The sequence below is a fragment of the Streptomyces sp. NPDC002787 genome, assembly GCF_053592095.1.
Genome location: NZ_JBSFVC010000004.1, coordinates 1 through 113954, shown reverse-complemented (window position 1 = coordinate 113954; position 113954 = coordinate 1). Strand labels below are relative to the sequence as shown.

The following is a 113954-nucleotide window of genomic DNA, read 5'->3' as shown; positions in this document are numbered from 1 at the left end:
GGCGCGGAAGTGCTGACCGCCGAGGGCGACTTCGCCTCCCTGGTGAGCCCCTTCCACGTACGCGGCGACCTCAAGGTGCGCCAGGTGCCGCTGGAGCGGGTCGCCGAGTCGGTGCGGCCCGGCACGGCGCTCGTCGCGGTGAGCGCCGCGCAGTCCGCCGACGGCCGGATCGCCGGCCTTGGCGCGATCCGGGAGGCCGCCCGGGCACACGGGGCGCGTACGTACGTCGACGCGTCGCAGTCCGCCGGCTGGCTGCCGATCGAGGCGGACGCGTACGACTACGTCGTGTCCGTCGGCTTCAAGTGGCTCCTCTGTCCGCGCGGGGTGACCTTCCTCGTCGTCCCGGAGGATCTCGGCGGACTCACCCCCCTCTTCGCCGGCTGGGCCGCGGGGGAGGAGCCGTGGGACAGCTGCTACGGCCCCGTCAAGGAACTCGCCCGCTCCGCCCGCCGGTTCGACGAGAGCCCCAGCCTGTTCTCGTACGCCGGTGCCCGCCGCTCCCTCGCGCTGGTCGAGGAGCTGGGCGTGGCGAACGTACGGGATCACGATCTCGCGCTGGCCGACCGCTTCCGCGCCGGCCTCGCCGAACTGGGTCACGAGCCCGTGCCCGCGCCCGGCTCGGCGATCGTCTCGGTGCCCGGACTCGGCCACCGGCAGGCGGAATTGAGCCGGGCGGGCGTCGAGACCTCCGACCGCGCGGGCCATCTGCGGGCCGCCTTCCACCTGTACAACACGCCGACGGACGTCGACCGGCTCCTGGACGTCCTGTCCGGCTGACTTCCCGTACCCACTGGCGCGGACCGCGCGAGAACGCTAGGAAGGCTTCACGAGGTGGTGGTGCCGGTGGAGCCGACGCTCGAACAGCCGTCCATCGATGTGGAGTTGCATCGGCGGCTGGTGTACGGGGACGAGTCCGCGCTGCGTGAGGTGTACGCGGCGTACGGGGGACTCGTCCGGCGGGTGGCCGTCCGCGTCACCCGCAGCCCGGCGGCGGCCGAGGACGTGGCGCAGGAGGTCTTCGCCCAGCTGTGGAGCAGACCGTACGGCTTCGACGCGCGACGGGGCTCGCTGCGCACCTGGCTGTCCATGGTCGCCCACCGGCGGGCCGTGGACTGGGTGCGCGGCGAGGCCCGGCACCGCAAGGACGCCCACGCGGACGACTCGGCGCTGCACTCCATCCCCGACACCGGACCCGGCCCGGACGAGGCGGTCGTCGACCGCGAGCGCTCCCTCCTGCTGCACACCGCCCTCGCCCAACTCCCGCGCCCGCAGCGGGAGGTGGTCCACCTCGCCTACTTCGCGGGCCGCACCTACCGCCAGGCCGCCGTCGAACTCGGCATACCCGAGGGCACCGCGAAGACCCGGCTGCGCTCGGCCCTGCGCAAACTGGCGGAGTCCCTCGCGGACCCACCGGACCCCGCGACGGTGAGGGGCGCGTGATGGGGGCGCACATGACCGTCCGGACCACGCGGGTCCTGCGTATCGTGGACATGGCAGGGCGAAAGGGCGGCGCGCGATGACCAACGACCACGACGGCGTACGGGAGCTGCTGGCCGCCTGGGCGGTCGGCGCGCTCCCACCCGGCGACGACAGGTCCGTCCCCCTGCACCTGGCCACGTGCGAGGAGTGCGCGACGGAGGCCGAGCGGCTCCGGGACACCGTGCGCCTGCTGGACGGCACACCGGGACCGGATGCCCTGCCGGACAAGGGAACCGGAGCCTCGCCGACCGGTGCGGAGGGTGCCCTGCCGGGCGGTACGAGGGCGGCCGTGCCGCTCCCCGGTCCGGGTGCCGACCCGGCCCGTGGCTCGGGTGCCGTGCCGCGTAGTGCGCCGAACGGCGGGCGGGCCGACGCTCCGAGGGGAACCCCCGGAGCCTTCTCGCGCGGCGCCGTGAACGGGAGCGCGGACGAGGTTCTCGCGCTGGCCCTCCGTTCCCGTCGCGCCCGCGCCGCCGAGGTCGCCCACCACGCGGCCCCCTACGCCGCCGCCGTGGCCGGACTCCACGCGCTGGTCCCGGAGTTGGACGGCCGCTGGGGCACGCCGGTCGTCCACGACTGGGACGCGCACGCCACCGTCGCGCACCTGGTCGCCGCCGACGAGCACCTGGGCGTACATCTCGGCGTCGAAGCGCCCCTGCCCGCCTCGCACCTCCCGGAGGGGATCCCGGCGGGGGAGGCGTGGGCCCGGCGCACCGCCGACGTCATCGCCCACGAGCACGGGCGTACGCCGGCGGAGACCGTCGCCACCTGGGCCGCGCAGGCCGCCGCGCTGCTGGCCACGCCCGAGGCCCGCGACCTCGACCTCGCCGCCCGCGCCGTCACGGTGATGGACCTCCGGCTGCCGGTCGCCGACCACTTCGTGATCCGCGCCTTCGAGGCGTGGATCCACACGGACGACATCGGCCGCGCCGTCGGCATCGCCGTCCCCCCGCCCCCGGACGAACACCTCGGGACCCTGGTCCGCCTGGCCGTCCGCATCCTCGGCCTCGCCCTCCACGACGCGCCCCCCGTCCTCTTCGAGGTCACCCGCCCCACCGACACCCGCTGGTTCCTCGGCTCCGACGCCGAGCCCGCACGCGCCGAACTCACCCTGGACCCGATCGACTTCTGCCTCCTGGTGGGCGGCCGGTTCGCCCCGGAAGACGTACCGAGGGCGATCACGGGGGACGAGGTCGCGGCACGGAACGTGTTGGAGAGGGCGGCGTCACTGGCCTGGTTGTGAGGGGTGGGCCGAGGGGCGCCTCAACGCTCCGCCGACTCCGTGCAGAGATTCGACTCGACGCGGGCCAGAAGCCTCAGGAACTGCTGACGCTCGGTGGCGTCGAGCCCCGCCAGCGTCTGCTCCTCCAGCTCCCCCCAGGCCCGCTCGACCTTCTCCAGCAGCGCACAACTCGCGTCCGTCGCCTCGACGAGGACGGCCCGCCGATCAGCGGGATCCGCCCGCCGTCGCACGTGCCCGGCCTGCTCCAGCCGCTGCAGCATCTTCGTCACCGTCGACGGATCGAGGTCCAGCAGCCGGATCAGGTCGGACTGCCGCGCCGGTCCGTCCTCCCAGAGGCGCATCATCACCAGCTCCTGCCCGGGGTGGAGCCCGAGCCCCCGCAACAGCCGCCCGGCGGCGTAGCGGTGCAGCCGGGCCACCCGGGAGACCGCGTGGCTCACCGGCCCGCCCCGCGCCGCGGACGGCAGCGCGGCGGCACATCTCTCCGTGGCCTCCATCGAGAACTCCCTGGTCAGCTCGGCCTGTGAGCCCAAGGGTACCTGCCCGGGAAAAAAGATTGGCCGACCAAGGAATGGGTTAGGGTGCTCCTCGGTTGGATTCATTGGCCGACCACATAATCCCTTCACCAGGAGTGACCGTGACCACCGCCTACGACCCCATCGACCTGTCCGGCACGCGGCTCGCCAACCGCGTCGCCATGGCGCCCATGACCCGCAGCCGCGCCGCCGAAGGCGGTCTCCCCACCGCCCTCACCGCCGAGTACTACGCACAGCGCGCCTCCGCCGGCCTGATCGTGACCGAGGGCATCCAGCCGTCCCACGTCGGCCAGGGCTACCCGAACACCCCGGGGCTCCACCACGAGGACCAGATCGCGGCCTGGCGCGAGGTCACCGACGCCGTGCACGCGGCCGGCGGCCGGATCTTCGCCCAGCTGATGCACGCCGGCCGCATCGGCCACCCCGTACTGCTCCCCGACGGCCTGCACCCCGTCGGCGTCTCGGCGGTCGCCGCACAGGGGCAGGTGTACACCCACGAAGGCCCCAAGGACTTCGTGACCCCGCGCGAGCTGACCCACGACGAGATCCTCGACACCGTCCAGGACTTCGCGGCGGCGGCGCGCGGCGCCGTCGAGGCCGGCTTCGACGGAGTCGAACTGCACGGCGCCAACGGCTATCTGATCCACCAGTTCCTCGCACCCGGCTCCAACCGGCGCGACGACGAGTGGGGCGGCTCCGACGAGAACCGCGCCCGCTTCGCCGTGGAGACCGTGAAGGCCGTGGCGGAGGCGATCGGCGCCCACCGCACCGGGCTGCGCCTCTCGCCCGGCAACCCCTTCAACGACATCAGCGAGCCCGACCCCGAGCCCACGTACACCGCGCTCGTCGAGGCCCTGGCACCGCTCGGTCTGGCGTACCTGCACATCGGCGAGGCCCCCGGCCGGCGTGAGCTGACCCAGCGGCTGCGCAAGCTGTTCTCCGGCACCCTCATCCTCAACCCGGCGACGGACGGTCCCACCGGCCCCGACGCCCTGACCCTGGTCGAGGACGGCACCGCCGACCTCGTCGCCTTCGGTCAGCTCTTCCTCGCCAACCCGGACCTCCCGGCCCGGCTGAAGGCGGGCGGCCCGTACAACGAGGCCGACCCCGCGACCTTCTACGGCGGCGACGCGAAGGGATACACGGACTACCCGGCGCTGTGACGCCGTAGCCGGCCGGGACGCGCACAAGGGCCGGGCGGCCGCTCAGGGGTAGCGGCCGCCCGGCCCGGTCAAGGTGTCGACGGACTCACCGCACCGGCGTGAAGTCCCGTGCGCCGATGAACTCCGGTCGCCGTACCGGCGCCGCGAACGGTTCGACCGCCGCGTTCTCCACGCTGTTGAAGACGATGAAGACGTTACTGCGCGGGAACGGCGTGATGTTGTCGCCGGAGCCGTGCATGCAGTTGCAGTCGAACCAGGTCGCCGAACCGGCCTTGCCCGTGAACAGCTTGATGCCGTACTCGGAGGCCATGGCCGTCAGCGCCTCGTCGGACGGGGTGCCGGCGTCCTGCATCTGCAGGGACTTCTTGTAGTTGTCCTTCGGGGTGGCCCCCGCACAGCCGAGGAACGTCCGGTGCGACCCCGGCATGATCATCAGGCCGCCGTTGGTGTCGTAGTTCTCGGTCAGGGCGATCGAGACGGACACGGTCCGCATGTTCGGCAGGCCGTCCTCGGCGTGCCAGGTCTCGAAGTCGGAGTGCCAGTAGAAGCCGGACGCGCCGAAACCGGGCTTCACGTTGATCCGTGACTGGTGGACGTACACGTCCGAGCCGAGGATCTGCCGGGCCCGGCCGACGACCCGCTCGTCGCGCACCAACTGGGCGAACAGCTCGCTGATCCGGTGCACCTCGAAGACCGACCGGATCTCCTGCGACTTCGGCTCGACGATCGAGCGCTCGTCGGCGCGGATCGCCGGATCGGTCACCAGCCGCTCCAGCTCCTGCCGGTAGACGGCGACCTCGTCCGGCGCGATGAGCTCCTCGACGGCGAGGAAGCCGTCACGCTCGTACGCCTGGAGATCGGCGAGGGAGACCGGGCCGGGCGTGCCGGGGGAGCCCCAGACGACCGGGTCCTGACGCGGGACCGTCACCTCGGTGGCCCCGCGGCTCGGGTAGAGGTCGGGAACGGTGGTGGCAGTGTGCATGGTCGTGGTCGTGGTCATGTGATGTCACACCTCCTCGGGCTCGGTGAGCAGCGGGTAGACGCCGTTCTCGTCGTGGTCCTCACGTCCGGTGACGGGCGGGTTGAAGACGCAGAGGCAGCGGAAGTCCTCCTTGACCCGCAGCGTGTGCCGCTCGTGGCCGTCGAGGAGGTACATGGTCCCGGGCGTGATCGTGTAACTCCGCCCGGTCTCCTGGTCGGTGAGCTCGGCCTCGCCCTCGACGCACACGACGGCCTCGACGTGGTTCGCGTACCACATCGCCGTCTCCGTACCCGCGTACAGAATCGTCTCGTGGAGGGAGAAGCCGACCCGCTCCCTGGCGAGCACGATCCGTTTGCTCTCCCAGGTGCCGGACGCCGCCTTCACATGCCGGTCGGTTCCTTCGATGTCCTTGAACGAACGGACGATCACGGTGTCGCGATGCCTCCTTGATCGGTGTTTCTCTGATGGGGTTCTCCGACTGGTGTCGCTGCCGGTCGGCGGTGGTCTCAGACGGTCTCCCGCACGGCCCTGGCGAGGACGCGCAGGCCCTCGTCGAGCTCTTCGGGGGTGATGGTGAGGGCGGGCAGCAGCTTGACGACCTCGCTCTCCGGGCCGGACGTCTCGACCAGCAGCCCGAGTTCGAAGGCCCGCTTGGCCACCCGTCCCGCGCGCTCCTTGTCGTGGAACTCCAGGCCCCACACCAGGCCGCGGCCCCGGTACTCCTTCACATCGGCGAGGTTCTCCTCCGTGATGGAGATGAAGGCCTGCTCGACCTGCTCACCGCGCTTGCGGGTCTGCTTCTCCATGGCGGAACCGTCCGCCCAGTACGCCTCCAGGGCGGCCGTCGCCGTCACGAAGGCGGGGTTGTTGCCGCGGAACGTGCCGTTGTGCTCGCCCGGCTCCCAGATGTCCAGCTCCGGCTTGAACAGGCACAGCGACATCGGCAGGCCGTAGCCGCTGATGGACTTGGAGACGGTGACGATGTCGGGCGTGATGCCCGCCTCCTCGAACGAGAAGAAGGCACCGGTCCGGCCGCAGCCCATCTGGATGTCGTCGACGATGAGCAGCATGTCCTGCCGCTCGCACAGCGCGGCGAGCGCGCGCAGCCACTCCGGGCGGGCGACGTTGATGCCGCCCTCGCCCTGGACGCTCTCGACGATCACGGCCGCGGGCTTGTTCAGCCCGGACCCCTGGTCCTCGAGCAGCCGCTCGAACCACAGGAAGTCCGGGACCTGCCCGTCGAAGTAGTTGTCGAACGGCATCGGGGTGCCGTGCACCAGCGGGATGCCGGCCCCGGCCCGCTTGAAGGCGTTCCCGGTGACGGCGAGCGACCCGAGCGACATGCCGTGGAAGGCGTTGGTGAACGAGACGATCGCCTCGCGGCCCTTCACCTTCCGGGCCAGCTTCAGCGCCGACTCCACCGCGTTGGTGCCGGTCGGCCCCGGGAACATGACCTTGTACGGCAGGTCGCGCGGGCGCAGCACGAGATTCTGGAAGGACTCCAGGAACGCCCGCTTCGCCGTCGTCGACATGTCGAGACCGTGGGTGACGCCGTCCCGCTCCAGATAGTCGATCAGCGCGCGTTTGAGTACGGGGTTGTTGTGGCCGTAGTTGAGTGAACCGGCGCCGGCGAAGAAGTCCAGGTACGTGTGGCCGTCCTCGTCGTACATGCGGCTGCCCTGCGCGCGGTCGAAGACGGTGGGCCAGCCGCGGCAGTAGCTGCGCACCTCGGACTCCAGGGTCTCGAAGACGCTCAGGTCGGGCTGGGTGATGGTCACGTCGAATCGCTCCTCGGTGCGTGGGGGGAGGGGAAGGGGGAGTGAGGGGGCTGAGTGAGGGGGTGGGGGCTCGGGCTCGGCCCGCCAGGGGCTCAAGGGCTCAGGGGCTCAAGGCTCAGGCGGACAGGGGCTCAAGGGCTCAGGCGGACAGCGGGCCGATGCGGTGGAGGACCTCGGGCTGGTGCGGGCCGTCCGGGAAGTCCCCCGCCTCGAACAGGACCGTGCGCTCGACGCCGGCGCCATGACGTTCGGCGTACGCGGCGAACAGGCGCTCGGAGGCGGTGTTGCCCGGTGTGATGGTGGTCTCGACGGTGGTCAGCGGGTGCTCGCGCGCGACCCGTTCGGTCAGCCCGTCCAGGAGGGCGGCCGCGAGCCCGAGCCCCCGGTGCGCCTCGTCGACGGCGACCTGCCACACGAGCAGGGTGTCCGGCCGCTGCGGCCGCACGTACCCGGTCACGAACCCGACCGGCTCCCCGGTCGCGTCCCGCGCCACCGCCGAGGTGTCGGCGAAGTCCCGGGACCACAGCAGATAGCTGTACGAGGAGTTCAGGTCCAGGGATCCGGAGTCTCGCGCGATACGCCACAGCGCAGCGCCGTCCGCCACGTCCGGGCGATCGATCCGAATCCCTTCCGCGATTTCCGTCTGTGGTTCTGCGTGTGCGGCAGTCATAGGGCTTGAATTTACCCATGGGAATTTCGAATTGCATCGCCGCATGGGGTTACGCATGGGCGGGTCACGTGTTATCACGCGGGCGCGAGTGATCCACGTGGGCGTGGTCGATATGAGGTAGTCTGCCCGTATATTACCGCGCAAAATGGGCGCGTTGTGGAGTCGGTCACACGTGCGTAACCCTCACGAGATCTGCCCGAATCAGCCCCGTCGGTGTTCGCGAAACCTTTGCGTTTAGGCGAGAGGATAGCGGGCAGAAGAATACGGGATTCTGTTCTTCGAATTCCACTGAATTCTCGTCCTAAAGTGGCCCGCAATTCCCTCGGTGGATCGGTTCCCTACGCCTACGCCTACGCCGATGCCTGGGCCTCCGCCGCCGCGCGACGGGCCCGCTCCAGATCGACCGTGATGCCGAACTCCGCCAACGCCGCCCCCAGTCCCGCGAGGCTGGAGTGCACGGCACCCGGGGTCGCGTCCGGGCCGTAGTGGTTCACGCGGACCATCTCCCGTGCGAGGGCGCCACCGCCCGCGGCCAGCGGCAGCGCGGGGTCCGTGGCCAGCGCCTTGGCGACCAGCTCCGACGCGTCGACCCCGGCGGGCGCCCGGAGCGTCGTGGCGACCGGCGCGGCGTCGGCCGCCTCGTGGACGTACGGCTCCAGGCCCCCGCCCAGGGCGAGCGCCCCCGCCCGGGTCGCGGCGGCGGCGGACGTGTGCCGGGCCATGACCACGTCGAGCCCCTCCGCCTCGATGCGCTCCAGACAGGCCTCCAGAGCGAGCATCTCCAGCTGGGCGGGCGCGTGGAGGAGTGCGCGGCGGCCGCCGTCGATCCAGCGCTCCTTCCAGTCCAGGAGGGAGAGGTACGACCGCCTGGGCGCCCGCGGGTTGGCGGCCATCCGCGCCCACGCCCGCTCGCTCACGGAGATCGCCGACACCCCGGCCGGACCGCCCATGGCCTTCTGCGCCCCGATGACGCACAGGTCGACACCCCACGCGTCGGGCAGCACCGGCTCGGCGCCGACGGAGGCGACGGCGTCCAGGTAGAAGAGGGCGCCCTGCTCGCGGACCGCCTCCCCGATTTCCGCGACCGGGTTGGTGTTGCCGGTCGCCGCCTCCGCATGGACCAACGACACGAAGTCGATCGCCGGGTGCGCGGCGAAGGCCTCCCGGATCTGCCCGGCCGTCACCGCCGTGTGGAAGGGCACCGCCAGGTCGACGACCCTCGCCCCGCAGTCCCGCAGCCAGTCCCCGAAGGTCTGCCCGTACGGACCGGTGATCACGTTCAGCGCCGTCGTACCGGGCCCGGCGGCCCCGCGGATCGCCCCCTCCAGCGGCAGCAGCGCCTCGCCCTGCGTGATCACGACGTCCTGCTCGGTCGAGAGCAGCCGGGCCACCCGGTCCTCGATCGAGGCGAAGTGCGACGCGCTCAGCGGGGCCAGATCCAGAAACGGGTGTGTCACGGGGTGCTCTCTTCACTGACGGGGTAGATGGTGTCGAGGGTACCGACGGCACCTGGGCGCCCCTCACCGATGACATCCGAGGTCAAGCGGCCCGCCAGCCATGGGAATAGTTTGAGCGAGCCAAACATTTCCTTATCATCGGTTGTCTCAAGCACCGGTTGTCTCAGTTCCCCCTCAGGAGGTCTCCCCGTGAACTCGGTCCCCGGACGCCGGACCCGCATCCTGGCCGCCACCACCGCCGCGGCCGGACTGCTGCTCGTGGCCGGCTGTTCCTCGGACGACGGCGGCAGCGGCGGCACCAAGACCGCGGCCGGCGGGGTCGAACTGGTGAAGGCCGGTCAGCTCACGACCTGCACCCACCTCCCGTACCCGCCCTTCCAGTCGGAGATCGACGGCAAGGTGCAGGGCTTCGACGTCTCCCTGATCGACCTCGTCGCCGAGGACCTGGGCGTGAAGCAGGAGATCCTCGACACCCCCTTCGAGAACTTCAAGACGGGCGCCTTCCTGAACTCCGGCGAGTGCGACCTCGCCGCGGCCGGCATGACGATCACCGACGAGCGCAAGAAGAACGTCGACTTCTCCGACCCGTACTTCGAGGCCACCCAGGCCGTCCTCGCCGACAAGAGCGCCGGCGTCGGCTCCTTCGCCGATCTCAAGGGCAAGAAGGTCGGCACCCAGGCACAGACCACCGGCGAGGACTACGCCAAGAGCAAGGGCCTCGACCCGGTCTCCTTCGAGTCCTCCGACGCCGTCCTCAACGGCCTGCGCACCAAGCAGGTCGACGCCGTGATCATCGACTACCCGGTCGTCCAGGGCTGGCTGAAGGACAAGGCGAACGCCGCCTCCTTCGAGGTCGCCGAGCAGATCAACACCGGCGAGCAGTACGGCTTCACGGTGAAGAAGGGCAACAGCAAGCTCCTCGCGGCGATCGACAAGGCGCTGTCGGAGGCCAAGGCCGACGGCACGTACAAGAAGCTGTACGAGCAGTGGATCGGCCCGTACGACGAGAGCGCCGCCTCGGCCTCCCCGTCGGCCTCATGAGCGGGACCGACTCGGACACAGCGCTCCAGCCGAAGAAGAAGGGCCTCAGCCGGAGCCAGAAGCGCACCCTCTCCCGGGGCGCGCAGTACGCGCTGTTCGTCGCCGCCGTCGTCGCCTTCGCGGCGTCGGCGGACTGGGCCCGGCTGAAGAACCAGTTCGCCCAGTGGGACATCGCGGAGCAGATGTTCCCCGACGTCATCACGCTGGCGTTGAAGAACACCGTGCTGTACACGCTGTCCGGCTTCGCCTTCGGACTCGTCCTCGGCATGGTCATCGCGCTGATGCGGCTGTCGTCGGTGGGCCCGTACCGCTGGTTCGCCGGCGTGTACATCGAGATCTTCCGGGGCCTGCCCGCCCTGCTGATCTTCATCTTCATCGGCGTCGCCGTGCCGCTCGCCTTCCCCGGCACGGAGATCCCCGGCGGCACCTACGGCAAGGTGGCCCTCGCGCTGGGCCTGGTGGCGGCGGCGTACATGGCGGAGACGATCCGCGCGGGCATCCAGGCGGTCCCCAAAGGCCAGATGGAGGCAGCCCGTTCCCTGGGCTTCTCTCCCGCCCGGGCGATGGTCTCGATCATCATCCCCCAGGCGTTCCGGATCATCCTTCCGCCGCTCACCAACGAGTTGGTCCTGCTCTTCAAGGACTCCTCCCTCGTCCTCTTCCTGGGTGTCACCCTGGAGGAGCGCGAACTGTCCAAGTTCGGCCGCGACCTGGCCAGCACCACGGCCAACTCCACGCCGATCCTGGTCGCCGGCCTGTGCTACCTGCTGGTGACCATCCCGCTCGGCTTCGTCGTACGCCGTATGGAGGCGAAGGCCCAGGAGGCCGTGAAATGAACCGGCCCGAGATCCAAGTAAGCGGTCTGCACAAGTCGTTCGGTGACAACGAGGTGCTGAAGGGCATCGACCTGGAGATCGGGCGGGGCGAGGTGGTCTGCGTCATCGGCCCGTCCGGCTCCGGCAAGTCGACCCTGCTCAGGTGTGTGAACCTGCTGGAGGAACCCACCAAGGGCCAGGTCTTCGTCGGCGGCACGGAGTTGACGGACCCCGACGTCGACATCGACGCCGTGCGCCGCCGGATCGGCATGGTCTTCCAGCAGTTCAACCTGTTCCCGCACCTCACGGTGACCGAGAACCTCACGCTGCCGCAGCGCCGGGTCCTGAAGCGGGACAAGGCGACGGCGGCGAAGGTGGCGGCGGAGAACCTGTCCCGGGTGGGCCTGTCGGAGAAGGCGGACGCCTACCCCGCCTCCCTCTCCGGCGGCCAGCAGCAGCGCGTGGCGATCGCCCGCGCGCTGTCGATGGGCCCCGAGGTGATGCTCTTCGACGAGCCGACCTCGGCCCTCGACCCGGAACTGGTGGGTGACGTCCTGGCGGTCATGCGCATGCTCGCCCAGGAGGGCATGACCATGATGGTGGTGACCCACGAGATGACCTTCGCGAAGGAGGTCGCCGACCGGGTCGTCTTCATGGACGACGGCGTGATCGTCGAGGAAGGCCCCCCGTCCCAGGTCATCGGCAGCCCGAGCCACGAGCGGACGCGGCACTTCCTGTCGCGTCTGCTGGACCCGGCGATGGCGGACGTCGAGGAGGAGACGTCGGACCAGGTGGGCGGCAAGGACTGAGGAGGGCGCACCTTTCTGGCGTAACGGCGCGCTGACTAAGGTGCGGTGCATGAGCGAGCGCGCGGTGCTGCATGTGAAGGGCCGGATCCTGGTCGGACCCGAGGAGGTCCGGGACGAGCTGTGGGTGATCGACGGCCGGGTGTCGTACGACCGCCCGGCCGGCGCCCAGGACATCCGTACCGTCGAGGGCTGGGCCCTCCCCGGCCTGGTCGACGCGCACTGTCACGTCGGCCTCGGCCCGCACGGCCCGGTCCCGGAGGACGTCGCCGAGAAACAGGCGCTGACCGACCGGGACGCGGGCACCCTCCTGATCCGCGACGCGGGTTCCCCCTCCGACACGCGCTGGATCGACGACCGTGACGACCTGCCGAACATCATCCGGGCCGGCCGCCACATCGCCCGCACACGGCGCTACATCCGCAACTTCGCCCACGAGATCGAGCCGGACGAACTGGTCGCGTACGTCGCCCAGGAGGCCCGCCGCGGGGACGGCTGGGTGAAGCTGGTGGGGGACTGGATCGACCGGGGGCTGGGCGACCTGTCGCCGTGCTGGCCGCGTGAGGCGGTCGAGGCGGCGATCACGGAGGCGCACCTCCTGGGCGCCCGCGTGACGGCGCACTGCTTCGCGGAGTCGTCCCTCCGCGACCTCGTCGAGGCGGGCATCGACTGCATCGAACACGCGACGGGCCTGACGGACGACCTGATCCCGTTGTTCGCCTCGCGAGGCGTGGCGATCGTCCCCACGCTCGTCAACATCGCCACCTTCCCCTCCATGGCGGCCGGCGGCGAGACCAAGTTCCCGAACTGGTCGGCCCACATGATGCGCCTCCACGAACGCCGCTACGACACCGTCCGCAACGCCTACGACGCGGGCATCCCGGTGTACGTCGGCACGGACGCGGGCGGCTCCCTGGCCCACGGCCTGGTCGCCGCCGAGGTCGCCGAACTGGTCACCGCCGGTATCCCGCCGGTCGAGGCCCTCGCGGCGACCACGTGGAGCGCCCGCGCGTGGCTGGGCCGCCCCGCCCTGGACGAGGGCGCCCCTGCCGACCTGGTGGTGTACGAACGGGACCCCCGCACGGATGTTCGTGTGCTGGGGGCCCCGTCGAGGGTGGTGCTGAACGGGCGGGTCGTGGGGTAAGCGCCACCGGCGCGGATGTGGTCATGCGGGCAGCGGGGGTGATCGTCGTTCGGCGGTCCGTGGCCGTACGGCGCGGTGCCTCTGGCTAAACCAGCTCCTGCCAGATCGCGAAATCACGTGGCTTCTTCGTGGCGAGAAGGCTCGAAATCGGCGCCCGACCCACGGAATCCAACCAGTTGTCGAACGAGACCTCACCGCCGGGGAACCACCACTCCGAATGACTGCCTGCAGAATCAAGGTCGTCATCCAAGGAGTACCTGAATTCGAATTGAACCTGGACAAAAGCCTCGTGTTTACCGGTCGCGTCACCGATTTCAAGCTGTCGAACGATGCCGAGAGTGAAGGTGGGCTCCGGGAACCAGTTGACCTTGCCGTACTGGAAGAGGTATCCGTCTGCGTCGGGGAGTTCCGGCACCTCGAACTCGATCGCCGAAAATCGTCTCACCAGCCGAGTCAGCCCCGAGAGCGATGCATCTAGATCATCCATCTCCTCGACAAGTCGACGGGCGGTGCGTTCCGCCGAATCTACCTGCTGTTTCATAGGCGATCACCTTTCGAGCCCAGCGGTACGCACCTGACCGGTGCCCGCCCGCCAATCACTCGGCGGGCGGGCGCTTGCGGCCTACGGCCAGTGGCCGCCGAGCAGTTGCCGTCTGACGTGGTCTATGACGTCAAGTGCCTCACTCTTGTTCCTGGCTCCACTCATCAAGTCGTTCACGTAGGCGTAGTAGTCGTTTGTGTGAATCTTCGAGTGCACCGACAACCCGTTCGGGTTGGGAGATGAACTGCTCCGCGGCAGCCAGACGCCGTTCTCGGCATCGTTTACGCCGATTCCGAATCTATCCAGCTGCGCCCTTGCGGGCGCGGCCTTTGGTGAGTTTCCTGCCACAATGTGGTGCGGGGAGTGAGGTGTCGCCGGTTCCAAGTCGCCGGCATTGTTGAGGGCCTCCCTGAGCTTGTTGGCGCAACCCGGGTCAGCATTGTGCACCAGGACCGGAGTGGCCCCCGCCAGGACGTAGTAGGTGTGTATGCCCTCGACGCTCAGGTTGTGGACCGTCGCCTGTGTTGCCCGCGCCCGGGAGGCTGTGACCTGGATCCAACTGCCGCTCCCTGTGCTCAGCCACTGCCCGGGCTCCAGGTCGCCGGCCTCCACCCAGCGGCCCACGTCGGGCAACCAGAAGGGGTGGCCGTCGGTGGCTGTGATGGTGGACGTCTCGTTGCCCGTGCGGCCGTCCGTGTCAACCGTGAGGGTGACCAGGTGCTTCGTGCCGTCACCTGTGATCGTGTTGGTCACCGTGCGGGGCTGGATGCCGTCCGTTTCCACGTCCGACGTCCTGACCTTGTCGCCGACCTCGACGTCCTCGATCGGTTTCGTCGTGCCGTCGGCCATCAGGACCTTCGTGCCCGGTGCGAAACTGTTCCCCACCCTGCAGGTCGCACCACTGGCCGGCGGTGCGTCCGGGGGATTGGGAGCGGCCGGTGCCGGGGCCGGGGCGTCGGCCGCCGGGGGGTTGGCGCCGCCCGTGGGGGGTGCGTCCGCGGCGCCGGCCGGCGGGGGATCGGCGGCGCCGGCAGGCGGCGGATTCGCGCTGCTCGTCGGCGGTGTCGCCGCGCCCGACGGCACATTGCGACCCACGTCGCTGGCCGTGTCCAGGGCCTCCAGTGCCTCGTCCCCGTACTTCGCCACCTTCGCCGCCGTCGCCCCGTACCCCGCGAACGGGATCGCCGAGGCGCAGGACAGGGCCGCGTCGACGTACTCGCCCTCGGCCGCGTACCAGCCGCAGTTGGCCAGGTCAGCGACCTCGCCGACCACCGGGATCAGGCCGACCACGTCCAACGCCGCGTGGCCGATGTCGGACCAGGAGAGGCCGAACAGGTGGCCGTCGATCTCGATGAAGGAGATCGGGTTGCCGCCGGCGAAGGCGTAGCGGTTGCCGGTGAAGGGATCCGTGGCGAGGCCCATGTCCGCCAGGGCGCCGCCGTACATGTCACGGGTCAGGAAGCGGTTCAGGCCCGGGTCGTAGGTGCGGAAACCCATGTCGTACGTGCCGGACGTCGTGTCGTAGCGCTTCGCGTTGAAGCGGTACGAGTTGTACGGCTCCGCGGCCTCGCCCCCCGCCCCCGGCTTGTCCGCGCCCGTGAACTGGGCCGTGTCGTTCTTGCCGTACGCCGTGTAGCCGTACGTGGTCTTGGTGTCGCCGTCCTTGTCGGTCAGCGCCTCCACGTCACCGTGCGGGTGGTAGAGGTACTGCGTGGTCTCCGGGGCCGCGCCCTCATCGTCTTCCTCGTCCTTGATCTGGGTGAGCTTCTGACCCCAGGAGGCGTACTGGAAGGACGTGACGCCCTCGTCCGTCACCTCCTCCCGCAGGGAGTTCGAGGTGATGCCCAGGTAGGTGAAGAGGGTGGTCTTCGCGTCGTCGCCGCTGCCGACCGCCTCCTTCACCGTGCGGTCGAACGCGTCGTACGTCATACGGGTCGTCCGAGCCGCGTCACCGGTGCCCGACGTGATCGACTCCGGACGGTCGAAGCCGTCGTAGCGGTACTTCTGGATCGTCTCGCCGCCGAAGGAGACGGTGTCGAGGCGGCCCAGCGGGTCGTAGTTGTACGTCGAGGACGCGCCGTCCGCCGTGGAGGTCAGGAGGCGGTTGCGGTCGTAGCGGTGGGTGGTGGTCGTGTCGTCGACCGTCTGCCAGACCACGTTTCCGGCCGCGTCGTGCCGGTACTCCTCCGTCTTCTCGTCGTCGCCGGTCTTCGCGACCTTGGCGATGCGGTCCTGCGGGTCGTACGTGTACGCGTACGTGTTGTCGATCGTGGAGCCGTGGTCGTCCGCGTCCATCAGCTTCAGGACGTCCTCGACCTTGTGGCCGTTGGCGTTGTACTTCAGGGCGTGCTCGGCGACGAGGGTGTCGTCGGACTGCCGCTCCGTGGTCTTCTTCGTCGCGCCGTCGAGGTAGTAGTCGACGGTCAGGACGTTGCCGTTCGGCTTCGTCTGTTTCGCCAGCTCGCCCCGGGCCGTGTACTCGACCGAGGTGATCTGGCGGTCGGCCGCCGTCGGCGACGACGCGTTGGTGATGCGCTCGACCCGGTCCAGCGGGTCGTAGTCCAGCTTGCTCCAGGTCAGGTCGTGGGTCGTCGTCAGCGTGTTGCCGTTGGCGTCGTACGTCAGGGCCGTCTTGTCGCGGACGCTGTCGCCGTCGTGCTCCACCACCTCGGTGAGCTGGTTGAGTTCGTCGTAGGCCAGGGTGTAGCGGTCGGTCTCGACGCCGGGGCTGTTGTCGGTGATCTCGACCTGGTTGCCGTTGGCGTCGTACCGGTAGGAGAAGTCCTTCTTCTCGTTGTCGGTGTCGCCCTCGTAGTCGCGGACCAGCCGGACCGCGTCCGCGACCACCGTGCCGGTCGCCTTGTCGGTGAGGGTGATGGCCTGACCGGTGTCCTCGGCGAAGGCGTACTTGCCCAGGGAGCGCCACTCACCGGGGAGTTCACTCTGGTCGAGGGTCTTGGTCTCGGTGCCGTCCTTGTGCTTGATCTCGTACGAGGCGTCCTTCGCCGCCCCGTCGACCTTCGGGTACCGGACGTAGACCGTGTAGTCGCCGGCCTGCGGGATCGTCAGCTGCCAGACGAAGCGGTCCTCGCCCGCACCGGGCGCGTGCGTCTGGGCGTTGTAGCCGTACGAGCCCTCGGCGTCGACCGCGGCCCACGTGCCCTGCTGCGCCGTGTTGTTGATGTCGCTGTTGTCGACCAGGGCGACCTGAAGGCCCACCGGGACTCCGTCGTCCGAGCGGGACTTGAGGGCGCCGCTCGGGTAGAAGGAGGAGTTGAGGGTGCGGGAGACCGAATCGCCCGCGCTGCTCAGGGTGTTCTGGATCTGCTGGCCGAGGTCGTTGTACCGGTAGGTGTTCTTGATGTCGAAGGCGTCGACCGACGTCTTGATCCAGCCGGTGTCGAAGTAGGTGTACTCGGTCTCGTTGCGGATGCTCTGGCCCTCGGACGGCGGGGCGCTGACCTTCTTCAGCCTGCTCAGCGCGTCGTACTCGTACGTCGTCCGGTCGGGGGTGTTGTATCGGTCGTCGTCCGGGTCGAAGGGGCTCAGGGTCTCCTTGACGCGGTTCAGCTCATCGTAGACGGTTTCGGTGGCGAAGTCCTTCGGGTCCTCGGTCTCCATGCCCCGCGGGGTGATGACCCGGGTCTGGTTGCCGACCTCGTCGTACTCGAACCGGGTCTTGCGTGTGACGCCGTCGTCGTGCGGGACGTGCGCCTCGACCAGCGCGGCGCGGGCGTCCAGGACCAGCTCGGTGCGGTTGCCGTCCGCGTCGGTGGTGGCGGTGGTCAGACCGTCCCAGTCGTAGGTGCTGGTCGTCGACTTGCCGATCGCGTCGGTGGTCTCCAGCAGCCGGTGGTCGAGGTCGTAGCGGAACTTGGTGGTGTAGTCGTCGGGGTCGTCGGTCTCGTTCTTGCGGGCATCGACGACCTTCACCAGGTCACCGACGTCGTTGTAGACCGCCGAGGCGCGCTTGCCCGCCGCGTTGACCGCCTCGATCGGCTGGTAGACCTCGTCGTACTTGGTCGTCGAGGTGAAGTCGCCGGGCTTCTCGGTCAGGTTGCCCTTCGGCTCCGTCGAGGTGAGCTGGTTGCCGACCTTGTCGTAGGTGAAGGTCGACACCCGTGGGGGCGCGCCCTCCTCGTCACCGGGCTGGCTGGACTTCAGCAGCTGGTCGGCGGCGTCGAACTGGCTGCTGCTGGACACCCCGTTGGGGGCGGTGAAGACGAGCGTGTTGTCGTTCACGTCGTACTTCGGCGCGGGCGTGACGATGAACTCACCCGCCTGCTGGTCCTTCGGCCTGCGGTTCTCCAGCGGACGCGCGAACACGTCGTACGTCTGCGTGGTCGTCGCCCCGTCGGCCTCCTCGACCTCGGTGACGTTGCCGCGCACGTCGTACGTCGTCAGCGTGCGGTTGCCGAGGGCGTCGACGATCACCTGCGGATAGCCGGAGGGGTCGTAGTCCTCGAACTTCGTGGTGTGCTCGCCCGCGTCGGTCGCGGAGACGAGCCGTCCCCGCGCGTCGTAGGCGTTGGTGGAGGTGTAGTCGTCCGCAGGCTCGCTCTCCACGCCCTTCGGGTCGGTGACCGAGGTCATGTTGCCGCGTGCGTCGTAGCCGAACCGCCAGGTACGGCCCTCCGGGGAGACCCGGCGCACCAGGTCGGCGATATAGCCGTTCTCACCGGTCGCGTAGGTGAGCGTGGCGGCGGGCCGGTCGTTCTTCACCGACTCCGCGTCCCGGCTCTCCAGCGGATAGCCCGTCTTGGGGTCGTACCTCCAGGTGCGGGCGGCGCCGTTGTTCTCCTCCAGACGCGTGACGTTGTTGTCCGCGTCCCAACCCAGCCTCGTGGTCCGCTTCTTGGCGTCGGTGAGCTTCACGGGACGGCCGTAGCCGTCCAGCAGCTGGGTGCTGGGGTTGCCCTCGGCGTCCGTGACGACCGTCTCGGTCCCCTTGCCGTCATGGCCGTCGGGGTCCTTGTAGCGGTACTTGGTCACACCGCCGAGCCGGTCCGTGACCGTCTTGGTGTACCCCAGGTAGTGCAGCTGGTCCTTGTCGTCGTGCGGGCCGACATAGTCGACCTTCGAGGCGTTGCCGCGCGGGTCGGTGACCTGGACCAGCTTCACGCCGGGGTGGTCGAACTCCTTGCCGTACTCGAACCTGAAGACCTTGCGCAGCTTGTCCTCGGCGTTCGCGCCGTCCGTCAGCCGCGCCAGCAGGCCCTTCTCCGTGAAGGTGAGGTCGACCCGGCGCCCGGAGATGTCGGTGACCGACCGAACCTTGTCGATGATGAACGGGTTGAGGAGATGCTTGCCCTCCTTCACCTTCCCGTCCTTGTCGACGTACGAGTACGCCTCGCCCTTCTCCCAGTAGTCGACGGTGAGCGTGCGCCGGCCCTCGGCGTCGGTGACGTACTTCAGCAGCTTCGACGGGTGCCCGAGCAGCCGCTCCTCGTACGTGAACTCCATCCGGTTGCCGTTCTTGTCCACCTGGGCACTCGGATAGCCCTGGCAGTCGAAGAGGAACCGGGTGCGGTCCGGGCGCAGGAACTCCCAGGCCTCGCGCTGGTGGGGGTGGAGCAGACAGTCCTTCTCCAGCTGCCTGACCCGGAAGTGGACGCCGGCGGGGGAGTCCCACTCGCCCTTCTTGTTCTTGCTGAAGACATGGCTGGTGCCGTCGCCGTCGGTCAGCGTGATCTGCTTGGGCAGCAGCGCGGCCGGATGGAAGTCCAGAGGCGTGCCCAGCCGGACCGGCGAGGAGGCCTGCAGCGACCAGCCGAAACCGGCCGGAGTGCTGGAGGCGTCCTGCGAGTTGTAGGCCAGCCGCAGGAAGGTCGAGAAGCCGAGCGACGGGTTCGAGAAGGCGTTGTACGACCACACCGCGTTGCCCGCGTGAAGGTTGCTCATCAGCGCCGAACCCGCGCCGGTGTTCTTGCCGGCATAGGAGTGGAAGTCCTCCAGACCGAGCTGGTCGGAGGTCGGGTACTCGGCGGTGACCTCGTGCTTCGACGGCGGGACCCCGTCCGTCTCGGACAGCCAGTCGCCGGTGGCCTTGTCCCGAAGGTCCCACTCCAGGCCGAAGGTGAGCCGCTTGTCGAGCGGGTCGACCAGGACCGGGGCCTTCAGCTCCGCGTCGAAGGCGACCGTCTCGCCCGGCCGCACGTCCTTCGGCAGGGGGGTCGCGTCCTTGTTGAGGAGGTTGGTGACGTCCTTGCCGTCCAGAGTCCAGCGGTACGACAGGACCCGCTCGCCCTTCTTCCACACCGTGTCGGTGGTGTTGGTGAGCGTGGCCTCGACGGTGGCCTTCTCGCCGGGGATCATCCGCGCCGGCGTGTACGGCAGGAAGTAGGTCTCGCCCTCGGGGGCGGCGAGCAGCTTCGTCCCCTCGGCGACCTGGCCCAGGGGCGGCAGTTCGACCGTGCGGGCGGGGCCGGCCAGCAGCTTGCCCTGCTGGGTGCGGACGACGATCCGGTAGTGGTAGGTGCGGCCCTCACCGTCGCCGTCGCCGCTGCCCTCGCCGTCGAACGCCGGGGGCGCGGTGCGGTCGGCGAAGGTCCGGGTGTCGCGGTCGACGGGGGCGAGAAGGGTCTCGTCGGTGGGGGTGAAGTCCTTCTTCGTGGAGCGGTGGACCTCGTACTCCCGCAGGCCCTTGCCCCGGTACGCGCTCCAGGAGAGGTCGGCGCCGGTGGCGTGCGTGGTGCGGGGTGCGGCGATACGGACGCCCACGGCGTCGCCCGTGACGCCCCGGTGGGTGAGGGAGGCCGATCCCCGGGAGCGGTCCAGGCCGATGCGGGGCGGCTCGGGGTCGTCGCCCCGGCCGATCTCGTCGCCGTCCTCGTCGTCGCCGAAGAGACGCTCCAGGAAACCGGGGTCGTCCTCGTCCTCGGCGCGTTCGCTGGCGGGTCTCCAGCCGTCGCGGGGATCGCTGGTGTCGGGTTCGACCGCGGCCGCGGGTCTCGCCTCGGCGGTTCTGGCGGGGGTGGCGGGTGCGGTGCCGATGATCATGGCCGTCGCCACGGCGCCGACCAGGGCGGCACGGAGTCGGAAACGGCGCAGGCGGACGCGGCGGAGGCGGATACGGACGCGGGTGTGGTCTAAGGCTGCCATGAAGGGCTCCTTGTTCCCCGTGAGCACAGGGGTCGCACAGGAATCGCCGGGCGCAACTGTCTACCAAGGCCCCCCAAAGCCGTGTCAATGACATGTCAAATGGAGGGGCGAGTTCCGGACTGCGAACGTTGCGGAGAAGTCCTGTACGGACGGGTGAGGCGGTGTGAAACCGCGGAAGCGGGACGGCCGGATCCGGTCACCAGGCCAACAGTCCTTCCTGTCAGGGCTGTTGACCGCTCTGATGAAAACGTTTTAACTTCCCCTCACTCCGACTTCGAGACGTGAGGGGGACCCGTGGCCGCTGTACTACGGGAACACACAGGTAAAGAGGAGGTTGGACCGGATCGCCGTCGAGCGAACGGCGCACCGCCAGGGCGAAAAGGTTTTCAGAGACGGGGAAGGAACCGGAGTTCCCGGGCTCTCCTGCTGCTCATGCTCCCCGGCCTCGCCTACTTCCTCCTGTTCCACTACGGCGCGCTGGCCGGCAACCTCATCGCGTTCAAGGAATACGTCCCGTTCGACGGCATCTGGGGCAGCCCCTGGGTCGGCGCGGACAACTTTCGACGGATGTTCGACGACGGGGCGTTCTGGGCGGCCGTCCTCAACACGCTCTGGATCGCGGTCCTCCAGCTCGTCTTCTACTTCCCGGTGCCGCTCGCGCTCGCCCTGCTCCTGCACAGCCTCACCCGCAGCAGCGTCCGCCGCTTCGTGCAGTCGGTGGCGTATCTGCCGCACTTCATCTCGTGGGTGATCGTCGTCGCCCTGTTCCAGCAGGTGCTCGGCGACACGGGACTGCTCAACTCCTCGCTGGACGGCATGGGGTTGAGCACCGTCGACATCATCGGCAACCCCGACGCCTTCCGGTCGCTCACCGTCGCCCAGGTCATCTGGAAGGACGCCGGCTGGGGCACGATCATCTTCCTCGCCGCGCTCGCCCAGGTCGACGAGCAGCAGTACGAGGCCGCCGCGATCGACGGCGCCGGCCCCTGGCGGCGCTTCTGGCACGTCACCCTGCCCGCCATCCGCCCGGTGATCGTGCTGCTGCTCATCATGCGGCTCGGCGACATCCTCTCCGTCGGCTTCGAGCAGATGCTGCTCCAGCGCGACGCGGTCGGCCCGGAGGCCGCCGAGATCATCGACACCTTCGTCTACTACCAGGGCGTCGTCGGCGGCGACTACGGATTCGCCGCCGCCGCGGGCCTGTTCAAGGGCGTCATCGGCGCGCTGCTCGTGTACGCCGCCAACAAGGTCGCCCACCGCCTCGGCGAACAGGGGGTCTACAGGTGAGCACCCGCTCCGGGCCGGTCCGGCCCGTCCGACGCGTCCGGGAGACACGCCCCGCCCGCCCCGGCTGGCTGGAGAAGCCGAAGCCCGTCACCCAGGCGGCCAAGGCCGTCGCGCTCGTCGCCGTCGTCCTGCTGGTGTGCGTGCCGTTCCTGGTGATCGTGTCCACGTCCCTGGCCTCCACCGACGAAGTGGTGGCAGGCGGCGGCTGGGTGCTGTGGCCGACCGAGCCCAGCCTGGATGCCTACCGCGACATCCTCGACGGCGGCATCGTCACGCACGCCCTCGGCGTCAGCGCCGGAGTCACCCTCGTCGGCACCCTGCTCAGCCTCGCCTGCACGGTCACCCTCGCCTATGCGCTCTCCCGCCCCGGCGTCTTCGGCGGCAGGCCGGTGCTCCTGCTGATCCTCTTCACGTTCCTCTTCCCGCCCGGCATGATCCCCAGCTTCCTGCTGGTCAAGGAGCTGGGCCTGCTGGACAGTTACGCCTCCCTCGTCCTGCCCGTCCTCGTGAACGTCTTCAACCTCGTCGTCCTGCGCGGCTTCTTCCAGGGCATCCCCGAGGAGCTGTACGAGGCCGCGCGGCTCGACGGGGCCGGGGACTGGCGGGTGCTCCTGTCGGTCGTACTGCCGCTGTCGAAGGCCGCGCTCGCGGTCGTCGGACTCTTCTACGCGGTGGGGTACTGGAACTCCTGGTTCTACGCCTCCCTGTACCTGGAGAGCGACCACTGGCCCCTCCAGCAGGTCCTGCGCACCTACGTGGTGGCGGGGTCCGGGCTCACCGACGCCACGACCGGCGAGGCCACCGTCACCGCCCCGCAGACCGTGCAGATGGCGGTCCTGGTGATCGCCACCGTACCGATCCTGCTCGTCTACCCGTTCCTGCAGAAGTACTTCACCAAGGGCGTGCTCACCGGCGCCATCAAGAGCTGACACTCCGTCAAGAGCCGTGTGTAGAAAGGTGACTTGCTCATGTCCAGCACGTCCCGACGTACCCTGCTCCGATCCCTGGCCGTGGGCGGAGCCGCGCTCTCGGCCCCCGGTCTGCTGACCGCCTGCTCCACCGGCTCCGGCGACAGCGACGTCTCCAACGCGGGCAAGAAACTCGCGCCCTGGCCGACGTACACCCCCGCGAGCGGCCCGAAGCCGGACCTCGCGCCCACCGAGGCAGGCGTCCAGGCCGGTTACACCGCCTACCCCGCCGACCTGGTCAAGTCCGTCTCCCGGACACCGGGCGACGGCTCCACGGTCAAGGTCATGTCGGTGTCGTTCGGCACGCCGCCGAAACCCGCCTCCGCGAACCGCTTCTGGGCGGCGGTGGAGAAGGCCCTCGGGGTGAAGATCGAGTACACGATCATCTCCCAGGCCGACTACCAGAAGAAGATGGCCACGGTGATGGCCGGCGACGCCGACACCCTGCCCGACATCATGAACATCTTCTCCGGCTTCGTCCTGCCCCGCGAGGGCGAGTTCGTGCGGCGCCGGGCCGAGGACCTGACCCCGTTCCTCTCCGGGGACGCGATCGCCGACTACCCGAACCTCGCGAACATCCCCACCCACGCCTGGCGCGACATGGGCCGCATCGGCGGCCGTATCCACGGCATCCCCCTGGAGCGCCCACTGCCCGGCTCCACGCTCTGGCTCAACCAGGGCATGTTCGCCGACGCCGGCATGAAGGAGGCCTGGACCGCCGACGACTTCGCCGCCGTCGCCAAGAAGGCCACCGGCGGCCGCACCTACGCCCTCGGCGCCGCCGCCGGCTCCCTCTTCGGCAACGCCGTCCACGCCGCCGCGCACAACGCGCCCCTGGAGTGGGCCGTCACCGACGACGGCACCTTCGCACCGGGCTGGGCCGACGAACGCTTCAAGGCGGCCATCGCCTTCCAGACACGGCTGCGCGAGGACGGCTCGTACCACCCCGACGCCACGTCCGTCTCCCAGATCGACCTGACCACCCTTTACTACAACGGCACGGTCGGCTCCATGCAGGACGGCTTCGGCGCGTACCTCCCCAAGTACCGGGAGAGCAAGGGAAAGCTGACCCCGGCGGCGGCCCTCCCGTACAGCGTCGGCGGCGAGCCGGGCGGGATCGTGGCGGCCCGCCGCTCCTTCGGCTACACCGTGCTGAAGAAGGCGAAGAAGGAACGGATCGAGCTGCTGCTGCGCATCCTCGACCTCCTCGCCGCCCCCTTCGGCAGCGAGGAGTGGGAACTCGTCCACTACGGCGTCGAGGGCACCCACTTCACCCGTGGCGCGGACGGTTCCCCGCAGCCCACGAAGCTCGGCGAGGTCGAGAACAACACCAACCTGCCGCTGAAGTACCTCGCCGAGGGCCCCCAGGTGCTGTTCGTACCCGGCATGCCGGACGCCGTACGGGCCCTGCACACCTGGCAGCGGAAGGTCGTGCCGCACGCCGTCCGCAACGCCTCCTTCGGGCTCCAGTCCGCCACCAAGAACTCCCAGGGCACCACCCTCAAGGCCCTCCTCGAGGACACGCTCACCGGCATCGTCGCCGGGCGCCTCCCGCTGTCCGAGTGGGACGCGACCGTGAAGAAGTGGCGGCAACGCGGCGGCGACAGAATGGCCGAGGAGTTCGGAGAGGACTACGCGGCCAACACGTGAGCAGCGGCCTGCGGCCGGCGGAAGCGGAACAGGAGACGCGGGGGATGGGGAACGACATGGTGTCCAAGGGGCGGGTCACGATCCGGGAGGTGGCCGAGCGGGCCGGGGTCTCGACGGCCACCGCCTCCCGCGCGCTCAGCGGCAACCATCCGGTGCCCGCCGCCACCCGGGCCCGCGTCCTGCGCGCCGCCCGCGAACTCGACTACGTCGCCAACGCGCACGCCCGCGCCCTGGTCGGCGGCGGCCGCAAGATGGCCGCCGTCGTCGTCCGCCAGGTCACCAGCCCCTTCTACGCCCAGGTCGCCGAGGGAGTGGAGGCGGAGGCCGCCGACCGGGGCTGGCTGTGCGTGGTCGGCGCGACCGGGGGAGACCCGCAGCGGGAGATGGACTTCGTGCGGCTCATGCGGGAGGAAGGGGCACGGCTGGTGATCCTGGTCGGCGGGGTCGTCGAGGACGACGCGTACCGCTCGCGCGTGGCCCAGTACGCGCAGGCCCTGGACGCCTCCGGGGCCCGGCTGGTGCTGTGCGGCCGGCCCGCGCCGGGGCCCGAAGTCCCCGCACTCGTCGTCGAGTTCGACAACGAGGCCGGGGCGCGGGCGATCACCGGGCATCTGCTCTCCGCCGGGCACCGCCGGATCGTCTTCCTCGGCGGGCTGCCCGGCAACACCGCGCTGGACGCCCGGGTCGCCGGGTACCGGGCCGCGCTGGCCGAGCACGGGTTGCCTCCGGCGGCCGGGCGGGTCGTCGACTGCGGGCTCGGCCGGGCCGCCGGGCTGCGGGCGATGACCGAACTCCTCAAGGAGACACGGGAGTTCACGGCCGTGTTCGCGGGGGACGACATGGTCGCGGCGGGGGCGCTCCGCGCGATCGCCGAATCCGGGCTGAGTGTTCCCGACGACATCTCGGTGGTCGGGTACAACGACATCCCGCTGGCCGAGGACTTCGATCCGCCGCTCACGACGGTGCGTACGCCGGCGGAGGAGCTGGGGCGGGCGGCGGTGCGGATCGCTCTGCGGGATCCGGAGCGGGGGGTGGGGGGCCGGCATGTGCTGGGCACGCACATCGTCGTGCGGCGGAGTGTGGCTTCGCCGAGGGGGCCGTTGTGACAGTGCGGGTCGTATGTGGCTGGTCGCGCCCACGCGGCGGAGCCGCATATGTCACAGCCCCGCGCCCCTGTCGGGGCGCGCTGCCCTGCTCCCTCACCACGACTCACGGAGGATGCACTCCCCTATGACCGCGCCGCACGTGTCGCCCGCCGACAACTCGACGCTCCCGCCCACCGACTTCCTCCTCTCCCCCCTCACCGGCTGGACCCGCGCCCACTGGGAGGCCATGGCCGATCGGCTGCTCGACGGGCTCGTGCCATACGCCTCGCCGGGGCTGGCGCAGTACCGGCTGCCGGGGCGGGCCAGCCACTCCGGTCCCTTGTCCGACGGGCTGGAGGGGTTCGCCCGCTCCTTTCTGCTCGCCGCCTTCCGGATCGCGGGCTCGGGCGGGCGGGTCGGACCGGCCCTGATCGAGCGGTACGCGGCCGGGCTCGCCGCGGGTACCCATCCGCGCGGCGGCGACGAGCGGTGGCCGGCGATCACCGACCGGGCGCAGCCCATGGTGGAGGCGGCGTCGATCGCGATCGCGCTGCACGAGTCCCGGCCGTGGCTGTGGGACCGCCTCGACGACGCCGTACGCGGCCGGGTCGCCGACTGGCTGGGCGGCTTCGTCGGGGCGGACGCCAACGACTCCAACTGGCGGCTCTTCCAGGTGATCACCGAGGAGTTCCTCGCCTCGGTCGGCGCCCCGCACAGCCGCTCCGAGATCGACGCGGGGCTCGCCCGGCTGGAGGACTGGTACCGGGGCGGCGGCTGGTACACCGACGGAGACGGCCGGAAGTTCGACTACTACAACGGCTGGGCCCTGCACCTGTACCCGGTGCTGTGGGCGCGGATCGCGGGCCCGAGGGCGGACGCGAGGCTGGTGGCCCGGCATCGCGGGCGGCTGCGCGAGTTCCTCGGCGCCCACCAGCACTTCTTCGGCGCCGACGGGGCACCGGTGCACCAGGGCCGCTCGCTCACCTACCGCTTCGCGACCACCGCCCCCTTGTGGGCCGGCGCCCTCGCCGACGCCACCCCCCTGCCGCCCGGCCGCACCCGCCGGCTCGCCTCCGGCGCCGTGAAGCACTTCGCGGAACGGGGCGCACCCGACGAGCGGGGCCTGCTCACGCTGGGCTGGTACCGGCCCTTCCTCCCCGTCACCCAGCGCTACTCGGGCCCCGCCTCCCCCTACTGGGCGAGCAAGGCCTTCCTCGGGCTGCTCCTGCCCGAGAGCCACCCCGTGTGGACCGCGCCCGAGGAGCCCGCGCCCGTCGACACGGCCGACACCACGCTCGCCCTGCCCGGCCCCGGCTGGCTACTGCAGTCCACCGCCGCAGACGGACTCGTACGGCTCGTCAACCACGGCAGCGACCGGTTACCGCCCCCGCCCGCCACCGCCGACGACAGCCCGCACTACGCCCGGCTCGCCTACTCCAGCGCGACCGCGCCGGAGACCCCGGCAGCCCCGGGGACCGGCGGCCCCGACAACCACCTCGCCCTGCTCGCACCCGACGGCACGCCCTCCCCGCGTGGCCGCATCCATCCGCTCGGCGCCGAGGGCCGCCGCGCAGCCTCCCGGTACGGCGACGGCATCGAGACGATCAGTGTGGTGCGCGGACCCTGGGAGGTCAGGGTGCACCGCGTCGACGTCCCACCCGACTCGGCCGTACGGGAAGGGGGATGGGCCGTGGCCGACGATGCCGGGCCACCCACGGGGGCGGCTGGCCCGGGGTGGGCGCTGGCCTGCCGCGCGGACGGTCTGACCAGCGCGATCGTGGGGCTGTACGGCTGGGGCGAGGGGCCCGGAACCGTGACACGAGCCGTCGGCACGAACGCGTACGGGCACCACTCGGCGACGCCCGCGCTGGAAGGACCCGGGGGAAGCGGTCCGGTCCTGGTCACGCTCGTCATGCTCAGCGGCGACCCGCGCACCCCGCACACCGGGGCGAGTGCGACGGTGGACACCCACGGAAACGCGCACATCCGCTTCCCGGACGGAACCGAGGAACGAATCCGCTGGGACGACCTTCCCTACGGGGCGGAACCACCGGCAGCTCCCGGTCCCTCAGCGCCGACGCCCTGACAGGCGGACCGCCGGGCCTTCTCCGCTCAGCTGTCCGCCAGTGTCATCGCGCAGTCCAGCGCCTGGAGAAAGCCGTTGACCGTGGTCCGGTCGCGGACCGCCAGTCGCAGCCACTCCTCGTCCAGGCCCGGGAAGGTGTCGCCGCGTCGCACCGCGAAGCCGAGGCTGCGCAGATGGCGTCGTACGGCACCCGCGCGGGGCAGGCGCACCAGGACGAACGGGCCCTCGGCGGGCTCGGCGACGACCAGGCCGTCCGGGCCGAACTCCTTGAGCCCGGCGACCAGATGGGCGCGGTCCGCGGCGATCCGGTCGGCCGCGGCGGCGGCTTCCGCCAGGGCCCGGTCCGACACACACGCCTCGGCCGCCGCCAGGGCGGGCGTGGACACCGGCCACAGGGGCTGGGCCCGCTCCAGTTCCGCGATCGTCTCCGGGGCGGCGAGGACGTATCCGATCCGCAGGCCGGCCAGCCCCCACGTCTTGGTGAGGCTGCGCAGGACGACGAGACCGGGCACGTCCGTCCGGCCAGCCAGCGCCTCGCGCTCACCCGGCACCGCGTCCATGAACGCCTCGTCGACCACCAGCGTCCGCCCCGGCCGGGCGAGTCGGGCGATGGACGCCGCCGGGTGCAGTACGGACGTGGGGTTGGTCGGGTTGCCGATGACGACCAGGTCGGCGTCCTCCGGCACCGCCGCCGGGTCCAGCCGGAAGCCGTCCGACTCCCGCAGCAGCACCCGGTCCACGGTGTGCCCGGCGTCCCGCAGCGCGGCCTCCGGTTCCGTGAACTGCGGGTGCACCACGACCGGTTGACGGGCCTTCAGGGCGCGTGCGAGCAGCACGAAGGCCTCGGCGGCACCTGCCGTGAGCAGCACCCGCTCCACGGGCAGCCCGTGCCGTGCCGCCACCGCCGCCCGGGCGGCCCGCCCGTCGGGGTAGGCGGCCAGCCCGGTCAGCGACCCGGCTATCCGCTCCCGCAGCCAGGCGGGCGGTGTGTCGGCCCGGACGTTCACGGCGAGGTCGGTGAGCCTCGCCCCGTCGTCCCGCACCTCGGCGTCGCCGTGATGCCGCAGGTCGTGGCCGCTCGCGGTGTCCTGTTCAGTGTGCATGGGAGTGCGCGTGTCCCCCGTGGTGATGGTGGTGCCCGTGGTCGTGGTGGTGCCCGTCGTCCGGGTGGAGGTGCGGCTGCCGCGGCAGGCCCACCTTCTCCTCGAAGCCGGGCAGGGCGACGCGGTGGACGCCGGAGTCGCAGTTCATGCGCGGATCGCCCTCCAGCGCCTTCCGGTACCGCTCCATGACCAGATCGAGAAGTTCCGGTTCCGGTCCGATGACATCGGCCGACCGTACCTCGATCTCCGGACGCGCGGCAGCCCAGCCCTCGGTCTGCAGCCGCATCCGGTCCGGCAGGACGCCGGTGAACAGGAAGTACGGCAGCACGACGATCCGCCGGGCGCCCAGCCTCACGCACCGGTCGAGACCGCTCGGCACGTCCGGCGCCGCCAGCGACACGAACGCCGTCTCCACGCCCGCGTACCCGCGCCCCTCCCACAGCAGCCGGGCCGCCTTGTGCACCTCGGCGTTGGCCTCGGGATCGGTCGACCCCCGCCCCACGAGCAGCACGGTCACATCGGCCCGGTCGCCCGGGACACGGCCGCCCCCGCCGAGCGCCTCGTCCAGCCGCCGCTCCAGGACGCGCAGCAGCGCCGGGTGCGGGCCCAGCGGACGGCCGTGGACGTACGAGATCTCCGGGTGCCGCTCCATCTCCCGGGCCAGCGCCGCCGGGATGTCCCCCTTGGCGTGCCCGGCGGACACCAGCGTCAGCGGAACGGCCGCGAACCGCCGCACCCCCCGCTCCACCAGCTCGGTCACGACCTCACCCAGCGGCGGGGACAGCTCGACGGAGTCACCCGCGACGGGCAGCTCGGGGTGACGGCGCCCCAACTCCCGTACGAAGTCGCGGAACGCCTCGGCCCCGGCGTCGTCCCGGGTGCCATGACCGGTGATGAGCAGGGCGGGCGGCGGGGTGGTCACGATGTCTCCTCGGAGTTCGGAACAGGGGTGCGCGGCAGGACGTCGGGCGCGGCGGCGGCCGGGGTCCGGGAAGGCTCCTGCCGGCGGTAGCCGCGCGGCGTCACCTTGCGCCCCGCGACCTCCCGGGTCGCCGTGTTGCCCACGGTCACGACGGTCATCATGTCGACCGTCTCCGGATCGAGCGAGGTCAGGGTCGTCAGCCTGCTCGACCCGTCCGGCCGCGAGGCGTTCCGTACGACACCCACCGGCGTCGTCGGCTCCCGGTGCCCGGCCAGGATCGAGAGAGCCTTCGGCAGCTGCCAGTCCCGGCCCCGGCCGCGCGGGTTGTGGAACGTCACCACGAGGTCCGCCTCGGCCGCCGCCCGCACCCGACGCTCGATGACCTCCCACGGGGTGTGCGGATCGGACAGGCTGATCGACACATGGTCGTGCCCGAGCGGAGCGCCGAGGATCGCGGCGGCGGCGAGCGCGGCGGTGACACCGGGCACACCGATCACGTCGATGTAGTCGCAGGCCTCGGCGAGCGCGGGCGACGCCATGGCGTACACCCCCGCGTCCCCACTGCCGATCAGCGCGACGGCCTGCCCCTTCCGGGCCTCCGCCACCGCCGTGCGCGCCCGCTCCTCCTCCGCCCCGAGCCCGGACTCCAGGATCCGCGTACCGGGCCGCAGCAGATCACGGATCCGGTCCACGTACTGGTCGAGCCCGACGAGCACGGCCGCGCGGCGCAGTTCGGCCCCGGCCCGTGGTGTCAGCAGGTCCCGGGCGTCCGGCCCGAGCCCGACCACCGCGAGCCGCCCCCGCGCCGGCCGCCGCACGACGGCACAGGTCGCCATCGCCGTCCGCCCGTCCGCCCGTTCCGACTTCCGCTTGGGGACGAGCAGTTCACCCCCGCCCACGAGCGCGGCGGCCTCCGCGACGGACGGGGTGCCCACGGCCGCCCGGGGCGCGTCGGAGGGGTTCGGCACCTCGACCGCCGCCAGTTCCTCGGCGGAGTGGGTGACCAGGGGAACACCGAGACGCTCGGCCGCCCGGACGACGCCGGGTTCGCCGGCCTTGGCGTCGACGGTGGCGACCGCCGCGAGGGACTTGGGGGAGAGGCCGGCGTCCCGCAGGGCGTCCTCGATCAGGCCGAGGACCTCGTCCACCGGCACGCCCTTGGAGGCGCCGACGCCGACGACGAGGGAGGGCGGACGGAGGACGATCCGTGCCTCGCCGGTGTCGACCAGGCGGTCGGTCACATGAATCGCCGGTCGCTGCCGCGCGTAGTCGTCCGTGGGCGCGGCGTCCACCGCCGGGCGCCCGACGTTCGACGGCAACGCGGGCAGAGGCCAGGCGAACTCCAGGTCCAGCTCGACGCGTTCTCCGTCCAGCACAGCCCGGGAAACCCCCATGACGTCCCCCTCCGCAGGCAGACCGAGCATGTCCAGCACCAGCTCCTCGAACCAGGTCGCCCGATGGGCGACGACCACGGACGTCGACGTCACACAGCCGCCCTCCAGCAGATCCCGTCCCCTCAAGGGCACCCTCGCTCGGGGCGCCGCACACGCGAGGCTCGGCTCTTCCGGTAGCACATACGCATGGCGGTCTTCGTAGCGCTCGGCGCGTTCCTCATGACGCTGCTCGGCGGCTGGACGGCACAACGAGTGACGGACCGCCGTCACCTGGTGCTGGGCCTGGCCGGCGGCCTGATGCTGGGCGTGGTCGGCCTCGACCTGCTGCCGGAGGCCCTGGAGGCCGCCGGCGACGAGGTCTTCGGCGTCCCGGCCGCCCTGCTGCTGTTCGTCGGCGGTTTCCTCCTGGCCCACCTGGTGGAACGCCTGCTCGCGGCCCGGCAGGCCGCACACGGCGCCGAGGAGCACAACGGCCGTACGCCACAGGTGGGTCTGACGGCCGCGGCGGCGATGGTCGGACACAGCGCCATGGACGGCGTCGCCATCGGCGCGGCCTTCCAGATCGGCGAGGGCATGGGCATCGCGGTCGCGCTCGCGGTGATCGCCCACGACTTCGCGGACGGCTTCAACACGTACACCCTCACGAGCGTGTACGGCAACGCCCGCCGCCGCGCGCTCGCGATGCTGTTCGCGGACGCGGCGGCCCCGGTGGCGGGAGCCGCCTCCACGCTGCTGTTCACGATCCCGGAGGGACCCCTCGGCTGCTACCTCGGCTTCTTCGGCGGCGCACTCCTCTACCTCGCCGCCGCCGAGATCCTCCCCGAGGCCCACCACGAACACCCGGCCCGCTCCACCCTGCTGTGCACGATCGCCGGGGCGGCCTTCATCTGGCTGGTGGTGGGCGTGGCGGAGTGAGAGGAGGTTCTCGGGACCGGTCACGGCTTCCCACCGCGTCCGCCGTCGCGCCGGGCGGGCGCGACGAGGGTGGACAGGTAGGGGAGAGGACGGCCGTCCAACTCGTCGGCGGCCCGGACGGACTCCTCAACCGGCCCCAGCGCGGACCCCCACACGGCGTCCTCGATCAGCCTGTTGCTCATGACGTCCGGCACCCCTCCACGAACCGACGGGCGACACCGGGCTCCGACGCCCAGTGCGTGTGCAGATAGCTCGCGTGCACACCTCGCTGTACGAAACCCTCGACCCGCCGCCGAGGCGTCCGTATCCCCCAGGCGGGGGCCGGCCCGGCCCCCGGCTCGACGACCGTCCGGTGGAACTCGTGCCCCCGCATCCGCGTCCCCGCCGCCGCCAGCACACTGTCACCGACGGCCACCGCGTCCCGGTAACCGAGGGTGAGCCGCGCGTCCATCCGGGCCGTGGCGTCGAGCACCCCGCACATGGGCCGCCCGTCCAGCTCCCGGCACAGATACAGCAGCCCCGCGCACTCGGCGGCCACCGGAGCCCCGCTCGAGGCCAGCTCGGCGACGGCCTTCCGCAACCGCTCGTTGGCGGACAGCTCGGCGGCGTACACCTCCGGAAACCCGCCGCCGATCACCAACCCCCGTGTCTCCGGGGGCAGTTCCTCGTCACGAAGGGGGTCGAAGACGACGACTTCGGCACCGGCGGCGGCCAACAGCTCACCGTGTTCCGCATAGGAGAAGGTAAAGGCGGGCCCACCGGCCACGGCAACCCGCGTGGGCCGCGCCGAAGACGAGACACGGGGGCTTGGGGACGCGGCCCCGCCCCCTTCAGCCCGTCCGGCGTTCGAGGACGAGGCCGCAGGCCGAAAGCGGGGGTCTGGGGGCGCAGCCCCCAGGGTCGGGACGGGAAGGGGCGGCGGGGGCGAGAAAGCCAAGGCCTCAGCCGCGTCCCACGCCGCCCCCGACAACACCCCCGCACTCCGCGCCAGCCCGACCAGCGCCTCCAGATCACACCCCGCCCGCACCTGCGCCGCCATCGCGGCGACCGCCTCCACCGCCGCCGCCTGCCGCTCGGCCACCGGCACCAGCCCCAGATGCCGGGACGGCGTGTCCACCTGAGGGGCACGCCGCAGCACCCCCAGCACCGGCACCCCCGTAGAGTCCAAGGCCTCCCGCAGCATCTCCTCGTGCCGGTCCGAGGCGACCTTGTTGAGGATCACACCCCCGACCCGCACCTCGGGATCCCAGGAGACGAACCCGTGCACCAGCGCCGCCACGGACCGCGACTGCGACGACGCGTCCACGACGAGCACCACCGGCGCCCGCAGCAGCTTCGCCACATGCGCGGTGGACGCCAACTCCCCTTCCCCAGCCGCCCCGTCGAACATCCCCATCACACCCTCGACGACGGCGATGTCGCACCCCCGCGCCCCGTGCGCGAACAGCGGAGCCATCAGCTCCGGCCCGCACATGTACGCGTCGAGGTTGCGCCCCACCCGCCCACAGGCGAGCGCGTGATACCCGGGATCGATGTAGTCCGGCCCCACCTTGTGCGGGGACACGGCGAGCCCCCGCGCGGCGAACGCGGCCATCAACCCCGTGGCCACGGTGGTCTTGCCGCTCCCCGAGGAGGGCGCGGCGACGACCAGCCGGGGCACGGAGGACGAGGCGGAGGACGAGGCGAAGGACGGGGAGGAGGTCACGGCGTCACCACTCGATGCCTCTCTGGCCCTTCTGGCCCGCGTCCATGGGGTGCTTGACCTTGGACATGTCGGTCACGAGGTCCGCGAAGTCGACGAGCTTCTCGGGCGCGTTCCGCCCGGTGATCACCACATGCTGGGTCCCCGGCCGGTGGCGCAGCACGTCCACGACCTCGTCCGTGTCCACCCACCCCCAGTGCATGGGGTAGGCGAACTCGTCGAGGACGTACAGCTTGTACGTCTCCGCCGCCAGGTCCCGCTTGACCTGCTCCCAGCCCTCCCGGGCCTTCTCCTCGTTGTCCATCTGGCCGTCGCGCTGCACCCACGACCAGCCCTCACCCATCTTGTGCCAGTCGACGGACCCGCCCTCACCGGACGCCCCGAGCACCCGCAGCGCGTTCTCCTCGCCGACCTTCCACTTCGCCGACTTGACGAACTGGAACACCCCGATCGGCCACCCCTGGTTCCAGGCGCGCAGCGCCAGTCCGAACGCGGCGGTGGACTTGCCCTTCCCGATGCCCGTGTGCACGAACACCAGCGGACGATTCCTGCGCTGACGCGTCGTCAGCCCGTCGTCCGGTACGACACTCGGCTGCCCCTGAGGCATTACGCGGCCCTCCTAGAAGTCCTCTGCGAAGTCCCTTGCACATCACGTACGAGCCCGGCGATGGAATCCGCTCGAAGCTCGTCCAACGTCACCGCCGTGCCGCCCAGCTCACCCGCGAGCCGCCCGGCCAGCCCCAGCCGGACATGGCCCGACTCGCAGTCCACGACCACGGAGGCGATGCCCTCGGCCGCGAACAGCCGGGCCGCCCGCCCGGCGAGCGCGACCGGCTCGGGGCCGCCCGTGGCCCGCCCGTCGGTCACGACCACGACGAGCGCCCGCCGCGCGGGGTCCCGCAGCCGCTCCACCCGCAGCACCTCATGGGCCCGCAGCAACCCGGCGGCCAGCGGCGTCCGCCCGCCCGTGGGCAGCGACTCCAGCCGGGACGCCGCCGCCTCCACGGACGAGGTCGGCGGCAACGCCACCTCGGCGGCCGACCCCCGGAAGGTCACCAGCCCCACCTTGTCCCGCCGCTGGTAGGCGTCCAGCAGCAGCGACAGCACCGCCCCCTTCACCGCACTCATCCGCTGCCGGGCCGCCATCGATCCGGAGGCGTCGACCACGAACAGCACGAGGTTCCCCTCCCGCCCCTCCCGGGTCGCCTGCCGCAGATCGTCACGGCGCACGACCAGCCCCGGCCCCGACCGGCCCCGCGCCCGCTGGTGCGGCGCGGCGGCCTGGACCGTGGCGGCCAGGTGCAGCTTGGTCAGCGTGCCGCGCGGACGACGCGCCCCGGTCGTCCGCCCGTGCTCGGTCCGCGCCCGCGAACGCCGCCCGGCGGCGCCCTCACCGAGCCCCGGCACACTCAGCACCTTCGTACGAAAGGGCTCGGCGGCCCGTACGGCGGACTGCTCGCCCGCCCCGGCGCCGGCGGGCTGCGGCTCCCCGCCCTCCCCGGCCTCCGGCCGCGCACCGGTGTCACCGTCCTGTGGCCCCTCGGGCTCCGAGGAGGGCGGCTGCCCGCCACCCCCGTCCGGACCGGGATCAGGGTCCTCGTCTTCCGACGGCCCCCCGAACTCCTCCAGCGTCTCGTCGAGCTTGTCCTCGTCGAGTCCCGGCGCGTCGAACGGGTTCCTGCGCCGCCGGTGCGGCAGCGCGAGCAGCGCCGCCTGGCGCACATCCTCCGCCAGCACCTCGGTCCGCCCGGCCCACGCGGCCAGCGCGGTCGCCGTCCGCGCCATCACGATGTCGGCCCGCATCCCGTCGACCTCGAACGCCGCGCACGTCGCCGCGATCTGCCGCAGCGCCGCGTCACCGAGCACCACCGACGGCAACAGCTCCCGCGCGGCCACGATCCGGGCCCGTACGGCGGCCTCCTCGTCGGCCCAGCGCGCCGCGAAACCGGCCGGGTCGTCGTCGTAGGCGAGCCGCCTCCGTACGACCTCCACCCGCTGGTCCGGCTCCCGCGAGGCCGCGACCTCGACGGTCAGCCCGAACCGGTCGAGCAACTGCGGCCGCAGCTCGCCCTCCTCGGGGTTCATCGTCCCCACGAGCAGGAAGCGGGCGGCATGCCGTATGGAGACGCCCTCCCGCTCGACGTACGAGGCGCCCATCGCGGCCGCGTCGAGCAGCAGGTCGACGAGGTGGTCGTGGAGCAGGTTGACCTCGTCGACGTACAGGATCCCGCGATGCGCGTCGGCCAGCAGCCCCGGTTCGAACGCCTTCACGCCCTCCGACAGCGCCCGTTCGATGTCGAGCGCACCGACGAGCCGGTCCTCGGAGGCACCCACGGGCAGCTCGACCATCCGCGACGGCCGCGCCTCGAACGCCGGCTCGTGCGGCCCGTCCGGGCACCCGGGGTCCGGCTTCACGGGATCGCACGAGAAGCGGCACCCGGCGACGACCTCCACCTCCGGCAACAGCGCCGAGAGCGCCCGCACGGCGGTGGACTTGGCGGTGCCCTTCTCGCCGCGCACGAGCACACCGCCGACGTTCGGTGCGATCGCGTTGAGGAGTAGGGCGAGTTGCAGGTCGCCCTGCCCGACGATGGCGGTGAAGGGGAAGTGCGTACTCACGAGTTGATCCCTCCTGTGGGAGAAAGGGCGAGATGAGGGCGACTCTGAGGCTCGTGAGCGGTCAACCCGGAGCCGTGCTCCCTGCCCGAGCGGGGATGGTCCGGCGGTGTCGCCCGCGGTGGGCGGCGTCTCGGTGTGCTCCCCGCGCATGCGGGGATCGCGGAGATCACTCGTCTCCCTCCAGATCTTCCTCAACGTCCAGGTAGGTCGTCCGAGTCAACTCCGCGCCGTGCACGGCCTCGCCCCCGAGCAGGACGGTCGGGGCGCCCGAGACCCGCGGCGCGGCGAGCCCGTCCTCCCAGGCGGCGGCCCTGGCCGCCAGGAGGTCGGTGTCGGAAGTCGACGACAACAGCACGGTGCCGGGGCTCATGCGGGCGCTCCCGGTGGGATGAAGGGCAGTCCTGTCGGTGCGCCCGACTCGATGAGCCGCCACAGCGCGTCCGTGTCCGCGTGCTCCTCGATCAGATCGCCGAGCCGGTCCAGTTGCTCCTCACGCAGCGCCGCGAACGAGGTGTCGGACGCCGGTACGAACCGACGCCCCGCGGCGGCCGCCACCTCCCGCAGAAAGGCCCGCCGGAACCCGTCCGACTCCAACGACCCGTGCCAGTGCGTGCCCCAGGTCTGCCCGACCCGGCACCCGTCCAGGAAGGGTTCGCCGCCCTCGATCCCGGCGACCCCGTGATGGATCTCGTACCCCTCGACCCGTTCCCCGAGGGCCTCACCGACGGGCCGCGCGAGCGTCTTCTCACGGGCGAACCGCACGCGAACGGGCAGGAGTCCGAGCCCTTCCACGTGCCCCCGCCGGCTCTCGACCTCGTCCTCGATGTGCTCCCCGAGCACCTGGAACCCGCCACACAGGCCGAGGATCGGCCGCCCTTCCGCGGCCCTGCGGACGAGGGCGTCGGCGAGCCCCCGCTCCCGCAGCCACTCCAGCGCCCGTACCGTTCCCCGGGTCCCTGGGATGACGACGAGATCCGCGTCGGCCAGTTCCTCGGGCCGGTCCACGAACCGCACGACGACACCGGGTTCGGCGGCGAGCGCGTCCACATCGGTGAAGTTGGACATCAGCGGGATCGCGCACACGGCGACCCGCAGCACGTCCTCCCCGACGGGCGGCGCGACGTTCGACTCGCGGACGGTTCCGCGCAGGGAGACCCGCAGCCCGTCCTCCTCGTCGATGCCGAGCCCGTGCCGGAAGGGCAGCACACCGTACGTGTGCCGCCCGGTGAGTCCGTGCAGCATGTCGAGCCCGGGCTCCAGCAGGGAGACGTCCCCGCGGAACTTGTTGACGAGGAACCCGGCGACGAGGGCCTGATCCTCGGCGGAGAGCAGTGCGACGGTCCCGAAGAAGGACGCGAAGACACCCCCACGATCGATGTCGCCGACGACGAGCACGGGAAGCCCGGCACCGCGGGCGATCCCCATGTTGACGATGTCGGTCCGCCGAAGGTTGATCTCGGCGGGACTGCCGGCCCCCTCACAGATCACCGCGTCATACGTGCCCCGCAACTCGGCGAGACAGTCGAGAACGGTTCCGAGAAGCTTCTGCTGCCGTCCCCCGTGATACCCCCGCGCGCTCATCTCCCCCACGGGCTTCCCCAGCAGCACCACCTGACTGCTCCGCTCCCCACCGGGTTTGAGCAGCACGGGATTCATGAGCGCGGTCGGCTCGACGCGACAGGCCTGGGCCTGCATGGCCTGCGCCCGCCCGATCTCGGCGCCCTCGTTCGTCACGAACGAATTGAGCGACATGTTCTGCGCCTTGAACGGCGCGACCTTGACACCCCGCCGCACCAGCCACCGGCAGATCCCGGCGGTGACGACACTCTTGCCGGCGTCGGAGGTGGTGCCGGCCACGAGCAGCCCCCCACCCACGCCACGATCGCCGCTCATGAGTTCCCCTTCGTGACCCGGCCCAGCACCAGCGCACCCGCCGCGCTGACCCCCAACGCCAGCCAGCTCACCCGCCGCGACAACCGAACGGCCCGCTCGATGTCCTCCACGACGACGGCCCGCCCCTCCCCGTTCAGCACAGGCCGATGCTCGACCCGCCCCCCGTATGACAACGTGCCCCCCAACCGCACCCCGAGCGCCCCCGCGAACGACGCCTCCACAGGCCCTGCGTTGGGACTCGGATGCTTCCCCGCGTCCGCCCGCCAAGACCGCACGGCCCCCCGGGGGTTCCCACCGGCAACCGTGGCCAGGACGGCCGTCAGCCGGGCCCCCGGCCACCCCGCGACGTCGTCCAGCCGCGCGGAAGCCCACCCGTACCGCCGATGACGCGGGGACTTGTGCCCGACCATGGCGTCCAGCGTGTTGACGGCCCGGAACCCGAGAAGCCCCGGCACCCCACCGACGGCGCCCCACACCAGGGCACCGACCACCGCGTCCGAGGTGTTCTCGGCGACGGACTCCACGACGGCCCGCGCGATCCCGTCCCGGTCGAGTGCCTGAGGATCACGCCCGCAGAGGTGCGGCAACCGGGCCCGCGCGCCCTCGACGTCCCCTGTCTCCAGGAACCGCCCCACGGCCCTGGCCTCCCGCCCGAGCGAAGTCCCCCCGACGACGGCCCAGGTGGCGGCGGCGGTCAACGCGACGGAGGCCGCCCGCGACGGCCGTACGACGGACGAGGCCACGGCCCCCAGCGCCACGGCGCCACCCGCGCACACCGCGGTGTGCAGCGCGCCCCACCCCCGGTGGTCCCGCCACAGCACCCGTTCCACGGCACCGGCCGCCCGCCCGAACGCGGCGACCGGATGCCCCCGGCGAGGATCGCCGAGCAGCAGATCACCGAGGAGCCCGGCGGCGGCGCCGTACGCGAAGACGCGGTCGGCACGCATCGGTTCAGCCGACCACGGGGTCGGGCAACGAGCGGATATCGAGACCCGATGGGCAGCCGCGCATGGCGATATGTCCTCACTCAGGGTGTCCACGCCCTGGTTCGACGAGACCGACGGCGAGAGTTCCTGGCTCCCGGGAAGGTTCTTCCCCGGTGACAGTGGCGGGACCGCGCCGGACTCGCACCGGCTTCCTCTCCTGCCGTCGTACATGGCCCCGGCAGTCCACCACGCCCCTGGAAGACCCGTCAACTCGCTGTTGACCTGCGGTGGAATGGTGTGCTGAGCCCCACACCGCTGAAATACCGTCACGCGGACAACTGCGTGGAAGTTGCTGCCGGACAGAGGCGGGTCATGACCCGTGACTCGAACTCGAACAGTGACGCGCTGCTCGTCTTTCGCTACGCGGCGTGGTGTGGTTTTCTGGCGGGACTTGTGGACCCGGGAGCGGGCGGATCGTGAACATCCGTCCGGGGGACGGGAGGTGCGCACATGGGAGACCGAGCGAGGGAAACCGCTGCGGCGCGCGGGGGGAAGCCGGACGTCTGGCGAGAACGGGTGACCGCCGCCGCCCCACTGGCGCTCTTCTGCTCCGTGATGGGCGTGCTGTCCGTCGGGGCGGGTGCCTTGGCCGCGCTTCTCGTGCCGAGCGGTGAGGTGCGTGCCCTGGTCTGGCTGGTGGTGACCGTGCTCGGTGCCGCCGGGGCCGGCCTGTGGTGGGGACTGACCCCGGTCACGGAACGGCTCCGGGTCCTGAACCGGGCGCTGGGGGAGGCTCGGCCTAGGAGGCCGCACCACCGCTGACGATGGATCAACCCCCGTAAGCGTCATAGGACGCCCACGGGGGCTGATTCTGAAGTTGCCGGTGTCGGCCCCCAGGGGGGCCGTGGGGTTTCCGGTCTCAGGTCATGATGAGGGAAATCCCGTACGCCACTGCCGCCGCGCACAGCGCGAAGCACACGTACGCCCCAGCGGTCGCCGGTAGCACCGACTCGCCCCGGGTTGACGCCGCCTCTCGCTTGGAGAGGCCGACGATGCCCAGGGTGAAGAGGCCGACGAGGGCCACGGTGACCACGAGGCTGACTCCGAAGACGGAGCCGAGAGCTGCCCAGTCGATGTGCATGGTGGTGATCTTCCTCAGGAGGTCGCGGGGCTCAGACGGCCGTCGGCGTGGACGAGTTCGCCGGGGTCGTGGTCTCGGCGGCGGTCGTGGCCGCGGGGGCCGGGATGGTCGCCGCGAGCTCCTCGGTCACGGTGCCGGCCGGCGGCGGGGTCACCGCGGCGATGGCCGTGGTCACCACGCCCGGGGGCTCCTCGGCGTGGTCGTTCACATTGGTGTGGTCGACCACCTCGCGGCGGGAGATCACCCAGATGGCGGCGCTGGAGGCGATGAGGAAGACCGCGACGACGGCCGTGCCCCAGGTCCCGAAGGACGTCACCCACTCGGCGAGCGCGGCGACCAGCGCGGCGGCCGGCAGGGTCAGACCCCAGGCGACGAACATCCGGGTCGCCGTGGACCAGCGGACCACACCGCCCTTGCGGCCGAGGCCCGCGCCCATCACGGCACCGGAGACCGAGTGCGTGGTGGAGAGGGAGAAGCCGAGGTGCGAGGAGGCCAGGATGACCGTGGCCGCGCTGGTCTGGGCGGCGAAGCCCTGCTGCGGCTGGAGGTCGGTCAGGCCCTTGCCCATCGTGCGGATGATGCGCCAGCCGCCCAGGTAGGTGCCGAGCGCGATGGCCAGACCGGCGGAGACGATGACCCACACCGGCGGGTCGGAGTCGGGCGCGAGGGCGCCGCCGGCCACCAGGGCGAGGGTGATGATGCCCATCGTCTTCTGGGCGTCGTTGGTGCCGTGGGCGAGTGAGACCAGGCCGGCGGAGGCGATCTGACCGGCGCGGTACCCCTTGCCGGAGGCCTTCTCGCTCGTGTGCCGCCCGAGCCCGTACGTCAGCCGGGTGGCGAACATCGCCGCGACACCGGCGACCAGCGGAGCCGCGACGGCCGGTATCAGCACCTTGGTGACGAGCACGTCGCCGTGCACCGAGCCGACGCCGACCGAGGCGATCGTGGCGCCGATCAGGCCACCCATCAGGGCGTGCGAGGAACTGGAGGGGAGCCCGACGAGCCAGGTCAGCAGGTTCCAGAGGATGGCGCCCACGAGCGCCGCGAATATGACCTCTGGCTGTATGCCGGACTCGTCGACGAGCCCCTTGGAGATGGTGTTGGCGACCTCTATGGAAAGGAACGCGCCGACAAGGTTGAGCACGGCGGACATGGCCACCGCGACCTTGGGCTTCATGGCGCCGGTCGAGATGGTGGTGGCCATCGCGTTGGCGGTGTCGTGGAAACCGTTCGTAAAATCGAACGCAAGCGCGGTGATCACCACGATCGCGAGGATCAGCGAGAAGTTTTCCATTTACCCGGGCTTCTTTTGGACGTCAGTGGCATGTGGACCGTAGGCAACCTGGGTGAACGGAAGATGAACTAGGACAGGCGTACGGATGTAGCGAACGAGGTGCCGCCGTTCCGCTTGTGGGCTGACGGAGGCGTCGGCCGCGGGGAACGGCGGCACTGTCTCGAACGCAGGCGGAACGAATGGCTCCGTAAGCCCAGGTCGTAGCCTCGGCCCCGGGGAACGGCCCCAGCCTCAGCCCCGGTCCTGGCCCTGACTCTGCCCCTTGGTGAACTTCTTCAGCCGGCTCATGGATCCGTTGAAGAGATTCTGGTCACCCGGCAGGCTCCCGCTGCCGTTGTCGTGCTGCCAGATCGTCCAGAACTTCCAGCCCGCGGGTAGCTCTCCCGCCTCCGTGGAGTCGTACCGGGCCAGCCACAGCGCGTGGTTCCCGCCGAAGGCCGTGCTGTTGCCGGTGCAGGTCTTCCACCAGTGGGTGGTCGTGTAGATCACCGGACGGCGGCCGGTGAGACGCTTGACCTCGTCGCTGAACGACCTGATCCAGCCGACCATTCCGCTGTCGCTCAGGCCGTAGCACTTCTTCTTGTCGTACGGGTTGTACTCGATGTCGAGCGCCGGCGGCAGCGTCCAGCCGTCCGCGCGCCAGCCGCCGCCGTTGTTCACGAAGAAGCGGGCCTGGGTCTTCCCGGACGACGCGTGCGGCAGCGCGAAGTGGTACGCGCCGCGGATCAGGCCCGCGTTCCTGGCGCCGTCGTACTGCTGGCTGAAGTACGGGTTGCGGTAGGTGGTGGACTCGGTCGCCTTGACGTACACGAACCTGGCGCCCTTCGACTTCGCGCTCGACCAGTTCACCTTCTTCTGGTGCGAGGAGACGTCGTGCCCCTTGGGCTTGGCGGCGGCCGAGACAGGGATCTCGGTGAGGCCGGTCCCCCCTAGGGCGAGCGCCGCGACGGACGCCGCGAACACGCGGTTGCGACGACGGGACGGCTTGGGATCACGGGCCATGTTTCCCCCCGGAATGGCGACGTGTGCGACAAAACATCCGGAGGCTACGGGAAGATCACCGAATCCCGGTCGATCCCCGGCCAATCGCCAACTCTGGGTGATGTATGCACATATGGGCTCTTCCGGAGATCCGCCTTCGGCCCTACAGTGCCCCGCCCCGGACCCGTCACCGCGGCCCGCCTGGCAGGATCGCGGCATGGCTGAGCAGCAGGGGAACGCCCGGGACGAGCGGGGCGCGGGTGAGGGTCCACGGCGTTCGCGAGACGAACGGCGGCAGGGTGTGCCGGACGACGTGGCGCGCGCGTGGGACGAGCTCGTCGCGACGGCCCGCCGGACGGTGGCCGACGGTCTGGTCGTCGGCACCTCCGGCAACGTGTCCGTACGCGTGGGGGACACCGTCCTGGTCACACCGACGGGCGTGCCGTACGACCGTCTGACCCCGGACGACGTGACGGGGGTCGACCTCTCCGGCCGACAGGTCCTCGGCACCCTCCGCCCGACGAGCGAACTCCCCATGCACCTGGCGATCCACACGACCACCGACGCCCGTGCCGTCGTCCACACCCACGCGGTCCACGCGACGGCCGTCTCCACCCTCGTGAGCGAGCTGCCACTGATCCACTACATGTCCGCCGCCCTCGGCGGACCCGTCCGCGTGGCCCCCTACGCGACCTACGGCACCCCGGAGTTGGCCGAGAACATGCTCCGCGCCTTGACAGGGCGCACCGCCTGCCTGCTCCAGAACCACGGCACGATCACCTACGGAAACACCCTCGGGGAGGCCTACGACCGCACGGCCCAACTCGAATGGATGTCCCGGGTCTGGCTGACGGCCGCCTCCGTACCGGGCCTCACCCCGAACCTGCTCACCCGTGAACAGCTGGCGGCGACGGGGGACAGGCTCCGGGGGTACGGCCAGCCGGGGTGACGGCCCCCGGACGGCGCGCGGGAAGACCGGCGGGCCGGCACCGGAGGGCCGGCGCTGAACGCCGCCGGCACCGGAGGGCACGCACTGAACGCCCCCGCGACCTACCGACCTCCGTCCCCCTCGGCACCCCGACTTGCACGCCCACTGGCCCCCGACGGGGTCCGCCAGGACACTGGAGCCGTGGGTGCAGTCAAAGCGGCGGCCGTGGCCGCCGGGGTCATGTTCGCGGCCGGCGCGGCCAGTGTCGCCGCGGGCCGGCTGGCAAGCGACGCCGCCCTGAAGGCGCCGCCGGGCGGACCCCTGCCCACGGAACCCCGACTGACGGTGCACTCCACCGCCGCCGGCCGCATCGCCCTGACCCGCGCCTTCGCCTCCCAGCGCCCCGGCACCTACGGCCTCACCGGCCACGGCTCCCACGCGGTCGTCGGCAATGTCCTCAACGGCGCCCCCCACGCCCCCGACGCGGTCGTACGCCGCTTGGAACGCGTCAACCGGGGCACCCTGGAGCCCGGCGACAAGGTGCGGCTCACCCCCTACACCCACATCGGCGACCCCCGCACCGCGCTCGGCCTCGACCATGACGACGTCGACATCCCCGGCGAACTCGGCACCCTGCCTGCCTGGTTGGTGCCCGCGGACCGGGACATCTGGGTGATCGCCGTGCACGGCCTGGGCGCCACCCGCGAACACGCCATGAACGTCATGGAGTCCCTGCACCGCCACCACTTCCCGGTGCTCGCCCTCGCCTACCGGGGCGACCCGGGCGCACCCCGCTCCCCGGACGGCCTGCACCACCTCGGCGAGACCGAGTGGCGCGACGTGGACGCCGCCATCCGGTACGCCGTCCGCTTCGGCGCCGAACGCGTCGTCCTGCACGGCTGGTCCACCGGCGCCACCATGGCCCTGCGCGCCGCCACGCACTCCCCGCTGCGCGACCGCGTCGCCGGACTCGTCCTGGACTCGCCGGTCCTCGACTGGACGGCCACCCTGCGCGCCCTCGCCGCCGCCCGCCGCACCCCCGGTGTCCTGCTGCCCCTCGCCGTCCGCGCCGCCCAGGGCCGTACGGGACTGCGCGCCGCCCCCGGCGAACAGGCTGCCGTCCCGCCGGAGCTCGGGACCCCGACGCTGCTCTTCCACGGCCCCGACGACGTCGTCGCCCCCTGGGGCCCCTCTCGCAGCCTCGCCGCCCGCCACCCCGACCGGGTCACCCTGCGCACGGTCCGCCACGCCCCGCACGGCGCCATGTGGAACGCCGACCCCGAGGCGTACGAAGAGACCCTGCGCCGCTTCCTCACCCCGCTGATGTAGGGGCCCGGAGCCGTCGACGCCCCCGCACCGGCTCCCCGGTCCACCGCCGGAAGGCCGGAAGGGTCGACGGAGCTCGCCCGCCACAGAGAGGTACACCACATTCCGTTTAGCGCCGCGCCAAGGCGTTACCCGACGGTGTCGACCCCCTGGGGAACCCGTGCGTTGGCCACCCCTGTCGCCCGCTGTGACATTCCGTTTGGGTTTTCGGACCGTCAACCGGAAGACTGCCCCCGTGACGTCCCGTAACCCGCGCGACTCCAGGCTCCGACTCGTCAGCCCGCGAACCCTGGCCGCCGCTCCCCGAGCAGCAGTGACCCAGCGCCGCCGACCGGCTCCCCGGCCCCCGGAGGGCACACCGCCGCCCGGGGAACTCGCCCGCATGGCCCGCGCCGTCCTGGCGGACGCGGCCCGCGTCGCCCTCTGGGCCGACGCCGCCCTGCGCCCCGGCCGCGAGGGCGGGGGCTCCGACGGCAAGGGCACCCTCTCCGCCGCGACCGCCGAACGGGCCGCCGCCGACCTGGGGTTGACCCCGGATCAGGTGCACCACGACTGGGACACGGCCCGTCTGGCCGGCCTCGTCGAGGTGCACGGCGACAGCGCGCGCCCCGGCTGGCGGCTGCGCGCCTGGAACCGCGACGACAGCGCCGTCCTGCGCGGCTGGGTCGCGTTCTTCGACGCATGGTCCATCGCCTACCCCGAGCCCGAGGACCGCGAGCCCGCGGCGGTCGCCGAGGTCGTCTCGGCCATGCCGCAGGTGCTCTCCTTCCTCCAGCTCTCCGCCGGGCCCGTCCCCGTGGAACAGCTCCTCGACCTCCTCGAACAGCGGGTCACCGAACTGCGCACCGAGCGCTGCGAGGTCCCCTACGGCCCCCAGCCCGAGGCGACCGCGGAACCCAGCACCGAGGACACCCCCCTCGCCCCCCTCCTCGACTGGTCCCTGCGCGCCCTCGCCTCCGTCGGCGCCCTCACCTACGGCGACGGCCAGGCCACCCTCACCCCGCTCGGCAGCTGGGCGGTCTGGGTGAAGCTGGAACAGATCTGCGTCGCCGCGCAGAGTCCCGCCGGGAACATCGAGGTCTCCGCCGAGGACATGCTCAGAGGCTGCGCCCAGCTCCGGCCGAACGCAGCCCGCGCCGAGTACCGCGCCTGGCTCGCCGCCCGCCCCGTCGGCGGCGCAGTCACCGAACTCATCGAGGCCGCGCGCGGCGAGGACGCCCTCATCCGCGGCCTCGCCTTCGAGGCGCTGCGCGTCGTCGGCGCCCCCGCCGAACCGGACGTACGCACCGTCGCCGACGAGACCCCGCTGCGGCCCTACGCCCTGCTGTGGCTCGCCGAGCACGACGGCGCCGACCCCGAGGACGCCCACGAGGTCCTCACCCGGGAGGAGTCCACCTGGCTCTGGGTCGACACCGCCGCCGCCGTCGCCGACCACGGCGAGGCCCCGCTCCTCGTACGGCATCTGGAGTCCGCGGTGCAGCCCACCGTTCCCGCGCTGCTCGCCGAGGTCCGCGCGGTCGGCCACCCCCGCACCGTCCAGGTCCTGGTCGCCCTCGCCGCCGCCCACCCCGACCCCGCCCTCGCCAAGGCCGTCCGCCGCGCCGCCTTCCAGGTGCACACCGGAGGCAGCTGACCGGGGAGGCGGGAGGGCGTCAGGTGCCTATCTCGGGCGCGTACGTGCCGAAGCTCCACACATTGCCCTCGGCGTCCCGGGCCATGTAGTCCCGTGACCCGTAGTCCTGGTCCGTCGGGGGCATCAGGATCTCCACGCCGTGCTCCACGGCCCGCCGGTGGTGGGCGTCCACGTCGTCCACGACGATGTACACCCCGGTGGGCCCGGCGCCCTTCATCGCGCCGTCGAAGACACTGCCGCTGCCCTTGGAGCCGATCATCACCGCGCCGTTGCCCTGCGTCAGCTCGGCGTGCTGGACCACCCCGTCCTCGCCCTCGTACACCGAGAGCTCGGTGAAGCCCAGCGCCTCCGTGAGCTGCCTGATGGCGGCCTTGGCGTCCGCGTACAGCAGCGTCGGATAGACGCTCGGACGTCCGTCGCTCCTGCCTGCCATACCGATCACGACCTCTCCGTCGTCCGGAGTCGTCCCGCACACGACCCGCTGGTCGTCCGGAACACGACCCGCTGCTCAGTTTTGCACCCACCACCGACAACGCCCTGCCGAGCGAACGGGCCGGCCCGGGCGGGCCGGTGACCGAGACCACGTGATCCCTTGTCATACGGGCGGAAAACCGCTTGCTGCCCCCAGTTAGAATCGGCTCATGGCCATTCTCCTCGCGCATTAGACGGCGGGAACGTCCTCAGCCGCCCGCCCGCCATCCCCACATCCGCCCTGGAGTCTGTCCGTGATCTCCGCCTCCGGTATCGAGCTGCGCGCCGGTGCCCGCGTCCTCATCGAGTCCGCCACCTTCCGTGTCGCCAAGGGCGACCGCATCGGTCTGGTCGGCCGCAACGGCGCCGGCAAGACCACCCTCACCAAGTGCCTGGCCGGTGAGGGCATCCCGGCCGGCGGCACCATCACCCGCTCCGGCGAGGTCGGCTACCTCCCGCAGGACCCCCGCACCGGCGACCTCGACGTGCTCGCCCGCGACCGCATCCTCTCCGCGCGCGGCCTCGACGTACTGATCCGCAAGATGCGCGACAACGAGCAGCGCATCGCCAACGGCTCGGGCGCCACCCGCGAGAAGGCCCTGCGGCAGTACGAGCGCCAGGAGACGGAGTTCCTCACCAAGGGCGGGTACGCCGCCGAGGCCGAGGCCGCCACCATCGCCGCCGCGCTCAACCTGCCCGACCGCGTCCTCGGCCAGCCGCTGCACACCCTCTCCGGTGGTCAACGCCGCCGTATCGAGCTGGCCCGGATCCTCTTCTCCGACGCGGACACCCTCCTCCTCGACGAGCCGACGAACCACCTCGACGCCGACTCGATCATCTGGCTGCGGGACTACCTCAAGACCTACCGCGGCGGCTTCATCGTGATCTCCCACGACGTCGACCTCGTCGAGACGGTCGTCAACAAGGTGTTCTACCTGGACGCCAACCGCGCCCAGATCGACGTGTACAACATGGGCTGGAAGCTCTACCAGCAGCAGCGCGAGGCCGACGAGAAGCGCCGCAAGCGCGAGCGGCAGAACGCCGAGAAGAAGGCCGCCGCGCTGCATTCGCAGGCCGACAAGATGCGCGCCAAGGCCACCAAGACCGTCGCCGCGCAGAACATGGCCAAGCGCGCCGACCGGCTGCTCGCCGGCCTGGAGGCCGTCCGCGTCTCCGACAAGGTCGCCAAGCTGCGCTTCCCCGAGCCCGCGCCCTGCGGCAAGACCCCGCTCACCGCCGAGGGCCTGTCGAAGTCGTACGGCTCGCTGGAGATCTTCACCGACGTCGACCTGGCCATCGACAAGGGCTCGCGCGTCGTCATCCTCGGCCTCAACGGCGCCGGCAAGACGACCCTGCTCCGCCTCCTCGGCGGCGTCGAGAAGCCCGACACCGGCGAGGTCATCGAGGGCCACGGCCTGAAGCTCGGGTACTACGCCCAGGAGCACGAGACCCTCGACCCGGACCGCACGGTCCTGGAGAACATGCGCTCGGCCGCACCCGACATGGACCTCGTGGAGGTCCGCAAGGTGCTCGGCTCGTTCCTGTTCTCCGGCGACGACGTCGACAAGCCGGCCGGTGTCCTCTCCGGCGGCGAGAAGACGCGTCTCGCCCTCGCGACCCTGGTGGTGTCGTCCGCGAACGTCCTCCTGCTCGACGAGCCGACGAACAACCTCGACCCCGCCAGCCGCGAGGAGATCCTCGGGGCGCTGCGCACCTACAAGGGCGCCGTCGTCCTCGTCACCCACGACGAGGGCGCCGTCGAGGCGCTGCAGCCGGAGCGGATCATCCTGCTGCCGGACGGCGTCGAGGACCTGTGGGGCGCGGACTACGCGGACCTCGTCGCGCTCGCCTGACGGGCCGCCTCACGCTTGATCAACTGCCTATGGATCATTCGGCCCATCCGTGATCCATCATCTGTGTGAGATCTCCTCGTACCGAGGTGTGTCCTACACCGATTTCACGGCCGAGCCCTTCTCCACGCGGGGCTCGGCCGTCGCGCCTCTCTGACCTGCTGCTTCGTGAATCCACTCGTTCGGCCGTACGGACACCCCTGGGCGGAATCACAGATTCCGCTCGTGGGGATGCGCTCCTGTCGTCAAAACCTTGTCTCACGGACCTTGCCGAATGGGTGGCCATCACGCCCCGGAGGGGTGATCATGAGGAGACCAGAGCGCACTTCCCATGAGGAGGACCGGGTGGCCGAGACTCTGAAGAAGGGCAGCCGGGTTACCGGCGCCGCGCGCGACAAGCTCGCGGCAGACCTGAAGAAGAAGTACGACTCCGGTGCGAGCATTCGGGCGCTGGCCGAGGAAACCGGCCGCTCGTATGGCTTCGTACACCGGATGCTCAGCGAGTCGGGCGTCACGCTCCGAGGGCGTGGCGGTGCGACTCGGGGCAAGAAGGCCGCATCGGCCTGACGCCGGGCGGCCCATCGGCTTCGATGGTGGCCACCCGGTCGATCGGTTGACCGACCGGGTGGTTACTGTGCAGTCACTTAGCTCTGCTCTGCTGACCGCACTCATCGGAGGCGCCCCATGGCTTCGCTGGAACCGCTGCTCGACCAGGACGGCGTACGGCTCACCGTCGACGACGCGATCGCCACGGTGACGCTGACCAATCCGGCCAAGCGCAACGCGCAGAGCCCCGCTCTGTGGCGCGCGCTCACCGAGGCCGGGCGGTTGGTGCCGGGCTCCGTCCGAGTGGTCGTGCTGCGTGCCGAGGGCAAGTCGTTCTCCGCCGGGCTCAACCGGCAGATGTTCACGCCCGAAGGCATCGAAGGGGAGCCGTCGTTCATCGAGCTCGCGCGTCGTGACGACGCCGGGCTCGATTCGACCATCGCCGAGTACCAGGACGCGTTCACCTGGTGGCGGCGCAGCGACATCGTGTCCATCGCCGCCGTGCAGGGACACGCCGTCGGCGCGGGCTTCCAGCTCGCCCTCGCCTGTGATCTGCGCGTCGTCGCCGACGACGTGCAGTTCGCCATGCTCGAAACCAGCCTGGGGCTCGTCCCCGACCTCACGGGGACCCATCCGCTGGTGAGCCTCGTCGGGTACGGCCGTGCGCTGGAGATCTGCCTCACCGGGCGCTTCGTCCAGGCGGACGAAGCGCAGCGGATCGGCCTCGCGAACCTCGCCGTACCCGTCGATCAACTCGACGACGCCGTACGGGATCTGGCGGGGGCGCTGGTGGCCGCGCCGCGGGACGCGCTGATCGAGACGAAGGCGTTGCTGCGCGGGGCGCAGGACCGTTCGTACGAGGAGCAGAGGGCGGCGGAGAGGGCGGCTCAGGCCCGGCGGTTGCGGGACCTCGCGGGGGTGGGGGAGTAGTCACCGAGGCCGCCTCACAGCGCTACGGCTGTGATGAGCACCGCCACCGACGGGTGGTCCGGTAGCACCTCGCTCACCGCTGCCCGTACCTCACGTGCCACGTCCAGGGCCCGCCTTTCCCCGGCCACCGCCACTTCCACGCGGATGTGGCGTCGGGGGAGGGCGGGCCCTGTGTCGACGTGGACGGCGCGGCTCAGGCCGCCGAGGGCGCCGGTCAGATGGGTGACGCCGGGGACCGACAGCGCTGCCGCGGCCGCGCGGGACTCCTCGTCGTCGCCGTCGCGCGGGGGCGGTTCGGCCGCCGGAGGGGCAGGGGCCGGCGGTGCGACCTCCTCCTCGTCCTCCAGCAGGGCGGTCACCCGGAGGTCCACCTCTGTCACCGTCAGCCCGAGCTGTTCCGTGGCGGCGGTCGAGAGGGCCGCACGGAGATGGGCGGCTGTCACCGGGAAGGGCTCGGCGCCCGACGCCGCGAAGTCGGCGGTGATGCGGAGCGGTCCGGGTGGCAGAGCGCTCGGGGGAGCGGGCACGGCCGGGTCGTACGACTTCTCCGGGGCGGCGAGCGAGATACGGAGGGGGCCGAGGGCGGCCCCGCGCAGGGAGGCGGTCGTGCGGCGCAGTACCGCTTCGGCCGCGCTCTCAGTGATCCACGCGCCGTCGTGCGGGCCGCCCAGGGGGGGCACGCGGCCGAGTCCGAGCTGTTCTCGTACCGCTTTCGCCCATCCGTCCGCCGTCATTCCTCCAGCCTGCCCCATCCCTGGCGCGCGGTGGAGCTACCGCGCTTACTGTGGGCAAAGGAGGACAACCGGAAGGACTACGGCATGACTGACATGACGGAGCGAAACCGGACGGAGGGCCTCGACACCACCAAGGAGTCGTCACAGGTCGAGGGGCGCAAGGCCACCCGGCGCGGCGGCGGTGACCCGGCCACCCGCGGGCGGACGACCATCGCCGACGGCGTCGTGGAGAAGATCGCCGGACTCGCCGCGCGCGAGGTGGTGGGCGTCCATGCCATGGGCAGCGGGCTGTCACGGACCTTCGGGGCCGTGCGGGACCGGGTCCCCGGCGGGTCGAGAGCGGTGACCCGAGGTGTGAAGGTCGAGGTCGGCGAGGTGCAGACCGCGCTGGACCTGGAGATCGTCGTCGACTACGGGGTGTCCATCAGCGAAGTGGCCCGTGATGTGCGCGAGAACGTCATCGCGGCCGTGGAGCGGATGACAGGCCTGGAGGTCGTCGAGGTCAACATCGCGGTCAGCGATGTGAAGCTGCCGGACGAGGAGGACGAGGAGCCGGAGTCCCGGCTGCAGTGAGCGCGGACCCGGCTTTGCTGAACAACGCACAACGACAGGAGAGTCCGAGCCCCTAGGAGCACAGCAATGAGCTTGGCCGTGATCGGCATGATCGCCGGAATGGCGCTGGGCTTCGCCGGTTACTTCGGCGGATTCGGGGCCTTCCTGCTGGTGGCCGCTCTGGGTGCCGTCGGCTGCGTCGTCGGCCGGTTCCTGGAGGGCGACCTGGAGCTGGGCGACTTCTTCCGCCCGCGTGACGAACGCCGCCGATGAACCCCGTGGACAGCGGCCGTCCCACGGAGACGAAGGCCGTCGCGCCCGGTGAACGCGGGGCGATCCGGATCGCCGACCGGGTGGTCGCGAAGATCGCCTCGCAGGCGGCGCGCGAGGCGTTGGGAGCACCTGCGCCCAGGTCCACGCCCCCGCACGCCACCGTCGTGGTGCGCCCCCACTCTCGGCTTCGCACGAGCGGGGGGACCCCCGTCGAGACCGCGCGCGTCCGCGTCAGTCTCGAGCTCCCCTACCCCTCGGACATCGGTGGCCAGTGCGCTGCGGTGCGTCGTCATGTCACGGAGCGGGTAGGGACGTTGGCGGGAATGCACGTATCGGAGGTGGCCGTCCAAGTGGAACGGCTGCACCTGGCGCACGCACACGACGCGGCCCAGGGGAGGACGCGATGAGCGAACCCCAGCGCGAAGGCACCACTCAACGACTGCCCGTCATCGAGAAGGCCGAAGAGAGAGCCGACGAGACGGCCGTCGGCCGCGATCCGGACCAGTCGGCGTCGGCCGCCGCCTACGACCCACTGCCCGTGCTCGACGGCGAGAACGGGCCGGAGCGACGGTTCTGGTCCGCGCGCCGAGTCCCCGCGGGCATCCTCGCGGTGCTGCTCCTGGCCGGCGCGGGCCTCTTCCTGTACGACGTCGCCGCCGTCCGCGCCGACCGGCCCGCCATGGAGTGGCGCCGATGGCTGGCCCGGCAACTCGCCGAGCGGCCCCTCGACGACGCCTGGGTACTCGTCGGCGCCGGCGTGGTCGTGGCCCTCGGCCTCTGTCTGCTCGTGCTGGCCGCGACCCCCGGGCTGCGTGACGTCCTGCCGATGCGGCGCGTCCACCCCCGCGTGCGTGCCGGACTGCACCGGGGCGCCGCCGCGCTGGCGCTGCGCGACCGGGCCATGGAGGTCTCCGGCGTGCAGTCCGTACGGGTCCGGGCGGGACGGAAGAGGATCGACGTCCGCGCGGTGTCCCACTTCCGTGAACTCGACGAGGTACGGGCCGACCTGGACGTCACGCTCGCCGACGGCATCCGGGGACTGGGCCTGTCCCGGCCGCCCGCCCTGTCCGTCCATGTACGCCGGCCCGGCCGGAAGGGGTGAGACGCGATGCTCAGGATCGTCAACCGGGTGCTGCTCGGATTCGTCGGACTCGTCCTGGTCGCGGCCGGCGCCGCCGTCCTCGCCGTCGGGCTCGGAGCGGACCCGCCCTCCTGGTGGCCGCACGACGGCCGAAGCGACGTGCTGCTCAGCGACGCCGCACGGACCCGCTGGCGTGACGCCGGCTGGTGGTGGCCCACGGTCATCGCGGTGCTCGCCGTCCTCGTCCTGCTCGCCCTGTGGTGGCTGACCGCGGTCCTGCGCCGCCACCGGCTCGCCGAGGTGCTCGTCGACACCGGCGACGGCGAGGGCGCACTGCTCCGGGGGCGCGCCCTGGAGGGCGTACTGACCACCGAGGCGGCCCAGTCGGACGGCGTCGAACGCGCCCACGCCCACCTCACCGGCCGACGCGGCGCCCCCGAAGCCAGGGTGCGGCTGACACTCCAGCCGCACGTGAACCCCGGCGACGCCCTGCACACCCTGACCACGGAGGCCCTCACCCATGCCCAGAGCTCGGCGGGCCTGGCGGCACTACCGGCCGAGGTCAGACTGCAGGGGGCCAAACACCGTGCGGAAAGGGTGAGTTGAGCGCGCCCTCCAGAGTGCGCGGGGCCGTGCCGACATGCGGCTCCGTGGGCGCGACCGGTCCCACGGCCCCGCACCCGGCACGCCGACCGTCAGAACCCGTGCCGCATTCCGCCGTCCACCGGCAGCATCACACCCGTCAGATAGGACGCCGCCGGAGACAACAGGAACGCCCCCGTACGCCCGAACTCCTCCGGGCGCCCGTACCGGCGCAGCGGAATCCGCGACTCGTGCGCCGCCCGGGTCGCCTCCGGATCCGCCGACATCCCGTCCAGCTCACGCACCCGATCCGTGTCGATACGAGCCGGCAGCAGACCGACCACCCGAATCCCCCGCGGCCCCAACTCGTCGGACAGCGACTTGGCGAACCCGGCCAGCCCCGGCCGCAGCCCGTTCGAAATGGTCAGCCCCGGAATCGGCTCGTGCACGGACCCCGACAGCACGAACCCGATGACACCACCCTCACCGAGCTCTTCCGCCGAGGCCCGCGCCAGGCGAACCGCCCCCAGGAACACCGACTCGAACGCGGCGGTCCACTGCTCGTCCGTGTTGTCCGCGACGAAGCCCGGCGCGGGCCCGCCCACGCTGATGAGGATGCCGTCGAACCGCCCGAAGTGCTCACGGGCGGCGGTGATCAGCCGCCCGGCGGCCTCGGGGTCGGCGTTGTCGGCGGCGACCCCGGCCGCGTTCGCCCCGAGCGCGGCCTCGGCGGCGGCCACCCTCTCCTCCTCGCGGCCCGTGACGACCACCTTCGCGCCGTCGGCGACGAGTTCCCGTGCGACCGCGTTGCCCAGTCCGCGGGTCGCCCCGGTGACGATGTAGACACGGTCCTTCAGCCCAAGATCCATGGCCCCTATCCTGCCTCGTCCCCGTCGAAGAGGGCGAGGGCGGTGCCCACGAGACCGACGTGGCTGAACGCCTGCGGAAAGTTCCCGAGCTGCCGGTCCGCCACGGGGTCGTACTCCTCCGCGAGCAGCCCCACGTCGTTGACCAGCCCGACCAGCCGTTCGAACAGCTCCCGCGCCTGATCCGTACGGCCGATCAGATGCAGCGCGTCCGCCAGCCAGAACGAGCAGACGAGGAACGTGCCCTCACCGCCCGGCAGCCCGTCGACGGAGGTGGTCGCGGCGGTGAGGTGGTCGGCGCTGTAGCGGCGGACGAACCCCTCGTGGCTCAGCTCCTCGCGGATCGCGTCGACCGTCCCGACGACCCGGGGGTCGTCCGGCGGCAGGAAGCCCATGCGGGGGATGAGCAGCAGCGCGGCGTCGAGTTCGCGGGAGCCGTACGACTGCGTGAAGGTGCCCCGGTCGGCGTCGAAGCCCCGTTCGCAGACCTCGCGGTGGATCTCGTCGCGCAGGGCGCGCCAGCCGTCGAGGTCGCCGCCGGTCAGTTCCGGATTCTCCTCCAGCGTGCGGACGGCCCGGTCGGCGGCCACCCAGACCATCACCTTGGAGTGCGTGAAGTGCCGGCGCGGCCCGCGTATCTCCCACAGCCCCTCGTCCGGCTTCCGCCAGGCCGACCGCAGGTACTCCATCAGCGCGCACTGCATCCGCCACATGTCCGGTTTGTCGGGCAGGCCCGACCGCCGGGACACGAACACCGAGTCGATGACCTCGCCGTACACGTCCAGCTGCAACTGCCGTACGGCGTCGTTGCCGACGCGGACCGGGCGCGAGTCCTCGTAGCCGGACAGCCAGGGCAGCTCGTACTCGGGGATGCGCCGCTCGCCCGCCAGGCCGTACATGATCTGCAGGTCGGCGGGATCACCCGCGGCGGCGCGCAGCAGCCAGTCACGCCAGGCCTCCGCCTCCTCAAGGTAGCCGCAGGACAGCAGGGCGCCGAGGGTGAGGGTGGAGTCGCGGAGCCAGCAGTGGCGGTAGTCCCAGTTGCGGACGCCGCCGAGCTCCTCGGGGAGGGAGGTGGTGGCGGCCGCGACGATGCCGCCGGTCGGGGCGTAGGTGAGCGCCTTGAGGGTGATCAGGGAGCGGACCACGGCGTCCCGGTGCGGGCCGTCGTACCGGCAGCGCGCCGCCCAGGCCCGCCAGTCGTCGAGGCTCGACCGCAGCGCCTCGTACGGGTCGACGAGACGGGGGCGTGGTTCGTGCGAGGGGTGCCACGTCATCACGAACGCGACCCGCTCGCCCGGCTCCACCGTGAACTCCGCGTAGGTCGCCAGGTCCTCGCTCCACGACCGCACCCGGGGTTCGCTGCGCAGCCAGACCGCGTCCGGGCCCGCGACCGCCACGCGATGGCCGTCCGTCCTGCGCATCCACGGCACGACCGAGCCGTAGTCGAAGCGGAGGCGGATCGTGCTGCGCATGGTGACGCGGCCGCTGAGGCCCTCGACGACGCGTACGACATCGGGGGCGCGGTCGCGTTGGGGCATCAGGTCGGTCACCCGCACCGCGCCCTCGTCCGTCTCCCACTCGGTGTCCAGCACGAGCGAGTCCCGCCGGTAGGCCCGTCGCGTGCAGACGTCGGCCCCTCTCGGCGCCATCCGCCAGTGCCCGTTCTCCTCGTCGCCGAGCAGCGCGGCGAAGCACGCGGCCGAGTCGAACCGGGGCAGGCAGAGCCAGTCGATGGAACCGTGGCGACTCACCAGCGCGGCCGTCTGGTGATCACCGATCAGCGCGTAGTCCTCGATACGGGGGTGCACGGGGGGTCGGGTTCCCGGAGCGGGGGGTGATCAGTCCGGGGTTTCCGGCTTCACCCCTGACATCCCTGATCGCATCCCCTCACCTCAGCCCGGTCCCGTCCCCGCCGTCGTGCCTCCCACCCCCGAGAAGATCACCCCGGACCCGGACGGGGCCTGGTTGAGCACCCACAGCCCCATCAGCGTGGCGAGGGCGAAGACGAGCAGGACGAGGACGGCCAGGACCAGCCGGCGCCGGCGTTCGCGGCGGAGCCAGTCCCCGCGTGCCGTCCGGTAGGCGTCGGGGGCGGCGTGGACGCCGCCGGCCAGCGCGGCGAGGGCCTCGGCCAGCTCCCGCTCGGTACGGTCCTGCCCCGTGTCGTTGCCGGTGGTGTCGTTCATCGCCGGGCCTCCATCGCCTGGGTCAGGGCGGCGAGGCCGCGTGCGGTGTGGGTCTTGACCGAGCCGCAGGAGATGCCCATCGCGGCCGCGATCTCGCTCTCCTTCAGTCCGAGCCAGTGGCGCAGCACGAGTGCCTCCCGCTGCCGGGCGGGCAGTTGCTGGAGCGCGCCGATCAGCACCCGTTGGTCGTCGTGGAGCAGGGCCGTGCTCTCGGCGGACGCGACCGGTTCGTCCGGCGGTGTCTCCACATGCTTGCGGACGACCTGGAGGTGCCGTATCCGCATCCGGGTCAGGTTGCAGACGGTGGAACGCAGATACGCCTCCGCCGCCTCGGCGTCCCTCAGGCGCCGCCATTTGCGGTAGATCTGGTAGTACGCCTCGGCCACCACGTTCTCGGGGTCGTCGGCGCCCAGCAGCACGGCGAGCCGCAGCATCGAGGAGTAGTGCAGCTCGAACAGCCGGGCGACTCCGGCCTCGCGCTCCACATCGGCGGGATCGCCGAGGGCACCCGGCGGCAGCGCGGGGTTCGGCACCAGCGGCTCGGCGGCGGCCGGAGCCGGCACCTGGCCCAGCGGCTCGGCGGCGGCCGGAGCCGAAGCCGTCTGCTGGACGGGCACACGCATGTGCTGTCTGCGTCTCACAGGTTGCTCGCTCCCGTCTCGGGGCGCCGCCTGACGGTCAGGCGGGACGGTAGGTCGGTCGCGTCGGCGCCGCGCGGGACGCCGAGCCGTTCGAGGACCGTGGTGCCGAGCACGGCCACGGTCAGGTTCAGCAGGAGGGCGAGCAGGCCGGCGTAGATCTCCAGCGAGCCGCCGCCCAGGAGCACGATGGACGAGAACCCCTCGCGCACCACCAGGAAGGTGCCGGTCGCCATGCCGACGGCCCACCCGGCGAGCAGCGCCCGTGGATGCAGCCGCCCGGTGAACAGGCCGACGGCCACCGCCGGGAAGATCTGCAGGATCCACACCCCGCCGAGGAGCTGGAGGTTGATGGCGTCCTGGTCACGCAGCCCGAACACGAACGCCACCGCCCCCACCTTCGCGGTCAGCGACACCACCTTGGCGATCCGCACCTGCCGCTTCGGCGTGGCCGTCGGCTGGAAGTACTCGACGTACACGTTGCGGACGAAGCCGGTGGCGGCCGCGATCGACATCACCGCCGCCGGGACCAGCGCGCCCACGGTGATCGCGCCGAAGACCAGTCCGGCCAGCGGCCCCGGCATCAGCCGGTCCACCAGCATCGGCACGGCCGCCTCGGCACCGCCCCCGGGCGCCCGCACCCCGGACGCGAGCGCCGCGACCCCGAGGAATCCGAAGAGGGCGAGCAGGCCCGTCCAGGCGGGCAGCGCCACGGCCACCTTGCGGACCGTACGCGTCCCGTCGGCGGCGAACCCGGCGGTCAGCACGTGCGGGTACATCAGCAGGGCCAGCGCCGAGCCGAGCGCCAGGGTGGCGTAGGCGGGCTGCTGCTCGGGGGCCAGGAGGAGGGCGGATCCCTCGACGCCGGTTCCGCTCAGCCGGGCGGCGGCCCCGTCGAAGACCGCACCCGGGCCGCCGAACCGCTTGAGGACCAGCCAGCACACGGCGGTCAGCGACACGAAGACGGCCACCGCCTTCAGCGCCGAGATCACGGCGGGCGCCCGCAGCCCGTGCCGGTACGTCGCCACGGCGAGCCCCGCGAACAGCGCGACCATCACCAGATCACCGGCCGCGCCCTTCGGGTACACGCCCCCGGCCGTCAGCACCGCCCTTATGCCGAGCAGCTGCAGCGCCAGATACGGCATCGTCGCGAGGATCCCGGTCAGCGCCACCACCAGGGCGAGCGGCGCCGAACCGTAGCGCCCGCGCACGAAGTCCCCGGCCGTCACGTACCCGTGGCGCCGGGCCACTTCCCACAGCCGGGTCAGCAGCACGAAGGCGAGCGGGCAGACGATCACCGTGTACGGCACCGCGAAGAACGCGGGCGCCCCGTTGCCGTACGCCAGTCCCGGCACGGCGGTGAAGGTGTACGCGGTGAAGATCGTGCCGCCGAGCAGCAGCCAGGTCCACACCGGGCCGAGGGCGCGGTCGGCCAGTGCCCAGCCCTCCAGGGAGGGCAGCCGGTCGACGGGGCGCAGCCGGCGCGCGGTGACGGCGAGCAGCGACGCTCCGCCGATCACGGCGAGAAACGTCGCGGTCATGGCAGCGTCCGCCATGGGTCACCGTCCTTGGTGTGCCAAAGCCCTCGGGTGTGCCCGGGCCCTCGCCTGTTGGTTGCGGGGATGGCCGATTCGGAGGACAGGGAACCGGCGGGAAATCTTCTGGAAATTCGCTGTCAACCGATTCCGGCGGGTGGGCAACTCTTGCACAGACCCACAGGAAGCGGGAGAGGAGAGCAGGTCATGCCACGTACCGGGCATCACCGGCTACGGCGCGTCGCGATCGCCGTACTGCTCCTCGCGCCCGCCGCCGGCCTGCTGTGGGTCCCCTGGTACGCCGGTGCCGAGCCACGGCTCGCGGGCACGCCGTTCTTCTACTGGTACCAGCTCGCCTGGGTGCCGGGGTGCGGCCTGTGTCTGCTCGCCGCGTACGCGCTGACGGACCGACATCGAAACCGCTGAGCCGCACGTTCCCTCTGCCTGCCCTTTTTCGCCCTACACCCGTTGAGGTCTGGAGCCGCCATGCCTACATCAGCCATGCCCGAATCCGGTCGCGAGGCGCCGGAGAAGTCCCGTACGTCCAGAAACATGTCGCCGAAATCGATCGCGCTCTGGATCGCCGTCGCCCTCGTCGGGGCGATCGGCTGGGCCGTGCTCGCCCTGTCCCGGGGAGAGGAGATCTCGGCCGTCTGGCTGCTCATGGCGGCCCTCGGCTCGTACGCGATCGGCTACCGCTTCTACTCGCGGTTCATCGCCCGCCGGGTCCTCCAGGTCGACGACACCCGCGCCACCCCGGCCGAACGGCTGGAGGACGGCGTCGACTACCACCCCACGGACAAGCGGGTCCTGTTCGGCCACCACTTCGCGGCGATCGCCGGTGCCGGCCCGCTGGTCGGCCCCGTGCTGGCCGCACAGATGGGTTATCTGCCGGGCACGATCTGGATCATCGCGGGCGTGATCTTCGCCGGTGCGGTGCAGGACATGATCGTCCTGTTCCTCTCCATGCGCCGGGACGGCAAGAGCCTCGGCCAGATGGCCCGGGACGAGATCGGCAAGGTGGGCGGCGCCGCCGCGCTCATCGGCGTCTTCGCCATCATGATCATCCTGCTCGCGGTGCTGGCGATGGTCGTCGTCAACGCGCTCGCCGAGTCCGCGTGGGGCACCTTCTCGGTCTCCATGACCATCCCGATCGCCCTCTTCATGGGCTTCTACCTGCGCTATCTGCGCCCCGGCCGGGTTGTCGAGACCAGCTTCATCGGTGTCGCCCTGCTGCTGCTCGCCATCCTCGGCGGCGGCTGGATCCAGGACTCCTCGCTCGCCGAGTACTTCGTCTGGAGCCCCGAGACCCTGGTCTTCTGCCTGGTCGGCTACGGCTTCGTCGCCTCCGTGCTCCCGGTGTGGATGCTGCTGGCCCCGCGCGACTACCTCTCCACCTTCATGAAGGTCGGCACGATCGCCCTGATGGCCGTGGGCGTCGTGGTCGCCGCCCCGAACCTCCGCGCCGAGTCCGTCACCGAGTTCGCCCACACGGGCGCCGGCCCGGTCTTCGCCGGCTCGCTCTTCCCCTTCCTCTTCATCACCATCGCCTGCGGCGCCCTCTCCGGTTTCCACGCCCTGGTCTCCTCGGGCACGACCCCGAAGCTGATCCAGAAGGAGTCCCAGGTCCGGCTGATCGGCTACGGCTCCATGCTCACGGAGTCCTTCGTCGCCGTCATGGCCCTGATCGCCGCCTGCGTCCTCGAACCGGGCCTCTTCTACGCCATGAACTCCCCGGCCGCGCTGCTCGGCCCGACCGTCGACACCGCCGCCGAGGCGGTCAGGAACCTCGGCTTCACCATCACGCCCGAGCAGCTCACCGCGGCGGCCAAGGCCGTCGAGGAGGAGACTCTGGTCGGCCGCTCCGGCGGCGCGCCCACGCTCGCCGTCGGTATGTCGGAGATCTTCGCCGGGGTCTTCGGCGGCGCCGGGATGAAGGCCTTCTGGTACCACTTCGCGATCATGTTCGAGGCGCTGTTCATCCTGACCACCGTGGACGCCGGCACCCGCGTGGGCCGCTTCATGCTCCAGGACATGCTGGGCAACGTCTGGAAGCCGATCGGCCGGGTCACCTGGAAGCCGGGCATCTGGATCACCAGCGCCCTGGTCGTCGGCGCCTGGGGCTACTTCCTCTACGCCGGTGTCACGGACCCGCTGGGCGGAATCAAGCAGCTGTTCCCCCTCTTCGGCATCGCGAACCAGCTCCTCGCCGCCGTCGCCCTCGCCGTCACCACCACCGTGCTCATCAAGTCCGGCAAGCTGCGCTGGGCCTGGGTCACCGGCATCCCGCTCGCCTGGGACGTGGCCGTCACCTTCACCGCCGGCTGGCAGAAGATCTTCTCGGACAACCCGGCGATCGGTTTCTTCGCCCTGCGGGACAAGTACGCGGCGGCCATCGACAAGGGCGAGCTGCTGCCGGGCGCCACGAACATGGACGACATGCACACGATCGTGCTCAACAACACGGTCGACGGCGTGATCATGGCCGTCTTCCTGCTGCTGGTCCTCACGGTCCTGATCAACTGCGCCGTGGTCTGCGTCCGCGCCGTACGCTCCCCGGCCCCGCTGCCGACGACCGAGGCGCCATACGTCGAGTCCCGCATCGACGCGGAGGACTCCGAGAAGCAGCTGGTGGGAGCCCGGCAGTGACCGGCCGGACCGCTGCCGGAAGGGCCCGTCACTGGGGCCGGGCAGTGCGCTGGTACCTCCGGGAACTCATGGGAGAGACCGAGTACGACCGCTACTGCGAGTACCGCCGAAGCCGTCAGCCCGGAGCACCGGTACCGACCCGAAGGCAGTACGACGCCCTGCGCACCCAGCACAGGGAACAACACCCGGAGGGCCGCTGCTGCTGACCCCCACCGGGCCGGGCACGCGCACAGCCACTGCCACTGACTGACGCCGCGCCCGGCCCGGGGGAGCCCGTTCGGCTGTCCCAGCTGCCGGCAGTCGTGCCGCTGGGGCGATGGGGGCACCTCCCGCTCGAGCGAAGCCGGGGGAGGGCGGGCGCAGCGGCACCCGGCCAGCGCCGGGAAGCGAAACCCACCCCCGCCCAGACCCAGCCCCCGGGCGCCTTGGTGACCCCAGGGCGCCCACCCCCTCCCGCCCCCGACCCGATCCGGCCCAGAGATGCTGAGACGCCGCCCCTCCCTGCTGATCCGCCCCGAACTCGACGACGACCCCCTGCACACCACCCTCGCCGAACTCCGCCCCACCCAGCAGCTCCACGGCCTGGGCGCCGGCCGCACCCGCCCCCCATGGGAACCGGTGGCCGACCTCCTACGAGCCACCGGCCGCGACTGGGACCGCCGCGCACACCGCATCGCCGTACTGGCCCAACGCCTCCCCACCGCGATCCCCCAGCGGTGGGCCGCAGACCGCCCGGCAGACGGCGACGCCCTCACCCTGCTGGCCTTCACCGAGTCGGACCGCGCACAGGCCACCGACCACACCGCCGTCCGCCGCGCCGAACACTCCTGCCACCGCGCCGCCGAGACCTGCCCCGAGGACCCCACACCCTGGCTGGCGCTGCTGTCCCTGATGCACACCTGCGCGGTACCGGTGAAGGACGCCGTGCCCGTGTGGACCGAGGCCGCCAACCGCGCGCCTTGGCTCCGCACGACCTACCACCGCCTGCTGCGCTATCTGTCGCCGCGCGGCCACGGGACGGTCCCCGACATGATGGACTTCGCCTGGCAGGCCGCCGCACGCGCACCGCACGGATCACCGCTCGCCCTGCTCCCGGTGGCGGCCCGCGTCGAACTCATGGCCCACCGACACGGCAAGACACCCTTCGAGACCCTCGGCTCGGGCGGCAACTGGAACGAGCCCCGAGCCGTCCATGAGATCGACCTGGCCCTCAGGGGCTGGTTCGACGCCGGCACCGCGCCCCACGCCGAAGCCGTCACCGACCTCAACGTCCTCGCCTTCGCCCTGACCCGCGCCCACCGCCCGGCCGAGGCCGCCCCCGTCTTCCAGCGCCTCGGCCGCCACATGACACGCCACCCGTGGGACCTGCTGCCCGATCCGGAACGCACGTTCACGTACTGGCGGGAGAGAGCGACGGGCCGCGCCGGGACCTGAGGCCGACTACGCCGGAGTGCTGCCGCCGCCTACGCCGGCGCGGGTGCCGACTCCTTCTCCTCCTCCGCGGCGGCGGTCGCCGCCGCCACGCGATCGCGGCGCTCACGGCGGACCAGGATGACGTAGCCGACGGGAACACCGAGGGCGAAGAGCCACCACTGGAGGGCGTAGGCGTAGTTCAGCGCGGCGTTCTCGTCGCCGGGGCTGCCGAGCTGCTGCGGGGTGTCGCCCTTCGGCTCGGGCGCCGTCTGCGCGAGATAGCCGCCGAGCACCTGGACACCCAGCCGCTCGGCCTCCCGCTCGCTGTTGATCAGCATGATCTGCCGGTCGGGCAGGCCCTTGAGATCCTTGATGCCGCTCGCCTCGGTCGTCTCGTCGGGCATCAGCCGCCCGGTGACGGTGACCTCGCCGCCGGGTGGCGCGGGGATCTCGGGGAACGCGGTCTGGCTCGGGCCGTCCGCCGGGATCCAGCCGCGGTTGACGAGCAGGACCTTGCCGTCGTCGAGCACGAGCGGGGTCAGCACATGGAAGCCGACCTCGTCGTCCGCGTTGGTGCGGCGGCGGACGACGACCTCGTCGTCGGTGTCGAAGCGGCCCTGCGCGGTGACCGTGCGGTAGCGCTCGGCGCTGGTGACGGTGTGGCCGGGGGAGGTCAGCCGTTCCACGGGCACCGGCTTCGCGGACAGCGCGTCGGCGACGAGCTGGTTCCGGGCGCTGCGCTCCTCGTAACGATGCATCTGCCAGATGCCCAGCCTGACCATCGTCGGGATCAGGACGAGCGAGAGCAGCGTGAGGATCACCCACTGCCGGGACAACAGGAAGCGGTACACCCCACGACCGTACAACTCGGTCGTGGGGTGTGTTCGGGCGGGTGCGCGCTCGGGCCTCCTGGAGCCCTGGTGGAGACGTTCAGACCTTGTCGACGATCCCCGCCTTCCCCTCGGCCCGCGCGCAGTGGGCGCCGCAGTACCAGTGGCCCTCGACCTCGACGCCCTGGCCGATGATCTGCACCCGGCAGTGCTCGCAGATGGGGGCCATGCGGTGGATCGCACAGGCGAAGCAGTCGAAGACGTGCACCGCGCCCTGGGCGTGGACCTCGAAGGTCATTCCATAGTCATTTCCGCAAACTTCGCATCTCGCCATGCGCCACAGGGTGAGCCGTGACCGCCGCGCGGGCGAGTGGGCGGCGGGCGAGTCGCACGGCAATCACCCGTCCGTACGGGTCACTCGTCGGCGGGCTCGACATCGCGGAGGAGCTGCCCGAACGCCGCCTCGTCGACGACCGGCGTTCCGTACTGCCGGGCCTTGACGACCTTCGACGTGTGGGAGTCCGGGTCATTGGTGACGAGCAGGCTGGTCACCCGGGACAGGCTCGTCGCGACATGCAGCCCGGCCTCGATCGCGCGGTCCTCCAGCAGGTCGCGCTCGACCGACGTGTCCCCGGAGAAGGCGACACGCATGCCCTGCTTGAGCGGTTTGCCGTCCTCGTAACGCCCCGGGTTGGGGTAGGGGCACGCGGGCCGCTTCCGGGAAGGCCGCCAACTGGTGGTCCGATAGCCGCCGTAGCCGCCGCCGTGGTCCGCCTGCCGGCCGATCCGGGGCGCGGCGGCGCTGTCCCGCCACTCGGTCAGCGGCCGGCACTCGTGCAGGGGCAGCCGTACGCCACTCGCGGCAGCGGCGTGCAGGCTCGGCCGGAACGCCTCCGCCAGCACCCGCGCGTCGTCCAGCGCGTGGTGGGCCCGCTGCTGGACGACCCCGAAGTGCGCCGCCAGCGACTCCAGTTTGTGGTTCGGCAGCGGCAGCCCCAGCTCCTTCGACAGCGCGATGGTGCACAGTCGCTGACGCACCGGCGCCTCGGTCTCCGCGCGCGCGTACTCCCGGGCGATCATCGACCAGTCGAACACCGCGTTGTGTGCGACGAGGACGCGGTCGGCGAGCCGGGACGAGAACTCCTCCGCGATCTCCCGGAAGAGCGGCGCCCCTTCGAGCACGTCACTGGTCAGCCCGTGGATCCACACCGGCCCGGGGTCCCGCTCCGGATTCACCAACGTGTACCAGTGGTCCTCGACCTCACCCCGCGCGTCCAGTCTGTACACAGCCGCCGAGATTATCCGGTCGTCCCGGGCCAGCCCGGTCGTCTCCACGTCGACGACCGCGTATCCCTGCGGATACGCGACCGGCCAAGGCGCTTGCGACGCTGCGGTCGTGTGGTCTTCGAGCATGGTCCATGAGGATACGGGCCACGACTGACAGCTCGTTACCCGTCGGTGCGGCGGTGTCCGCGAAGGAACGGAGGCCGTCGCGGCCACGCGGGGCCGCCCCCAACTCGCCCGTGCGCTCGCATTGTGGGCTGACCGCCGGCCATTCCCCTTCGCTGCCCACCGGATTGGTGAAGGGCGCCAAGAAGCAAGCGCGTACCACCGGAAATACTTGTCAGTAACAACGTCTAGCCCCCGCCGACCAGCGGTTCTACCGTGCCCCCATGCCGAACCTGCCCGATGTCGTGCTGTGGTCGATACCCGCCTTCGTGCTGCTCACCGTGATCGAGGTGATCAGTGTCCGGATCCATCCGGACGACGATGCCGCGGGGTACGAGGTGAAGGACGCCGCGACGAGCGTCGGCATGGGGCTCGGGAGCCTCGTCCTCGACTTCCTCTGGAAGATCCCGATCGTCGCGGTCTACACGGCGATCCACGAGGTGACACCCCTGCGCGTGCCCGTCCTTTGGTGGACGATCCCGCTGATGCTGCTCGCGCAGGACTTCTTCTACTACTGGTCGCACCGCGGACACCATGTGGTCCGCGTCCTGTGGGCCTGTCACGTGGTCCATCACTCCAGCCGCAAGTTCAACCTGACGACCGCCCTGCGCCAGCCCTGGACGACCTGGACCGTGTGGCCCTTCTACGTCCCGCTCATCGCCCTCGGCGTGCACCCGGCCGCGCTCGCGTTCTGCTCCTCCGTCAACCTCGTGTACCAGTTCTGGATCCACACCGAGCGGATCGGGAAGCTGCCCCGGGCGTTCGAGTTCCTCTTCAATACGCCCTCGCACCACCGGGTGCACCACGCCTCCCAGGGCGGCTACCTGGACCGTAACTTCGGCGGCATCCTCATCGTCTGGGACCGGCTCTTCGGGTCGTTCGTCGAGGAGACCGAGCGGCCGGTCTACGGGCTGACGAAGAACATCGACACGTACAACCCCCTCCGGGTCGCCACCCATGAGTACATCTCCCTCGCCAAGGACCTGAGGGCGGCGGAGAGTTGGAGTGAGCGGGCGGGGCGGGTCTTCATGGGGCCCGGTTGGAAGCCGGTGAAGCCGTCCGAGGGGCCCGAGGTGACCGACGAACACCCGGCCCAGGCGACGGAGACCGTCGCGTGAGACCGGACAGGGGATTGGTCCTCCTTGTGGTCTTCGGCCTCGCCGTCGCCGTCGACCTCGGCTCCCTCGCCCTCGGTTTCACCCCCGGGCACGTCCTCGCCAAGCCCCTGCTGATGCCGTCGCTCGCGGCGTACGCGTACACGCGCGGCGGGCCCCGGCCGCTGGTCGCCGCACTGCTGTTCGGTTGGGTCGGCGACGTCCTGCTCCTCTCCGACACCGAACCGGCCTTCCTCACCGGAATGGGCTGCTTCGCGGCCGGGCACGTCTGCTACCTCGTGGTCTTCAGCAGGCTCCAGCAGACCGGACGGCAGCCCGGTACGCGTGCCGCACGCGCGCGTGCGGCACGGATTCCCGTCGCCTGCGGCGTCGCGTACGGCTCTGCCCTGGTCGTCGCCGTCGCCGGCCTGTGGCCGGGCCTTCCGGCGGACCTACGGCTCCCCGTCGCCTGCTACAGCGCCCTGTTGACCGCGATGGCGTGGGCGGCCGCCCGGCTGGGTCTCGTCGCGGGGGTCGGAGGCGCCCTCTTCCTGGTGTCGGACATGCTCATCGCGACCGGTGTCGCCGAGTGGCCGCAGCCACCGAGACCCGACCTGTGGATCATGCTCACCTACCTGGCCGCCCAGTACCTGCTGGTCCAGGGGGTCCTGCGGAACCCCGGTGCACGATCCCCCGCCACACCGGCGTACGGCGAGGTGCCCACGAGCACGGCCTGACCAGGCCCCATACCGTGTCACAGGGACACTCACCAGCGGATCGGCACCGGCAGCGCCGTGAGCAGCGCCGACACCGCGACGACCACGCCCAGCACGGCCACCTCCGCGCGTGCGGGAGCGCAGGCGCGCAGCGGATCGGTCGCGCGGCGCAGCCGCAGCCGGGCCCAGAGGGCGAGCGCGGCGACTGCGATCACGAGGAGCACCTTGGCGAGCAGGACGCGTCCGTACGCCGTCTCCGTCAGCTGGTCGAGGACCGTGCCCGGCGGCATCCGGCGCAGGGTGCTCCCCACCCCGGTGGCGGTGACGGCGGCGAGCAGAACGGCGGCCACGCGCGCGTAGAGGCCCAACAACGCCGGGCCCGCCTCCGTCGTCCGCCACGCGCGCGTGCGCAGGGTCCGCAGAACGTACAGCAGTCCGCCCGCCCACAGCGCCGCGCACGTCAGATGCACCAGGGTCAGGCCGGTGCCGATCAGCGGGCTGTACTCCGTGGTGGGGTGGGCGCGCAGCGCCTCCGCGACGACGATCGCGGCCAGGGGCAGCGCCTGCGCGGCCGGCCGGCGGGACAGCGCGAGCAGACCGGCCGCCGCGAACGCGTTGATCTCCAGGAGGGCGAGTCTGCCGTCCCGGGTCTCGTAGAGGCCGCCCACGTCCATGTCGGCGGGGGAGTCCGGCACCAGATTGCCGGTCGCCACGACGGAGGCCAGCCCCAACGCGGCCACGAAACCGGCCCCCGCCGCCCACGGCGCCCACCTGTCCGGCGCCTCCCGGGGCGCGCCCGGTACCCGCCGGACCAGCCACGCCACGAACAACTCGCCCGCCGGCACACACAACGCGGCCAGCAGCACCGTCCGCAGCAGCCCGATCCCGCCGGCCCCGGGCGCCCCGGCCTCACCCGTGCCGTCCAGCGCGACACGCGGCCCGAGCAGGGGTGTCAGCGCACCCACGACGACCAGGACGAGCACGCCGACAGCTCGGCCGATCCCCTCCCCGGGCCTCCCGGATCGTCCCTCGGGCTCGTCCGCCGCCCCCGTCGCCTCCGCCGTCCGTCTCGTCAGGCTCACCCCGAAAAGTTCACCAGTCGCACCAGAACTGGGCAAGTGCCGGAAAACAACTGGCAGTTCGATATTCCGCCCATACGTACGGTTCGGGGCTCCCGGCGACTCAATCCCAGCGCGCCTCGTCCGTGCCCCACGGCCCCGGCGGCCGTGCCCAGTCACGCGGCCCGCCCTCGAAGGCCACCGGCGACAAGGCGTACCGCAGCCGCCCCAGCCGACTGTCCCGCTCGGCGAGCCACGCCGCGGGCCCGTCACAGAAGCCGGCTCCGTCCGGGCCGCGCTCGATGCCGTCCGTCAACCAGGCCGCCGTACGCGCGAGCGACAGCCGGACGACACGGCCACCGCCCCCGTCCCACCGCTCGCTGAGCGCGCGCAGGACGGCCGCCGCCAGCAGGTACCCCGTCCCGTGGTCGAGCGCCTGCGCGGGCAGGGCGCCCGGCCGCTCCACGGAGCCCTCGACCGCCGCGATGCCCGTGGCCACCTGCACCAGACTGTCGAAGCCCCGTCGCCCGGCCCACGGCCCGTACGCACCCCACGCCGAGAGCTGCGCCACGACCAGCCCCGGGTGCCGCTCGGCCAGTGACTCGGGCGACAGCCCGAACCGGTCCAGTACGCCGGGCCGGTACCCGGTGACGACGACGTCCGCCTCCGCCAACAGGTCCTCGAACACCCGGCGGTCAGCCCGCGCCGTCAGATCGAGCGTCACCGACCGCTTCCCGAACCCCGTGTCGGTGTGCTGGTCGAGGATCTCGGGCATCCCCGGCGGGTCGACACGCAGCACGTCCGCGCCCAGCAGAGCGAGCGTCCGGGTGGCGACCGGCCCCGCGATGACCCGGGTCAGGTCCAGGACCCGCACCCCGGCGGCGGGCGACAACGGCGCCGCGGGCAAAGGACCGAGCACGCGCGCGCGGGGAGCGCCCACGCCGTCCGACCGCTCCGACCGCTCCCACTCGACCAACGGCCGCGCCCGCACCGCCGCCGCCTGCTCGTGCGCGGCCCACTCCCCGGGCGTCCGCAGCGCCACGGCCAGACCGCCGGCCGCGTACACCGCCTCCTCGGCCTCCAGCGAGGACCGCTCGGCGAGTGCCGACGCCACCGCGGCGACCGGATCGGCGGTGTTCTCAGTCAGGCCCAGCGCGGTCAGCAACCGCTCCCGGTGGTGCGGGTAGTTCGCATGCGTCCGCACCCACCCGTCCGGCGTCCGCCAGAACCGCGACAGCGGCGCGAAGGCCACCGGCGCCCGTCCGTCGACCAGCAGATGCCGCTCACTCACGAACGCCGTGGCGACCGCCCCGTCGTCCACACGCACCCCGGGCACCTCCCCGAGCCCGGCCCGCCGCGCCCCCAACTCGGCCGCCGCCAGCGCGCAGACCCCCACGCAGGTCCGCGCCAACTCCCGTACCGGCAGCCGGGCGTCCAGCGCTCCAGCCCTTACGACGGTCGAGACCCGCCGCGTCAGGACGGGATCGCCGCCGAGCGCGGCCCACGCGTGATCCATGTCTGTCATGACCGCACTATGCAACGGAAGGGCCGGGCGGTGTGACACCGCCCGGCCCGACGCTCTCGTACGACGCTCTCGTACGACGACGATCCCTACTTGGTCACCGCGTCCAGCGCGTCCGCCGTGCCGAAGCCGTAGAAGCCGTTGTGGTTCTTCGGCCCCTCGCAGACCGCGTCGACCTTGCCGTCCCCGTCGATGTCGTACGGGTCGGTGCAGGGCGTGGCGTCGGCCTGCGCGTACAGCAGGGCCTTGACGAGGGCCGGCGGGGCGTACGGATGGGTCGACTTGATGAGGGCGGCCACGCCCGCGACGTGCGGGGACGCCATGGACGTACCGGCCATGTAGCCCCAGGTGCCGCCGGGCAGCGGGCCCAGGATCAGACCGCTGGTGGCGGGCGGGGCCGGGGTCTGGAAGCGGGTCGAGTCGCCGCCGGGTGCGGCGATGTCGACGACGCCCAGACCGTGGTTGGAGAACGAGGACTTGAGGCCCTTCGCGCCGGTCGAGGCGACCGTGACGACACCCGGCAGCTGCGTCGGGATGTCGAGGCACTCGGAGGGGTCGATCACCCGGTCCGACGGTGTCGAGTCGTTCGGGGACACCGGGTCGGTGATCTCGTCGGCGGCGAGGTCGTAGTTCTCGTTGCCGGCCGCGGCGACGTTGACCGCGCCCTTCCGCTCCGCGTACTTCGACGCCCGGGTGAGGGCCTCGACGAGCGCCTTCTGGTCCGGGTCGTCCTTGCAGTTGAAGTACCAGGGGTCGGTGTAATAGCTGTTGTTCGTGACGTCCACGCCGTGCTCGGCGGCCCACATGAAGCCGCACACGACGGCCTCTGTGTAGAAGAAACCGGCCGTGGTGGACACCTTGATGCCGGAGACCTTCACGCCCGGCGCGACACCGGTGACGCCGACGCCGTTCTTGGCCGCCGCGATCTCGCCGGCCACATGGGTGCCGTGCGGGCTCTCGTCGGCGCTGGGCCGCCAGGCGCCGTCGGTCGTGTCGGGCTTGCCCGTCACACAGTTGACCGACGCCTCGCGGTCGAAGTTGGGCGCGATGTCCGGGTGGGTGTCGTCGACGCCCGTGTCGATGACGGCGACCGTGACGTCCCGGCTGCCGAGCGACACCTCGTGCGCCTTGTCCGCCTTGATGGCCGGCAGGTCCCACTGCAACGGCTCCAACGGGTCCTGCCCGTCGGCCGCCTCGGCGTCCCGCATCTCCTCGGCGGTCAGGACCCTCGGGGTGCCCACGTCGGTGGTCGACTGCGCGGGCAGCGGCGCGGTGCGCGTGGCACCGGCCGACTGGACACCGCGCACACCACGGATCTCCGCGGCGAAGCCGGCGTTCGAGGAGCGGACGACGATCACGCCGATCCGGTCGTACGACGTCACGATCGTGCCGCCGGCCTTCCTGATCGCCTTCTCGACCCGGGCGGACGGACCGTGCCCGGGGTTCACGTTGACCACATAGCTGAGCGGCGTCGCGTCGGCCGCCGCACGTCCTGTCGTCACGGTGGCCGAGGCGGCCGAGGCCGTGACGTTCGGTACGACGGCGAGCGCGGTCGCCACGGCCATCCCGAGCGGGATGGCCACCAGACGGCGCGAGCGCTGGTGAGGCGCTGTCATGCTGTCTCCAGTTCGTTCGCGAATCGAGCGGTTCAAACGGTTCGAAGCGGTACGAAACGGTGCGAGCTGTGCGGGACCAGGTCCCGCGAGGTCGTGGTGTTCCCCGGGCGACGGGGTGCTACTTCTTGACGGCCTTCAGGGCGTTGACGATGCCGAACCCGTAGAAACCGTTCACGCTCGGGCTGCCTTCGCAAACCGCGTCCTGGACGCCGTCGCCGTTCTGGTCGTACGACGTCGGGCAGGCCTGCTCGTCCGCCTGGGCCTTCAGCAGCCACTGCAGCTGCTGCGGGGAGGCCCACGGGTGCGTGGACTTCAGCAGCGCGGCGACAGCGGAGGCGTGCGGCGCGGCCATCGAGGTGCCCTGCAGGAAGCCGTACTTGCCGTCCGGCATCGTGGACAGGATGCGGCCGTCCTTCGACGGGGTGTCCGGCAGCTGGTAGCGCCGGTCGCCGCCCGGGGCCGCGATGTCGACGACGCCGTTGCCGTACGTCGAGTAGTACGACTTCTCGTTCTTCACGCCCGTCGCGCTGACCGTGACGATGCCCGGCAGCTGCGTCGGCACGTCGAAGCACTCACTCGGGTCGATCGTGCGTTCGACCGGAGTGGTGTCGTTGGGGCTGGTGGCGTCCACGATCGCGTCGGAGGCGAGGTCGTGGTTGGAGTTGCCCGCCGAGGCCAGGTGCAGGGTGCCCTTCTTCGTGGCGTACTTCTGGGCCCGGTTGACGGCGTCGACGATGGCCTTCTGGTCCGGGTCGTCCACACAGTTGTAGAGCCACGGGTCCACGTAGTAGCTGTTGTTCGTGATCTCCACGCCCTTGTCGGCGGCGAACACGAACGCGCAGACGACGCTCTCCGCGTAGAACAGGCCGCTCTTGCGGTCCGTCACATTGATGCTGGAGACCTTCACACCGGGTGCCACACCGGCGACACCTATGTCGTTGCGGGCCGCGGCTATCTCACCGGCGACGTGCGTGCCGTGGTAGTCGTCCACGGTGTACGGCCGCCAGGCGCCCTCGCTGGTGTCCGGGACGCCGCCGTCGCAGTTCGCCGACTGGGACTTGGAGAAGTTCGGGGCGAGGTCGGGGTGGGTGTCGTCGACGCCGGTGTCGATGACGGCGACCGTGACCTTCTTGCTGCCCGGGTTGATCTTCGCGGCCTTGTCGGCGCCGATCGAACGCAGGTCCCACTGGTCGGCTTCCAGCGGCTCGGCGTCCGGGACGTCCGCCGAGGCGGCCTTGACCTTCGCGGCCTCCGCGTCCGTGAGGTAGTCGACGGCGCCCTCGTCCGTCGTACCGGCCGGGGTCAGCGGCGAGGTCCGGGTGGCGCCGGCGGACTGCACACCGCGCACGGCCCGGACGGCCGGCCCGAACTCCGGGTTGGTGGAGTGGGCGACGATCACACCGATCTTGTCGTAGGTGATGACGACGGTACCGCCGGCCTTGGCGATCGCCTTCTTCACCGAGGCGATCGTGTGCTTGTCGGCCTTGGTGTTCACGACGTACGAGAGGTTCGGGCCCTCCGCGGTCGCGGCGGTGGGCTCCGCGAGCGGGGCCGCCGAGGCGACACCCGGCAGGAAGCCGAGCGAGGCGGTCAGCGACAGGACGACCGGCACCGCGAGGGCGAGCCGTCGTCTGGAGCGCAGATGAGCCATGGGATCTCCACATCATCCTCAAAGAAACCGGCCCGAGACACAGGGGTGCCCGGGCAGGTACATGACTTGGTGGTGCAGCCCGAAGCTATCCCTGGTCCTCGTGGGCCAGCAATGACTTCGCGGGCGGGAGGCCGAAGTAGAGGGGTAACCCTCGAAGTCACCGCACCTGGGACCGCTTCCGCATCGGTTGGCGAAAGAAACCCGCACGGTTGAACCGGTCCTCGCGCGCCGCCGTGACGTTGTGCAGGGAGCGCGAGCACGATCGCGCACCCGTCACCGAAGGAACAGAGCCGACCCCATGTCCGTACCCAGTCCGTCCCCCGATCCGACGGCGAAAAAGTCACCATCCACCGTCGCGACCGCGGCGGAGACGCGAGGAGACTCCGTGGCAACCGACGCACCGCCCCCAGCGAAGGCCGAGCATCATCTCCCCTCTCCCGAGGAGTTCGCCGCGGTCCATGAGAGCGCCGAGTTCGCCGAACTGCGCCGCTCCTACCGCTCGTTCGCCTTCCCGCTGACCGTGGGCTTCATCGCCTGGTACCTGCTGTACGTCCTGCTCTCCAACTACGCGGGCGACTTCATGGGCACCAAGCTCTTCGGCAACATCAACGTCGCCTTCGTACTAGGCGTCGCACAGTTCGTCACCACGTTCCTCATCGCCTGGTGGTACTCGAAGCACGCCGCCGCGAAGCTCGACCCCAAGGCCGAGGCGATCAAGTCCCGGATGGAGGGCGGCGCATGAGCCCCGTACAGCAGACGTTCCTCGCGGCCAACGAGGCCAGCGAGCACCGGCCGCTCATCATCACCCTGTTCGCGCTGTTCGTCATCGCGACGCTCGCCATCACCATCTGGGCGGGCCGCCAGACCAAGGACGCCGCAGACTTCTATGCGGGCGGACGCCAGTTCAGCGCCTTCCAGAACGGCCTCGCGGTCTCCGGCGACTACATGTCGGCCGCGTCGTTCCTCGGCATCGCGGGCGCGATCGCCCTCTTCGGCTACGACGGCTTCCTCTACTCCATCGGCTTCCTGGTCGCCTGGCTGGTCGCCCTGCTCCTGGTGGCCGAGCCGCTCAGGAACTCCGGCCGGTACACCATGGGTGACGTGCTCGCGTACCGCATGCGCCAGCGCCCGGTCCGCACCGCGGCCGGCACCTCCACGATCGTCGTGTCGATCTTCTATCTGCTGGCCCAGATGGCGGGCGCGGGCGTCCTCGTCTCGCTGCTCCTCGGCATCACCTCCGACGCGGGCAAGATCCTCATCGTCGCCCTCGTCGGCATCCTGATGATCGTCTACGTCTCCATCGGCGGTATGAAGGGCACCACCTGGGTCCAGATGGTGAAGGCCGTGCTCCTCATCGGCGGCACGATCCTCATTACGTTCCTGGTGCTGCTGAAGTTCAACTTCAACATCTCCGATCTGCTCGGCACCGCCGCCGAGAAGAGCGGCAAGGGCGCCGCCTTCCTGGAGCCCGGCCTCCAGTACGGCGCGACCGGTACCTCCAAGCTGGACTTCATCTCCCTCGGCATCGCCCTGGTCCTCGGCACCGCCGGTCTGCCGCACATCCTGATCCGCTTCTACACGGTGCCCAACGCCAAGGCCGCCCGGAAGTCCGTGAACTGGGCCATCGGCATCATCGGCGGCTTCTACCTGATGACCATCGCCCTCGGCTTCGGCGCCGCCGCGCTGATCTCCCAGGACGAGATCATCGCCTCCAACCCGTCCGGCAACACGGCGGCCCCGCTGCTCGCCCTGCACCTCGGCGGCGTCGACTCGGCCTGGGGCGCGATCCTGCTGGCCACGATCTCCGCGGTGGCCTTCGCGACGATCCTCGCCGTGGTCGCGGGCCTCACCCTCGCCTCGTCGTCGTCCTTCGCGCACGACATCTACGCCAACGTCATCCGCAAGGGACAGGCCTCCGGCGCCGAGGAGGTCCGTGCGGCCCGCTGGGCGACCGTCTTCATCGGCGTCGTCTCCATCGGCCTCGGCGCCCTCGCCCGCGACCTGAACGTGGCCGGCCTGGTCGCCCTCGCCTTCGCGGTCGCGGCCTCCGCCAACCTGCCGACGATCCTCTACAGCCTCTTCTGGAAGAGGTTCACCACCCAGGGCGCGCTGTGGTCGATCTACGGCGGTCTGATCGTCGCCGTCGGCCTGGTGCTGTTCTCGCCCGTCGTCTCCGGCGACCCGAAGGCGATGTTCCCGGACGTCGACTTCGCCTGGTTCCCGCTGAAGAACCCGGGCATCATCTCCATCCCGTTCGGCTTCCTCATGGGCTTCCTCGGCACGGTCCTGTCCAAGGAGAAGCCCGACGAGGCCAAGTACGCCGAGCTGGAGGTCCGCTCCCTCACGGGCACCGGCGCGCACTAGCTCCGCCGGGAGACCCCGCCGCGGGGCCGCGAGGAGGGGCCGTCGTAGGGATCTACGGCGGCCCCTCGCCGCGTCTCGTGGGATCGGGCCTGTGATGTTGTCAGTGGGGTCACGTAGGCTCGCAGTGTTCGGGAACTACTGATCTGGCGCGGGAGGGGGCCCACGTGCTCATCGACACCTACGGCCGAGTGGCCACCGACCTGAGGGTCTCGCTGACGGACCGGTGCAACCTGCGCTGCACCTACTGCATGCCCGAGGAGGGCCTGCAGTGGCTGGCCAAGCCGGACCTGCTCACGGACGACGAGATCGTCCGCCTCATCGACATAGCCGTGCGCACCCTGGGCATCACAGAGGTCCGCTTCACCGGCGGTGAGCCGCTGCTGCGCCCCGGACTGGTCGGCATCGTGGAGCGTGTGGCGGCTCTGGCCCCCCGCCCCCAGATGTCCCTCACCACCAACGGCATCGGCCTCAAGCGCACGGCGACGGCCCTGAAGGCGGCAGGCCTGGACCGGGTGAACGTCTCCCTGGACACCATCCGCCCGGACGTCTTCAAGACCCTCACCCGCCGGGACCGCCACAAGGACGTCCTGGAAGGCCTGGCCGCCGCCCGCGACGCGGGGCTCACCCCCGTGAAGGTCAACTCCGTCCTGATGCCGGGCCTGAACGAGAACGAGGCCCCCGACCTCCTCGCCTGGGCCGTCGAGCACGACTACGAGCTGCGTTTCATCGAGCAGATGCCCCTGGACGCCCAGCACGGCTGGAAGCGCGACGGCATGGTGACGGCGGGCGACATCCTGACCTCCCTGCGCACCCGCTTCGACCTCACCCCCGAGGGCCAGGACGAACGAGGCTCGGCCCCGGCCGAGCGCTGGCTGGTCGACGGCGGCCCCCACCGCGTCGGCGTCATCGCCTCCGTCACCCGCCCCTTCTGCTCCGCCTGCGACCGCACCCGCCTCACCGCCGACGGCCAGGTCCGCACCTGCCTCTTCGCCCGCGAGGAGACCGACCTCCGCGCCGCGCTCCGCTCGGGCGCGCCCGACGAGGAGATCGCCCGCATCTGGCGCCTGGCGATGTGGGGCAAGAAGGCGGGCGCGGGCCTGGACGATCCGTCGTTCGTGCAGCCGGACCGCCCCATGTCCGCGATCGGCGGCTGAGCGCTCTACGGCGCGCGGTCGTCCCACTCGTCCAGCTTCACGACGTCCTTCAGGAACCCCCGCACCCCGAGGAACTGCGACAAGTGCTCCCGATGCTCTCCGCACGCGAGCCACGTCTTGCGTCGCTCCGGCGTGTGCAGCTTCGGGTTGTTCCAGGCGAGCACCCAGACCGCGTCGGCCCGGCAGCCCTTGGCCGAACAGACGGGGGAGGATGGATCGGAGCCGGGGACGTTGAGGATGTTCACATGTCGACCCTAGCCGCAGAAAAACACGTCGGCCCCAGCCGCGGAAAAGGCGACGCCGAGCAGCCACGGGGGGAGCTGCCCGGCGTCGGTCTGTCGCTCCGACGGGGGATGCGGAGCGCGTACGAAGTATGTCACGGGTAGCCCTCTGCCCGGCACAGGAACTACATGATTGATCTGAGCTTTTCTTGAGCTTGGCGGGTGGTTGGATTCCGCTTCGTCCGGTTTTCCGGCGCTCAGGCCCGCTCGCGCGGCTCGCTCCGCCGACCGCCCGCGGGATCGGCCGCGACGTCCTCCGGGACGGATTCCGCGGGCGGCGCGATCATCGGGCGCATGGGGGTGGTGACGAACGTGGACGGCAGCGAGGGCGCGTTCTCACGGCCCGCGTTGGCGATCACCACGGCGATGTACGGGAGCACCGCGCCGAGCACCAGTGCGACGACCGCGACGTGCCGTTCGACGTTCCAGAGGACCGCGGCGGCGATCACCGCGAGGGTGCGGACGGACATCGAGATCACATAGCGACGCTGCCGGCCCCGGACGTCGTCGGCGAGTCCCTGCCGGGCGCCTGTGATCCGGAAGACCTCGACGTTGTGCTGCTTCCGCATCACGTTCCACCACCCGCCTGTATCGGACGCTCACCGGCCCGTGCCCCGCCCGTACCCGCTGCGCGCAACCGGGGTTCGGACAAGCTCCACGTTACGCCGCGTCTGCGCCGCCTACGAGACCGGGTCACCTTCCACGAGGAGGGGAGGAAATGCGCCGAGGCACGTACGGTCGTGCCCGACATGCGGCGTATCGCAGCCGGGCGGAGACTGACGGTAATGCTCACGTCGAGCCGTACGAGGAGGCAGCCATGGGCTGGTTGTGGGCGATCATCGTGGGATTCGTACTCGGCCTGCTGGCCAAGGCGATCATTCCGGGCAAGCAGCACAGCCCACTATGGCTCACGACGATCTTCGGCATGCTGGGCGCCATCGTCGGCAACGCGATGGCACGCGGCTTCGGGGTCGAGGAGACCCCCGGCATCGACTGGAGCCGTCACATCTTCCAGCTGATCGCCGCGATCGTCATCGTGGCCTTCGGTGACATGGCCTACATGGCGACCCTGGGCAAGAGGAAACACCGAACCTGAGCACCCGGCGCCCAAAGGGGCGCGGAGGAAACCGCGAGATCAGCCGCATCGAAGCGGCAGCCGCCGGACCCCCACGCCCCTGTGGCGCCTAGGCCCCGGTCACCTCGACCGCGGCCAGATTCTTCTTCCCCCGCCGCAGCACCAGCCACCGCCCGTGAATGAGGTCCTCCGACGCCGGCACGGCGTCCTCCGCGGTGACCTTGACGTTGTTCACGTAGGCCCCGCCCTCCTTCACGGTCCGCCGCCCCGCGGACTTGCTCGGCACCAGCCCGACCTCGGCGAAGAGGTCGACCACGGGGGCCAGCTCGCTGACCCGCGCGTGCGGCACCTCGGACAGCGCCGCGGCCAGCGTCCTCTCGTCCAGCTCCGCCAGCTCACCCTGACCGAAGAGCGCGCGGGACGCGGCGATCACCGCGGCGGTCTGGCCGGCCCCGTGCACCAGCGTCGTCAGCTCCTCGGCCAGCGCGCGCTGCGCGGCCCGCGCCTGCGGCCGCTCCTCCGTCTGCTTCTCCAGCTCCTCAAGCTCCGTACGGGACTTGAAGGACAGGATCCGCATGTACCGGGTGATGTCCCGGTCGTCCACGTTCAGCCAGAACTGGTAGAACGCGTACGGCGTCGTCATCTCCGGGTCGAGCCAGACGGCGCCGCCCTCGGTCTTGCCGAACTTGGTGCCGTCCGCCTTGGTCATCAGCGGCGTGGCCAGCGCGTGCGCCTCGACCCCGGGCTCCAGCCGGTGGATCAGGTCCAGCCCGGCCGTGAGGTTGCCCCACTGGTCGCTGCCGCCCTGCTGGAGCGTGCAGCCGTACCTCCGGTAGAGCTGGAGGAAGTCCATGCCCTGGAGGATCTGGTAGCTGAACTCGGTGTAACTGATGCCCTGGTCGGACTCCAGGCGGCGGGCGACGGAGTCCTTCGTCAGCATCTTGTTGACCCGGAAGTGCTTGCCGATGTCCCGCAGGAACTCGATGGCGGACAGGCCCTCGGTCCAGTCGAGGTTGTTGACCATGACGGCCGCGTTCTCACCCTCGAAGGACAGGAACGGCTCGATCTGGGCGCGCAGCCTGCCGACCCAGCCGGCGACCGTCTCCGGGTCGTTCAGCGTGCGCTCCGCCGTCGGGCGGGGGTCGCCGATCAGGCCCGTCGCGCCGCCGACCAGCGCCAGCGGCCGGTGCCCGGCCTGCTGGAGCCGGCGCACGGTGAGCACCTGCACCAGGTGCCCGACGTGCAGGGACGGCGCGGTCGGGTCGAAGCCGCAATAGAACGTGACGGGACCGTCCGCGAGCGCCTTGCGCAAAGCGTCCTCGTCGGTGGACAGGGCGAACAGGCCCCGCCACTTCAGCTCGTCGACGATGTCCGTCACGGTTCTCGTGTCTCCTTGAGTGGGTCGTAATCAGGTACGAGGTTATACGCCCTGGCTGACAGAGCTCATATTGAAATCCGGCACCCGCAGCGCGGGCATCGCGGCCCGGGTGAAGTAGTCGCTCCACTCGCGCGGCAGCGTCTTCTCCGTGCGCCCGGCCTCCGTGGCCCGGCCGAGGAGGTCCACCGGCGACTCGTTGAACCGGAAGTTGTTGACCTCGCCCGTGACCTCGCCGTTCTCTACGAGGTAGACCCCGTCACGGGTCAGCCCGGTCAGCAGCAGGGTCGCCGGGTCGACCTCGCGGATGTACCACAGGCAGGTCAGCAGCAGTCCGCGTTCGGTGGCGGCGACCATCTCCTCCAGGGAGCGGTCCTCACCGCCGTCCAGGATCAGGTTGCCGATCGTCGGCGCCACGGGCAGCTGGGTCAGACCCGCGCTGTGCCGGGTGGTCGGCAGGTGGGCGATCTCGCCCGCGCGGATCCACTCGGTCGCCTTCAGCGGCAGCCCGTTGTCGAACACCGAACTGTCGCCACCGGAGGAGTGGGCCAGCGCGAAGGGCGCGCACTCCAGGCCCGGCTCGTTCGGGTCGCTGCGCAGGGTCAGCGGCAGCTCGGTCAGCCGCTCGCCGATCCGCGTACCGCCGCCGGGCTTGCTGAACACCGTCCGGCCCTCCGCCGCGTCCCGCGCCGACGCCGACCACATCTGGTAGATCAGCAGATCCGCCACGGCCGTCGGCGGCAGCAGCGTCTCGTACCGCCCGGCGGGCAGCGCCCTCCGACGCTCGGCCCAGCCCAGCCGTACGGCCAGTTCCGCGTCCAGGGCGCCCGGGTCGACGTCCTTGAAGTCACGGGTCGAGCGTCCCGCCCAGGCCGAGCGCGTACGGTCCGGGGACTTGGCGTTGAGCTCCAGCGTCCCGTTCGGCTGGTCATGGCGGAGCCGCAGCCCCGTGGACGTACCGAGATAGCTCGACACCAGCTCGTGGTTGGCGAAGCCGTACAGCTCGCGGCCGCCCGCACGCGCGCGTGCGAACGATTCGCCGAGGGCGGGCGCGAAGTCGGCGAACACGGCGGAGGAGGTCTCGGCGGGCGTGTCCGTGAAGTCGGGGGAGTGCGCCACGCCCGTGACCAGCGGCTGGGCGTCCTCGGCGGGTCCTCCGCCCCGCGCGGCGGCCTCGGCGGCCCGCACCAGCGGCTCCAGCTCCTCGGCGGTGACGGCGGACCGGGACACGACCCCGGAGGCGGTGCCCTCCTTGCCGTCCACGGTGGCGACGACGGTCACCGACCGGCCCCGGGTGACGCCGTTCGTGGTCAGCGCGTTGCCCGCCCAGCGCAGGTTGGCCGTGGAGTACTCGTCGGCGATCACCACACAGCCGTCGGCCCGGGACAGTTCGAGGGCCCGCTCGACGATCTCGTGCGGCTTGTGAGCCTTGCTGTTGCGGGCGCTCATCGACCGGCCTCCTGCGTGGTGTTCAGAATGTTGACGCCCTTGAAGAGGGCCGACGGGCAGCCGTGCGACACCGAGGCGACCTGGCCCGGCTGGGCCTTGCCGCAGTTGAAGGCGCCACCCAGGACGTAGGTCTGCGGCCCGCCCACGGCCGCCAAGGACCCCCAGAAGTCGGTCGTCGTCGCCTGGTACGCGACGTCCCGCAGCTGCCCGGTGATCCGCCCGTTCTCGATCTTGAAGAAGCGCTGCCCCGTGAACTGGAAGTTGTACCTCTGCATGTCGATGGACCACGACCGGTCCCCGACCACATAGATCCCCCGGTCGACCCCGCCGATCAGATCCTCCGTCGACATCCCGGCCGGATCCGGCTTCAGCGACACATTGGCCATGCGCTGCACCGGCACATGGCCGGGGGAGTCGGCGTACGCGCAGCCGTTCGACCGCCCGAGACCGGTCAACTTCGCGATACGCCGGTCGAGTTGATAGCCGACCAGGGTCCCGTCCCTGACGAGGTCCCAGCTCTGGCCCGCCACGCCCTCGTCGTCGTACCCGATGGTCGCCAGGCCGTGCTCGGCGGTGCGGTCACCGGTGACGTTCATCAGCTCGGAGCCGTAGCGCAACTTGTTGAGCTTGTCGAACGTGGCGAAGGAGGTGCCGGCGTAGGCGGCCTCGTAGCCGAGGGCGCGGTCCAGCTCGGTGGCGTGGCCGATGGACTCGTGGATGGTCAGCCACAGGTTGGACGGGTCGACGACCAGGTCGTACACGCCCGCCTCGACGCTCGGCGCCCGCATCTTCTCGGCGAGCAGCTCCGGGATCCGCGCCAGCTCGTCGTCCCAGTCCCATCCGGTGCCCGTGACGTACTCCCAGCCACGCCCGACCGGCGGCGCCAGCGTCCGCATCGAGTCGAACTCACCGCTGGACTCGTCGACCGACACGGCGGTCAGCGACGGGTGCAGCCGGACCCGCTGCTGGGTGGTCACGGTCCCGGCGGTGTCCGCGTAGAACTTGTTCTCGTGCACGGTGAGCAGCGAGGCGTCGACGTGGTTGACCCCGTCGGCCGCCAGCAGCCGCCTGCTCCACTCCGTGAGCAGCGCGGACTTCTCCTCGTCGGGGACGGTGAACGGATCGATCTCGTACGAGGAGATCCACGTCTTCTCCGCGTGCACGGGCTCGTCGGCGAGCTCGACCCGCTCGTCCGACCCGGCCGCCTTGATCACCTGCGCCGACAGCTTGGCCATCGCCACGGCCTGCGAGGCGACCTTCGCGGCGGCGTCCATCGTCAGGTCGACCCCGGAGGCGAACCCCCAGGTCCCGCCGTGCACCACCCGCACCGCGTACCCGAGGTCGGTCGAGTCCGACGACCCGGCGGGCTTCGCGTCCCGCAGCCGCCAGGACGCGTTGCGCACCCGCTCGAACCGGAAATCCGCGTGATCGGCACCGAGGGCACGGGCGCGGGCCAGCGCGGCGTCGGCGAGGGCACGGAGGGGTAGCGCGAGAAAGACTGGATCGATGCCGTGGGCCACAGGAGGCTCTCCCCTATTGATGTGTTCTCTGCGTGTCCTTGAGACGCGGACAAGCCGCAGTCAAGCACGTCACATCCGATCCCGCCGTGGTCATCGCGTATCGGTGGGGCGGAGAACGCCTCAGAAAATGCCGCAGGCATGACTCGCAGGTTGAACACAGAGTGGCATGATGACGCCATGCAGGGGTGGGGGACTGATTTTCGTATCTGGCTCTCGTCGCTCGACGAGTCCGAAATCCGCAGCTTTTTGACGTCGCATCACTGTCTGCGCCAGCAGTCCTGCGGGCGCCGTCACGACGGCCGCAACCGGACGCCGGTCACCCGGCGTGATGTGAACACCTTCCGGGTCTGGGTCACCAGAGCGAGACAGCCCCAGTTACTGTCGGCCGGTTCCTGCGGACTGGCCTGGGCGTGCCGGGCCCTTGTCGAGGACCATGGCTGCTCCCCGGAGACGCTCGAGGCGCCGACCCTCGAACAACTCGAGACCATGCTCCGGATCCTGGCTCCGCCGATCGCCCGCTGTGCCCTGTACGGGCTGCTCTCCCCTGACATGGAGAAGACCTCGATCGCCCGCACGGTGGAGAGCCATCGGGACGTCCTGCGAAGAGCGGCTGATCAGGAACCACCGTCGAACCCCGCCGAGATCCTCAGGAGAGTCGTGACAGCAGCAGGGCACCCCGACCCGGACGGCGAGGTCGGCGAGCCGAGAAGCACCGAGGGGGAACGGCCCGTCGATGAGCCGGTGCCGGCGTCCGGGACGGAACGGAACTCGACGCTCGAGGGTCTGCTGGCAGAACTGGCCGACTCCGGACGGCCGTTGGCCGCATCGCTGCGAAGCGTCGCCGACGCGGTCGAGTCGGGTCGCCGCCCCACGGCGACACGCGAGCTGGCGGACGCGGTGACGGAGTGGATCGGCCTGCGTGAGCACGCCGCCGACCGCTGTGCCGACCAAGGGGTCGACTGGTCGCACGAGTCCGACTACGCGTGGCTGACCGCCGAGCGCGCCCGGCTGGAGAAGGTACGCGCCGAACTCGCCGCGCTGCGCGAGAGAGCCGAGTCCTACGACGCGATGATCGACGCGGCCATGGATCCGGATGAGGCGGCGACGCTCACCATGCTGCGCAACCGGCTGCGAGCGCAGATCGACGAACTCGACAGCACCTTCGGGGAGGGGAAGGCGACGACGTCGGTGGTGACCCCCGACGTCGAGTCGGCCGAGGAGGCCCACGAACCGTTGACCGCCACCGCCACATCCCCGGCCGAGGCGGACACGGCCCCCGAGCCGGTCTCCATCGAGGGGGACACCCGGGCGGGCGGCGAGAGCGCTGAGTCACCGACCGAGGCCATGGCCGAGGCACCGGAACGGACGGTCGCCGTACCCGCAACCGAGCCCTCCGGCCCGGAACCGGGGCGCCCCGAGCCCGACGTGTCCCCGACGGACGAGCCGGAGCCGTCCGAGCCGCAGACGGCCATGGCCGTCGAGCCGGCGCAGGGGCCTCAGGAAACCCCCGCCGAGACGCCCCCTGCCGCCGCCCCCACCCAGGAGACCGCGCGGGGCAACGTCCCCAACGCGCCGGACACCGCACCCACCGCCAACCAGGAGATTCCCTCCGAGACCGTCACGGAGGCTCCCCCCGGCGGCACCGCCCCGCTGGAGACGATCCCCGAGCAGGAGCCGTGGCCCGCCTCGGTCGCGGACGCGGACTGGGATGTCCGCGCACCCTGGGAGACGGGGGAGCAGCCCCCGGTCGCCGTCCTGGTGCGGTCGGGCCGCCTGGCCGAGGCCTACTGGATGACCGAGGCGTCCGCCGAGCCCGACATGCGCGCCAGGGCGCTCGCGTTCGCCGCGGCCGCCTTCGACTGCGTCACCGAGTCGGACGCCACGGCCGTACAGATCACGCACGACATCGACGCGGGCCCGCTCGCCCGTGACCGGGACGCCTACCTCGTGGCCTTCGTCGCCGCGCTCCGTGCCGGGCTGACCGCCTGCTGGCCGCACACGCTCGTCAGCGACTTCTCGCCACCGGCCGGACTGGCCGAGCCCTGGCAGGAACTGCTCACCGTCCTGGTGGCCGCCGTGCGCAACGGTCGGTCCTTCGACCCAGGCGTCTACCACGCCGACGACCCGCAGCGGGACCACGACCTGCGGGAGGAACTCGGCACGCAGGCGAACCAGTTGCTCGACAGCCTCTCCCGCCGCAAGACCAAGTACCAGCGCGCCACCCGCGTGCTGCAGGACCTCGTCGGGCCGGGCGGCGAGCTCGGCCTGGCCCTGCGCGACGTCATCCAGTGGGTCGACGGCGGCCCACTGCCCGCCACCCTGTTCCGGGAGCGGGCCGAGCGGTTGCGCAACGCCGACGACGTCGACCGGCTGATCGAACAGAGCGACAGCCGGTACCGCACGCCCAAGCAGGCCAAGGAACCGATAACCGCGGGTGCCCTGCGCCAGCTGCACGCCGCCTGCCGGTCCGTGGCAGACGTCCTGACCAAGGCCGACGCGGTGGCGGCCAACCTGTTGCGGCCGACCGGACTCTCCCAGTCGGGCATCCCCGAACTGGCGTCCGTGCGCCGCGGACTGCGGGACGTGGCGCCGCCGCCCGGCGTGGGCGGCGCGGCGCTGGAACTGCTCCATGGCTGGCTCGAGGGGAAGCTGCCCGATCCGGGCGCAGAGAACCGCCCGGTCAAGGAGGACGGCAGTCCCCGCCCCACCACGGACTGCCTGCTCACCTTGTCCGACCTGCCGCGCGACAGCGAAGGCCTGCCAGAGCTGCAGGACCTGCGCACCGCCCGTCGTATGGCGGCGCTCATGGCGCCCCCGGACGCCGAGCCGGCGCTGCGCCGCTACCTCGCCCGGGGTGATCTGCACCTGGCGCGTGCGCTGGTGGACGCCGCACGACAGGACCCCAGCGGCTATGGGTCCCCGGACACCGAATGGGTGGAGGGCGCCGAGCGGCGTGTCCAGCAGGGGCAGGAGAACTGGCGGGAGACCGTGCGCCGACGCCACGCGGAGGCGGCGGTCCTGCTCGCCCAGATGCGCACGCTCAACCTGCTCGCGCCCGATCAGGAGCGCGAGTTCACCGGGCGGCTGCAGGAGTTCGCGAACGGCGACCACGCCGGCCGCTACCGCTACGCGGTGGACCGGCTCGAAGCACTGCGGCAGGAACTGTCGCAGTTGGTGGAGAAGGACACCCGGCGACAGCGCCAGGAACTGGAACAGTTGCGCCTCGCCCCGGGCGGGCTCCTGGGCCCGTCCGACTACGACCGGATCGTCAAGCTCATCACCGAGGGCGACACCGTCACCGCCGAGGAGTTCCTGGCCCTCGCACGCGGTGGCAAGCAACTGCCCGAACGGCCCGAGGACGACGGCGAGGAGCTCGCGGTGTTCCTGGCCGGGCTCAGCGGGCCGGGTGTTCCGCGGCCGGGCGGTGACGGCGTCGACGCCGACTGGTGGGCGGTCCGTCATGGCTCGGGTGCCCAGCTGACGGAGGCGGCCGACCTGGGGCTGCGTTCCTGGAAGGCGCTGTGCACGCGGCACGGGCGCAACAGCGAATGGCAGCAGCACCTTCCCCGGGTGCTGCGGCTGCTCGGCCTGGAGCCCAACGGCCAGCCCGTGGTGGAGACCCGGACACAGGGAGTGCGCAGGTTCAAGGTGCGGGCGAGGGTGGCTGAGCGGCCCGGCTACGTCGCCGCGCTGGGCTCCCAGGCCACGTCGTACACGGTCCAGCTGATCTGGGAGGAACAGCGCGCGAACGGCCCGCTCGCCCACCTGGAGGACGCCGACGTCGACGCCAACATCGTGCTCTACCTCCATCCGCTGGGCGTCGAGGGACGTCGGCGACTGGCGGACGCGGCCCGAGCAGGGGCGCAGCAGGCGCTGGTCGTGGACCCGGCCGTGGTCGGCTGGATGGCCGCCCGCGCTCCGGGCAGCTTCCGGGCACTCCAGCGGGTCACCCTGCCCTGGGCGGCGTACAACCCCTACACGCCCTTCGTCGCGGGGCTGGTCCCACCGGAGGTCTTCTACGGCCGGGACGAGGAGATGCGGGAGATCATGGACCCGCGCGGTGGCCTCTTCCTCTACGGCGGTCGGCAGCTCGGCAAGTCGGCGCTGCTGCGGCGGGTGGCCCGGATCTTCCCGAGACGCTCCGACAACTACGTGGCCGTGTACCTCGACCTGCTGAAGGCGGAGATCGGCCAGGCCGAGGCACCCGACAAGATCTGGAGTCTCCTCGCGGACGAGCTCAAGCGTCGCGGCGTCTTCGGGAACAAGGTGTCGGAGCAGGCCGGCCCGGACGTCGTGGCGCGCAGGCTCGGTGAGTGGCTGGACGCGGACGAGTCACGGCGACTGATTGTGCTCGCCGACGAGGCGGATGCCTTCCTGACGGCCGACTCGCGCCGGACGTTCCGGATGGGCGGCGAGTCGACGTTTCCGAACGTCAAGCGCTTCCAACAGCTCATGGAGCACTCGGAGCGGCGCTTCAAGATCGTTTTCGCGGGCCTCCACCAGGTGCAGCGCTTCGGTGCGCTGTCCAACGTCTCGACCGCGCACGGCGGTCCCGATGTCCTGGTCGGGCCGCTGAAGCAGCAGGCGGCCCTCCGGCTCGTCACCGAACCGATGGCCGCCCTCGGCTATGTGTTCGAGCGGCCGGAGCTGGTATGGCGGATCCTCGCGATCACCAACTACCAGGCCAACCTGGTGCAGATCTTCTGCAGCGAACTGGTCCGCACGCTGCACGCACGGCCCTACGACGGCACGGACCGTGCCACGGCCATCTCCGAGAGCGACGTGCAGGAGGTCGCGGCGTCCGAGACGCTCAGGCGCCGGATCGCCGAGCGGCTGCGGTTCACCATCAACTTGGAGGACCGCTACCGGGTCCTGGCCCTCCTCATCGCCCTGGAGAGCCTGAAGGACGGCTACCGGGGCGACTACAGCGCCAAGGAACTCCTCGACCTCGCCCGGGACGCCTGGCCGGAGGGCTTCGAGGAGTGCGGGGTGCAGCAGGCCGAGATCTACCTCAACGAGATGGTGGGACTCGGACTGCTGATCCGCCTGGGAGACCGGGCGCGCTTCGCCGTACGCAGCCCGAACGTCGTCAACATGCTCGGCACCCAGGAGGAACTGGAGACGGAGCTGCACGAGACCGAGTTCGGCCTCCCCTACGACTACAACCCGCGCGCCGCCCGGCGGATCCTCGGCCGGGACCGCAGCAGTGGTGTCCAGCGCTACAGCCCGCTGACCGAGGGCCAGCTGCACGAGGCCGCCCAGCCGGGCGTGTCCGTGGTGTCCACGACGGAGCTGCACCAGCCGGATCTGGTGCTCCAGGCCGTCGCCGCGTTCGCTGAGGGACGTGGGGTGAAAGTGGTCAGGTCACGGCGCGGAGACGACCTGAGAACCGTGCTGGCGGCTGCGGCCCGGCCACGCACGGCTCACGTCGTCCTCGCCGACCTGCGGGGTGTTCCGGCCGACGCCCTGGGGGACGAGCTGCGGCTCTGTGTCGAGCACGCCGGCCCCGCCGCCGACAAGCACGTACCGCAGAACGAGGGACGCAAGAGCAAGCAGAGCCGGTCGGTGCTCGTTCTGGCCGACGCCGGAGCGTTCGGTTCCCTGCGTGCCACCGACGAGAGGCGGCGGCTGCGGGTACGGACCCTGCAACCGCGCCGATGGACCGCGGACTCCCTGCGCGCCTGGCCCGAGTGCCCGTTCGTCTCGCGGGAGGAGCGCCGTCGGCTGACGGACGCTGCCTCCGGATGGCCGCACTGGACCGAGATCGCGGTGGCCGACGTCTCACTGCGCGGAGCCACGCTCGACGACGCCCTCGATCACATCCGCACGGTCACCGCCAAACCGGCGAACGTGGACAGCCATCTCAAGAAGTCCGGCCTGACCGACAGGGACCTCTCCCTGCTCGCACTGTGGACGGAGTACGTGGAAGAGGGACAGGGCGTGCCTGTCGACGACGTCGGGGCGGCCACAGGCCTCGGCTCCGACGAGACCCGGGACTGGCTGGTCCACCTGGACGAGCTCAACGTCCTCGACGAGACGGACGGGGGTATCGCGCTGGATCCCGTCACGTTCAGGGCCGTCCGAGCGCGGGCCGGGGAGAGCGCGTGACGGCGGGTCGCTTCGGTCCGGCGCTCTCGGCGCTGCCCGGTGTCAGGACCCAGTTGGACGAGATCGCCGCCCAGCTGGCGGCGGGCCTGAACTGCCTCTGGCTGCTGCCCGATCGACTGGTCGAGACTGGACAGGCGGAGGAGCTGTACCGGCTCGCGCTCACCACCACACCCGACCGCCTGGACGTCGTGCCGCCGACCGTCCTCACCGTGCCCGCTCCGCGGAACCGCGAGGGGGCCGGTGCGGCGGACGGATCGGCAGTGCCGGACCAACTGCCGTGGGAGGCGGACACGGAAGACGACGGGGTACCGGACTGGGACGGCCTGCCCGACCTCGACTTCGACGACGACTTCGACATCGGCTGGTCCGACACGCGACCTGCGCCTCTCGCGCGCCCGGCCGTGCGGGAGCAGGCCGTGCCGGAGGTCTTCGAGCGGCTGGGCAAGGAATTGGCCGTGGCCCCCGGCGAGGTCGTCACACGACTCACGGACCCCGCTCAGCGCTGGCGACCCGTCATAGGCCTGCGGGCCTGGGCGGAACCCGACGACCCACAGCAGGACGCCCCCGTCGTAGCAGGTGGTGGCAGCCGGGGCGGCGCCGTCCAGCGGCTCTTCCACTCCCTGTCCGCCGCGGTCAAGGAAGCGGGCCTGCCGCCCCAGGGACGTCCACGGCTGCTGGTCGTCGCCCGGGCCCGGGACGTCTCTGCGGCGCTCACCGACGAACTCGACCGGGACATCGCGACGACCGCGGTGCACTGGTGGTGGGGCACGATCGGACGCCTGGACACGGCCACGGTGGTGGCATCGGCCCGGGCAGGCAGCCCGGCGGGCGCCGTCGGACAGCGGGTTCGGGTCGCCGTCAAGGAAGAGGTCGTCACCGAGGTGGCGGGATTCGACCTGGAACTCGCCCATCGGCTCACCAGGGCCTGGGACGGGCGGATCAGCCGACTCGGCCCCGTCCTCCGGTCCTGCCTCGACGCCGAGCAGATCACCCGGGCCGCATCGTGCCCGGACGCGGCCCTCGAAGCCGGGACGCGGCGACGTCCCGGTTCGAGGCTGCGGTCGGCCTGGTCCGGGGGCCTGGTGCAGTCGTGGGAGGGCAGGCTGTGCCGCCATCCCGCGGTCTGGTACGCCGACGGCGGCCCGGATACGCCGCCCGAGCTGGACCTCCTCGTGGGCCAGGCCCAACAGCGTGCCGTGTTCCCATGGATCGAGGAGACCCGCGCACATCTCGTCCGCCTGAGCGCCCGCTACGCGACCCGACCCCCGCAGGCCCTTGTCGAGGCCTACGCCCAGCGGCCCGCCGCCGACTACCGCACGCACCCCGACAAAGCCTTCGAACAACTGGAGGTCGGCGACCTGCTCTCCGCATGCTACGGGGGCGGCCTCGTGCTCCCGGGCGAGGAACTGCGCCTGCTCAAGGAACTCGTGAAGGCCAGGAACATCCTCGCGCACCGGGGCGCGCTTCGTGACGCCACGCTCGACGCACTCTGTGAAGAGCTCACGCTCGCCCATCGGCGCTGGACGAAACTGTAGGGATCCGACAGTCAGTCCGGTGAGCCACTGTCGGTGCCCGAATGTCCGATCGCGGGAGCGGACCGATAGGTTTCGGAGGTAGCCGCCTGCCGTCCAGGGCCGGGCGGGTGTGTCAGACCCCTATCGAAAGGGTGATCCGTTGAGCCGCTCGGTTCTCGTCACCGGAGGCAACCGGGGCATCGGCCTCGCCATCGCCCGCGCGTTCGCCGAGAACGGCGACAAGGTCGCGTACACATACCGCTCGGGTGAGCCGCCCGCCGCCCTCACGGATCTGGGCTGCCTCGCGGTCAAGTGCGACATCACCGACCCCGAGCAGGTGGAGCAGGCCTACAAGGAGATCGAGGCGGAGCACGGCCCGGTCGAGGTCCTGATCGCCAACGCCGGCGTCACCAAGGACCAGCTCCTGATGCGTATGTCCGAGGAGGACTTCACCTCGGTCATCGACACCAACCTCACCGGGACCTTCCGCGTCGTCAAGCGCGCCAACCGCGGCATGCTGCGCGCCAAGAAGGGCCGCGTCGTCCTCATCTCCTCGGTCGTGGGCCTCTACGGATCGCCCGGCCAGGCCAACTACGCCGCCTCCAAGGCCGCCCTCGTCGGCTTCGCGCGGTCCCTCGCCCGGGAGCTCGGCTCACGCAACATCACCTTCAACGTCGTCGCCCCCGGCTTCGTCGACACCGACATGACCAAGGTGCTCAACGACGAGCAGCGCGCGGGCATCGTCTCGCAGGTGCCGCTCGGCCGGTACGCGCAGCCCGAGGAGATCGCCGCGACGGTGCGGTTCCTCTCCTCGGACGACGCCTCGTACATCACTGGAGCCGTCATCCCCGTAGACGGCGGACTGGGAATGGGTCACTGATCACCATGAGCGGAATCCTCGAGGGCAAGCGCGTCCTGATCACCGGTGTGCTGATGGAGTCCTCCATCGCCTTCCACACCGCCAAGCTGGCCCAGGAGCAGGGCGCCGAGATCATCCTGACCGCGTTCCCGCGGCCCACACTGACCGAGCGCATCGCCAAGAAGCTCCCCAAGCCCACCAAGGTCATCGAGCTCGACGTCACCAACGACGAGCACCTCGGCCGCCTCGCGGACATCGTCGGTGAGGAGCTGGGCGGTCTCGACGGCGTCGTCCACTCCATCGGCTTCGCCCCGCAGGACGCCCTCGGCGGCAACTTCCTGAACACGCCGTTCGAGTCCGTCGCCACCGCCATGCACGTCTCGGCGTACTCCCTGAAGTCGCTGACCATGGCCTGCCTGCCGCTGATGCAGAACGGCGGCTCGGTCGTCGGCCTCACCTTCGACGCGAAGTTCGCCTGGCCGCAGTACGACTGGATGGGCCCGGCCAAGGCCGCCCTGGAGGCCACCAGCCGTTACGTCGCCCGCGACCTGGGCAAGCAGAACATCCGCTGCAACCTCGTCTCCGCCGGCCCCCTCGCGTCGATGGCCGCCAAGTCCATCCCGGGCTTCGGCGAGCTGGCCGCCGTGTGGGACGACCGTTCGCCGCTGGAGTGGGACCTGAAGGACCCCGAGCCGGCCGGCCGCGGTGTCGTCGCGCTGCTCAGCGACTGGTTCCCGAAGACCACCGGCGAGATCATCCACGTGGACGGCGGGCTGCACGCGATCGGCGCGTGACCGCTGCCGCCGGGCTCGACCGACAGCCGGGGCCCGCATCCCTTTCGGATGCGGGCCCCGGCTGTTCGTGGTCGTCACTCGTTCGGCCCATCCGACGGGCCGCCGGGGCCGGGTGCCGCGCAGGCTGGACGTACACCGCCCAGCCACTCGGCCGAGGAGGTACCGCTTGTGCGCCTGTCCCGCAGCATCGTCCCAGCGGTCGTCGCCCTGGCTCTCGTACTCACCCTCCCGTCCGAGTCGGCTCCGCACGCGCGGGCGGGCGGCGAAAACGCCCACGCGCGCGTGGGCGAAGGTAACGACTACGCGCGCGTCGGCGGCGGAAGCGACTACGCGCGTGTGACTCCCGGCAAGCCCGATCCCTTCGGGGCGGCCTGCCGCAGCACCGTCACCGGCTCCCACGTGATCGCGCACTGCTTCAACCCCTACGTGGCCGTCGACCGCGTCCGGCTGCACATCGAGTGCGCGCGCTGGTGGGACATCGACAGCGACGGCGCCCCGGTCGAGACGGGGCCCGCGCAGACGGTACGGCTCATCGGGCGCTGCTGGAAGGAGGTCCGCTCGGTGTGGTTCAGCCACCAGCGGGCGGACGGCTGACCCGGCCGGGGCGGCAGTGGAACGGATACCCGGCCGCCTCCACCGAGGCGCTCTCCACGTCGCCCGCGCGGATCGCGTCCACCAGCCGGGCGTGGTCCAGGTACGACTCCGGGGACAGCTCGTCGCCCACGTCCCCGCGCAGCCAGTCCCGCAGCACCTCGCCCAGGTCCGCGTAGAGCGTCGTCACGACGTCGTTGTGGGACGCGGCCACGACAGCCATGTGGAAGGTCGCGTCGGCGGTCACGAAGGCCTCCGTGTCGCCCGAGGCCCACGCCTCCTCACGTCGCGCCAGAAGCGCGTCCAACTGCTTCAGGTCCTTCTCCGTGCGCCGCTCGGCGGCCAGCTTCGCGGCGCTCGACTCCAGGGCGGAGCGCAGCTCGGCGATGTGGGTCGGATCGGCGTTCGCGAAGCGGCGGTGCATCACACCGGCCAGCTCGCTCGTCGCGACCACGTACGTGCCGGAGCCCTGGCGGATGTCGAGCAGACCGTTGTGCGCGAGCGCGCGGACGGCCTCGCGGACCGTGTTGCGCGCGACGCCCAGCTGTTCGACCAGTTCGGGCTCGGTGGGGATGCGGGAGCCGACCGGCCACTCGCCCGAGGTGATCTGGTTCCGCAGTTCGGCGATGACCTGCTCGGACAGCGCCGATCGGCGGGGATGGCTCAGCGGCATGGCACACCTTCGCACGGACGGGCCCGCCGGGTGCAGCGGGGCCATGGACAACCAATCATCCTATGATTCTATGATGGGTTTCATGGTGAGCGAGGAAACCCTGACACCGACGTCCACACCCGCACGAGTCACCGAACGAGGCACACCGGAACGCGCGCGAAGCGAACCCTCGGCGCGGTCCACGCGCGCGTGGACGAAACGCCTGCTCGTCGTGGGAATCGTCCTGACGGCCCTGAACCTGCGTCCCGCCATCACCAGCCTCGGCGCCCTCCTCGAAGAGGTGCGCGCCGGGCTCGGCATGAGCGGCAGCGTCGCCGGCCTCCTCACCTCCGTACCGCCGCTCTGCTTCGCCGTCTTCGGTGTGATGGCCCCCCGGCTCGCCCGCCGCTTCGGCCCGGCCGCTGTCGTCGGCGCCGGGATGGTCGCCATCGCCGGCGGGCTGCTGATACGGCCCTACGCGGGCGGCACGGCCGGCTTCCTGGCCGCGAGCGCCCTCGCCCTGATGGGTATCGCCGTCAGCAACGTCCTGATGCCGGTCATCGTCAAGCGCTGGTTCCCCGACCGGGTCGGCTCCATGACCGGCCTCTACTCCATGGCCCTCGCCCTCGGCACCTCGTCCGCCGCGGCCGTCACGGTGCCCATGACCGCGGCGCTGGGCGGGAGTTGGCGGACGGGGCTGGCCGTGTGGGCGGGCCTGGCGACTGCGGCCGTCCTGCCCTGGCTGCCCTTCGTACGGGCCCGCGACGGGCGCTCCGCCGAGCAGGATGAGGCACGCGGGGGAGCGCCGGCCGGACGGGATTCGGCACGTGGGGAAGCGCCGGCCGGACGGGACACGGCGAGCGCGGAGCGACCGGCCGGACGGCCTTCCACGCGCGCGCAGGCACGCGCCGGGCAGACCTCCGCGGCTGGGGAGGGGACCGCCGGGCCCACGCTGCGGATCACCCGGAGCCGTACCGCCTGGGCGCTCGCCGTGTTCTTCGGGCTCCAGGCGACCGCCGCGTACATCACGATGGGGTGGATGGCGCAGATCTTCCGGGACGCGGGGGTCCCGGCCGGTACTGCGGGCCTGCTGCTGGCCGTCACGATGGTGATGGGCGTGCCGCTGGCGTTCGTGATCCCCCGGCTCGCCACCCGGCTGCCCCGCCAGGGGCCGATCGTGGTCGCGCTGGGCGTCTGCGGCCTCCTCGGATACGGCGGCCTGTACCTCGCCCCGGCGGCCGGCGCCTGGGCATGGGCGCTGCTGATCGGCATCGCCAACTGCTCCTTCCCGCTGGCGCTCACCATGGTCGGCATGCGGGCCCGGACCGGCGCGGGCGTGGTCAAGCTGTCCGCCTTCGCGCAGAGCACGGGCTACCTGATCTCGATCCCCGGCCCGCTCCTCGTAGGCGTCCTCTACCAGCACAGCGGCGGCTGGGGCCTGCCCCTGGCCCTCATGGCCGCCCTGATGCTCCCGCAGATCGCCGCGGGGATCCTGGCGGGCCGCGACCGGCAGGTGGAGGACGAGGCTGCCCGCTGAGCCCGCCTCGACGGGATCGGCGGCCCGGTCGGACCCCCACGGGCGGCGCACTCGGGGCTCCACGGGCCGCCCACCTGGACCCCGGCGGCTCCCCCTCGGGTCGGGGGTGCGAGACTGGGCGCATGCCAGTGCTCGACCCGAACCCCCAGAACGGCCAGAAGAAAATGCTCCTGGTCTTCGGCTCGTTCCTCGCCATCTTCATCGTCATCGGCGTCATCGCGGCCATCGCGTCACCATGACGCCCCGGCGGGGAGAGGCACCGCCGGCAGGTTCGGCCGAGACGCCCGTTCCCCGTGCCGCCGGCGCCGATGGTGGGGTTAGCCCCCCATCCCCTAGGGGGTGAGTCTCAGGGTGAAGTGGGTGGATCACCGGATGGGGCGGGCCGCCGGGATTCCGTAGCTTCGTGGTGTGGCCGCAGGGGACCCGCGAGGGCCCACGGAGGACCGGGCCACGCAGGCTCCCAGACCACGGAGGCGGCATGTCTGCCCGTACGCACACCCGGCCCCACCCGGCGACCACGAGCACCGTCCACATCCGGCTCCCTTGGTGGGCGGTCGCCCTGCCCGCCCTCGGTTTCGTCGCCCTCCTGCTGCTGATCCTCAACCCCGCTCAGGCCCAGGCCGCGAGCGGCGACCCCGCCATCGCCCACCTCCTGGAGCGCATACAGCAGGCACTGCCGAACCACGCAGGGTGACAGGTGCCCCGGTCCCCGGGAACACATGTACCGGTGCCGGGTATCCGCACTTCAACTCCCTGCGCCCCATGGCCTGTTTCGTGCGAAGCTGGGACGCATGAGCGTCGCAGAACCCCGCAGGATTGTCCTCTTCCGGCATGCGAAGGCCGACTGGCCACAGGTTTCCGACCACGAACGGCCGCTCGCCGACCGGGGCCGCATGGACGCCCCCGTCGCCGGGCGCAAGCTGGCCGACTCCGGCATCGCCTTCGACCTTGCCCTCTGCTCCACCGCCGTCAGGACCCGCGAGACCTGGAAGCTCGCCGTCCACGAACTGCCCGAGCGGCCGAAAACGGTCTACGAGGAGCGGATCTACGAGGCCTCGCCCGGCGAGCTGATCGCCCTGCTCAACGAAACCCCGGACGACGCGCAGAACGTCCTCCTGATCGGCCACAACCCCGGCATCCAGGGCCTCGCCGACATCCTCGCAGGCAGCGCCGAGGGAGACGCCCGCGAGCGCATGAGCCGCCGTGGCTTCCCGGCCGCCGCCTTCGCCGTGCTCACCTTCGAGGGCCCCTGGAAGAGCCTGGAGCCGGGCACGGCGACCCTGGCCGACTACTGGGCGCCGACGGAGTAGCCCCGCCCGCGACGGCCCGGCAGCCGGCGTACGACACCACGTCACGCACCCGCCCGGCACCCGGCGTACGGCACCACGCCACGTAGCCCTACCGGCACCCGCCGTACGGGGCGCACAGCACGCGGAAGGCCCGGCACCACCTCGGTGCCGGGCCTTCCGCCGTGCCCACTACTCGTCGTGCGTGTCCGCCGCCTCGACCTCTTCCCGCGTCACGCCGAGGAGGTAGAGGACGGTGTCGAGGAAGGGGAAGTTCACCGCCGTGTGCGCGGCCTCGCGGACGACCGGCTTGGCGTTGAAGGCGACGCCCAGACCGGCCGCGTTGAGCATGTCGAGGTCGTTGGCGCCGTCGCCGATCGCCACGGTCTGGGCCAGCGGAACGCCCGCCTCGGCGGCGAACCGGCGCAGCAGCCGCGCCTTGCCCGCCCGGTCCACGATCTCGCCGACGACCTTGCCGGTCAGCTTGCCGTCGACGATCTCCAGCGTGTTGGCCTGCGCGAAGTCCAGCCCGAGCCGCTCCTTGAGATCATCCGTGACCTGGGTGAACCCGCCCGAGACGACACCGACTTGGAAGCCGAGCCGCTTCAGCGTACGGATCAGCGTGCGCGCCCCCGGCGTGAGCCGCACCTCGCTGCGCACCTTCTCCACCACCGAGGCGTCGAGCCCCTCCAGCAGCGCCACGCGCGCGTGCAGCGACTGCTCGAAGTCCAGCTCGCCGCGCATCGCGGCCTCCGTGACCTCGGCGACCTCCTTCTCACACCCGGCGTGCGCCGCGAAGAGCTCGATCACCTCGTCCTGGATGAGCGTCGAGTCCACGTCCATGACCACCAGTCGCTGCGCCCGCCGGTGCAGCCCCGCCGCGACCACGGCCACGTCCACGCCCAGCGCCACCGACTCGGTCACCAGCGCGGTCCGCAGCGTCTCCGGCTCCGTACCGGACACGGCGAACTCCACGGCCGTCACCGGATACTTGGCGAGCCGGAAAATACGGTCGATGTTGCCGCCGGTAGCCGTGATCCGCGCGGCGATCCGAGCGGTGGACTCGGCGGTCAGTGGATGGCCCAGCACGGTGACGTGCGAGCGTCCGAGGCCGCGCGGCCGGTTGTCGCCCAGGCCGGAGATGATCTCCGCCTGCATCTTCATCGACTCCGCCCAGCTGTGGACGGTAGCCCGCAGGTCGCCCTCCTGCCCGGCGGGCGGCTCCGTCACGAGCGCGCACAGCACGATCCGGCCACGGGTGACGACCTGCTCGATGTCGACCACGTCGACGGAGTACGCGGCGAGGGTGTCGAACAGCCCGGCGGTGATGCCCGGCCGGTCCTTGCCGAAGATCTTGACGAGGAGAGTGGGCGTGTCAGAGGAGGTCTGCGAAGCGCTCATGATGTGCCCACCGTATCCGGCGCCCCGTGCCTTTTCCCCCTGAGGTCCGCCCAGCGGACGGAGAACACTGGGTTACGAGTGACTGAAGCGCACCCGGATCGTGCACGACGCCCCAGGGGGGCCTCCCGGTTTCCCCACCGTCGGACACCTCAACGCCGTCCCCGGGGGCCCCTCGGCGGAGGAGGAGCCGGTGGCGGCGGTGGCGGTCCTTCGTCCGGAGGCGGCGGCGGTGCCGGCCAGGCCCCGGACCCGGGCCCGGACCCCGCTCCCGGCCCCGGCCGCCGGGGCGGCGGCGTGGACCGCCGCACCACCGTGGGCGCCCCGTTCACGTCGGGCGGCCGAGGCTCCCGGCCCTCCCGCGCCCCTGGAGCCTCCTGAGGCCTGCGCAGCTCGTCCGGCAGGCGCAGGTACGGATTGGTGTTCGGGTTCGGCGGCCGGTACGGCGTGCCCGGCGTGTACGGTCCCGAGGAGGCGGCCGTCGCGCAGGTCGCCGGCGCCGTCCCACCGCCGCCCGTGTCCCCCCGCGCCGACGGCGATGCCCGCCGCCCGGCGGCCCCGGTGGCGCACGCCAGCAGCGCCCCGGCGGCCCCCGCGCCCGCACCCCACAGGGCGCCCAGCACCAAGGCCATCGCCGTCTGCCCGCGCAGCTCGATCCCCGCGTCGAACGCGTCGATGCCGAACACGGCCAGCGAGGCGTCGACCGAGACCTCCGTCAGCCGGACCAGCAGCGGCAGTGCCACCGCCGTCGCGAGCCCGAGCCGAAGAGCGCAGCGCGTGGCGAAGCCGAGCGCACCCCCGCCCCGTACATCCGCACCGGCCGCGCCCCCGGCAGCGGTGGCAGCCGATTCCCGTACGAAAGGCGTACGTACGGCGGTCAGGACCCCCGCGTACAGCATCATGAGCGCGGCGGCGAGACCCAACAGCCAGACCCGGCCGTCCAGTTCGGCGAGGCGCCCGAGAGTGACGGGTTCGCCGACGTCGACGCGGAGCAGTTCGTCGAGCGGGTCGGGCAGGACGTCGGCCAGTGCCCCGGTGGCCTTGCCGTCCCAGGGGACGAACAGGCCGATCGGGACGCCCAGCCAGACGCCGTTGGGGGCGCCGAGGAGGGCCGCGCCGGCGATCCGCTCGGGGTGAGGGTCGCTGATCGCCGCGTAGACCGCCGCCGCGAGCCCGGCCAGGACCGCCACCAGGAGCACGGTGACCAGGGCGGACACGGCGGGCCGTACGACCCGGTGCACGGCTTCGAGGCCCGCCGGCAGGGGAGCGCGGCGCGAGGCCAGAAGGGCGACGAGCAGCACTCCGGCACACCAGACCAGGCCGCCGAGCAGGGTCGGGACGGCATCGACCGTGAAGCCGACCTCGGCGTTCGCGTCCGCCAGGTCCCCCAGCCGGTCCGGCAGCAGACCGCCGCCGATGTCGCCGAGCCCGGGGATCTCCACGTTGTCGAGGTCGCCCCCGCCCGGCAGTTGTCCGTCGATCCCGAGCCGGCCGCCGTCGAGGGTGATGACGGCGTTCCCGGCCCAGGCCAGTCCGCCCATCAGCGCCACGAACAGCGCGAGCACCGAGCCCGCGCGCGCGAGGAGTTCGACGGGCGTGATCACAACTCCCGCGCCGCGCAGGGACCGTAGGAAGAACCAGGACAGCAGGAGCGCTCCCACCAGGCTCACCCCCAGTGGCGTGATCTCGATGGCGGTGGTGGCCTGCGCTCCTTCCAGGCCAAAGACGGACACATCCCCGGACGGGGTGACGGACCCACCCGCCCCGAGCGCCACAACCGCCGCGGTCATGGGCCCGAGTTCGCCCGCCGAGTCGGCCTCCAGCAGACGCAGACCGAGCGCCGCCGTACCCGCCATCCCGATCAACGCCCAGCTCACGGCTGCGATCGCGGAGAACAGGACCTCCCCCCACGGCACACTCCTGCCAGGGCCAACATTCCTGTCGCTCATGGTCGGACCCCCCGATCCGCATCGCGGTGTTGCACCGCTGATGTCCCCCTCGCGGGGGATTACCACTCTCCGGCCCGGTTTCAACCCCGTCAACGGGAGCGGCCGATGCCCCCGTACGTTCTCTTCACAAGGCCCGACTTTCGGTCAGGGGGCCGAGCCTGAAATAGTTCCCCCCGATGTTCGACATCCCTAGACTCCCTGTGTTGGGGGTAATTCGGGGGACAACTCAGTGGGGCATGGAGTGCCGGAACTCGTACTGGAATTGAACGGACAAACCTGGACGCTCGATCCGTCCAGGGCATATACCCTCGGACGTGATCCGCAGGGGGACATCGTGTTCGACGACGCCAGGGTGTCCTGGCGTCACGCCACGATCAGCTTCGGCGGCCGTAGTTGGGTGATCGAGGACCACGGCAGCACCAACGGCACCTTCGTGCAGGGGCAGCGGATCCACCAGTTGGAGATCGGCCCCGGCTCGGCCGTGCACCTGGGCAACGCGACCGACGGCCCGAGACTCAACCTCTCCGGCGCCGCCGTAGCCCAGCCGCAGCAGCAGCCGTACGCCTCTCAGGGCGCGAGCGCCGGATACGCCGCCCAGCAGGCCCCGCAGCAGCAGGCCCCGCAGGCGGGCTGGCAGCAGCCGCAAGCGGCACAGGTCCCGCAGCAGCAGGGTTCGGCCGAGGCCTACGCGCAGAAGGTTCCCGGTGGTGGCGCGGGGGCGCCGCCGGTCTACGGCGACCGCAGCCCGACCACGTTCCACCAGCTGGCCCTCGGCCGCGTCATGCGCATCGGTCGTGCGCTGGAGAACGAGCTGGTGGTCTCCGACCTCCAGGTCTCCCGCCACCACGCCGAGTTCCGCGCGACGCCCGACGGCCGCTTCGAGATCCGCGACCTCGGCTCGCACAACGGCACGTTCGTCAACGGTATGCCGATCGCCAAGGGCGGCACGGCGCTCCTCGGCCCGAACGACATCGTCGGCGTCGGCCACTCGACGTTCCGTATCGTCGGCGACCGCCTGGAAGAGTTCGTCGACACCGGTGACGTCTCCTTCTCCGCACGCCACCTGACGGTCACTGTCGACGGCGGCAAGCAGATCCTGAAGGACGTCTCCTTCGGCGTCCCGGAGAAGTCGCTCATCGCGGTCATCGGCCCCTCGGGCTCCGGCAAGTCCACCCTGCTGAAGGCGCTCACGGGCTACCGCCCCGCCAACCAGGGTGACGTCCTCTACGACAACCGGAACCTGTACAAGCAGTTCGCCGAGCTGCGGCAGCGCATCGGTCTGGTCCCGCAGGACGACATCCTGCACAAGGAGCTGACCGTCAAGAAGGCCCTCAAGTACGCGGCCAAGCTGCGCTTCCCGGCCGACACCACGGCCGCCGAGCGCGACGCCCGCATCGACGAGGTGCTGCGCGAGCTCAAGCTCGACATCCACAAGGACAAGAAGGTCACCTCCCTCTCCGGCGGCCAGCGCAAGCGCGTCTCGGTCGCCCTGGAGCTGCTGACCAAGCCGTCGCTGATCTTCCTGGACGAGCCCACGTCGGGCCTCGACCCGGGCATGGACCGCGACGTCATGCAGCTGCTGCGCGGCCTGGCCGACGACGGCCGTACGGTCCTGGTGGTCACCCACTCCGTGGCCGAGCTGGCGATCTGCGACAAGCTGCTGGTGATGGCCCCGGGCGGCTCGGTGGCGTACTTCGGTCCGCCCGAGGAGGCCCTGAACTTCTTCGGCTACGAGACCTGGGCCGACGTCTTCTCCGCCTTCGAGAACTACCGCGACTACGACTGGGCGGGCCGCTGGAAGGGCTCGCAGCACTACCAGATGTACGCCGCGGACATCGACGCCGTCGCCCCGCAGTCGGTGCACATGCCGCCGCCGCAGGCGATGCGCCCGCCGAAGCCGCAGGGCTGGTTCTCGCAGCTCGGCACCCTGGTCCGGCGCTATGTCTCCGTGATCGCGTCCGACAAGGGCTTCCTGGCGCTGACGGTGATCCTGCCGGCCGTCCTCGGCGCGGTCAGCCTGCTCATCGACCCGGACAAGGACCTGCTGGTCAGGAAGTTGAATCCGGCGACGGGCATGCCCATCCCGAACGGCACGGCCACCACGGTGCTGCTGATCCTCGCGGTCGGCGCGTGCTTCGCGGGCGCCGCCAACTCCGTCCGAGAGCTGATCAAGGAACGGGTGATCTACGAGCGCGAGCGGGCGACCGGCCTGTCGCGTTCGGCGTACCTGATGTCCAAGGTGATCGTCCTCGGCACGGTCACCGTGCTGCAGGGCGCCATGGTCGGCGCGATCGGCTTCTCCAGCCGGACGATCCCGGACGAGGCCCTGATCTTCGGCGACGGCAAGGTCGCCGTCATGCTCGAACTCTCCGTCCCGATCATGGGGCTCGGCTTCACGTCCATGATGTTCGGCCTGGTCATCTCCTCGCTGGTGAAGACCGCCGAGAAGACGATGCCGCTGCTGGTCATGTTCGCGATCGTCCAGGTCGTGTTCACCGGCTGCCTCTTCGCCCTGCACGGCAGCCCGGGCGTCAACGAGTTCTCGTACCTGATGCCGTCGCGCTGGGCGGTCGCCGCCGCGGGCGCCACGCTGGACTTCAACAACATCAGCCCGCCCAAGGAGGCGGGCGACACGGACCCGCTGTGGGACCACACGGCCGGTGCCTACAGTCTCGACATGATCGCCCTGATCGTGCTCGGCGCGATCTGCGGTGTCCTCGTGGCCCGCTTCCTGCGCCGCCACGAGCCGGAGGTCATGCGGAAGTAGCCCAGGGGCACGGACGCACGAAGGGCGGCACCCGCACCGGGTGCCGCCCTTCCGCGTTCTCAGAGGTCCCGCGCGGGCCTCAGTACGCGCTGTTGACGTTGTCGATCGAGCCGTAGCGGTCGGCGGCGTAGTTCGCGGCGGCCGTCAGGTTGGCGACCGGGTCGTACTGGCTCTTGGCCGTGCCCGGGACGTGGTAGGCGTCGAAGGTCGGCTTGATGACCTGCAGCAGACCGATCGACGGGACGCCGTTCTTGGCGTTGATGTCCCAGTTGTTGATGGCGTTCGGGTTACCCGAGGACTCCCGCATGATGTTCTTGTGCAGGCCGTGGTAGGTGCCCGGGATCTTGTGCTTCTTCATGATGTCGAGCGCCTCGCGGATCCAGCCGTCGAGGTTGTCCGGGTACGTCTTCGCGGCGGCGGCCTTGACCTGGGCGGCGCGCTTGGCGGACCGGCTGGCGGCCTCCTTCTTCGCGCGCTCCTGCTCGGCCTTCTTCTTCGCCGCGGCCTCGGCGGCCTTCTTGTCGGCGTCGGCCGCCTGGTCGACGACGCTCGCCTTGACCACCTGGGCGGGGTTCTGGCTGAACGCCGCCGGAGCCGCGGACACCGTCTGCGTGGCGGTCTGAGCCTCGGCCGGCACCAGCGAGAACGCGAGGGCGGCGGCGCCGAAGGCGGCCACTCCGGCGAACGAGAGCTTGTGGGTCTTGGTCAGCGCGAGACTGTGGCCGGGGATCTTGGCGTTCTTGAGCATAAGTGAGGGACCTCTTCGAATAGCGCGGAGGTCGCTCTGCGTGCCGGGTGGGGGACACAGCATTTCCAGCACAAACGCCGCAGGAGAACCCGCGGCGTCGAGCGACGGCTGCCATTCTTAGCGGCCGCAAAATCGCGTGGCAAAGGTGTGACGTACGATGCCGGTTAGTTGTACTGGAACCGGCAAAACGGGACAGAACAGCCCGTCTTTCCCGCTCATGCCGCCCTTATCTCTCTCCTAAGCACCTTCGTACGTGATGTGCGCCCTATGGGAGGCCTCACATCGGCGAGGCGGTCAGCTCACCGCTAGTTGCTGGCGCAATGCTCTGCGTGAGGTGCCTCATGAGGTGCCTCATGAGGTGCCTCATCGGGCAGGATCAGATGCACATCCCCGAACTCGTGCCACAGGTAGCGCCCCCCGACCGCGGCCTCGTAGGCACGGTCGACCGCCGCCCGGCCCGCGACCGCCTCCAGCATCAGCAGATGCGAGGCCTCCGGCTCGTGCAGCCCGGTCAGCAGCCCGTCGACCACCCGCACCCCGCGCTCCGGCGTCACCACCAGATCCGTCCAGTCCTCCCGCGCCCGTACGACACCGTCGGGCCCGGCGGCCGACTCCACGGCACGCACCGCCGTCGTCCCCACCGCGACGACCCGTCCGTCACCCGCCCGCGTCATGTTGATCAGCCGCGCCGAGGCCTCCGGCACCGCGAACCGCTCCGGATACGGCGGCTCGTGCGCCTCCCCCGAAGCGACCCCGGTGTGCAACGCGATCGGCGCGAACCGCACCCCCCGGCTCACCAGCTCCGCCACCAGCCGGCCCGTGAACGGCCGCCCGGCACTCGGCATCTCCGCACTCCCCGCACCGTCCTCGGACGGCGACGCGAACACCGTCTGATACACGGACAGCGGCTGATCCCGCTCCGTATAGGAGTAACGGATGGGCCTCCCGTGCTCCCGCAGCATCCCGGCGACGGCCGACGACGACACACGGGCCCACCACAACCGCTCACCCCGCTCGCTCAACGGCTCCTCCAGGACCAGCCCCACGCCGCCCGGCAGCAGCACCGCCGTCCCCGCGGGACCGCCCGCACGCGCACGCGTGGTGCCACGTCCGTCCGGATCCCGCAGTTCGACGGCCCACCGCCCGTCGTCGCCCCGCGTGGAGAAGTGCACCACTACACGCGCGTGCCCGATCGTCCCGTCCACGGCCGCCGCCAAGGTCGGCGAGGTGTTGACGACGAGCAGATCGCCCGCCCTCAGCAGCCCCGGCAGCGCCACGAACTCATGGTGGGACACCTCCGTACCGCGCGAGACCAGCAGCCGTACCCCGTCCCGGTCGAGACCGGCCCCGCGCTGCTCGGCGGGCACACGCGCGTGCAGCTCCTCCGGGACACGCACCGTCGCCGTCGTCATCGCCCCTCCAGCAGGGACGGCGCCCCGTAGCGGCCACTGGCCGGCCGCTCGTCGAGCAGCCGCAGGAAAGCGGGCACTACACCGGCCGGCGCCGGCCGCGGATCGCCGTCGTCCGGTACGGCCGCCGCGTGCAGATCCGTACCCATGTCCCCGGGATCGACGGCCCACACCCGAAGCCCCGGCTCCTCCTCGGCCAGCACCGCCGACAGCTGGTCCAGCGCCGCCTTCGAGGCCCCGTACCCGCCCCACGTCTCGTACGCCTCCGCCGCCGCGTCCGAGCTGACGTCGATCACCGCGCCCGTGGCGGAGGCCCGCAACAGCGGCAGCGCCTCCTGGACCAGCCCCAGCGCCGCGACCACATTGACCTCCAGAGCCCGCCGCAGCCCGTCCAGGGCCAGCCCCTCCAGCCGTACCAGCGGCTCGGCGCCCAGCGCGCTCGCGTTGTTCACCAGCAGATCGACCCCGCCCAGCCCACGCGCCGCCGCCACCAGCTCGGCCCGGTGCCCCGCGTCCGTGACGTCCCCCGGCAGGGCCTCCACCCGCGTCCCGTACGCCGACAGCTCCTTCGCCGTCTCCCTCAGCACCTCGGCGGTCCTGGCGTCGAGCACCAGATCCCACCCGCGCTCGGCCAGCGCCGCACCGAGCGCCCGGCCCAGCCCCTTCGAAGCCCCCGTGATGATCGCTACCGGCATGACACCCGTCCCCTTCGTTCCTCGGCCGCCGCCCGACCCGGTCGGCGGTGATCTCAACGTAGGAACGGGCACGGCCCCGCCGCCTCGTGCGCGGGCCGCAAAGCGCCGGGGCCCTTTGCCCTAGGCCGCTGGGCCCGGGCCCGGGCCTAGGACCGGTCGTAGGTCTCCGGCCTAGGTCTCCCGGCCCGAAAGGGGCCGTCAGCGGTCCGATCCGCGCTGTCGGACCCCGCCGGTACGGTGAGGTCATGAGTCAAGGTCCACGGTCCGGCCTCGCCGCGGTCAGCTCCGCGCTGCTGGCCATGAGCAGGCACCTGGAGGTGCGCGACGTCCTCAAGACGATCGTCGCCTCCGCGCGTGAGCTGCTCGACGCCGAGTACGCCGCGCTCGGCGTCCCCGACGACCACGGCGGCTTCGCCCAGTTCGTCGTCGACGGCGTCAGCGACGCCCAGTGGAAGGCCATCGGCCCTCTCCCGCGCCAGCACGGCATCCTCGCCGCGATGCTCCACGAGGCCACCCCGGAGCGCCTGGCCGACGTCCGCAAGGACCCCCGCTTCGAGGGCTGGCCGAGCGCCCACCCCGACCTCGTCGACTTCCTGGGCCTGCCCATCCGCGACGGCGACGAGGTCATCGGCGCCCTCTTCCTCGCCAACAAGCGGTGCCCCAGGCCCGAAGGCGGCTGCGGTTTCACCGAGGAGGACGAGGACCTGCTGTCGATCCTCGCCCAGCACGCCGCGATCGCCCTGACCAACGCCCGCCTCTACGAACGCAGCCGCGAGCTGACCATCGCCGAGGAGCGCTCCCGGCTCGCCCACGAACTCCACGACGCCGTCAGCCAGAAACTCTTCTCGCTGCGCCTGACCGCCCAGGCCGCCGCCGCCCTGGTCGACCGCGACCCCTCGCGCGCCAAGGGCGAACTCCAGCAGGTGGCCGCCCTCGCCGCCGAGGCCGCGGACGAGCTGCGCGCCGCCGTCGTCGAGCTGCGCCCCGCGGGGCTCGACGAGGACGGCCTGGTCGCCACCCTGCGCACCCATGTCCACGTCCTGGACCGCGCCCACGGCGCCCGCGTCACCTTCTCCGGGCGCGGCGCCCGCGCGCTGCCCGCCGCCCAGGAGGAGGCCATGCTGCGCGTCGCCCAGGAGGCCCTGCACAACGCCCTGCGGCACTCCGGAGCCGAGCACGTCGACGTCAGCCTCGACCGGCGCGGCGGCGGAGCCGTCCTGCGCGTCACGGACGACGGCGACGGCTTCGACCCGCAGGCCGTACGCCGCGCGGGACGCCACCTGGGCCTGGTCTCCATGCGTGACCGGGCCGGCGGGGTCGGCGGCCGGCTGACCGTGGAATCGGCGCCCGGAAAGGGCACCACGATCGAGATGGAGGTCCCCGGTGGCTGATGCAATCAAGGTGCTGCTGGTCGACGACCACCAGGTGGTCCGCCGCGGCCTGCGCACCTTCCTGGAGGTGCAGGACGACATAGAGGTCGTGGGAGAGGCCGCCGACGGTGCCGAAGGAGTCGCCCGCGCCGAGGAGCTGCGACCCGACGTCGTCCTCATGGACGTCAAGATGCCGGGCATGGACGGCGTCGACGCACTGCGCAAGCTCCGCGAGCTCGGCAACCCGGCGCGCGTGCTCATCGTCACCAGCTTCACCGAGCAGCGCACCGTCGTCCCGGCCCTGCGCGCCGGTGCCGCCGGGTACGTGTACAAGGACGTGGACCCCGACGCGCTCGCCGGAGCGATCCGCTCGGTGCACGCCGGACACATCCTGCTCCAGCCGGAGGTCGCCGGTGTGCTCCTGTCCCAGGAGGAGGCCAACTCCGGGCAGGGCAGAGGCGGTTCACTGACCGAGCGGGAGCGCGAGGTGCTCGGCCTGATCGCCGACGGCCGCTCCAACCGCGAGATAGCCCGCGCACTGGTCCTCTCCGAGAAGACGGTGAAGACCCACGTCTCGAACATCCTCATGAAGCTCGACCTGGCGGACCGGACCCAGGCCGCACTGTGGGCGGTACGCCATGGTATGACCGGATGATGTACGGCTTGTCCGGCAACATGGAGGGTTCCGCTCCGGACTGAGATTCATACTGTCGGGTGTATGTCACTCGGATGGCGCATCCTCGGGGGACCCCCGCCGTTCTTCAGTGCGTGCTGCGCGCGACCGCCGCAGTGATCGCAAGGAAGGGCTCAAAGTGAAGAACCTGAAGAAGGCCGCCGCTGTCACGATGGTGGCCGGTGGCCTCGTCGCCGCCGGTGCCGGTATGGCCTCCGCCACCGACGGCGGGGCGCACGCCGACGGCAAGGCCATCGGCTCGCCGGGTGTCGTCTCGGGCAACCTCATCCAGGCCCCGGTCAACGTCCCCGTGAACGCGGTCGGCAACAGCGTGAACGTCGTCGGCATCCTGAACCCGGCCTTCGGCAACCTGGGTGTCAACCACTGACGTTCCCGCCCCGGAGCATCAGTGACCACCGGCCTTCCAGGGTTCCCTGGAAGGCCGGTCAGGCGTTCGTAGCCGTCGGCACCCGTGCCACCGTGACGGTCGCCGTTCGTAGCTGCGGGCAGCTGTGCCGCCGTAATGCCGCTGTTCGTAGCTGCGGGCAGTCGTGCCGCTGGGGCGGCACGGGTGGGCGCAGCGGCACCCGGCAAGCGCCGGTGAGCGCAATCCCGGCCCGCCCAACCGCAGCCGCCGGGCGACGTACCGCCAGGGGTCTGGCCCCCGCCGACTACCGCCCCCGCTCCCGCTCCTCCACGAACGCGTTGTACGCCGCCACTTGCGCCCGCCGAGCCGTCCGCTCCACCGGCCGCAGCGCAGCCGTCCGCGAGCCCATCTCGGAGGCGCTCACGGCACCACCGTGCCCGTTCTCGAACGCCACGGAGATCAGCAAACCCACCCGCTGCGCCAGCTCCAGCACCCGTACAGCACGCGGCGGATACCCGGGCGCCAGCACCTCCCGCCCCCGCTCGGCCCGCGCCCGGTACGCGTCGATCGCCGCCTCCGCCACCGGCCCCGACGCCGCCACGTCCAGCCGCGACAGCACGGCCGTCGCCTCCCGGAGCGCCTCCGCCAACTCCCGCTCGGCCTCCCCGAGGGACGGCACATCGGCGGGTGGGGCCTCGCGTACCTCGAGGCAGTGCCAGACGACCTCCACATGCTCGTCCCCGGTGGGCCCCACCGCGTACACCTCCGGCACCAGCCCCAGCGCACCCCCGTGGCAGACGACCGCCTCCTCCGCCTCCAGCGCCCGCTTGTTGAACTCAGGCGGCCCGCTCAGCCCCAGCGGATGCCCCGGCGCGGGCAGCGCGATCCGCAGCCCGGTCACCCCGAGCGCCCGCAACCGCCCCAGCGCGAGCGTCAGCCCGACAGGCTCCGACTCACCGGGCAACCCCTCCACCCGGTGCACCGCGTCCTCCCCGACGATCGCGAGCACCGCGTCATCCGGGGAGACAAGTCCGGCAAGGAGGGCATTTCCCCATGAGGCGAGGCGCCCTGAGCGTGGTTCGGAGAGCATGCCCCCACCCTAAGGACCGACCGATGGAATGGACCGCCCGACCGGTGGCGTAGATTTCCCTGAGGGCTGCGCCCACCCGGCGGTGGCTCCAACCACAGGCGTACGCGACAGCCGAGACAGGCCGACACTGCAAGGGGAGACAGCGCGCTCATGAGCGATGTTCTGGAGCTGGAGGACGTATCCGTGGTCCGCGAGGGCCGGGCTCTGGTGGACCAGGTCTCCTGGTCGGTCAAGGAGGGCGAGCGCTGGGCCATCCTCGGCCCGAACGGCGCCGGCAAGACCACCCTCCTCAACATCGCGTCCAGCTACCTCTACCCCAGCAAGGGCACCGCCACGATCCTCGGCGACACCCTCGGCCAGGTCGACGTCTTCGAGCTGCGCCCGCGCATCGGCATGGCCGGCATCGCCATGGCGGAGAAGCTCCCCAGGCGCCAGACCGTCCTGCAGACCGTGCTGACCGCCGCCTACGGCATGACGGCCACCTGGAACGAGGACTACGAGGAGATCGACGAGCTGCGCGCCCGCGCCTTCCTCGACCGCCTCGGCATGACCGAGTACGTCGACCGCAAGTTCGGCACCCTCTCAGAGGGCGAGCGCAAGCGCACCCTCATCGCCCGCGCCCTGATGGCGGACCCCGAGCTGCTGCTCCTCGACGAGCCCGCCGCCGGCCTCGACCTCGGCGGCCGTGAGGACCTCGTACGTCGCCTCGGCCGCCTCGCCCGCGACCCGATCGCCCCCTCCATGATCATGGTCACGCACCACGTCGAGGAGATCCCCCCGGGCTTCACCCACGTCCTGATGATCCGTCAGGGCAAGGTCCTCGCCGCGGGCCCGCTGGAGCTGGAGCTCACCTCCCGCAACCTCTCGCACTGCTTCGGCCTCCCGCTCGTCGTCGAGCAGATGGGCGAGCGCTGGACCGCCCACGGCCTGCCGCTCACCTGACCTCCAACTTCTCCCGATCTTCCGCCCCTCGGGTGCCCCGGGTCCACAACACGGCCCCGGCGCACCCGACTTGGCGGCCCTCTGTACGCGATCTTTGACCCTGTGCTCTGTTCGGCGGGACGATCCCGGTTCTACCATTGCGGATGTGGACAGCATCGACGCATGGGTGTGGTGGCTGATCGGCGCGGCCGGGCTCGGGATCGCCCTCGTCGTGACCGCGATGCCCGAGTTGGGAATGCTAGCCCTGGGCGCCGTCGCCGGCGCCGTGACCGCGGGGTTGGGCGGTGGTGTCGTACTCCAGGTCGTCGTCTTCGCGGTCGTCTCCGTCGCGCTCCTCGCCGTCGTACGGCCCATCGCGGCCCGGCACAGATCCTCGCGGCCCCAACTCGCCACCGGCGTCGACGCGTTGAAGGGCAAGCACGCCGTCGTCCTGGAACGGGTCGACGGCTCCGGCGGCCGCATCAAGCTGGCCGGCGAAGTCTGGTCCGCCCGCGCGCTCGACACCGGTCAGGCCTTCGAGGTGGGTCAGGAAGTGGACGTCGTGGAGATCGAGGGAGCCACGGCGATCGTCATGTGACCTCGCACGATGTGGTCACGAGGCGATGACGCAATGACGTGAACGACCCACCTGGCAGGCGGCGTTCTGCCAGACTCGACCAGCAAGATCTTCAACAGTCCGAACAGGCATAAGATCTTCAGGAAGCGCCACGGCGGAGAAGGGCACGGGGAGCAAACGATGGAACCGATCATCATCGTCCTGATCATTCTGGTGGTGTTGGTCTTCATCGCCCTGATCAAGACCATCCAGGTCATCCCACAGGCCAGCGCGGCCATCGTCGAGCGGTTCGGCCGCTACACACGCACGCTCAACGCGGGCCTCAACATCGTCGTCCCGTTCATCGACTCGATCCGCAACCGCATCGACCTCCGTGAACAGGTCGTGCCGTTCCCGCCCCAGCCGGTGATCACCCAGGACAACCTGGTCGTGAACATCGACACCGTCATCTACTACCAGGTGACCGACGCCCGGGCCGCCACCTACGAGGTCGCCAGCTACATCCAGGCGATCGAGCAGCTCACCGTCACGACGCTGCGCAACATCATCGGTGGCATGGACCTGGAGCGGACCCTGACCTCCCGCGAGGAGATCAACGCGGCCCTGCGCGGCGTCCTCGACGAGGCCACCGGCAAGTGGGGCATCCGCGTCAACCGCGTCGAGCTGAAGGCGATCGAGCCGCCGACCTCCATCCAGGACTCGATGGAGAAGCAGATGCGCGCCGACCGTGACAAGCGCGCCGCGATCCTCACCGCCGAAGGTACGCGCCAGGCGGCCATCCTCACCGCCGAGGGTGAGAAGCAGTCCCAGATCCTCCGCGCCGAGGGTGAGGCCAAGGCCGCCGCCCTGCGCGCCGAGGGCGAGGCCCAGGCCGTCCGTACGGTCTTCGAGGCCATCCACGCCGGTGACCCGGACCAGAAGCTCCTCTCCTACCAGTACCTCCAGATGCTCCCGAAGATCGCCGAGGGCGACGCCAACAAGCTCTGGATCGTCCCCAGCGAGATCGGCGACGCCCTCAAGGGCCTCTCCGGCGCCATGGGCAACTTCGGCAACCTGGGCGGCGGCCCGACCGTCCCCCGCCCCGCCGACGGCAACGGCGACCGCCGCGAGAAGCCGGCGATCGACTGAGCGCACACAACAGCGTGGGGCCCGCCTTCGAAGAAGAAGGCGGGCCCCACGCTGTTGCTTTTAAGGGGTGCGGGGAACTGCGCGACAAGCCACGTCGCACTCGCAGGCCGCGAACCACAGCAACCCCAACGGCGTTACGCGGCCCCTTGCGAGAGCCAAGCCGGCAGCGCGTCAAAGTCATCGTTACCCAGCGACAGCAGCATCGCATCGGCCGGCGTCGGCTCGAACGGCTGCCGCAGCAGCGGCATCCCCGCCTGCTCTGGAGTCCGGTCGGCCTTCCGGTGGTTGTCCTCGGCACACGACGCGACCGTGTTCAGCCAGGTGTCACCACCGCCCCGCGAACGCGGCACCACATGGTCGACGGTCGTCGCCCGCCTGCCGCAGTAGGCGCACCTGTGCCGGTCCCGTACCAGGACACCCCGCCTCGACCACGGCGCTTGTCTTCGGAACGGCACCCTCACGTACCTGCAGAGCCTGATCACCCGGGGCGCCGGTATGTCGACCGCGGCTCCGCGCATGCGCAGTTCGGGGTGGGTCTGCTCGACGACGGCCTTGTCCTGCAGCACCAGAACGACGGCCCGGTTGAGCGTCACCGTCGACAGCGGCTCGAAGCTCGCGTTCAGTACCAGCGTGTCCCGCACTCCAGCCCACCTCCTGTGCACCAGCCCACCCCCCGGCGGGCTTGGATCAACTGTGGCCGGGCACGACGAGATGGACAACGCAATAAAAAATGCCCGCCTCTGATCACTTCCAAGACCAGAGACGGGCAAACGTTCAATGAACGTCCGGCTTCGTTACTTTTCCGCTACGGCGGCGTACTCACCGATGAGTTGAGCACGCGCCAGGGTGTGGAACCGCAGGTTGAATCCGACCACGGCGGGCGAGGCGTCCGAGTCCGGGCCGAGCTTCTCCTGATCCACGGCGTACACCGTGAACACATAGCGGTGCGCCGGATCCCCGGGCGGCGGCGCGGCCCCGCCGAAATCCTTCGTCCCGTAGTCGTTGCGCACCTGGACGGCGCCCTCGGGCAGCCCCTCGAACTTCCCCGAGCCCGCTCCCGTCGGCAATTCCGTCACCGACGCCGGGATGTCGAACACGACCCAGTGCCAGAAGCCGCTGCCCGTCGGGGCATCCGGGTCGTAGCACGTCACGGCGAAACTCTTGGTCTCCGGCGGGAAGCCCTCCCAGCGCAGCTGCGGCGAGGTGTTTCCCTCCGCATAGACCTGAGCGTCCTTGAGCGTCGCACCGGCCTCGACGTCCTCGCTCGCGACCGTGAACGACGGCACGACCGGGTGGAAATCATGGGGGAGCGGCGGCCTCTTCGGCTCGGTCACCTCGGTACCTCCTGATGGATCCGGGGGAGATGTGGTTCCAGTTACACCGAGCCTAGAACCAGCTGCGCTTGCTGCCGACCTCCGACAGCCACTGGTTCAGGTACGCGGCCCAGTCCGTGCCCTGGTAGTCGTGCAGCCCCACCTTGAACGCGCGGAACGAGTCGCTGCCCTCGCTGAACAGACCAGGCTTCTTGTCCATCTCCAGCACGACGTCCATCTCACGCTCGTCGGCGACGAAGCTCAGCTCAACCTGGTTCAGGCCGTGGTACTGCTGCGGCGGGTAGAACTCGATCTCCTGGTAGAACGGCAGCTTCTGCCGCGTACCCCGGATGTGACCGCGCTCCAGGTCCGCGTTCTTGAAACGGAAGCCCAGCTGGATGAAGGCGTCGAGGATGGCCTGCTGCGCCGGAAGCGGGTGCACGTTGATCGGGTCCAGGTCGCCGGAGTCGACCGCGCGGGCGATCTCGAGCTCGGTCGTCACACCGATGTTCATGCCCGGCAGCGTCTGCCCCTGGATCGTGGTGACCGGCGTCTCCCACGGGATCTCCAGCCCGAACGGCACCACATGGACCGCCTCGGCCTTCAGCTCGAAGGCACCACCGAGCCGCTGCTTGGTGAACTCGATGTCCTGCTTGTACTCCTGGTCGTTGCCCTCGACCTCCACCTTGGCCTGCAGCCCGACGGACAGCGCCTCGATCTGCTGGTCCACGGAGCCGCCCTGGATCCGCACCTCACCCTGGACGACACCGCCCGGGACGACATTGACCTCGGTCAGCACCGTCTCGACCGAAGCGCCACCGGCCCCCAGGCTCGCGAGCAGCCGCTTGAACCCCATGTCTGTTCCTCCCGTCAGGCAACGCCTGTTTATCTGTGTGGTTCGTGTTCTGTGTGGTGTGGATCGCTCTGTGTGGCGTGGATCCTTGATCCCTACAAACGCAAACCGACGGCAGCCGGTTCCGCGCCCTCCCTCATCCAAACCCTTCCAAGGAGGACGCCTCCTCGCCACCCGTCGACACGCACCCGTCTGGACTACGCTCGTACGCCATGATCGCGAGCCCTGACCGTACGCCCCTCGCCCGCGAGTTCTTCGACCGCCCCGTACTGGAGGTGGCACCGGACCTCCTGGGACGCGTCCTCGTCCGCACCACACCGGACGGCCCGATCGAACTCCGCCTCACGGAGGTCGAGGCCTACGACGGTGCGAACGACCCCGGCTCCCACGCCTATCGCGGTCGCACCGCCCGCAACGGCGTGATGTTCGGTCCGCCCGGCCATGTGTACGTCTACTTCACCTACGGCATGTGGCACTGCATGAACCTGGTGTGCGGTCCGGAGGGCCGGGCGAGCGCGGTCCTGCTGAGGGCCGGCGAGATCATCGAGGGCGCCGACCTCGCCCGCAAACGTCGAATCTCAGCCCGAAATGACAAGGAACTGGCCAAAGGGCCCGCCCGCCTGGCCACGGCCCTGGACGTGGACCGAGCCCTCGACGGCACGGACGCCTGCGCCTCCGACACCCCGCCCCTGAAGGTTCTGACCGGCACCCCCGTCAGCTCTGACCAGGTAGTCAACGGCCCCCGCACCGGCGTCTCCGGCGACGGCGGCATTCACCCGTGGCGCTTCTGGATCGCCAACGACCCGACGGTCAGCCCCTATCGGGCCCACGTCCCCCGCAGGCGCTCAACTTGACTCGCTCCTGGGCGATCCGTAAGGTAGCCCGAGCCGCTTGAACCGGTTACGGCGATCAGCCAGCAGCCGAGAGCGGCCAACCCACTACCTACGACATCCCCTCAGCGGGGGCGCATTAGGCATGCCCTAATTCCAGCCCCCACCACTCAATTATGAGTTGCCGAGGGAATCGGCTAACGTAGTGAATGTCGAAAGGCCGCAAGGGAAACCGAGAGGCCCCTAGGCAGCCGAAAGGCAAATCCCCCCGACAGGGAATCGGACCGGAAAACGATCTGATAGAGTCGGAAACGCAAGACCGAAGGGAAGCGCCCGGAGGAAAGCCCGAGAGTGACTTGGGTGAGTACAAAGGAAGCGTCCGTTCCTTGAGAACTCAACAGCGTGCCAAAAATCAACGCCAGATATGTTGATACCCCGTTCCCGGCCATCTCG

Annotated in this window: 103 protein-coding genes, 1 pseudogene and 1 riboswitch (1 of these 105 running past the window's edge); of the genes and pseudogenes, 54 read left to right on the top strand and 50 right to left on the bottom strand. The window is 71.2% G+C overall.

Translation table 11 applies throughout. From position 1 onward, the window contains the following. The 3 genes from ACWD26_RS06565 to ACWD26_RS06555 form a co-directional block, all read left to right on the top strand. Nucleotides 1-777, top strand: partial view of an aminotransferase class V-fold PLP-dependent enzyme gene (locus ACWD26_RS06565; protein WP_451266879.1) — the 3' portion only. Its footprint begins 273 nt before the window's first position; only the last 777 of its 1050 coding nucleotides appear in the window; its start codon lies off the left edge, out of view; the stop codon is at nt 775-777. 54 nt (nt 778-831) lie between these two features. Then, nucleotides 832-1440, top strand: a complete 609-nt coding sequence (locus tag ACWD26_RS06560; RefSeq protein WP_451266877.1) for an RNA polymerase sigma factor — start codon at nt 832-834, stop codon at nt 1438-1440. Nucleotides 1441-1516: 76 nt separating this feature from the next. Beyond that, complete coding sequence (locus ACWD26_RS06555; RefSeq protein ID WP_451266875.1) at nt 1517-2722, top strand: zf-HC2 domain-containing protein; 1206 nt, start codon at nt 1517-1519, stop codon at nt 2720-2722. Nucleotides 2723-2742: 20 nt separating this feature from the next. Here the strand turns inward: ACWD26_RS06555 and ACWD26_RS06550 are convergent, their stop codons facing one another. Then, the gene (locus ACWD26_RS06550) at nt 2743-3219 is read right to left on the bottom strand and encodes a MarR family winged helix-turn-helix transcriptional regulator (protein WP_451266873.1); all 477 of its coding nucleotides are present in this window, start codon (nt 3217-3219) and stop codon (nt 2743-2745) included. A 140-nt stretch (nt 3220-3359) separates the two neighbouring features. Here ACWD26_RS06550 and ACWD26_RS06545 point away from each other — a divergent pair, with 140 nt between their 5' ends. Further along, nucleotides 3360-4421, top strand: coding sequence for an alkene reductase (locus ACWD26_RS06545; RefSeq protein WP_451266871.1), 1062 nt, complete (start codon nt 3360-3362; stop codon nt 4419-4421). A gap of 85 nt (nt 4422-4506) precedes the next feature. On the opposite strand, the gene thpD is transcribed toward ACWD26_RS06545, so the two are convergent. The 5 genes from thpD to ACWD26_RS06520 form a co-directional block, all read right to left on the bottom strand. Beyond that, complete coding sequence (thpD, locus tag ACWD26_RS06540) at nt 4507-5421, bottom strand: ectoine hydroxylase (protein WP_451266869.1); 915 nt, start codon at nt 5419-5421, stop codon at nt 4507-4509. A gap of 6 nt (nt 5422-5427) precedes the next feature. Continuing rightward, nucleotides 5428-5832 (bottom strand): ectoine synthase, encoded by a 405-nt coding sequence (locus ACWD26_RS06535; RefSeq protein WP_451266867.1) that lies wholly within the window; start codon nt 5830-5832, stop codon nt 5428-5430. Nucleotides 5833-5909: 77 nt separating this feature from the next. Next, entirely contained in the window at nt 5910-7181 is a 1272-nt protein-coding gene (gene ectB / locus ACWD26_RS06530) for a diaminobutyrate--2-oxoglutarate transaminase (protein WP_451266866.1), read from the bottom strand. 139 nt (nt 7182-7320) lie between these two features. Beyond that, nucleotides 7321-7851 carry a diaminobutyrate acetyltransferase gene (gene ectA / locus ACWD26_RS06525; protein ID WP_451266864.1) on the bottom strand — a complete coding sequence of 177 codons (531 nt, stop codon included), beginning with the start codon at nt 7849-7851 and terminating at the stop codon, nt 7321-7323. Nucleotides 7852-8201: 350 nt separating this feature from the next. Next, on the bottom strand, nt 8202-9308 hold the full coding sequence (locus ACWD26_RS06520; RefSeq protein WP_451266862.1) for a pyridoxal-phosphate-dependent aminotransferase family protein: 1107 nt from the start codon (nt 9306-9308) through the stop codon (nt 8202-8204). Between the two features lie 189 nt (nt 9309-9497). Here ACWD26_RS06520 and ACWD26_RS06515 point away from each other — a divergent pair, with 189 nt between their 5' ends. Genes ACWD26_RS06515 through ACWD26_RS06500 form a run of 4 tightly spaced genes read left to right on the top strand, consistent with a single transcriptional unit; the run spans nt 9498 to nt 13114 of the window. Then, nucleotides 9498-10349 carry a transporter substrate-binding domain-containing protein gene (locus ACWD26_RS06515; protein WP_451266860.1) on the top strand — a complete coding sequence of 284 codons (852 nt, stop codon included), beginning with the start codon at nt 9498-9500 and terminating at the stop codon, nt 10347-10349. Further along, entirely contained in the window at nt 10346-11185 is an 840-nt protein-coding gene (locus ACWD26_RS06510) for an amino acid ABC transporter permease (RefSeq protein ID WP_451266858.1), read from the top strand. The genes ACWD26_RS06515 and ACWD26_RS06510 overlap by 4 nt, the downstream gene beginning before the upstream one ends. After that, nucleotides 11182-11973 (top strand): amino acid ABC transporter ATP-binding protein, encoded by a 792-nt coding sequence (locus tag ACWD26_RS06505; protein WP_451266856.1) that lies wholly within the window; start codon nt 11182-11184, stop codon nt 11971-11973. The genes ACWD26_RS06510 and ACWD26_RS06505 overlap by 4 nt, the downstream gene beginning before the upstream one ends. A 49-nt stretch (nt 11974-12022) precedes the next feature. Next, the gene (locus ACWD26_RS06500; protein WP_451266854.1) at nt 12023-13114 is read left to right on the top strand and encodes an amidohydrolase family protein; all 1092 of its coding nucleotides are present in this window, start codon (nt 12023-12025) and stop codon (nt 13112-13114) included. A gap of 85 nt (nt 13115-13199) precedes the next feature. Here the strand turns inward: ACWD26_RS06500 and ACWD26_RS06495 are convergent, their stop codons facing one another. Together ACWD26_RS06495 and ACWD26_RS06490 are read right to left on the bottom strand one after the other, a co-directional pair. Next, nucleotides 13200-13655 carry a hypothetical protein gene (locus ACWD26_RS06495; protein ID WP_451266852.1) on the bottom strand — a complete coding sequence of 152 codons (456 nt, stop codon included), beginning with the start codon at nt 13653-13655 and terminating at the stop codon, nt 13200-13202. A gap of 81 nt (nt 13656-13736) precedes the next feature. Next, complete coding sequence (locus ACWD26_RS06490; protein WP_451266850.1) at nt 13737-20756, bottom strand: golvesin C-terminal-like domain-containing protein; 7020 nt, start codon at nt 20754-20756, stop codon at nt 13737-13739. 432 nt (nt 20757-21188) lie between these two features. Between ACWD26_RS06490 and ACWD26_RS06485 the strand changes: the two genes are divergently transcribed. The 5 genes from ACWD26_RS06485 to ACWD26_RS06465 all read left to right on the top strand — a co-directional run bounded on the left by ACWD26_RS06485 (nt 21189) and on the right by ACWD26_RS06465 (nt 27832). Next, on the top strand, nt 21189-22043 hold the full coding sequence (locus ACWD26_RS06485; protein ID WP_451266848.1) for an ABC transporter permease: 855 nt from the start codon (nt 21189-21191) through the stop codon (nt 22041-22043). After that, nucleotides 22040-22972 carry a carbohydrate ABC transporter permease gene (locus ACWD26_RS06480; RefSeq protein WP_451266846.1) on the top strand — a complete coding sequence of 311 codons (933 nt, stop codon included), beginning with the start codon at nt 22040-22042 and terminating at the stop codon, nt 22970-22972. The genes ACWD26_RS06485 and ACWD26_RS06480 overlap by 4 nt, the downstream gene beginning before the upstream one ends. A gap of 39 nt (nt 22973-23011) precedes the next feature. Further along, on the top strand, nt 23012-24661 hold the full coding sequence (locus ACWD26_RS06475) for an extracellular solute-binding protein (protein ID WP_451266844.1): 1650 nt from the start codon (nt 23012-23014) through the stop codon (nt 24659-24661). A 44-nt stretch (nt 24662-24705) separates the two neighbouring features. Further along, nucleotides 24706-25767: a LacI family DNA-binding transcriptional regulator gene (locus tag ACWD26_RS06470; RefSeq protein ID WP_451266842.1), complete on the top strand. Its 1062-nt coding sequence runs from the start codon at nt 24706-24708 to the stop codon at nt 25765-25767. Nucleotides 25768-25891: 124 nt separating this feature from the next. Then, entirely contained in the window at nt 25892-27832 is a 1941-nt protein-coding gene (locus ACWD26_RS06465) for a DUF2264 domain-containing protein (RefSeq protein ID WP_451266840.1), read from the top strand. Nucleotides 27833-27858: 26 nt separating this feature from the next. Here the strand turns inward: ACWD26_RS06465 and cobC are convergent, their stop codons facing one another. The 3 genes from cobC to cobJ are packed head-to-tail and all read right to left on the bottom strand — an operon-like array spanning nt 27859 to nt 31344. Continuing rightward, nucleotides 27859-28935 (bottom strand): Rv2231c family pyridoxal phosphate-dependent protein CobC, encoded by a 1077-nt coding sequence (gene cobC / locus ACWD26_RS06460; protein ID WP_451266838.1) that lies wholly within the window; start codon nt 28933-28935, stop codon nt 27859-27861. After that, nucleotides 28925-29857, bottom strand: a complete 933-nt coding sequence (locus tag ACWD26_RS06455; protein ID WP_451266836.1) for a sirohydrochlorin chelatase — start codon at nt 29855-29857, stop codon at nt 28925-28927. Before ACWD26_RS06455 ends, cobC begins: the two co-directional genes overlap by 11 nt. Further along, nucleotides 29854-31344 (bottom strand): precorrin-3B C(17)-methyltransferase, encoded by a 1491-nt coding sequence (gene cobJ / locus ACWD26_RS06450; RefSeq protein ID WP_451266834.1) that lies wholly within the window; start codon nt 31342-31344, stop codon nt 29854-29856. Before cobJ ends, ACWD26_RS06455 begins: the two co-directional genes overlap by 4 nt. Nucleotides 31345-31437: 93 nt before the next feature. Here cobJ and ACWD26_RS06445 point away from each other — a divergent pair, with 93 nt between their 5' ends. After that, the gene (locus ACWD26_RS06445) at nt 31438-32166 is read left to right on the top strand and encodes a ZIP family metal transporter (RefSeq protein WP_451266832.1); all 729 of its coding nucleotides are present in this window, start codon (nt 31438-31440) and stop codon (nt 32164-32166) included. A gap of 20 nt (nt 32167-32186) precedes the next feature. Here the strand turns inward: ACWD26_RS06445 and ACWD26_RS06440 are convergent. The 7 genes and pseudogenes from ACWD26_RS06440 to ACWD26_RS06410 all read right to left on the bottom strand — a co-directional run. Then, nucleotides 32187-32330 (bottom strand): annotated as a pseudogene (locus ACWD26_RS06440) (precorrin-2 C(20)-methyltransferase); the annotation flags it as partial. A 14-nt stretch (nt 32331-32344) separates the two neighbouring features. After that, nucleotides 32345-33871 (bottom strand): cobyrinate a,c-diamide synthase, encoded by a 1527-nt coding sequence (locus tag ACWD26_RS06435; protein WP_451266830.1) that lies wholly within the window; start codon nt 33869-33871, stop codon nt 32345-32347. 4 nt (nt 33872-33875) lie between these two features. Next, nucleotides 33876-34475 carry a cob(I)yrinic acid a,c-diamide adenosyltransferase gene (cobO, locus tag ACWD26_RS06430; RefSeq protein ID WP_451266828.1) on the bottom strand — a complete coding sequence of 200 codons (600 nt, stop codon included), beginning with the start codon at nt 34473-34475 and terminating at the stop codon, nt 33876-33878. Next, a complete protein-coding gene (locus ACWD26_RS06425; RefSeq protein WP_451266826.1) occupies nt 34475-36487 on the bottom strand; it encodes a putative cobaltochelatase in 2013 nt (670 codons plus the stop codon). The genes cobO and ACWD26_RS06425 overlap by 1 nt, the downstream gene beginning before the upstream one ends. 166 nt (nt 36488-36653) lie before the next feature. Then, nucleotides 36654-36857 carry a hypothetical protein gene (locus ACWD26_RS06420; RefSeq protein ID WP_451266824.1) on the bottom strand — a complete coding sequence of 68 codons (204 nt, stop codon included), beginning with the start codon at nt 36855-36857 and terminating at the stop codon, nt 36654-36656. Then, nucleotides 36854-38380 (bottom strand): cobyric acid synthase, encoded by a 1527-nt coding sequence (locus ACWD26_RS06415; RefSeq protein ID WP_451266822.1) that lies wholly within the window; start codon nt 38378-38380, stop codon nt 36854-36856. The genes ACWD26_RS06420 and ACWD26_RS06415 overlap by 4 nt, the downstream gene beginning before the upstream one ends. Beyond that, complete coding sequence (locus ACWD26_RS06410; RefSeq protein WP_451266820.1) at nt 38377-39327, bottom strand: cobalamin biosynthesis protein; 951 nt, start codon at nt 39325-39327, stop codon at nt 38377-38379. The genes ACWD26_RS06415 and ACWD26_RS06410 overlap by 4 nt, the downstream gene beginning before the upstream one ends. Nucleotides 39328-39425: 98 nt before the next feature. Continuing rightward, nucleotides 39426-39569, bottom strand: a riboswitch (cobalamin riboswitch). Between the two features lie 34 nt (nt 39570-39603). Between ACWD26_RS06410 and ACWD26_RS06405 the strand changes: the two genes are divergently transcribed. Both ACWD26_RS06405 and ACWD26_RS06400 read left to right on the top strand, forming a co-directional pair. Then, complete coding sequence (locus ACWD26_RS06405; protein WP_451266818.1) at nt 39604-39786, top strand: DUF397 domain-containing protein; 183 nt, start codon at nt 39604-39606, stop codon at nt 39784-39786. Nucleotides 39787-39816: 30 nt separating this feature from the next. After that, nucleotides 39817-40128, top strand: coding sequence for a hypothetical protein (locus ACWD26_RS06400; RefSeq protein ID WP_451266816.1), 312 nt, complete (start codon nt 39817-39819; stop codon nt 40126-40128). Nucleotides 40129-40225: 97 nt separating this feature from the next. Here ACWD26_RS06400 and ACWD26_RS06395 read toward each other — a convergent pair whose 3' ends face one another. The 3 genes from ACWD26_RS06395 to ACWD26_RS06385 form a co-directional block, all read right to left on the bottom strand. Next, nucleotides 40226-40447 (bottom strand): hypothetical protein, encoded by a 222-nt coding sequence (locus ACWD26_RS06395; RefSeq protein WP_451266814.1) that lies wholly within the window; start codon nt 40445-40447, stop codon nt 40226-40228. A 31-nt stretch (nt 40448-40478) separates the two neighbouring features. Then, a complete protein-coding gene (locus ACWD26_RS06390) occupies nt 40479-41741 on the bottom strand; it encodes an anion permease (RefSeq protein WP_451266812.1) in 1263 nt (420 codons plus the stop codon). A 231-nt stretch (nt 41742-41972) separates the two neighbouring features. Further along, nucleotides 41973-42743 carry a lysozyme gene (locus ACWD26_RS06385; protein ID WP_451266810.1) on the bottom strand — a complete coding sequence of 257 codons (771 nt, stop codon included), beginning with the start codon at nt 42741-42743 and terminating at the stop codon, nt 41973-41975. Between the two features lie 196 nt (nt 42744-42939). Between ACWD26_RS06385 and ACWD26_RS06380 the strand changes: the two genes are divergently transcribed. The 3 genes from ACWD26_RS06380 to ACWD26_RS06370 all read left to right on the top strand — a co-directional run bounded on the left by ACWD26_RS06380 (nt 42940) and on the right by ACWD26_RS06370 (nt 46609). Continuing rightward, the gene (locus tag ACWD26_RS06380) at nt 42940-43671 is read left to right on the top strand and encodes a class II aldolase/adducin family protein (RefSeq protein WP_451266808.1); all 732 of its coding nucleotides are present in this window, start codon (nt 42940-42942) and stop codon (nt 43669-43671) included. Between the two features lie 180 nt (nt 43672-43851). Continuing rightward, on the top strand, nt 43852-44979 hold the full coding sequence (locus tag ACWD26_RS06375) for an alpha/beta hydrolase family protein (protein WP_451266806.1): 1128 nt from the start codon (nt 43852-43854) through the stop codon (nt 44977-44979). A 232-nt stretch (nt 44980-45211) separates the two neighbouring features. Beyond that, nucleotides 45212-46609 carry a hypothetical protein gene (locus ACWD26_RS06370; protein WP_451266804.1) on the top strand — a complete coding sequence of 466 codons (1398 nt, stop codon included), beginning with the start codon at nt 45212-45214 and terminating at the stop codon, nt 46607-46609. A gap of 19 nt (nt 46610-46628) precedes the next feature. Here the strand turns inward: ACWD26_RS06370 and ACWD26_RS06365 are convergent, their stop codons facing one another. Continuing rightward, a complete protein-coding gene (locus ACWD26_RS06365) occupies nt 46629-47051 on the bottom strand; it encodes a VOC family protein (protein ID WP_451266802.1) in 423 nt (140 codons plus the stop codon). Nucleotides 47052-47334: 283 nt separating this feature from the next. Here ACWD26_RS06365 and ACWD26_RS06360 point away from each other — a divergent pair, with 283 nt between their 5' ends. From ACWD26_RS06360 to ACWD26_RS06350, 3 genes are all read left to right on the top strand, one after another. Continuing rightward, the gene (locus ACWD26_RS06360; protein WP_451266800.1) at nt 47335-48933 is read left to right on the top strand and encodes an ABC-F family ATP-binding cassette domain-containing protein; all 1599 of its coding nucleotides are present in this window, start codon (nt 47335-47337) and stop codon (nt 48931-48933) included. A 342-nt stretch (nt 48934-49275) separates the two neighbouring features. Beyond that, nucleotides 49276-49497 carry a helix-turn-helix domain-containing protein gene (locus ACWD26_RS06355; RefSeq protein ID WP_006123601.1) on the top strand — a complete coding sequence of 74 codons (222 nt, stop codon included), beginning with the start codon at nt 49276-49278 and terminating at the stop codon, nt 49495-49497. A 117-nt stretch (nt 49498-49614) separates the two neighbouring features. Beyond that, entirely contained in the window at nt 49615-50406 is a 792-nt protein-coding gene (locus ACWD26_RS06350) for an enoyl-CoA hydratase/isomerase family protein (RefSeq protein ID WP_451266798.1), read from the top strand. 14 nt (nt 50407-50420) lie between these two features. Here the strand turns inward: ACWD26_RS06350 and ACWD26_RS06345 are convergent, their stop codons facing one another. Then, nucleotides 50421-51140: a nucleopolyhedrovirus P10 family protein gene (locus tag ACWD26_RS06345; RefSeq protein WP_451266796.1), complete on the bottom strand. Its 720-nt coding sequence runs from the start codon at nt 51138-51140 to the stop codon at nt 50421-50423. Between the two features lie 84 nt (nt 51141-51224). Here ACWD26_RS06345 and ACWD26_RS06340 point away from each other — a divergent pair, with 84 nt between their 5' ends. The 5 genes from ACWD26_RS06340 (at nt 51225) to amaP (ending at nt 53652) form a co-directional block, all read left to right on the top strand. Then, nucleotides 51225-51713, top strand: coding sequence for an Asp23/Gls24 family envelope stress response protein (locus ACWD26_RS06340; protein ID WP_451266794.1), 489 nt, complete (start codon nt 51225-51227; stop codon nt 51711-51713). A gap of 66 nt (nt 51714-51779) precedes the next feature. Beyond that, on the top strand, nt 51780-51965 hold the full coding sequence (locus tag ACWD26_RS06335) for a hypothetical protein (RefSeq protein WP_451266792.1): 186 nt from the start codon (nt 51780-51782) through the stop codon (nt 51963-51965). Further along, a complete protein-coding gene (locus ACWD26_RS06330) occupies nt 51962-52372 on the top strand; it encodes an Asp23/Gls24 family envelope stress response protein (RefSeq protein WP_451266790.1) in 411 nt (136 codons plus the stop codon). Before ACWD26_RS06335 ends, ACWD26_RS06330 begins: the two co-directional genes overlap by 4 nt. Continuing rightward, nucleotides 52369-53067, top strand: a complete 699-nt coding sequence (locus ACWD26_RS06325; protein WP_451266788.1) for a DUF6286 domain-containing protein — start codon at nt 52369-52371, stop codon at nt 53065-53067. The genes ACWD26_RS06330 and ACWD26_RS06325 overlap by 4 nt, the downstream gene beginning before the upstream one ends. A 6-nt stretch (nt 53068-53073) precedes the next feature. Beyond that, nucleotides 53074-53652, top strand: a complete 579-nt coding sequence (gene amaP, locus ACWD26_RS06320) for an alkaline shock response membrane anchor protein AmaP (RefSeq protein ID WP_451266786.1) — start codon at nt 53074-53076, stop codon at nt 53650-53652. Between the two features lie 89 nt (nt 53653-53741). Here amaP and ACWD26_RS06315 read toward each other — a convergent pair whose 3' ends face one another. The 5 genes from ACWD26_RS06315 to ACWD26_RS06295 all read right to left on the bottom strand — a co-directional run bounded on the left by ACWD26_RS06315 (nt 53742) and on the right by ACWD26_RS06295 (nt 58877). Beyond that, the gene (locus tag ACWD26_RS06315) at nt 53742-54497 is read right to left on the bottom strand and encodes an SDR family oxidoreductase (RefSeq protein ID WP_451266784.1); all 756 of its coding nucleotides are present in this window, start codon (nt 54495-54497) and stop codon (nt 53742-53744) included. Between the two features lie 5 nt (nt 54498-54502). After that, nucleotides 54503-56305, bottom strand: coding sequence for a glycoside hydrolase family 15 protein (locus ACWD26_RS06310; protein WP_451266782.1), 1803 nt, complete (start codon nt 56303-56305; stop codon nt 54503-54505). A gap of 84 nt (nt 56306-56389) precedes the next feature. Further along, entirely contained in the window at nt 56390-56683 is a 294-nt protein-coding gene (locus tag ACWD26_RS06305) for a hypothetical protein (protein ID WP_451266780.1), read from the bottom strand. Further along, a complete protein-coding gene (locus tag ACWD26_RS06300) occupies nt 56680-57324 on the bottom strand; it encodes a SigE family RNA polymerase sigma factor (RefSeq protein WP_451266778.1) in 645 nt (214 codons plus the stop codon). Before ACWD26_RS06300 ends, ACWD26_RS06305 begins: the two co-directional genes overlap by 4 nt. Next, nucleotides 57321-58877, bottom strand: a complete 1557-nt coding sequence (locus ACWD26_RS06295; protein WP_451266776.1) for a sodium:solute symporter family protein — start codon at nt 58875-58877, stop codon at nt 57321-57323. The genes ACWD26_RS06300 and ACWD26_RS06295 overlap by 4 nt, the downstream gene beginning before the upstream one ends. 186 nt (nt 58878-59063) lie before the next feature. Here ACWD26_RS06295 and ACWD26_RS06290 point away from each other — a divergent pair, with 186 nt between their 5' ends. The 4 genes from ACWD26_RS06290 (at nt 59064) to ACWD26_RS06275 (ending at nt 62939) form a co-directional block, all read left to right on the top strand. Then, on the top strand, nt 59064-59282 hold the full coding sequence (locus tag ACWD26_RS06290) for a DUF3311 domain-containing protein (protein WP_451266774.1): 219 nt from the start codon (nt 59064-59066) through the stop codon (nt 59280-59282). Nucleotides 59283-59342: 60 nt separating this feature from the next. Next, entirely contained in the window at nt 59343-61505 is a 2163-nt protein-coding gene (locus ACWD26_RS06285; RefSeq protein ID WP_451266772.1) for a carbon starvation CstA family protein, read from the top strand. Continuing rightward, nucleotides 61502-61711: a YbdD/YjiX family protein gene (locus ACWD26_RS06280; protein ID WP_451266770.1), complete on the top strand. Its 210-nt coding sequence runs from the start codon at nt 61502-61504 to the stop codon at nt 61709-61711. The genes ACWD26_RS06285 and ACWD26_RS06280 overlap by 4 nt, the downstream gene beginning before the upstream one ends. Before the next feature lie 274 nt (nt 61712-61985). After that, nucleotides 61986-62939 (top strand): hypothetical protein, encoded by a 954-nt coding sequence (locus ACWD26_RS06275; protein WP_451266768.1) that lies wholly within the window; start codon nt 61986-61988, stop codon nt 62937-62939. Nucleotides 62940-62968: 29 nt separating this feature from the next. Here the strand turns inward: ACWD26_RS06275 and ACWD26_RS06270 are convergent, their stop codons facing one another. From ACWD26_RS06270 to ACWD26_RS06260, 3 genes are all read right to left on the bottom strand, one after another. Then, complete coding sequence (locus ACWD26_RS06270; protein WP_451266766.1) at nt 62969-63769, bottom strand: SURF1 family cytochrome oxidase biogenesis protein; 801 nt, start codon at nt 63767-63769, stop codon at nt 62969-62971. Nucleotides 63770-63848: 79 nt separating this feature from the next. After that, nucleotides 63849-64082: a hypothetical protein gene (locus tag ACWD26_RS06265; RefSeq protein ID WP_451266764.1), complete on the bottom strand. Its 234-nt coding sequence runs from the start codon at nt 64080-64082 to the stop codon at nt 63849-63851. A gap of 80 nt (nt 64083-64162) precedes the next feature. Then, nucleotides 64163-65161, bottom strand: a complete 999-nt coding sequence (locus ACWD26_RS06260; protein WP_451266762.1) for a DEDDh family exonuclease — start codon at nt 65159-65161, stop codon at nt 64163-64165. Nucleotides 65162-65421: 260 nt separating this feature from the next. Here ACWD26_RS06260 and ACWD26_RS06255 point away from each other — a divergent pair, with 260 nt between their 5' ends. Both ACWD26_RS06255 and ACWD26_RS06250 read left to right on the top strand, forming a co-directional pair. Continuing rightward, nucleotides 65422-66315, top strand: coding sequence for a sterol desaturase family protein (locus ACWD26_RS06255; protein WP_451266760.1), 894 nt, complete (start codon nt 65422-65424; stop codon nt 66313-66315). Next, complete coding sequence (locus tag ACWD26_RS06250; protein ID WP_451266758.1) at nt 66312-67028, top strand: lysoplasmalogenase; 717 nt, start codon at nt 66312-66314, stop codon at nt 67026-67028. The genes ACWD26_RS06255 and ACWD26_RS06250 overlap by 4 nt, the downstream gene beginning before the upstream one ends. Nucleotides 67029-67057: 29 nt before the next feature. Here the strand turns inward: ACWD26_RS06250 and ACWD26_RS06245 are convergent, their stop codons facing one another. From ACWD26_RS06245 to ACWD26_RS06230, 4 genes are all read right to left on the bottom strand, one after another. Continuing rightward, nucleotides 67058-68089, bottom strand: coding sequence for a CopD family protein (locus ACWD26_RS06245; protein WP_451266756.1), 1032 nt, complete (start codon nt 68087-68089; stop codon nt 67058-67060). Nucleotides 68090-68189: 100 nt separating this feature from the next. Next, nucleotides 68190-69590 (bottom strand): CoA transferase, encoded by a 1401-nt coding sequence (locus ACWD26_RS06240; protein WP_451266753.1) that lies wholly within the window; start codon nt 69588-69590, stop codon nt 68190-68192. Nucleotides 69591-69676: 86 nt separating this feature from the next. Next, nucleotides 69677-71203 (bottom strand): S8 family peptidase, encoded by a 1527-nt coding sequence (locus tag ACWD26_RS06235; RefSeq protein ID WP_451266751.1) that lies wholly within the window; start codon nt 71201-71203, stop codon nt 69677-69679. 118 nt (nt 71204-71321) lie between these two features. Next, nucleotides 71322-72854 (bottom strand): S8 family serine peptidase, encoded by a 1533-nt coding sequence (locus ACWD26_RS06230; RefSeq protein ID WP_451266749.1) that lies wholly within the window; start codon nt 72852-72854, stop codon nt 71322-71324. A gap of 385 nt (nt 72855-73239) precedes the next feature. On the opposite strand from ACWD26_RS06230, the gene ACWD26_RS06225 reads away from it, so the two are divergent. From ACWD26_RS06225 to moaA, 3 genes are all read left to right on the top strand, one after another. Next, nucleotides 73240-73596 carry a DUF485 domain-containing protein gene (locus tag ACWD26_RS06225; RefSeq protein WP_045560805.1) on the top strand — a complete coding sequence of 119 codons (357 nt, stop codon included), beginning with the start codon at nt 73240-73242 and terminating at the stop codon, nt 73594-73596. Continuing rightward, a complete protein-coding gene (locus ACWD26_RS06220; protein ID WP_451266747.1) occupies nt 73593-75218 on the top strand; it encodes a solute symporter family protein in 1626 nt (541 codons plus the stop codon). Before ACWD26_RS06225 ends, ACWD26_RS06220 begins: the two co-directional genes overlap by 4 nt. A 164-nt stretch (nt 75219-75382) precedes the next feature. Beyond that, nucleotides 75383-76372: a GTP 3',8-cyclase MoaA gene (moaA, locus tag ACWD26_RS06215; protein WP_257569219.1), complete on the top strand. Its 990-nt coding sequence runs from the start codon at nt 75383-75385 to the stop codon at nt 76370-76372. 5 nt (nt 76373-76377) lie between these two features. On the opposite strand, the gene ACWD26_RS06210 is transcribed toward moaA, so the two are convergent. Continuing rightward, nucleotides 76378-76617: a hypothetical protein gene (locus tag ACWD26_RS06210; RefSeq protein WP_451266744.1), complete on the bottom strand. Its 240-nt coding sequence runs from the start codon at nt 76615-76617 to the stop codon at nt 76378-76380. Between the two features lie 233 nt (nt 76618-76850). Then, nucleotides 76851-77222: a DUF3099 domain-containing protein gene (locus tag ACWD26_RS06205; RefSeq protein WP_451266742.1), complete on the bottom strand. Its 372-nt coding sequence runs from the start codon at nt 77220-77222 to the stop codon at nt 76851-76853. A gap of 248 nt (nt 77223-77470) precedes the next feature. Between ACWD26_RS06205 and ACWD26_RS06200 the strand changes: the two genes are divergently transcribed. Continuing rightward, nucleotides 77471-77749, top strand: coding sequence for a GlsB/YeaQ/YmgE family stress response membrane protein (locus ACWD26_RS06200; protein WP_451266740.1), 279 nt, complete (start codon nt 77471-77473; stop codon nt 77747-77749). An 88-nt stretch (nt 77750-77837) separates the two neighbouring features. On the opposite strand, the gene tyrS is transcribed toward ACWD26_RS06200, so the two are convergent. The 3 genes from tyrS to ACWD26_RS06185 are packed head-to-tail and all read right to left on the bottom strand — an operon-like array spanning nt 77838 to nt 82072. After that, nucleotides 77838-79106, bottom strand: a complete 1269-nt coding sequence (gene tyrS / locus ACWD26_RS06195) for a tyrosine--tRNA ligase (protein ID WP_451266738.1) — start codon at nt 79104-79106, stop codon at nt 77838-77840. Nucleotides 79107-79148: 42 nt separating this feature from the next. Continuing rightward, entirely contained in the window at nt 79149-80552 is a 1404-nt protein-coding gene (locus ACWD26_RS06190; protein WP_451266736.1) for a metallopeptidase TldD-related protein, read from the bottom strand. After that, the gene (locus tag ACWD26_RS06185; RefSeq protein ID WP_451266734.1) at nt 80549-82072 is read right to left on the bottom strand and encodes a TldD/PmbA family protein; all 1524 of its coding nucleotides are present in this window, start codon (nt 82070-82072) and stop codon (nt 80549-80551) included. Before ACWD26_RS06185 ends, ACWD26_RS06190 begins: the two co-directional genes overlap by 4 nt. Before the next feature lie 246 nt (nt 82073-82318). Here ACWD26_RS06185 and ACWD26_RS06180 point away from each other — a divergent pair, with 246 nt between their 5' ends. The 5 genes from ACWD26_RS06180 (at nt 82319) to ACWD26_RS06160 (ending at nt 91941) form a co-directional block, all read left to right on the top strand. Beyond that, entirely contained in the window at nt 82319-88180 is a 5862-nt protein-coding gene (locus ACWD26_RS06180) for a hypothetical protein (RefSeq protein ID WP_451266732.1), read from the top strand. Next, nucleotides 88177-89715, top strand: a complete 1539-nt coding sequence (locus ACWD26_RS06175; protein WP_451266730.1) for a hypothetical protein — start codon at nt 88177-88179, stop codon at nt 89713-89715. The genes ACWD26_RS06180 and ACWD26_RS06175 overlap by 4 nt, the downstream gene beginning before the upstream one ends. Nucleotides 89716-89854: 139 nt before the next feature. Next, nucleotides 89855-90574, top strand: a complete 720-nt coding sequence (fabG, locus tag ACWD26_RS06170; protein ID WP_451266728.1) for a 3-oxoacyl-[acyl-carrier-protein] reductase — start codon at nt 89855-89857, stop codon at nt 90572-90574. Between the two features lie 5 nt (nt 90575-90579). Then, complete coding sequence (fabI, locus tag ACWD26_RS06165) at nt 90580-91347, top strand: enoyl-ACP reductase FabI (protein ID WP_045560796.1); 768 nt, start codon at nt 90580-90582, stop codon at nt 91345-91347. Between the two features lie 168 nt (nt 91348-91515). Next, nucleotides 91516-91941, top strand: a complete 426-nt coding sequence (locus ACWD26_RS06160) for a hypothetical protein (protein WP_451266726.1) — start codon at nt 91516-91518, stop codon at nt 91939-91941. Here the strand turns inward: ACWD26_RS06160 and ACWD26_RS06155 are convergent. After that, nucleotides 91916-92611, bottom strand: a complete 696-nt coding sequence (locus ACWD26_RS06155; protein WP_451266724.1) for a FadR/GntR family transcriptional regulator — start codon at nt 92609-92611, stop codon at nt 91916-91918. The two genes, ACWD26_RS06160 and ACWD26_RS06155, sit on opposite strands and share 26 nt — an antisense overlap. A gap of 70 nt (nt 92612-92681) precedes the next feature. On the opposite strand from ACWD26_RS06155, the gene ACWD26_RS06150 reads away from it, so the two are divergent. The 4 genes from ACWD26_RS06150 (at nt 92682) to ACWD26_RS06135 (ending at nt 95437) form a co-directional block, all read left to right on the top strand. Continuing rightward, entirely contained in the window at nt 92682-94127 is a 1446-nt protein-coding gene (locus ACWD26_RS06150) for a CynX/NimT family MFS transporter (RefSeq protein WP_451266722.1), read from the top strand. 122 nt (nt 94128-94249) lie between these two features. Continuing rightward, nucleotides 94250-94366: an SGM_5486 family transporter-associated protein gene (locus ACWD26_RS06145; protein ID WP_338899037.1), complete on the top strand. Its 117-nt coding sequence runs from the start codon at nt 94250-94252 to the stop codon at nt 94364-94366. A gap of 239 nt (nt 94367-94605) precedes the next feature. Beyond that, nucleotides 94606-94821: a hypothetical protein gene (locus ACWD26_RS06140; protein ID WP_451266720.1), complete on the top strand. Its 216-nt coding sequence runs from the start codon at nt 94606-94608 to the stop codon at nt 94819-94821. Nucleotides 94822-94918: 97 nt separating this feature from the next. Then, on the top strand, nt 94919-95437 hold the full coding sequence (locus tag ACWD26_RS06135; RefSeq protein WP_451266718.1) for a SixA phosphatase family protein: 519 nt from the start codon (nt 94919-94921) through the stop codon (nt 95435-95437). Nucleotides 95438-95605: 168 nt separating this feature from the next. Here ACWD26_RS06135 and serB read toward each other — a convergent pair whose 3' ends face one another. Together serB and ACWD26_RS06125 are read right to left on the bottom strand one after the other, a co-directional pair. Further along, the gene (gene serB, locus ACWD26_RS06130; RefSeq protein ID WP_451266716.1) at nt 95606-96814 is read right to left on the bottom strand and encodes a phosphoserine phosphatase SerB; all 1209 of its coding nucleotides are present in this window, start codon (nt 96812-96814) and stop codon (nt 95606-95608) included. 149 nt (nt 96815-96963) lie between these two features. Beyond that, nucleotides 96964-98760 carry a streptophobe family protein gene (locus tag ACWD26_RS06125; RefSeq protein ID WP_451266714.1) on the bottom strand — a complete coding sequence of 599 codons (1797 nt, stop codon included), beginning with the start codon at nt 98758-98760 and terminating at the stop codon, nt 96964-96966. Nucleotides 98761-99001: 241 nt separating this feature from the next. Here ACWD26_RS06125 and ACWD26_RS06120 point away from each other — a divergent pair, with 241 nt between their 5' ends. After that, nucleotides 99002-101527, top strand: coding sequence for an FHA domain-containing protein (locus ACWD26_RS06120; RefSeq protein ID WP_451266712.1), 2526 nt, complete (start codon nt 99002-99004; stop codon nt 101525-101527). Nucleotides 101528-101606: 79 nt separating this feature from the next. On the opposite strand, the gene ACWD26_RS06115 is transcribed toward ACWD26_RS06120, so the two are convergent. The 3 genes from ACWD26_RS06115 to ACWD26_RS06105 form a co-directional block, all read right to left on the bottom strand. Further along, nucleotides 101607-102275, bottom strand: coding sequence for a transglycosylase SLT domain-containing protein (locus ACWD26_RS06115; protein WP_451266710.1), 669 nt, complete (start codon nt 102273-102275; stop codon nt 101607-101609). A gap of 305 nt (nt 102276-102580) precedes the next feature. Beyond that, nucleotides 102581-103687, bottom strand: a complete 1107-nt coding sequence (locus ACWD26_RS06110; protein ID WP_451266708.1) for an S-adenosylmethionine:tRNA ribosyltransferase-isomerase — start codon at nt 103685-103687, stop codon at nt 102581-102583. Next, complete coding sequence (locus ACWD26_RS06105) at nt 103684-104379, bottom strand: SDR family NAD(P)-dependent oxidoreductase (protein ID WP_451266706.1); 696 nt, start codon at nt 104377-104379, stop codon at nt 103684-103686. The genes ACWD26_RS06110 and ACWD26_RS06105 overlap by 4 nt, the downstream gene beginning before the upstream one ends. 245 nt (nt 104380-104624) lie before the next feature. Here ACWD26_RS06105 and ACWD26_RS06100 point away from each other — a divergent pair, with 245 nt between their 5' ends. From ACWD26_RS06100 to chpE, 3 genes are all read left to right on the top strand, one after another. After that, nucleotides 104625-105770: a GAF domain-containing sensor histidine kinase gene (locus ACWD26_RS06100; RefSeq protein ID WP_451266704.1), complete on the top strand. Its 1146-nt coding sequence runs from the start codon at nt 104625-104627 to the stop codon at nt 105768-105770. After that, on the top strand, nt 105763-106404 hold the full coding sequence (locus ACWD26_RS06095) for a response regulator (RefSeq protein ID WP_451266702.1): 642 nt from the start codon (nt 105763-105765) through the stop codon (nt 106402-106404). The genes ACWD26_RS06100 and ACWD26_RS06095 overlap by 8 nt, the downstream gene beginning before the upstream one ends. A gap of 157 nt (nt 106405-106561) precedes the next feature. Continuing rightward, complete coding sequence (chpE, locus tag ACWD26_RS06090) at nt 106562-106810, top strand: chaplin ChpE (RefSeq protein ID WP_451266700.1); 249 nt, start codon at nt 106562-106564, stop codon at nt 106808-106810. 283 nt (nt 106811-107093) lie between these two features. Here chpE and ACWD26_RS06085 read toward each other — a convergent pair whose 3' ends face one another. Next, on the bottom strand, nt 107094-107879 hold the full coding sequence (locus ACWD26_RS06085; protein WP_451266698.1) for a hypothetical protein: 786 nt from the start codon (nt 107877-107879) through the stop codon (nt 107094-107096). Between the two features lie 150 nt (nt 107880-108029). Between ACWD26_RS06085 and ACWD26_RS06080 the strand changes: the two genes are divergently transcribed. The 3 genes from ACWD26_RS06080 (at nt 108030) to ACWD26_RS06070 (ending at nt 110505) form a co-directional block, all read left to right on the top strand. Then, on the top strand, nt 108030-108821 hold the full coding sequence (locus tag ACWD26_RS06080) for an ABC transporter ATP-binding protein (RefSeq protein ID WP_451266696.1): 792 nt from the start codon (nt 108030-108032) through the stop codon (nt 108819-108821). 145 nt (nt 108822-108966) lie between these two features. Then, nucleotides 108967-109398, top strand: coding sequence for an NfeD family protein (locus tag ACWD26_RS06075; RefSeq protein WP_451266694.1), 432 nt, complete (start codon nt 108967-108969; stop codon nt 109396-109398). Nucleotides 109399-109557: 159 nt separating this feature from the next. Then, nucleotides 109558-110505, top strand: coding sequence for an SPFH domain-containing protein (locus ACWD26_RS06070; RefSeq protein ID WP_451266692.1), 948 nt, complete (start codon nt 109558-109560; stop codon nt 110503-110505). Nucleotides 110506-110639: 134 nt separating this feature from the next. Here ACWD26_RS06070 and ACWD26_RS06065 read toward each other — a convergent pair whose 3' ends face one another. The 3 genes from ACWD26_RS06065 to ACWD26_RS06055 form a co-directional block, all read right to left on the bottom strand. Next, a complete protein-coding gene (locus ACWD26_RS06065; RefSeq protein ID WP_451266690.1) occupies nt 110640-111146 on the bottom strand; it encodes an HNH endonuclease in 507 nt (168 codons plus the stop codon). Between the two features lie 153 nt (nt 111147-111299). Beyond that, the gene (locus ACWD26_RS06060; protein WP_451266688.1) at nt 111300-111839 is read right to left on the bottom strand and encodes a YbhB/YbcL family Raf kinase inhibitor-like protein; all 540 of its coding nucleotides are present in this window, start codon (nt 111837-111839) and stop codon (nt 111300-111302) included. 52 nt (nt 111840-111891) lie between these two features. Then, nucleotides 111892-112674 carry a sporulation protein gene (locus ACWD26_RS06055; RefSeq protein WP_451266686.1) on the bottom strand — a complete coding sequence of 261 codons (783 nt, stop codon included), beginning with the start codon at nt 112672-112674 and terminating at the stop codon, nt 111892-111894. A 209-nt stretch (nt 112675-112883) separates the two neighbouring features. On the opposite strand from ACWD26_RS06055, the gene ACWD26_RS06050 reads away from it, so the two are divergent. After that, nucleotides 112884-113525 (top strand): DNA-3-methyladenine glycosylase, encoded by a 642-nt coding sequence (locus ACWD26_RS06050; protein ID WP_451266684.1) that lies wholly within the window; start codon nt 112884-112886, stop codon nt 113523-113525. Nucleotides 113526-113954: the final 429 nt, after the last annotated feature.

What these genes read in the sequence shown, in the direction of transcription:
- ACWD26_RS06555 (WP_451266875.1), top strand. Translation starts at nt 1,517, where the DNA reads ATGACCAACGACCACGACGGCGTACGGGAGCTGCTGGCCGCCTGGGCG.
- ACWD26_RS06550 (WP_451266873.1), bottom strand. Translation starts at nt 3,219, where the DNA reads ATGGAGGCCACGGAGAGATGTGCCGCCGCGCTGCCGTCCGCGGCGCGG.
- thpD (WP_451266869.1), bottom strand. Translation starts at nt 5,421, where the DNA reads ATGACCACGACCACGACCATGCACACTGCCACCACCGTTCCCGACCTC.
- ectA (WP_451266864.1), bottom strand. Translation starts at nt 7,851, where the DNA reads ATGACTGCCGCACACGCAGAACCACAGACGGAAATCGCGGAAGGGATT.
- ACWD26_RS06510 (WP_451266858.1), top strand. Translation starts at nt 10,346, where the DNA reads ATGAGCGGGACCGACTCGGACACAGCGCTCCAGCCGAAGAAGAAGGGC.
- ACWD26_RS06505 (WP_451266856.1), top strand. Translation starts at nt 11,182, where the DNA reads ATGAACCGGCCCGAGATCCAAGTAAGCGGTCTGCACAAGTCGTTCGGT.
- ACWD26_RS06500 (WP_451266854.1), top strand. Translation starts at nt 12,023, where the DNA reads ATGAGCGAGCGCGCGGTGCTGCATGTGAAGGGCCGGATCCTGGTCGGA.
- ACWD26_RS06495 (WP_451266852.1), bottom strand. Translation starts at nt 13,655, where the DNA reads ATGAAACAGCAGGTAGATTCGGCGGAACGCACCGCCCGTCGACTTGTC.
- ACWD26_RS06490 (WP_451266850.1), bottom strand. Translation starts at nt 20,756, where the DNA reads ATGGCAGCCTTAGACCACACCCGCGTCCGTATCCGCCTCCGCCGCGTC.
- ACWD26_RS06485 (WP_451266848.1), top strand. Translation starts at nt 21,189, where the DNA reads ATGCTCCCCGGCCTCGCCTACTTCCTCCTGTTCCACTACGGCGCGCTG.
- ACWD26_RS06475 (WP_451266844.1), top strand. Translation starts at nt 23,012, where the DNA reads ATGTCCAGCACGTCCCGACGTACCCTGCTCCGATCCCTGGCCGTGGGC.
- ACWD26_RS06470 (WP_451266842.1), top strand. Translation starts at nt 24,706, where the DNA reads ATGGGGAACGACATGGTGTCCAAGGGGCGGGTCACGATCCGGGAGGTG.
- ACWD26_RS06465 (WP_451266840.1), top strand. Translation starts at nt 25,892, where the DNA reads ATGACCGCGCCGCACGTGTCGCCCGCCGACAACTCGACGCTCCCGCCC.
- cobC (WP_451266838.1), bottom strand. Translation starts at nt 28,935, where the DNA reads ATGCACACTGAACAGGACACCGCGAGCGGCCACGACCTGCGGCATCAC.
- ACWD26_RS06445 (WP_451266832.1), top strand. Translation starts at nt 31,438, where the DNA reads ATGGCGGTCTTCGTAGCGCTCGGCGCGTTCCTCATGACGCTGCTCGGC.
- cobO (WP_451266828.1), bottom strand. Translation starts at nt 34,475, where the DNA reads ATGCCTCAGGGGCAGCCGAGTGTCGTACCGGACGACGGGCTGACGACG.
- ACWD26_RS06420 (WP_451266824.1), bottom strand. Translation starts at nt 36,857, where the DNA reads ATGAGCCCCGGCACCGTGCTGTTGTCGTCGACTTCCGACACCGACCTC.
- ACWD26_RS06415 (WP_451266822.1), bottom strand. Translation starts at nt 38,380, where the DNA reads ATGAGCGGCGATCGTGGCGTGGGTGGGGGGCTGCTCGTGGCCGGCACC.
- ACWD26_RS06410 (WP_451266820.1), bottom strand. Translation starts at nt 39,327, where the DNA reads ATGCGTGCCGACCGCGTCTTCGCGTACGGCGCCGCCGCCGGGCTCCTC.
- ACWD26_RS06400 (WP_451266816.1), top strand. Translation starts at nt 39,817, where the DNA reads ATGGGAGACCGAGCGAGGGAAACCGCTGCGGCGCGCGGGGGGAAGCCG.
- ACWD26_RS06395 (WP_451266814.1), bottom strand. Translation starts at nt 40,447, where the DNA reads ATGCACATCGACTGGGCAGCTCTCGGCTCCGTCTTCGGAGTCAGCCTC.
- ACWD26_RS06390 (WP_451266812.1), bottom strand. Translation starts at nt 41,741, where the DNA reads ATGGAAAACTTCTCGCTGATCCTCGCGATCGTGGTGATCACCGCGCTT.
- ACWD26_RS06385 (WP_451266810.1), bottom strand. Translation starts at nt 42,743, where the DNA reads ATGGCCCGTGATCCCAAGCCGTCCCGTCGTCGCAACCGCGTGTTCGCG.
- ACWD26_RS06380 (WP_451266808.1), top strand. Translation starts at nt 42,940, where the DNA reads ATGGCTGAGCAGCAGGGGAACGCCCGGGACGAGCGGGGCGCGGGTGAG.
- ACWD26_RS06350 (WP_451266798.1), top strand. Translation starts at nt 49,615, where the DNA reads ATGGCTTCGCTGGAACCGCTGCTCGACCAGGACGGCGTACGGCTCACC.
- ACWD26_RS06345 (WP_451266796.1), bottom strand. Translation starts at nt 51,140, where the DNA reads ATGACGGCGGACGGATGGGCGAAAGCGGTACGAGAACAGCTCGGACTC.
- ACWD26_RS06340 (WP_451266794.1), top strand. Translation starts at nt 51,225, where the DNA reads ATGACTGACATGACGGAGCGAAACCGGACGGAGGGCCTCGACACCACC.
- ACWD26_RS06335 (WP_451266792.1), top strand. Translation starts at nt 51,780, where the DNA reads ATGAGCTTGGCCGTGATCGGCATGATCGCCGGAATGGCGCTGGGCTTC.
- ACWD26_RS06330 (WP_451266790.1), top strand. Translation starts at nt 51,962, where the DNA reads ATGAACCCCGTGGACAGCGGCCGTCCCACGGAGACGAAGGCCGTCGCG.
- ACWD26_RS06325 (WP_451266788.1), top strand. Translation starts at nt 52,369, where the DNA reads ATGAGCGAACCCCAGCGCGAAGGCACCACTCAACGACTGCCCGTCATC.
- amaP (WP_451266786.1), top strand. Translation starts at nt 53,074, where the DNA reads ATGCTCAGGATCGTCAACCGGGTGCTGCTCGGATTCGTCGGACTCGTC.
- ACWD26_RS06315 (WP_451266784.1), bottom strand. Translation starts at nt 54,497, where the DNA reads ATGGATCTTGGGCTGAAGGACCGTGTCTACATCGTCACCGGGGCGACC.
- ACWD26_RS06305 (WP_451266780.1), bottom strand. Translation starts at nt 56,683, where the DNA reads ATGAACGACACCACCGGCAACGACACGGGGCAGGACCGTACCGAGCGG.
- ACWD26_RS06295 (WP_451266776.1), bottom strand. Translation starts at nt 58,877, where the DNA reads ATGGCGGACGCTGCCATGACCGCGACGTTTCTCGCCGTGATCGGCGGA.
- ACWD26_RS06290 (WP_451266774.1), top strand. Translation starts at nt 59,064, where the DNA reads ATGCCACGTACCGGGCATCACCGGCTACGGCGCGTCGCGATCGCCGTA.
- ACWD26_RS06285 (WP_451266772.1), top strand. Translation starts at nt 59,343, where the DNA reads ATGCCTACATCAGCCATGCCCGAATCCGGTCGCGAGGCGCCGGAGAAG.
- ACWD26_RS06275 (WP_451266768.1), top strand. Translation starts at nt 61,986, where the DNA reads ATGCTGAGACGCCGCCCCTCCCTGCTGATCCGCCCCGAACTCGACGAC.
- ACWD26_RS06265 (WP_451266764.1), bottom strand. Translation starts at nt 64,082, where the DNA reads ATGGCGAGATGCGAAGTTTGCGGAAATGACTATGGAATGACCTTCGAG.
- ACWD26_RS06260 (WP_451266762.1), bottom strand. Translation starts at nt 65,161, where the DNA reads ATGCTCGAAGACCACACGACCGCAGCGTCGCAAGCGCCTTGGCCGGTC.
- ACWD26_RS06255 (WP_451266760.1), top strand. Translation starts at nt 65,422, where the DNA reads ATGCCGAACCTGCCCGATGTCGTGCTGTGGTCGATACCCGCCTTCGTG.
- ACWD26_RS06240 (WP_451266753.1), bottom strand. Translation starts at nt 69,590, where the DNA reads ATGACAGACATGGATCACGCGTGGGCCGCGCTCGGCGGCGATCCCGTC.
- ACWD26_RS06235 (WP_451266751.1), bottom strand. Translation starts at nt 71,203, where the DNA reads ATGACAGCGCCTCACCAGCGCTCGCGCCGTCTGGTGGCCATCCCGCTC.
- ACWD26_RS06230 (WP_451266749.1), bottom strand. Translation starts at nt 72,854, where the DNA reads ATGGCTCATCTGCGCTCCAGACGACGGCTCGCCCTCGCGGTGCCGGTC.
- ACWD26_RS06220 (WP_451266747.1), top strand. Translation starts at nt 73,593, where the DNA reads ATGAGCCCCGTACAGCAGACGTTCCTCGCGGCCAACGAGGCCAGCGAG.
- ACWD26_RS06205 (WP_451266742.1), bottom strand. Translation starts at nt 77,222, where the DNA reads ATGCGGAAGCAGCACAACGTCGAGGTCTTCCGGATCACAGGCGCCCGG.
- ACWD26_RS06200 (WP_451266740.1), top strand. Translation starts at nt 77,471, where the DNA reads ATGGGCTGGTTGTGGGCGATCATCGTGGGATTCGTACTCGGCCTGCTG.
- ACWD26_RS06190 (WP_451266736.1), bottom strand. Translation starts at nt 80,552, where the DNA reads ATGAGCGCCCGCAACAGCAAGGCTCACAAGCCGCACGAGATCGTCGAG.
- fabI (WP_045560796.1), top strand. Translation starts at nt 90,580, where the DNA reads ATGAGCGGAATCCTCGAGGGCAAGCGCGTCCTGATCACCGGTGTGCTG.
- ACWD26_RS06155 (WP_451266724.1), bottom strand. Translation starts at nt 92,611, where the DNA reads ATGCCGCTGAGCCATCCCCGCCGATCGGCGCTGTCCGAGCAGGTCATC.
- ACWD26_RS06150 (WP_451266722.1), top strand. Translation starts at nt 92,682, where the DNA reads ATGATGGGTTTCATGGTGAGCGAGGAAACCCTGACACCGACGTCCACA.
- ACWD26_RS06145 (WP_338899037.1), top strand. Translation starts at nt 94,250, where the DNA reads ATGCCAGTGCTCGACCCGAACCCCCAGAACGGCCAGAAGAAAATGCTC.
- ACWD26_RS06140 (WP_451266720.1), top strand. Translation starts at nt 94,606, where the DNA reads ATGTCTGCCCGTACGCACACCCGGCCCCACCCGGCGACCACGAGCACC.
- ACWD26_RS06135 (WP_451266718.1), top strand. Translation starts at nt 94,919, where the DNA reads ATGAGCGTCGCAGAACCCCGCAGGATTGTCCTCTTCCGGCATGCGAAG.
- serB (WP_451266716.1), bottom strand. Translation starts at nt 96,814, where the DNA reads ATGAGCGCTTCGCAGACCTCCTCTGACACGCCCACTCTCCTCGTCAAG.
- ACWD26_RS06125 (WP_451266714.1), bottom strand. Translation starts at nt 98,760, where the DNA reads ATGAGCGACAGGAATGTTGGCCCTGGCAGGAGTGTGCCGTGGGGGGAG.
- ACWD26_RS06115 (WP_451266710.1), bottom strand. Translation starts at nt 102,275, where the DNA reads ATGCTCAAGAACGCCAAGATCCCCGGCCACAGTCTCGCGCTGACCAAG.
- ACWD26_RS06110 (WP_451266708.1), bottom strand. Translation starts at nt 103,687, where the DNA reads ATGACGACGGCGACGGTGCGTGTCCCGGAGGAGCTGCACGCGCGTGTG.
- ACWD26_RS06105 (WP_451266706.1), bottom strand. Translation starts at nt 104,379, where the DNA reads ATGCCGGTAGCGATCATCACGGGGGCTTCGAAGGGGCTGGGCCGGGCG.
- ACWD26_RS06100 (WP_451266704.1), top strand. Translation starts at nt 104,625, where the DNA reads ATGAGTCAAGGTCCACGGTCCGGCCTCGCCGCGGTCAGCTCCGCGCTG.
- ACWD26_RS06085 (WP_451266698.1), bottom strand. Translation starts at nt 107,879, where the DNA reads ATGCTCTCCGAACCACGCTCAGGGCGCCTCGCCTCATGGGGAAATGCC.
- ACWD26_RS06080 (WP_451266696.1), top strand. Translation starts at nt 108,030, where the DNA reads ATGAGCGATGTTCTGGAGCTGGAGGACGTATCCGTGGTCCGCGAGGGC.
- ACWD26_RS06070 (WP_451266692.1), top strand. Translation starts at nt 109,558, where the DNA reads ATGGAACCGATCATCATCGTCCTGATCATTCTGGTGGTGTTGGTCTTC.
- ACWD26_RS06055 (WP_451266686.1), bottom strand. Translation starts at nt 112,674, where the DNA reads ATGGGGTTCAAGCGGCTGCTCGCGAGCCTGGGGGCCGGTGGCGCTTCG.
- ACWD26_RS06050 (WP_451266684.1), top strand. Translation starts at nt 112,884, where the DNA reads ATGATCGCGAGCCCTGACCGTACGCCCCTCGCCCGCGAGTTCTTCGAC.